The following is a 109,804-nucleotide window of genomic DNA, read 5'->3' as shown; positions in this document are numbered from 1 at the left end:
GCTGGGCCGGGCGAAGAGCATGTTGAGCAGGTTGCCGGTGTAGGACAGCCGGTTCTGCGGATGGACAAACGGCTCGCCCACCATGTGTTTGAACGAGGCCGCCGCGATGGTCGGCATCTTGGCGATGATCCGGTGGGCGCTGAGCATGCGGCTTTCCGGATCGTTGATATCGATGGTGTCGTGATAGAACGCCGACAGCGACCCCACCACGCCGGTGAGCATGGCCATTGGATGGGCGTCGTGGTGGAAGCCGTTGAAGAAAATCCGCAGGCTTTCGTTGACCAGGGTGTGCCGGGTGATGGTGTCATCGAACTGCTCGAGCTGTCGTTTGTCGGGCAGCTCGCCGTTCAACAACAGATACGAGACCTCAACAAACGAGCTCTGCTCGGCGAGTTGTTCGATGGGGTAGCCGCGATAGAGCAGCACGCCCTGGTCGCCATCGATGAAGGTGATGTCACTCTGGCAACAACCGGTGGAGGAGTAGCCCGGGTCGTAGGTGAAATAGCCCAGATCGCTGTGGAGCGAGCGGATATCGACCAAATCCGGCCCATGCGTGCCGCTGCGCACCGGTGCTTCGCTTTGCTTGCCGGTGGCGTTGTCGGTGATGGTAACGGTCTTGTCGGACATGCTAACTCCTCCGCGTGGCGCCTGGCGCCGCTATGTCATTGATACTCCCGCGTGCCGGCCGGCGGAGCGCTTAGCCCCGGCCGCCCTTGGCCATCGAGCCGTAACGCTTGCGGAACTGGTCCACTCGGCCGCCGCTCGAGAGCACCCGCTGCTTGCCGGTGTAGAACGGATGACTGGCGCTGGAGATCTCGACCTTGACCAGCGGGTATTCGTTGCCGTCCTCCCACTGAATGGTGTCATCGGTCTGCACCGTCGAGCGGGTCAGAAAGGAGAAATCCGAAGAAATGTCCTGAAACACAACTTCGCGGTACTCGGGGTGGATATCTTTTTTCATGGCGCTTCTCGGGACGCTGGTTTTCAGAGCGCGGTATCTTAGGCCCTCGACGGGACGGGTACAAGAGACCATGCTGCGGTGCATCGACATCCACCGGCCGGCCGGGACGGCCGACGGGCGCTGTGACAGCGGCGGCGCCAGCAGGTAGCCTACCGCCGCTGGACGTTGTGTCTGTCACCGGGATCGTCAGGAAAACGCTATGCTCTACATCGGCCTCAACCATCTGCACACCACCGTCGTTACGCTGAGTCTTCTGCTCTTTGTGCTGCGTTTTGGACTGGTGACGGCCGGATCGGATCTGGCATCGCGCAAGTGGCTGCGCATCACCCCGCATGCCATCAATACCCTGCTGCTGGTCACCGCCTTTGGGGTCGCCTGGGCGGGCTGGAACTACCCGGCGGTCCTCCACGGCTGGATCAACGCCAAGGTGCTGGGGCTGATCGCCTACATCGCCCTGGGTGTGCTGGCGTTCAAGACCGAGCGGTCGCTGGGTGCCCGGGTGGGGTATTTCATCGGCGCGTTGGTGATCTATGGCTATCTGGTCGCCGTGGCCCTGGCGAAATCGGCCTGGCCGTTCTGAACGGCCCGCGCCGGGTTACTCGTCATCCCGGCGGGTATCGATGACCGGCCCGTCCGGGGTGACGGTCAGCCGGCATTCGATGGGTCGGCAACAGACCTGACAGTCTTCGATGTAGGCCTGATCGCCGGCGCTGCCGTCGGCCAGCGTCGTGAATGACTCACCGCAGTACGGGCAGTGGATGGTGACTTCTTCGATCATGCGCCGGCCCCGTCGGTGTCGAGGAAAAGCCCCAGCAGGTCGTTAAGATAGCGCTGCCCCCGGGGTGTGGCCCGCAGGATGGCCGGGTCGTCGCTTATCCAGCCCCGCGTCCGGGCGATGCCCAGCCCCGGTTCAAAATCCTCACGCCGCAGTCCCGTGCGCGCCAGGGCCTGGTCCATCGGTGTCCCCTCGGTCAGGCGCAGGGCATTCATCAGATACTCAAGGGGCCGCTCGGGGGCCTCGACCCAGCGGCATTCCGCCAGGCCCTGCGGGGTCCCCGCCACCGCCTGGTACTGGCGTGGAAAGCGCAGCCGGCTGTAGCGCCTGATCCCCCCGTGGCGGTCGGTCAGCTTGCCGTGGGCACCGGCGCCGATCGCCAGGTAGTCACCGAACGCCCAGTAGTTGAGGTTGTGACCGCATTCCTCGCCGGGCACCGCCCAGGCAGAGACCTCGTAGCGATGCAGGCCGTGTTCGCGGATGCGTTCGGCACAGGCCGCCTCGATATCGGCCAGCGCGTCCTCATCAGGCAGTGCCGGGGGCCGGTTGTGGAACGGGGTGCCGGGTTCGAGGGTGAGCTGGTAATGGGAGAGGTGGCGGATGCCCAGATCGAGGATGCGCTCGACATCCTCGAGGGCCTGCGCCGGGGTCTGGGCGGGCAGGCCGTGCATGAGATCGACATTGATGCGCTCGAAGCCGGCGGCATGGGCGCTGTGGATGGCGGCCACCGCCTCGGCGCCGCCATGGATGCGGCCAAGGCGCCGAAGATGCGCATCGTTGAGGCTTTGCACCCCCATGGAGATGCGGTTGACCCCCGCCGCCCGATAATCGGCAAAGCGTTGGGCCTCCACCGTCCCGGGGTTGGCCTCGAGGGTGATCTCGGCATCCGCGGCCATGCAGAGCCGCTGGCCCAGGCCATCCAGTAGATCCTGGATGGCCTCGGCACTGAAAAGGCTGGGCGTCCCCCCGCCAATGAAAACCGTCTCGATGAGACGTCCCGACGCTGCGTCGGCCTCGGTGTCGGCGTCCCGCAGCAGCGCGTTGAGGTATTCACGCTCGGGCAGCGTCCCTTTGAGGGCGTGGGAGTTGAAATCGCAGTAGGGGCATTTCTGCACGCACCACGGCAGATGGACATAGAGCCCCAGCGGTGGCGGGATCAGTTGGCTGTCCACTCCGCCTCCAGACGCCGACGAAGGGCCTGCAGCGCCTGACCCCGGTGGCTTTGGCGGTTTTTCTCGGCGGCCGGCAACTCGGCGGCGGTACAGCCCGATGCCGGCAGATAGAAATGCGGGTCATAACCGAACCCGCCGTCGCCCTGCGCCGTCTCGATCAACTGCCCGCGCCAGCGGCCCTCGGCAATCAGCGGTGCCGGATCGTCGGCGTGGCGCATCAACGCGATCACGCATCGGTAATGGGCAACCCGCCCGTCCGGGCCAAGGTTGAGGAGCGCGTCTACTAGTCGCGCATTATTGGCCCGGTCATCGGCCTCGTCGCCGGCCCAGCGCGCCGAGCGCACCCCGGGGGCCCCGTCCAGGGCCGGTATCTCCAGGCCCGAGTCGTCGGCAAGGGCCGGCAAGCGGGTATGCAGCGCGGCATTGCGGGCCTTGATGATGGCGTTTTCGATAAAGGTGGTGCCGGTCTCGGCGGCGGTCGGCACATCGTAAAACGACTGGGGGCGCAGCTCGGTGACCAATCCGCTTAGCAGTTGCTGGAGTTCGGCCAGCTTGCCGGCGTTGCCACTGGCCACCACGAGCCGTTCGATCATTCCTCAGGCCTCCAGTGCCTTGCGCTGCTCGGCGATCAGCCGGTCAATGCCATCGCTTGCCAGATCGAGCATGCTCTCGAGCTCGGGCCGGCGAAAGGCATGCCCCTCGGCGGTGCCCTGGATTTCGATGAAATGCCCGGCGTCGTTCATGACCACGTTCATGTCGGTCTCGGCGTCCGAGTCTTCGGCGTAGTCGAGATCGAGCACGGCGGTGCCGTTGTGGATGCCCACCGAGATGGCCGCCACCTGCCCGTGCAACGGGTTGCGCCGGACCTGGCCGGCTTTCATGAGGGTCTGGATCGCGTCGGCCAGCGCCACATACCCGCCGGTGATCGAGGCGGTCCGCGTCCCGCCGTCGGCCTGCAGGACATCGCAGTCAACCACGATGCGGCGCTCGCCCAGGGCTTCCAGATCCACCACCGCCCGCAGCGAGCGGCCGATCAGCCGCTGGATCTCGACCGTCCGGCCCTGCTGGCGGCCCCGGGCGGCTTCCCGGTCGGTCCGGCTGCCGGTCGCCCGGGGCAGCATGCCGTATTCGGCCGTGACCCAGCCACGATTGCTGTTGCGAAGCCACGGCGGGACGCGCGCTTCGACCGAGGCGGTGCATAGCACCCGGGTGTTGCCAAACTCCACCAGCACCGAGCCCTCGGCGTGCTGGGTAAAGCCCCGGGTGAGGCGGATCGGGCGAAGTTCATCGGCGTTGCGGCCACTGGGGCGCATGGGCGTCTCCTGGTGTTGATCGGACAGTGCGAAAATCAGCCGGTCAGGGTAGCATTCCCGGGATGGAAACGGACATCTCAGGCACGCTTTACATCGTCTCGGCGGCCTCCGGGGCGGGGAAGACCTCGTTGCTGCGGGCGTTGATGGACCGGGATCCGAGGTTGGTGATCTCGGTCTCGCACACCACCCGCGCGCCGCGGCCCGGCGAGGTGGATGGCCGGGACTATCATTTTGTCGATGATGCCGCGTTCAGCGGCCTGGTCGAGGCCGGGGCATTCCTCGAGCATGCCCGGGTGTTCGATCGGCGCTATGGCACCACCCACGCAGCGGTCGAGGCCGATCTGGCGGCGGGGCGGGATGTGCTTGTGGAAATCGACTGGCAGGGGGCGCGGCAGATCCGTGAGCGGCTCGAGGAGACCGTCTCGGTGTTCATCCTGCCGCCGTCCCGCGCGGCGCTCGAGGCGCGGCTGCGCGGCCGGGGTCAGGATAGTGAGGCGGTCATTGCCGATCGGATGCGCGCAGCGGTCAGCGAGATGCGCCACTGTAACGAATACGACTATCTGGTCTGGAATGACGATTTCGACACCGCCCTGGCCGATCTCGAGGCGATTGTACGGGCAAGACGACTGCGCCGGGCGCGGCAATTCCACGACCACGGCGATACGCTCGGGTCGCTGACCGATGGGGCCATCGCCGGCCCCCCTGTCTGATCGCTCGGCATTGCGCTAGACTCGGCATCAAGGAAAGTTTGTAAGTTCTGGAGGTTGCCGCGATGGCACGAGTGACGGTCGAGGACTGCCTCGATACGATTGATAACCGTTTTGAGCTGGTGCTGGCCGCGACCCGGCGGGCACGGCAGGTCGCCCACGGCCATGAGCCCTTCGTGGCGTGGGAAAACGACAAGCCCACGGTGGTTGCGCTGCGCGAGATTGCCGACGGGTTTGTCACCTCGGAGATTCTCAACGCCGAGGCCGAAGCCGCCGAGGCGCTGGGTGCCCTGGAAGAGACCGAGCCGGCGGCAGAAGCCGACGCCGACATGCCGGCCGATGAGGTAGCAGGCGAGGCGGAAGCCGCCGCCGACGAGCCGTCGACCGAAGCCTCCGGGGCAGACGAGGAGGCTGCCGAGCCGGGTGAAGAAGAAACCGGGGAAAAGCCGGCCGACTGAACCGGCATCCATGGCAAGCAGCGACGCGGCGGTCAAACGGCAGACAGCGGGTTCCGATGCCGCAACCCGCGCCGCTGACCTTTGCACGCTGCTCGAAGACTATCTCGAACCCCGCCAGGTCCAGCAGGTTTATAAGGCCTACCAATTCGGCGCGGCGGCCCATGAGGGGCAGCGGCGCCTCTCCGGCGAACCCTATATCACCCATCCGCTGGCAGTGGCCAGGACGCTGGCCGAAATGGGCCTGGACGCCGAGAGCCTCTGCGCGGCGATCCTCCATGACGTCATCGAGGATACGCCCACCGCCAAGGCAGAGATTGCCGAGGCCTTCGGCGCCGAGGTGGCGCAGCTCGTCGACGGCGTCTCCAAGCTCACCCAGATCAACTTTCGCAGCAAGGCCGAAGCCCAGGCCGAGAATTTCCGCAAGATGGTCATGGCCATGTCCCATGACATCCGGGTCATCCTGATCAAGCTCGCGGACCGGCTGCACAACATGCGCACGATCTTTGTCATGCCGCCGAGCAAGCGGTCACGCATCGCGCGCGAGACCCTCGAGATCTATGCCCCCATTGCCCAGCGTCTGGGGATCAACAGTGTGCGGATCGAGCTCGAGGACCTGGGGTTTGCCGCGCTCTATCCCATGCGCTACCGGGTCCTCAAAGAGCGGGTCCGACAGCAGCAGGGGTCGCGCCGCGAAATCCTCGATACCGTGCGCCATGCGCTCGAGGAAAGCCTGACCGAAGCCGGGATCAAGGGGCGCGTGATCGGCCGCCAGAAGCATCTGTGGAGCATCTACCAGAAGATGCGCAGCAAACAGGCGGGTTTTGACGACATCTTTGATGTCTACGGGTTTCGGGTGGTGGTGGCGGATGTGGATACCTGCTACCGCGTCCTGGGCCACTGTCACGGGCTCTACAAGCCCTTGCCGGGCCGCATCAAGGACTACATCGCCATCCCCAAGATCAACGGCTATCAAAGCCTGCACACCACACTGGTCGGGCCGCGCCGCATCCAGGTCGAGGTCCAGATCCGCACCGCCGAGATGGATCGGGTGGCCGAGGCGGGGATCGCCGCCCACTGGCTCTACAAGGACGCCGATACCGCCCACAGCGTCGCCCAGACCCGGGCCCGGGAATGGGTCCATGGCCTGGTGGAGATGCAGGAGAGCGCCGGCAACCCGATCGAATTCATCGAAAACGTCAAAATCGATCTGCTGCCGGATGAAATCTACGTCTTCACCCCCGGCGGCGACATCATGGAATTGCCCAAGGGCGCCACGGTGGTGGACTTTGCCTACATGGTCCACTCGGAAATCGGTGATGCCTGCATTGCCGCGAACATCGATCATCGGCTCGCTCCGCTGCGGACCCCGCTGGAGACCGGGCAGACGGTCGAGATCATCACCGCGCCCATCGCCCGCCCCAACCCGGCATGGCTGGATTTTGTGGTCACCGCCAAGGCCCGGGCGGCGATCCGCCAGCGGCTCAAGCGCCTGCAGGGCGCCGAGGCGGCCGACCTCGGCCGGCGCCTGGTCGAGCAGGCGCTCAATGCCATGGGCCTGACCCTGGGGCAGATCGGCCCGGCCCAGATCGAGGAGGCGCTGGAGGCGCTGGCCGCGGACGATCTGGATGCGGTGCTCGAAGAGGTGGGCCTGGGCCGTCGCATGCCCTGGCTGGTGGCGCGTCATCTCTCGGGTGTGGATGATGGCGCCGCCGAAACCGACCGCTCCGAGGCCGGCGGCGCGTTGATGATCCGTGGCAACGAGGGGGCGGTGATGACCTTCGCCCGCTGCTGTCGACCCATCCCGGGCGACCCCATCGTCGGCTTTGCCAGCGCCGGCCGCGGCGTTGTCATCCACCACCAGGATTGCAACAACATCCGCGAATACCGCAACCACCCCGAAAAATGGGTGGATGTGCAGTGGGACCCTTCAACCGAAGGCGGCTATCCCGTGGCGGTCGACCTGGAGGTGATGAACCGACAGGGGGTCCTGGCGAGTGTCGCTGCGGTCATCTCGGATCTCGACTCCAACATCGATGCCGTGCAGATCGAGGAAAAGGAAGGGATGATCGCCACCATCAGACTGGTCATGGATGTCACCGATCGCGTCCATCTGGCGCGTATCATGCGCCGACTGCGCGGGCTGGCCGCTGTGCTGCGGATCGCCCGCCGGCGTGGATAATCGCATTCTTTTCAACCGCAAGGAGCTGTCATGAGCCGCCGTATCATCCAGACCGATCAGGCCCCGGCGGCCATTGGTCCCTATTCCCAGGCCGTCCAGGTGGGCGATCTGGTGTTCATCTCCGGCCAGATCCCCCTGGATCCGCTGACCATGGAGTTGGTCGAGGCGGATATCGATGTGCAGACCCGGCGGGTGTTCGACAATCTGGCCCAGCTCTGCCTGGCAAGCGGCGGTTCGCTGGCCGATATCTGCAAACTGAGCATCTTTTTGACCGACCTCGGCCACTTCGCCACGGTCAACAGCATCATGGCGGAATACTTCGACGCGCCCTATCCCGCCCGCGCAGCCATTGGCGTGGCCGCACTGCCCAAGGACGCCATGGTCGAAGTGGAGGCCATTCTGAGCCTGGCCGACTAGCCTGTGACCGATCACGCCGCCGCCGGCACCCCGCTGACCCGCCTGCCCGGAGTCGGCCCGAAGGTGGCGGACAAGCTCTCGCGCCTGGGGCTGGTGCGCATCGAGGATCTGCCCTTCCATCTGCCGCTGCGCTACGAGGACCGAACCCGGGTCCGACGCCTGGGTGAACTGGCGAGCGGGGTGGATGCGCTGGTCAGCGGCGAGATCACCGCCAGCGAGGTCACCGGTGGTCGGCGCCGGCGGCTGATCTGCCGTATCAGCGATGGCACCGGCAGCCTCGAGCTGGTGTTTTTCCACTTCTATGCCAACCAGCAACGCCAGCTTGTCCGCGGGGTGCACCTGCGCGTCTTTGGTGAGGCCAAGCCCGGGCCGGTGATGTTGCAGATGATCCACCCGGACTGGGAGATCGTCGAGCCCGATGCCCCGCTGCCGGCGGGCGAGTTCAAACCGGTCTATCCGGCCTGTGAGGGGGTGGCGCAATCGATGCTCCGCCGGGCCATCGGCGCGGCCCTTGACCGGCCGGAGACCCTGACCGAGTGGCTGCCCGGGACATTACTGCAAAAGCTCGGCCTGCCCTCGCTGGACCATGCCCTGGCTGCGGTGCATGCCCCGGGGCCGGAGGCCGATACCCAGGCGTTGATGGATGGCAGTCACCCGGCGGTCCGGCGCCTGGCCTTCGAAGAGTTGCTCGCCCACCGTCTCAGCCTGCTGCGACTACGCCAGGCCCATCAGGCCAGCGCACCAGCGCCGGTTCTCGGCGATGCCCATGGTCCCATCGAGCGCCTGCTCGATGCCCTGGGGTTTGCCCTGACCGGCGCACAGCAGCGGGTACAGCACGAGGTGGCCCGGGACATGGCCCGGGGCGAGCCCATGCTGCGGCTCATCCAGGGCGATGTGGGCTCGGGCAAGACCGTGATTGCGGCCATGGCGGCCTTGATGGCGGTCAGTGATGGTTGGCAGGCGGCCATCATGGCCCCCACCGAGCTGCTTGCCGAGCAGCACGAACGAAGCTTCCGGGCCTGGCTCGAGCCATTGGGCGTGCGGGTTGGCTGGCTCAGTGGGCGGAGCAGCGCCGCCGAGCGCCGCGACTGTCTGGCCGGGCTCGAGCGCGGGGATATCCAGGTGGTGGTGGGCACCCACGCCCTGTTTCAGGCGTCGGTGGCGTTCCACGGCCTTGGTCTGGTGGTGATCGACGAACAGCACCGCTTTGGCGTGCATCAACGTCTCGCCCTTCGGGACAAGGGCCGGGCGGGGCTGCAGCCCCATCAACTGGTCATGACGGCCACTCCCATCCCGCGGACGCTGGCCATGACCGCCTATGCCGATCTGGATGTCTCGGTGATAGACGAGCTGCCGCCGGGCCGGACGCCGGTAAGGACGGTGGCGCTGCCCGAGACGCGGCGTGACGAGGTCATCGAGCGCATTCGCGAGGCCTGCCGTGCCGGGCGACAGGCCTACTGGGTCTGTACCCTGGTGGAGGCCTCCGAGCTGCTCGAGGCCCAGGCGGCCGAGGCCACTGCCGAGCGGCTCGCCGAGCAGCTTGCGGGGCTGCGCGTCGCGCTGGTCCACGGGCGTTTGTCCGCGGCGCAGAAGGAATCGGTGATGCGGCAGTTCGAGGCCGGCGAGGTGGATCTTCTGGTGGCGACCACGGTGATCGAGGTGGGCGTCAATGTGCCCAATGCCTCTTTGATGATCATCGAGAATGCCGAGCGGCTGGGCCTGGCACAGCTGCATCAGCTCCGCGGCCGTGTCGGCCGCGGCGAGACGCAAAGCAGCTGCGTGCTGCTGTATCATCCGCCCCTCGGCGAGGTCGCACGTGCGCGGCTGGGGATCCTGCGCGAGAGCAACGATGGCTTTCGCATCGCGCGCCGTGACCTCGAGATCCGCGGCCCGGGCGAGTTGCTTGGCACCCGGCAGACCGGGGCGCTCAACTATCGCATTGCCGATCTGTTGCGGGACGGGGATCTGCTCGACCCGGTCCAGGCCGCCGCACCGGAGTTGTTGCGCACCCGGCCCCAGGCCTGCAGCGAACTGATACGGCGCTGGGTGGGTGAAGGTGAACGCTACGCGCAGGTTTAGGGATAGACAGGGCATGGGTTTTGATCGGCCAACCGCCATGGGCGCCGGCTGGCGGCCCGGATCAGTGCCGCGGGTCGACGGGCCGCCGGAAAGCCTCCGGCCCTGGCTCGACGAGCCCGGCTCGCTGACCCGGCGGCTGCGGGCGCTGGCCGGCGATGCCTTCGGCGTCGAGCTCCAGCATCAGCACTGGCAGCGGCCATGGCCGACCGAGGCGGTCCGGCTGGGCGCCTCGACGCGGCATGCTGCCTGGGTGCGCGAGGTCCAGTTGTGCCGGGGTCAGACACCGCTTGTTGCGGCACGCAGCGTCATTCCGGCAAGCAGTCTGCGCGGCCCGCTGCGTCGGCTGCGTCGCCTGGGCCGTCAGCCACTGGGGCAACTTCTGTTCGGGCGCTATCCGGTGACCCGCGGCGTGATCGATATCGCCCCGGTGCAGCCGGACTCGTCGCTGGCCCGACGACTGGCGCGCGGTCGGGCAACACCTGCCTGGGCCCGACGCTCGGTCTTTCGGGTGGCCGGGCGGCCGCTTCTGGTCACCGAGGTCTTTCTGCCTGCCCTGATCCATGCACTGGCCACCGGAGAGCGGCCATGAACCGATGGCGCGAGAAGCTGCGATGCTATGCCCAGTTGGCGCGGCTGGATCGGCCCATCGGCAATTTTCTGTTGCTCTGGCCGACGCTGTGGGCCTTGTGGCTCGCCGCCGAGGGGCTGCCCCGGCCGGGCGTGCTGGTGGTCTTTGTGCTGGGGGTGGTGGTCATGCGCGCCGCCGGCTGCGTGATCAACGACTACGCCGATCGGGATTTCGACCGTCACGTCAAGCGCACCCGTCACCGGCCCCTGACCACCGGCCGGGTCAGCGAGCGCGAGGCGCTGAGTCTTTTTGTGCTGTTGTGTCTGTTGGCCTTTGGACTGGTGCTTTTGATGAACCGGCTGACCATCCTGCTGTCGCTGGGCGGGGTGGTGCTGGCGGCCACCTATCCGTTCATGAAGCGGCATACCCATCTGCCGCAGATCCATCTGGGGGCAGCGTTCGGTTGGGCCGCCCCCATGGCTTTCGCCGCCCAGACCGGCTCGGTCCCGGCCCTGGCGTGGCTGGTGTTTGTCGCGGCGGTGGTCTGGGCGACCATCTACGACACCGAATACGCAATGGTCGATCGCGACGATGATCTGAAAATCGGCATCCGCTCCACGGCCATTCTGTTTGGTCGACAGGATCGTCTGATCATCGGCTTGCTGCAGGCGGTGATGACGTTCTTGCTGGTAATGATGGGCTGGCAGGCGCAGCTAGGCGCGGTCTATTTTGCCGGTGTCGCGCTGGCAACGCCGCTTTTTGTCTACCAACAGTGGTTGATCCGCCACCGCGACCGGCAGGGCTGTTTTCGTGCGTTTCTCAACAACAACATCTACGGCGGGATTGTCTTTGCCGGGCTGGCGCTTGACTACACCGGGGTGATCTAGCCGGACGCCCGGTCAGACCGCCCGGGCGAGGACCAGAACCCGGATATGTTCGGCGCCGCCCTCGCGCAGGCAATGCGCCAGGGCCCGCAGGCTGGCGCCGGTGGTCATGACATCGTCGACCAGCGTCACCGCCCGCGGGGGCGGCCGCCGCAGCCGAAAGGCCCTGTCCAGATTGGCGCGTCGCTGGCGGGCATCCAGGCCCCGCTGATCAGCGGTATTGCGCGACTGCTCCACCAGATCCTCCAGACAGGGTCCGCCCAGCCAGCGGCCGATCAGCACGGACTGGTTGAAGCCGCGTTGACGATAGCGATCGCGATGCAGGGGCATGGGGACCAGCGGCCCGGGCAGCCTGAGCCCGCGTCGCGTCAGCGCCGCCACCGCCAGGTCGGTCAGCAACCGCCCCATGGCGATGTCGCCACGATCCTTGAACGCCCGCAGGCAGTCATCGATCCCGTCCCGGTATTGCCACAATGCATGGGTGCGCTGAAAAGGCGGTGGATCGCCGATGCAGCCGGCGCATGTCGCAGCGCCCGAGCTCAAGGGTGCGCCACAGCACCGGCAGGCGGCGGTGATCCAGGGCAGGTCCTCGCGGCAACCGGGGCAGAGACCGCCGTCGGCGACCGGGCCGTTGCAGAAATGGCAGCGGCCATGGAGCAGTCGGTCGAATCGCAGGCGCCAGTACGGGGGCTGACGCCATCCATTGACAGGATGTCCTGGCATGACCGGTAGGGTGCGCCGGGGCTCGGGCGGCATTCTGTGACACCGCGCACCGCTGGGGCCCGGGGGGTGTCTGTGGCAGCATGGAGGGATGAGCGCGTCTTCACATAGCAACCCCCTTGCCCTCGACCGGCGTGTGCTCCATCGCCGTGTTGAGGCGGCGGTCCCGCACTTTGACGCCGCCGCGATCCTGCATCGCGAAGTCGGGGCGCGGCTGCTCGACCGCCTCGCCTACATGCGGCTTGATCCGGCGACGATCCTCGATCTCGGCTGCGGCAGCGGGTTTCATGTGCGCGGGCTGCGCAAGCGCTATCCGCGGGCGCGGTTGGTCCTCGCCGACCTGGCCCCCGGTCTGGTGGCCCGGGCCCGCCGCTCGGCGGGGCGCTGGCGACGCCCGCCGGGGGTGGCCTGCCACGTCGATCAACTGCCGTTTGGCAACGATCAGTTCGATTTGATCTTCTCGAGCCTGGTCCTCCATCGCAGCAGCGATCTGGCCGCGACCGCCCGGGAGTTGCAGCGCCTGCTCCGCCCGGGCGGGGTGTTGCTGTTTGCCACCTACGGGCCGGATACGCTGCATGAACTGCGCACCGCCTGGGCGCAGGTGGACGCGGCCATCCATGTCCACGGATTCGTCGACATGCACGACATCGGCGATGCGCTGGTCAATGCCCGTCTGGCCGATCCGGTGATGGACATGGAGCATTTCACGCTTACCTACCCGGATGTGAGCGGGCTGGTGGATGATTTGACCGCACTCGGGTTGCGCAATGCGGCACCGGGGCGGCGCCCGGGGCTGACGACGCCACGGCAGTGGCGGGCGATGCAGTCGGCCTACGAGGCCTTCCGCGACGCGGATGGCCGGCTGCCGGCCACCTGGGAGATCGCCTACGGCCATGCCTGGGGCACCGACGCGCAGCCCCAGCTGCGTCAGTCTTCGGGGGTGGTGGAAATCCCGCTGGATACCCTGTCGGTGCCCAAACGATCCCGATAGGCCTGCCGGTGGCATGCCAGGCTTTTCTCGGGCGGGCGATTCACCTAAACTTGACACCAATCAAGTCTTCGGGTGGGCGGTCGCATTGACATGAGCACCACGCAATCCAATTCTGCCGAGGGTGCACGTCGCTTTGTGCTCGCCCCCAATATCGCGCCCAACTGGGGCCAGACGGTGCGAGTCTTCATCGGGCTGAGCGTGGTCTGTCTGGGCGTGGCGCTGGTGCTGACCTCGATGGGGTTCTGGCCGGTGCTGCCCTTTGCCGGGCTCGAGCTGACCGCCCTGGGGGCGGCGCTTTATGTATCGGCGCGGCGATCGCTGGACCGCGAGATCGTCCACGTCGAGGGGGCGGAGATCCGCGTCGAGAAGGGGCGCGGCCGGGTCGAGAAGACCTGGTACCTGGACCGGGCCTGGACCGAGGTCGCGCTGCGGCAGCTGCCGCGTCGCTGGGAACATACCCAGCTGGTGCTGCGCTCGCGCGGCCGGGAGGTTATACTTGGCGAGTTTCTGGAGACAGATGAGCGGCGTAGCCTGGCGCGCGAGCTGAGCCACTGCATCGGGCCCATGGCACGCTGCGGTACCGGCGCCTACAGCGCGCTGACCGGGGCGGATGACCCGGCCAAAGCCATCGGTCCCACGCACAGTCTGGGAGAGAGGACGGGATGAGGATGACAACCGCAAACGGGCTGATCGGGTCGATGGCGCTGGCGCTATTCAGCACCGCAGCGTCGGCGGATCTCGGGTTGATCAACATGACCCGCGGCGTGACCGAGTCGAGCCGGCAGATCTATGACCTGCACATGACCATCTTCTCGATCACGGTGGCCATCGGGGTGCTGGTCTTCGGGGCGATGTTCTATTCCATCTTCCGGCATCGCAAGGCACGCGGCGTCAAACCGGCGAAGTTCCACCACAGCACCGCGGTCGAGATTGTCTGGACCGTGATCCCGCTGGGCATTCTGGTGGCGATGGCGGTGCCGGCCACCCAGACCCTGATTGATCTGGACGACACCAGCGAGTCTGAGATGACCGTCAAGGTCACCGGCTATCAGTGGTTCTGGGGCTACGAGTACATGGACGAGGATGTCCAGTTTTTAAGCCGTCTGGATGTCGACAGCGACCGGGCCCGGCGGCTGCGCTCGGGCGTCGAGCCGGCCTCGGTGGATAACTACCTGCAGAATGTCGACAAGCGGTTGGTCCTGCCGGTGGATACCAAGATCCGGTTCCAGATCACCGCCGCGGATGTGATCCACTCGTGGTGGATGCCGGACCTGGGATGGAAGAAAGACGCCATCCCCGGGTTTGTGAACGAGACCTGGACCCGCATTGACGAGCCAGGGGTCTATCGCGGCCGGTGTGCCGAGCTCTGCGGCCGTGATCATGGCTTCATGCCGATCGTGGTCGAGGCGGTCGAAAAGGACGAGTTCCAGGCCTGGCTGGCGGAGCAGCGGGGCGAGACCGGAGCGACGGCCGAAGCGGCTGAGACGGACGAAGACGAACAAGTCGGTGACGCCCTGGCGTCGCGATAAGCGAAGTATCCTCAAGGGGAGACGTTAGACATGACGGCAACAACCCAAGATCACGCGCATCACGAGGCGGAACCGACCGGTCTCAAGCGCTGGCTGGTGACCACCAACCACAAGGACATCGGCTCGATGTACCTGCTGTTCTCGCTGGCCATGTTCCTGGTCGGTGGGGCCATGGCCCTGGTGATCCGGGCCGAGCTCTTCCAGCCCGGCCTGCAGGTGGTGGATCCGTATTTCTTCAACCAGATGACCACCATGCATGCGCTGGTGATGATCTTTGGTGCGGTCATGCCCGCGTTCACCGGTCTCGCCAACTGGATGATCCCGTTGATGGTCGGGGCGCCGGACATGGCGCTGCCGCGCATGAACAACTGGAGCTTCTGGCTGCTGCCGTTTGGCTTTGCCGTTCTGCTGTCGACGCTTTTCATGCCCGGCGGTGGACCGGCCGGCGGCTGGACCATGTATCCGCCGCTGATGCTGCAGACCGGCACGGCGTTCCCCTTCGTGATCTTTGCCATTCATGTGCTGGGCATTAGCTCGATCATGGGCTCGATCAACGTGATCGCCACCATCCTGAACATGCGGGCACCGGGGATGACCCTGATGAAGATGCCGCTTTTCGTCTGGACGTGGCTGATCACTGCCTATCTGATGATCGCTGTGATGCCGGTGCTCGCCGGTGCCATCACCATGCTGCTCACTGATCAGTACTTCGGCACCACGTTCTTCAGTGCCGCCGGTGGCGGTGATCCGGTGCTCTACCAGCATATCTTCTGGTTCTTCGGCCACCCTGAGGTGTACATCCTCATCCTGCCGGCGTTTGGCATCATTTCGACCATCATCCCGGCATTCACGCGCAAGCCGCTGTTCGGCTACAGCTCGATGGTCTACGCCACCGCGTCGATCGCCTTTCTGTCGTTCATCGTCTGGGCGCACCACATGTTTACTGTGGGGATGCCGCTCGCCGGACAGCTGTTTTTCATGTACGCCACCATGCTCATTGCGGTGCCCACCGGGGTGAAGGTGTTCAACTGGGTGGCCACCATGTGGCGGGGGGCGATGACCTTCGAAACGCCCATGTTGTTCGCCCTGGCGTTTGTCTTTCTGTTCACCATCGGTGGCTTCTCCGGGCTGATGCTCGCCATCGCGCCGGCGGACTTCCAGTACCACGACACCTACTTCGTGGTCGCGCACTTCCACTACGTGCTGGTGACCGGGGCGGTGTTCGCGATCCTGGCGGCGGCCTACTACTGGCTGCCCAAGTGGACGGGCCACATGTACAGCGAGCGCCTGGGTCAGTGGCATTTCTGGCTGTCGGTGATCTTTGTGAACGTGCTCTTCTTCCCGCAGCACTTCCTGGGACTGGCCGGCATGCCGCGACGTATCCCGGACTATTCGGTGCAGTTCGCCGACTGGAACATGATCTCCAGTATCGGTGGCTTTGGCTTTGGCTTCGCCCAGCTGATCTTTGTCTGGCTGCTCTACAAGTGCATTCGTGGCGGTCAGAAGGCCGAGGCGCGGGCCTGGGAAGGGGCCGAAGGCCTGGAGTGGGAAGTGCCCTCGCCGGCACCCCATCACACCTTCGACACACCACCGGTGGTCCGCTAACTGATGATCAATAAAGAGGTCGACCGGCGCACGCGGCGGAATATCCGCTGGACGGTGCTGCTGCTCGCGCTGGTCGTTCTTGGCATATACCTGGTGGTTTTCCTCGACCGTCTATAGGTCGGGGCAGGAGAGAGAGAGGAAAGCGCATGGCGCAGGCAGAAGGCGGTTACTACGTACCGCACGGCAGTAACTGGCCCATCATTGGCAGCGTCGGCATGACCACCCTGGTCGTGGGCATCGCCATGTATCTCGAAGGGATGGGCATCGGGACCTGGGTGCTTGGCGCCGGGGCGCTGATCACCGCCTGGATGGTCATCGGCTGGTTTGGCGATGTCATCCGCGAGAGCGTCAAGGGGCTTTACTCCGACCAGGTGGACCGGTCGCTGCGCTGGGGGATGATCTGGTTCATCTTCTCCGAGATCATGTTCTTCGCCGCCTTCTTCGGCGCGCTTTTCTACGCCCGGACGCTGTCAGTGCCGTGGCTCTCGGGCGAAGACCCGGCGACCAGTCGGCTGCTGTGGGATTCGATGGCGCTGAACTGGCCAACCGCCGGCCCCGGCAATGCCGCCATGGACTTCCAGCCCATGGGGCCCTGGCCGCTGCCGACCATCAACACCCTGATCCTGCTCACCTCGGGACTGACCCTGACCGTCGCCCACCACGCACTCAAGGAGGGCAACCGCGCCAAGCTCATCACCTTTATGTGGATGACCGTGGCGCTGGGGGTGATCTTTACCGGTTTTCAGGGCTACGAGTACTACGAAGCCTACGCCCATCTGAACCTTCGACTGGAAACGGGCATCTACGGCTCGACCTTCTTCATGCTGACCGGGTTCCACGGCATGCACGTGGTCATCGGCACGATTTTGCTGCTGGTGATTACCCTGCGTTGCATGAAGGGTCACTTCCGGCCTGATTCGCACTTTGGCTTCGAGGGGGCCGCCTGGTACTGGCACTTCGTCGACGTGGTCTGGCTGGGCCTTTATATCTTTGTCTATATCCTTTAGAGCCGCGCTACGACAGCGGGCTCTGGTTGGGGGCGATCACCCCGGTGAAGTAACCCAGCAGAATCAGGATGAACAGTGCGATGGACAGCCCGATACGCAGCTTGAGCGCGTTGAGGGTGCGGTGGGACTCGCCGCGGTCGCGGATCAGATAGAACAGCCCCGAGCCCAGACTGGCAACGATGGCAAAAAGCGCCGCGACGATGGCGATGCGAATAGTGAGGTCCATGGGGCCCTCCTTGTGAGTATCGGCCAAGTATAAAGCATCAAGGAGGCGCTGACCCCCGTGTCGGGAATCTCCAAAGGCCTGCGGATGGGCGGTTGGGTGTTCGCACCGCGCGTGCTTCCGACCCTCGCCTATGTCGTGCTGCTGGTGCTCTTGATCAGCCTGGGGCTCTGGCAGCTGGACCGTGCCGAGCAGAAACACCAGGCGCTTGCCGAGCGGGCGGCGGCTTTCCGTGCGCCGGTGGTCGATCTCAACGACACGCCCACCCGGCTGGCCAGCCACGAGTATCGCCGCGCCCGGGGCAGCGGCCGGTTCGATGCCAGCCGGCAGTTTCTGCTGGATAACCGCATCCAGGATGGCCAGGTCGGGTACCGGTTGCTCACCCCGTTACGGCTCGCCGGCCAGGATCGGGCGGTGCTGGTGGACCGGGGGTTTGTGCCGATTGTCGGTAACCGGCAGACGCTCCCCGAGCTGCCGCCGGTGCCGCCCGACGCCGAGGTGGCCGGCCGCATCCGGCGCGGCCCGTCGGTGGGTATCCGGCTGGGCGAGCCCGCCGATAATGCCGGCGAGTGGCCGAGGCGGGTACAATATCTTGATTTTGATTACATGGCCGAGGAACTTGGCTATCCCATTGCGGACTATCTTTTGATTGAGGGGTCATTGAGTAACGACCCGGTAGTGCGCCGCAGTGGCCGGGATGCCTGGCGCTTCGGGCCCGAGCGCCATGAGGGCTACGCTGTCCAATGGTTCTCGCTGGCCGCGGCCCTGACGGTGATCTGGCTGGTGGTCAATACAAAACGCAAACACAAGAGGGCGACCGGCGAATGAACTGGTTAAAAGGCCGCTGGCAATTAATCGCGCTTCTTGCGCTTTTCATACTGCCCACGGCAGCGGCAATGATCATGGTGTTCAGCGACTGGCGGCCGGGGACGTTTACCAACAATGGTGACCTGGTCCAGCCCGCGGTTCAGCTGGACCCGTCGACCTGGCAGAACCTGGATGGCGAAACCCCGGCGCTGGCCGGGGACTGGCTGCTGGTCATGCCGCAGCAAAGCGATTGTGGCGAAGACTGCCGAGGGCGACTGGATGTGCTCAACCGCATTCGGGTGGCGCTGGACAAGGACATCGACCGGGTGCGGATCATCGTGCTCCAGCCCGGTACCCGGGCCGAGCCGGTGACCGAGGTGCAGTCCGGCTTTCTGCGCATGAGCGCGCCGGCCGAGACACTCGAGCGCCTGGCCCGGCACGAGGGTGCCGCCATGGCCGCCCATATCGTCGACTACCGCGGCTATCACGTCATGCGCTACGCCGAGCCGCTGGATGCCTCGGGGCTGCTGGATGATCTGGACAAACTGCTGCGCCTCGCCAAGGAAGAGGCCGAGCGACGCGCCGCTGAGGAGGCCGTAAGCCGATGAAAACCCATCCGTGGTTCTACCGCATGAGTCTGGTCACCACCGTGCTCACCTTCGCGCTGGTGGTCCTGGGCGCGTGGGTGCGACTGACCGATGCCGGGCTGGGCTGCCCGGACTGGCCGGGCTGCTATGGCCAATGGGATGTACCCAACACCCCGGCTGCCATCGAGCGCGCCAACGAGGCGTTCCCGGACACCCCCGTGCATGTGGGCAAGGGCTGGCGCGAGATGGTCCATCGCTACCTGGCGGGGATCGTGGGGCCGCTCATCTACGGGCTGGCGTTCTTTGCCTGGCGGCAGCGCAAGCGGCCGGGTCAGCCCTGGAAGGTACCGTTGCTCCTGGCCGGTCTTGTGACCTTCCAGGCCATCCTCGGTGCCTGGACCGTGACCTGGCAGCTCAAGCCGGCGGTGGTGACCGCGCATCTGCTCGGCGGGTTGACCACGCTGTCACTGCTTTGGTGGTTGACCCTGCGCTGTAACTACCTGGGCGGGGGCGGACGGCTTTTTGGCCAACGGGGGCTGGGTGCCATGCTGGCCGCCGGGATTGTCGTGGCCATCGCCCAGATCACCCTGGGCGGGTGGACGAGCACCAACTATGCGGCCCTGGCCTGCAACGAGTTTCCGGCCTGCAGCCTGGGTGAATACTGGCCGGATCGGGCCGATTTCGGTGAAGGCTTCGTCCTCTGGCGGGGGCTGGGGGTCAACTATGAATTTGGTGTACTGGACCATCCCGCCCGCATGGCCATCCATCTGGTGCACCGGGCCGGGGCGATTGTCGCGGCACTGGTGCTGGGGGCGCTGGCCTGGTGGCTGTGGCGGGCCGGTGGCATCGGCCGGGGACTGGGGATCGCCCTTGGCGGGGCGCTCACGCTGCAGATCCTGATCGGCATTGGCAATGTGATCTACAGCTTGCCTCTCGCCCTTGCGGTCGCGCACAATGCGGGTGCAGCGTTGCTGGCACTCGTGCTGGTGACCATCATCCACGTCAGGCGACCCCTCGCAGCATCATGAGCCGTACCCTGGAAGCCACATCACCGCGGACCGGAGACCAGGCGCCGCCGCTGCAGCACCTGATCCAGCACTGGCGGGATTATTACGAGCTGACCAAACCCGGGGTCGTGGCGCTGATGGTATTCACGGCCGTGGTCGGCAACCTGCTGGCCAGCCCGGGGACCATCCCCTGGAATGCGCTGATCGTGGGCAACATTGGCATCGCACTGGCTGCGGGTTCGGCCGCCGCCATCAACCACCTGGTCGACCGCCGGGTCGATGCGCGGATGAAGCGCACCGAGGGCCGCCCGTTGCCCACCGGTCATCTGCGTACCGGCCATGCGATCTTCTTCGCCGGCGCCCTCGGGGTCAGTGGGCTCAGTCTTTTGTACTTTGCGGTCAACCCGCTCACCGCCTGGCTGACCTTCGGCTCGCTGATCGGTTATGCCTTTATCTACACGCTCTTTCTCAAGCGCGCGACGCCACAGAACATCGTCATTGGCGGCGCCGCCGGCGCGGCCCCCCCGGTGCTCGGCTGGGTCGCGGTCACCGGCACCATCGACCCCCACGCGCTTTTGCTGTTTCTGATCATCTTCACCTGGACGCCGCCCCATTTCTGGGCGCTGGCCATCCATCGTCGCGAAGAGTACGCGAGCGTCGATATCCCCATGTTGCCGGTCACCCATGGAGACCGGTTCACGCGCTGGCAGATCCTGTTCTATACCGTGCTGCTGGTGGGCGTGACCATGCTGCCGTTTGTCACCGGCATGAGCGGGCCGCTCTACCTCGTCGGTGCCACGGTACTGGGGGCACGGTATCTGTGGTTTGGCGTCGAGATGCTCCGCCGCAACGAGGATCGCTCGCTGCCGATGCGCTCCTTCGGCTACAGCATCGTCTATTTGATGGCGCTTTTCGCGTTTCTACTACTGGATGCCTATCTGCCGATCGCCCTGGCGCCGCTGCTTGGTTAGCCGGGCATCGGCGGCGAGGGCATCACCGTCACAGAACCATGACATCCATCGGGGCGCTATTGAGTAGCTGAACGGTGACGCTCTCGCGCAGGAACGACTCCAGTCCCTGGGCTTCACTGGGCGAGACGGCGATCAGATCCGCGCCCTCGTGTCGGGCCGCTTCCACGATGGCGGCGGCAGTGGGCTGGGTCGTCGCCTCGACGCGGGGGGTCACCACGCCTATCCGCGCGCGTTCAATGAAACGCTCGAGCGCGGCCTCGGCGCGGGCCGCCATGCCGGCCAACCACTCCTCCCGGGCCGGGTCACTCATCCGGTTGGCCGCCACCGGGCTTTGCTCGAGGCTGCCGGCGACGGTGAGCACGATCTTTGCCAATGGACCGGTCACCGGATGGTCGGCGATCCGCCTGGCCACCGCCATGGACGCATCAGAGAGATCCGTTGCAAACAGCATGCGTCGATAGGCCTCGACCGGCGGTTGACGGACCACCAGTACGGGCACCCGGCGCTGGGCGACAAGACGCTCGGGTGTGCCGCCCAGAAAAAGATCCCGGACGGGCCGGCGTCGGTGGCTGCCGAGGATCAGCAATGATGCCGACGATGGCACGCAGGCGGTGATCGCCTCGGCGATCCCGTCGCCGGTGGCGACCTCGGCCGAGCAGTCGATGCCATCGAAGCGCTCGACGGTGTCGGCCAGCCGCTGCAGGCTGATCCACGCCTGATCGGATTGCGCCTTGACCAGATTGGCGGGCTGGTCGTTGTCGATGCCATAGACGAACCGCAGACGCGCACCGGCCTGACGGGCCAGCAGTACGCCCATGCGATGGGCCCGCTCGGCCCGGCTACTGAGATCGGTGGCGATGACGATGGTATCCATGTGCGTATGCCTTGGCGCAGGGTGAGGCCAGTCGTTGAAACACAGTAGACTGTGACCATGGAGATTGTATTCCACTCTGCCTTCGCCGAGGTTGCAACGCTGCTCATGCTTGCCGCGGCGGTCGGCTTTGTCGGCATCCTGGCCCGCCAGCCATTGATTGTCAGTTTCATTGCTGTGGGGATACTGGCCGGTCCGTCGGTCCTTGACGTGGTCCACGCCGAGGCGCAGATCGAGCTGCTATCGGAGCTCGGCATCGCCGTTTTGCTGTTTCTGGTGGGGATCAAGCTCGATATCAAGCTGGTCCGTTCGCTCGGGGCCGTGGCCCTTGTCACCGGCCTGGGGCAGGTGGTGTTTACCGCCGCGATCGGGTTCGTGCTGGGGCTTGCCATGGGGCTCGATCCGGTCACGGCCATCTATGTGGCCGTGGCACTGACCTTCTCGAGCACCATCATTATCGTCAAGCTGCTGTCGGATAAGCGCGAGATCGATGCGCTCCATGGTCAGATCGCGCTGGGTTTTCTCATCGTCCAGGACCTGGTGGTGGTGCTGGCGATGATCGTGCTCTCGACCGTCGGAATCGGTGCCCGGGCGGATGGTGGCGGCGCCGGGGATGTCGCTGTGGTGATCGCCGCCGGCATTGCCCTGGTGGGCTTGGTCGGCCTTTTTGTGCGGTATGTGGCCAATCCCTTGAGTGCGCGGCTGGCCCACGCGCCGGAACTGCTTGTGATCTTTGCCATCGCCCAGGCGACGGTTTTTGCCACGGTGGCCGATCTGATCGGCCTGGGCAAAGAGCTGGGCGGTTTGCTGGCCGGTGTCTCGCTGGCTTCCACCCCCTATCGAGAGACGATTTCGGCGCGGCTTGCCCCGTTGCGGGATTTTCTGCTGCTGTTTTTCTTCATCTCCCTTGGCTCGACCCTGGACCTGGCGCTGTTGGGGCAGAGTCTGGTCGAGGCCGGGGTGTTTTCGGCGTTCGTGCTCATTGGCAATCCATTGATCGTCCTGGCGATCATGGGTGCGATGGGCTATCGCCGGCGCACCGGCTTTCTGGCCGGTCTGACGGTGGCGCAGATATCAGAGTTTTCGTTGATCTTCATCGGCATGGGCCTGGCACTGGGCCATGTGGGCGAAGCCGCCCTTGGCCTGGTGACGCTGGTGGGGCTGATCACCATTGCGGTGTCGGTCTACATGATCACCTACTCGCACTGGCTCTACGACCGATTCAAGCCCTGGCTCGGGGTTTTCGAGCGGGCGGACACCCCCCGCGAGCCGCGGGCGTCGTCGCAGACCGGGGTGCGCGGGGTGGACGTGCTGATTTTTGGGATGGGGCGCTTTGGGACCGCCATGGCTTTGCGGCTGCAGAACCGCGGCCTGGGTGTGCTGGGTGTCGACTTCAACCCCAGCGCGGTCCGGCGGGCCAGGGATCTTGGGCTGAATGCGCAGTATGGTGACGCCACCGACCCGGAGTTTATCGCCGCTTTGCCACTGGACGGCGCCCAATGGGTGGTCAGCACCGTGCCAAGGCATCCGACCGGCCTGAGCCACGAAGACAGCCGGCATACGCTGATGCAACTGATTCAGGGCCACCCGTTCAGCGGCCGCATCGCGGTGGCATCCCATAGCGCCCGCGAGACCGAGGAGCTTCGACGTCGCGGCGCAGATACGGTCATGGAGCCTTTCCAGGATGCGGCCGACCGCGCGGTGGAGCTGATCTGCGGTGCCCGCCAGGTCCGTCGCACGCCGATTCCGCGCATGACCTCGGAACCGGGGGCCGAGGGGGGTGACTAGGCCGGCCGCAGCCGGCCCGGCGGTTGGGTGCTAGCCGCTGGCCGCGGTGTCGAGGCCCACGTTGTTCTTCTCCAGGACCCGGTCGGCCCGGTAGCTCGAGCGCACCAACGGCCCGGAGACTACCTCGAGAAAGCCCTTGGCCAGGCCGATGTCACGGTAGCGGTCGAACTGCGCCGGCGTGACGTAGCGATCCACGGGCAGGTGGTTGATGGTAGGGCGCAGATACTGGCCAAAGGTGACAATATCGACACCGATGGCGCGCAGGTCATCCATGGTCTGGATGATTTCCTCGTCGGTCTCGCCGAGCCCGAGCATGAGCGAGGTCTTGGTCAACACCTCGGGCCGCCGCGTCTTGGCATGGGCGAGCACATCCAGGGTCTTCTGGTAGCCCGCGCGGGGGTCTCGGACCGGATGGGTGAGTCGCTCGACGGTCTCGACGTTCTGGGCAAAGACCTCGAGGCCGGTGTCCACGACCGTATTGATCGCCTCGTGGCGTCCGTCAAAGTCGGGGGTTAGCGCCTCGACGGCGGTGTTCGGGTTGCGGCGCTGGATTTCGCGGATGCAGGCCGCGTAGTGGCTCGCCCCACCATCCGGCAGGTCATCCCGGTCCACCGAGGTCAGCACCACGTACTTCAGTCCCATCAGCTCGACGGTCTCCGCCGCACCGGCAGGCTCGTTGTCGTCCAGCCAGCCGCGGGGGTTGCCGGTGTCCACCGCGCAAAAACGGCAGGCCCGGGTGCAGACATCGCCCATGAGCATGATGGTGGCGGTGCCGGCGCTCCAGCACTCGCCCATGTTGGGGCACATGGATTCTTCGCAGACAGTGGCCAGCTTGTGCTCGCGCACCGTCTGGCGGACCTTCTGATAGGTCTCGCCGGTGGGGATCTTTACCCGCAGCCAGTCGGGCTTGTCGCCACGGTTGACCGGTGCGCTGTCCCGCTGGGTCTTGATGCCGTTTTTAATGGCCCGAACGCCGTTGGGTTTGCTGACCTTCTGGCCGCTGACGACGACCGGTATGCCCTTGAGTTCGCTCATGGTCATGCTCCTTGGGCGGGACGCTCAGTCCTTGCCGTAGGGGTTGTTCATCACCGAAAACCAGTTTTGATGGGCTTGATCGGCCTGGCGTTGATAATCCTGGGCCTGCTCACGCGACACCTCTTCGCGCAGCTCGGCATCGCTGACCGGCCGCGGGTCGAAGTCGGATGCCGCGGCGTCGGACTGGCGGGTCGCGCCCTGGCGGTCGGATTGTTTTTTCTCGTCACTCATGAGGCGGTGGCGTTACTCGTTCCGTATACTTGGACGCCAAGTATACGCACTGGTTCGGGGCTTGCTCCATGGCTTTGCCGTCACAAGTCGATTTCCACCGCGATCTGGATGTCCGCGGCCTCAACTGTCCGCTGCCGATCCTGCGGACCAAGCAGGCGCTGCGGGATATGGCAGCGGGCGAGCGGTTGCGGGTGCGCGCCACCGACCCCCATTCGGTGATCGATTTTCGTGGGTTCTGCGATACCACCGAGCACCGGTTGCTGGCCCACGACGAAGCGGACGGGGTGTTTACCTTCTGGCTCGAGAAGGGTTGACCCGCCGCTGCGGGTGGGCAGGGACGGCGCCGGCGGCCGCTAGACTCGGCTCGGGGCCAGCCCCAGCCGCGCCAGCAGCGACTCGACCACCACCGAGAGACGCCGCTTGAGCGAGGGTGCGGGCTGGTAGTCCAGCTTGACCAGCTCCATGCGCTCGCGCCGCTCGAGCAGCAGATCATCGCTGGTGCCCAGGTCATCCACCAGACCCAGCTCCAGAGCCTTTTCGCCCATCCAGTGCTCGCCGGTCGCCACCCGGTCGAGATCCACCCGGGGCCGGTGCCGGGCGATATGCTCTTTGAAAAGGTCGTGGACTTCCTGGAGCGATTCGCGGAACTTGGCCCGACCCTCGTCGGTGTTGTGGCCAAAGACGGTGAGGTCGCGCTTGTTCTCGCCGGCGGTATGCAGCTCGAAGTCGATATCGTGTCGCTTGAGCAGGCGGTTGAAGTTGGGCAGCTGACCGACCACACCGATCGAGCCGATGACCGCAAACGGGGCGGCGACGATGCGATCGGCGACACAGGCCATTAAATAGCCCCCGCTGGCGGCCACCCGGTCCACCGATACGGTCAGGCGGATCCCTTTTTCGCGAAGCCGCGCCAGTTGACTGGCCGCCAGGCCATAGCCGGGCACCATGCCGCCGGGGCTCTCCAGCCGCAGCAGCACCTCGTCATCGCTCCTGGCGCTTGCCAGTACCGCGCTGATCTCCTCGCGCAGGGTCTCGGTGGCGCTGGCGCGCAGGTCGCCCTCGAAATCCAGCACAAAGAGCCTCGGCAGTCGCCCCTCACCGCTTTTGGACTTTTTCTGCCGGCGCGCCTTGAGGCGCTTGACCAGTCCGGGCCGTTCCTTGCCGGTGCCCTGTTCGATCCGCCGGGTCATGGCTTCGTAGCGGCGGTTGAGCGGTTCCACCTCAAGCTGTTCCCGCTGCCGGCCCCGGCGCTTGCCGGCGGCGCCGATCAGGCTGATCACCACCCCGATGGCCACCACCAGGGTCACGACCCGGGCCAGAAACAGGGCATAATCCTGGATGAACTCCATGTTGGGCTCCTTGTTGGATGGAACAACGCCAAATCGATCATTCTACGCCACCGACGCCGCCGGGTAAGCCTTGGGTGGCCAGGCCATCGAGGTGGTGGCGGTGAGTGAGCAGCCGCTGACATGGCAGGGCGTTGCGGTGTTGTCGCTGCGACAGATCGACCGGCTCAATGCCGCACCCAAGGGGACGGCCTTTCGGGCGTTCAAACGGGTTCGCGACACCCTTGTCGAAGGGCAGGATTTTTTTGTCATCGATCCGGCGGCGGCCGCCGACGACGCGCGGGTTGCCGCGCTGATCGAATCGCTCGACCGGCACGACGGCCGTTATGCCAGCAGCCGGGTGGTGGTGTTGCTCAGCGAAAGGGCCTATGCGCACATGAGCGCGGTTGCTAATCTTTCAGCCCAATGAACACGCTTTTCGAGTGGCTGCGGCCCTGGGAGCCTTCTGCCCCGGTTTTTCTCGCCTGCATCCTGGCCGTGGTGCTCTATGCCGCGGGTTTGCTGCGTGGCGCCCGTCCCGGGTTCTGGCCGGCGCTATCGTATTTTGCCGGCGTGACGCTGATCTATCTGGTCACCCAGACCCACTACGACTACTACTCGCAGTATCTTTTCTCGGCGCATCGCCTGCAGCATCTCATCCTGCATCACCTTGGCCCCTTTCTGATCGCCCTGGCCATGCCCACGGCGGTCCTCGCCGCGGGGCTGCCGGCGGCGGTGCGGCGTTGGCCCCAGGGGCCGGCGGCCCCGGTGTTCACCCTCCTCCGCGGGGGCTATCGCATTCTCCAGCAACCGTTCATCGCCGGTTTTCTGTTTGTCGGGCTGATCTATTTCTGGCTGACCCCGGAAATCCATTTCGACGCCATGCTCAGTATCGATCTCTACTGGCTGATGAACTGGACCATGGTGCTCGATGGACTGTTGTTCTGGTGGCTGATTTTCGAGCGCGGTGATCGTGGTGTGACGCCCCGGCTGTCGCCGGGCAAGCGAATCCTGGTGCTTGCGCTGGTCATGCCGCCGCAGATTGCCCTTGGGGCGTTCATCACCTTCAGTGATCAGAACCTTTTCGAGATTTATGATGTCTGCGGGCGGGCCTTTCCCATCGATCCGCTGCTGGATCAGCAAATCGGTGGGCTGATTACCTGGATTCCGGCCTCGATGATGAGTGTGGCGGCGGCAATCATCGTCCTGGCCTTTCGACTGGAGAAGCCTGATGGTCAAAAAGCTTCGCAATAGGGCGGCGCGCATCGCACTGCTGGGGGCGGCGCTGGCTGTGCTGGTCGGCTGCGGCGGGCGGGATTACCAGACCAAGGGCATCGAAAACCTGCTGCCGCCGCTTCGCTTCGAGTTGACCGCCGAATCCGGCGAGCCCATTACCGAGGCAGCGTTCCGCGGCGCCCCGGCGGTGGTGTTCTTTGGCTTTACCCACTGCCCGGATGTCTGCCCCACCGCCATGGCCCGGATCGCAGCGGCCATGGAGGCGGCCGGGGCGCCGGCCTCGGATCTGCGGGTGCTGTTTGTCTCGGTGGATCCAGGACGCGATGATCCGGCCACGCTTAAGCGCTATACGGATTTTTTCAGTGACCGGGTGACCGGTGCCACGGCCGATGTCGAGGCACTGCGCGAGATGACCAAGCGCTACCGGGCGACCTTTGGCTACGGCGAGCCCAACGAGTTTGGTGACTACAGCGTCTCCCACTCCAGCGCCATGTATCTATTTGACGCCAAAGGCGAGGCCCGGGCGCTGTTCAGCCCGGACGACAGTGTAGCGGCCATGGCCGCCGACCTGCGGCGGGTGGCCAGCGAGGGATAGGCCCGTGCGCCGGTCGGCGCACGGGTGAGGGGCTGTCAGTCGTCGAAAAGGTCCTTGTCGGTCACCGCCCCGTGGGATGCCGAGCTCACCAGCTTGGCGAACTTGCCCAGAATGCCGCGGCGATAGTTGGGCGGCCGGGGCTGCCAACGCCGGCGTCGCTCGGCCAGGGTCTTGTCGTCAATGCGGATCTCGAGCAGGTTCTGGTCGGCGTCGATCACCACCGTGTCGCCTTCTTCGACCAGGGCGATATTGCCACCGACGGCGGCCTCGGGGGCCACGTGACCGACCACCATGCCATAGGTCCCGCCCGAGAAGCGGCCATCGGTGATCAGCCCCACGGCATCCCCCAGGCCCCGGCCGATGATCGCCGAGGTGGGGGCGAGCATCTCGCGCATGCCCGGTCCCCCCTTGGGCCCTTCGTAGCGGATGATCAGCACATCACCGGCCTGGATCCGGTCGGCGAGGATCGCCTCCATGGCCAGCTCTTCGGAGTCAAAGACCCGAGCCGGCCCCTCGATGCGGCGATGCTTGATGCCGCTGACCTTGGCCACGGCACCTTCCTCGGCCAGGTTGCCACGCAGAATGGCCAGATGCCCTTCGGCGTAGACCGGGTTGTCGAAGTTGCGGATGATTTCCTGCTCGGCCGGCGGATCCGATGGCACATCGGCCAGCAGCGCTTCGATGGTCTGGCCGGTGATGGTCATGCAGTCGCCGTGCAGCAGCCCTCTCGCCAGCAGCATCTTCATCACCTGCGGAGTGCCGCCGACCTCGTGGAACTCGCTTGTGACGTAACGCCCCGAGGGCTTGAGGTCGCAGAGCACCGGCACCTTGCGGCGAATGGCCTCGATATCGTCGATGGAAAAATCCACCTCGCAGGCGTTGGCGATGGCCATGAGGTGCAGCACCGCGTTGGTCGACCCGCCCACCGCCATGAGCAGGGTGGCGGCATTCTCGAACGCCTTGCGGGTCATGATATCTCGCGGCAGGCGCTGATGATGGATGGCGTCCACCAGCACCTCGGCCGCCCGGGCGGCAACGGTGTGGGCCTCTTCATCCACCGCCGAGACCGTGCTCGAACCCATCAGGCTCATGCCCATGGCCTCGAAGGCGCTGGACATGGTGTTGGCGGTGTACATGCCACCGCACGAACCTGCCCCCGGGCAGGCGTTCATCTCGACGCCCTTTAAGTCCTCGTCGGACAGCCGCCCGGCGGCGGCCTCGCCCACCGCCTCGAAGGCGCTCACGATGGTCAGGTCCTTGCCCTTGAAGTTGCCCGGCTTGATGGTGCCACCGTAGACAAAGATCGACGGGATGTTGAGCCGGGCAATACCGATCATCGCCCCGGGCATGTTCTTGTCGCAGCCGCCGGTGGCGAGCACGCCATCCAGGCTCTGGCCGTTACAGACGGTCTCAATGGAATCGGCGATGACCTCGCGCGAGACCAGCGAGTATTTCATCCCCTCGGTGCCCATCGAGATGCCATCCGAGATGGTGATGGTGCCGAACATCACCGGCATGGCGCCGGCGCTTTTCAATGCCTCGCTGGCCCGCTCGGCCTGGGCGCCGATGCCCAGGTTGCAGGGCGTGATGGTGCTGTGGGCGTTGCCGACACCGACGATGGGTTTATCGAAGTCCTCATCCCCGAACCCGGCGGCGCGCATCATCGCGCGGTTGGGGGTGCGGGCGAGCCCCTGGGTGACGACGCGGCTGCGGCGGTTATCGGCCATGTTGAATCCTCGGTTCGGTGATTTTGCCGTTGTTTCACCGGGCAAAATACGAAACTGCCGGGGCGCTGGCAATCTTCGCGGCCCCGATGCCGTGGCATAATCGCTATTGGCAAGGGAATGAGAACGGGTCAGCGCCTTGACGACGCCGGGTCAACGATACCAGCAGGATCTGACAGAAAGCGGGTTTGAGCCGGATGAGGCGCAGCGCCAGGCGGTCGTGGCACTGGAGGCGTTGTACGAACAGCTGCTCGAGACCCCTGAACCCGCCGGGGGGCTGCGGGGCTGGTGGCAACGCCGGCGTCAGGACCCGACGGGGATCCCGGGGCTCTACCTCTGGGGGGGGGTCGGCCGCGGCAAGACCTATCTGATGGATATGTTCTACGAGTGCCTGCCGGCGGCGGTGGGCAAGCGCCGGGCGCATTTTCATCGCTTCATGCAGTCGGCCCACGAGCGGCTGCGGGTATTGCGCGCCCAGCAGGATCCCCTGCGCCGGCTCGCCGCCGAGTGGGCGGCGGACACCCGGGTGCTGTGCTTCGATGAGTTCTTTGTCAGTGATATTGCCGATGCCATGGTCCTCTCGGGGCTGCTGCACGGGCTGGTCGAGGAAGGCGTCACCCTGGTCGCCACCTCCAACGTCCCCCCCGAATCGCTCTACCGTGACGGCCTGCAGCGCGACCGGTTTCTGCCGGCCATCGATCTGCTCGAATCGCACACCCGGGTGCTCAACGTCGATGGTGGGGTGGACTACCGCCTGCGGCTGCTCTCGCGGGCGCCGGTTTATCATGTGCCGGCGGACGAGCACGCTCACCGCCGGCTAGCTGAGACCTTCGAGGCCATCTGCCCGGAGCGGGAGCACAGCGAGCCGATGCTGACCATCAACCAGCGGCGCATCACCGCCCGGGCCGTGGGTGACGGGGTGTTGTGGTGCGATTTTGACGCGCTCTGCAAAGGGCCGCGCAGCCCCGATGACTACGTCGAGATTGCCCGGCAGTTCCACACGGTGCTGCTATGGCGGGTGCCCATCCTGGATCGGGATCTCGAGGACGCGGCGCGTCGCTTTATCGCGCTGGTGGACGAGTTCTACGACCGGGGGGTCAAGTTAGTCATCGCCGCCGATGCCGAGATCGACTGGCTCTATCGGGGCGCGCGTTTGCGATTCGAGTTTCGTCGCACCGTCTCGAGGTTGCGCGAGATGCAGTCCCATGAGTACCTGGGGCTCGCCCACCGGCCCTGAGGAGTTGTCCCCAGAAGCTGTGGATAAGTCTGTGGAGGAAATGGCCGATCGGCGTTGCAAGCGGCATGGCATGGGGGTTTGTGTTAGATCGGTGAAATCTTCACCAATTCAAAAATATCAATATAAACAATAGCTTGAGATTTATCTTGGCTGATCAGGCATTTAGCGTAGACAGTGAAGAAACGCTGCGCACTCCCGTGTGTATAACCGAATCTGTCAACCCCTGTCAGCGCATCAGACCGGCGACATGGGCGGCCACGCCCCGGCCCAGTGCCCCCAGGTCATAACCGCCCTCGAGTACTGAGCAGATATGGCCACCGCAGCAGTAGTTGGCCACCGCCACCAGTTCATCGGTGATCCAGGCAAAATCATCGCGGGTCAGCGTCAATCCGGCGAGTGGATCCTCGGCGGCGGCATCAAACCCAGCCGAGACGATGAGCAATTCCGGGTCGAATTCGATCAGCGCCGAGATGGCCTCGCCATGGAACTGCTGCCGATAGGCCGCCGAGCCCGTGCCCTCGGCCAGGGGCAGGTTGAGGATATTGCCGGGGCGGTTGTCGCGGCGGGTGCCGGTGCCCGGAAACAGCGGGTGTTGATGCAGCGAGAGGTAGAAAAGCCCCTCGCGACCGCTAAAAAGCGTCTGCGTGCCATTGCCGTGGTGGACATCGAAATCCACCACGGCGACCCGCTGGACGCCGTGCACCGCCTGGGCGTGGAAAGCGGCGATGGCGGCATTGTTGAAAAGGCAAAATCCCATGGACTCATCGGGCTCGGCGTGGTGGCCCGGCGGGCGGGTGGCGCAGAAGACCCGCCGGGCCCGGCCCGCCTGGATGGCGTCCACGGCCTGGGTGGCGGCGCCCACGCCGCGCATTGCGGCCGCCGCGGAGCCGGGGGATACCACGGTGTCGGCGTTGAAATGCCGGCGCCCGCGGGTCGGGATGGCGGCAAAAACCGAATCGATATAGGCCGCGTCATGGGCCCGGGCGATGGCCTGCCGGGTGCCGTATTCCGCCGGCTGGCGGATCAGATCGGCAAAAGCGGGGTCGGCCAGCGCCTGATTGATGGCCTCGAGGCGCTCGATGCGCTCGGGGTGATCGCTGCCGGTGTCGTGGTGCTCGCAGTCGCTGTGGGTGATCAGCCAGGTCGACACCGGCTACTTCCCGGGATAGAAGGTCTGTTTGAAGGCCATCTCGAACGGCCCGCCGCCCTCGTGCGGGTTGACCGTCACCTCGAAGATCAGCGAATCCCCTTCGTCCACCGGAAAGGTGCCCACATAGGAGACCCATTGGTCGTCCTTGACCTGTCGAGCCGGGATTTCGGTGAGTTCATCGTCGACATCCCGTGCCAGGACATCCACCCGGCCGGTGACCGGTTCGCCGTTGCGCAGGATGGTGATCATGAGCATCCCACGGGTGCGGCTTCTTAAGATGTCGTAGCTCTCGGCGACCTGGTCATTGAGCAGGCCGGTGGGCAGGGCGCTGTAGTGGATTTCGTAATCACCAAAGCGCTCGGCCTGCTGGCCCAGGGCGATCATGGGCAGCAGCATGGCGGCCGCGACCACCGTCCGGGTCAATGCGCGGGCCCGGGAATAAAACGAAAAACATCTCATGGCATGCCTCCATCAGGCGCGACAGATACGATACAGCGCCACCTCGCCAAAGAGGTTGGGCATCACCCGGGCGAGTACCGGCCGCTTTAGGTCATGGGATAACACGCGCCGCTCCAGAATGTGAATACCCAGCTCGTCGCAGAGCACTTCAAAGTCGCGGATGGTGCAGAAATGGATATTGGGTGTCTCGTACCAGGCGTAGGACAGGGCGTCGCTCATGGGCATCCGGCCGCGGACCGCCAGATGGTAGCGCAGTCGGTAATAGGCAAAGTTGGGAAAGGTCACGATGCCGGTGCGACCTACCCGCAGCATCTCCTGGAGCAGCGCATCGGGCCTTTGCACCGCCTGGATGGTCTGGGTGAGGATGACCTGATCGAAGGCGTCATTCTCGAAATCGGAAAGCCCCTGATCGAGATCGCTTTCGATGACGTTAATGCCATTGGCGATGCTCTGGGTAATGCCCTCGGGGTCGATCTCGAGGCCGTATCCGGTGGCCTGGCGGCTGTCGAACAGATGCCGCAACAGCATGCCGTCGCCACAGCCCAGATCGAGGACGCGCTGTCCCGGTGCCACCCAGTCGGCGACGATCTGCAGATCTTCGCGCAACGGGCTCATGCCCCCACCTCGGCGGCGACCCGCTGCATATAGGTGGTAAAGACCGAGCGGTAGCGCGGCACCGGCATCAAAAAGGCGTCGTGGCCGTGGTCGGCGCGGATCTCGGCGTAGCTCACCGGTTTGTTGGTATCCAGAAGGGCCCGGACGATTTCGCGGCTCGCCGAGGGCGGGAATCGCCAGTCGCTGGTAAATGAGGTCACCATAAAGCGGGCCTTTGCACCGGCCAGGGCCGTGGCCAGATCGCCGCCGGTCGCCGCCGCCGGGTCAAAATAATCGAGTGCCTTGGTCATGAGCAGGTAGGTGTTGGCGTCAAACCGGTCGACGAACGACTGGCCCTGATGGCGCAGGTAGCTTTCGACCTCGAACTCCACATCGTAGTGAAAGCCGTAATCATTGGGCTCGCCACGTCGCTCGCGGCCGAACTTCGCCCCCATGGCCGCCTCGGAGAGATAGGTGATGTGGCCGAGCATGCGCGCGAGCATCAGCCCGGTGGCGGGCTGGTCACCGGCGGCGGCGTAGCGGCCTTCGTGGAAGGCCGGATCCGAGCGGATGGCCTGGCGGGCCACCTCGTTGAAGGCGATGTTCTGTGCCGAGAGTCGCGGCGCGGCGGCGATCACGATGGCATGGGCGAGCCGCTCGGGCAGATCGATGGCCCACTGCAGCGCCTGCATGCCCCCCAGGCTGCCGCCGGCGACCGCCGCCCAGGTCTCGATGCCCAGGTGATCCGCCAGCCGTGCCTGGGTCTTGACCCAGTCACGCACGGTCACCATCGGGAAGTCGGCCCCGTAGGCTTCGCCGGTGGTGGGGTTAATGCTGGTCGGGCCGGTCGAGCCGTGGCAGCCACCGATATTGTTGCTGCAGACGACAAAAAAGCGGTTGGTATCAAGCGGCTTGCCCGGACCGATGCAGGCCTCCCACCAACCGGGCTTGCGCTCGCCCTCGCGGTAGCCGGCGGCGTGGTGATCGCCCGATAAGGCATGGCAGACCAGCACGGCGTTGCTGCGATCGGCATTGAGCGTGCCGTAGGTCTCATAGGCCAGGGTATAGCCGGACAGGGTGTGGCCCGACTCCAGCGACAGGGCCTCATCGAAGTGCACCGACGCCGGCTCCACATAGCCAACCGAATCACTGGGCAAGGACTGGGGCGTGCTCACATCATCAACCCGGGGGCAATGCGATCGAGGGGTGGGAGGATGAGCATCTTGGCCACCTGGATCAGGATGATGGCCACCAGCGGAGAGAGATCGACCCCGCCGAGCGGCGGGATCACCGAGCGCAACGGGCGAATGACCGGCTCGGTGAGGCTGAGCAGCACGGTGGTGGCGGGGTTGTAGTCATGGGGGTTGATCCACGAGAGCACCGCCCGGACCACAATGGCCACCAGATAGACATTCAAAAGCAGGCTGATGAGCTCGGCGGGCGTGCGCAGCAGCAGATAATCCACCCGCGGCGTGACCCCGGCGATCATCATCAAAAGCGCCAGGGCGATCATCTGCAGGATGATCATCAACACCAGCGCCGAGAGATCGATGCCCCCCCAGCCGGGAATCAACCGCCGAAAGGGGTGCAGCAATGGCTGGGTGATGCGCACCAGAAACTGCGAGAGCGGGTTGTAGAAATCGGCCCGCGCCCACTGCAGCAGAAACCGCAGCATGACCGCCATGATGTAGAGGCTGAAGAGTGTATCCACTAAAAAGGCCAGTGGATTGGCAAGATACCCCGGCCCCATGGCTATTGCGCTCCCAGTTCGTCGCCCAGTTCGTGGGCGCGCCCCGCGGCCGCCCGCAGGGCCCGCTCGTAGAGCCCGGCCAGGTCACCGCCCTCGAGCTCGGCGAGTGCCGCTGCGGTGGTGCCGCCGGGCGATGTCACACGCCGGCGCAACAAGGCGGGTTCTTCGCTCGCCTCGAGCGCCATTCGCGCCGCGCCCAGGGCGGTCTCGAGGGTGAGCAGTCGGGCCGTGTCGCTGTCGAGGCCCAGCCGCTCGGCGGCTGCCTGCATCGCCTCCATGGTCAGGAAGAAATACGCCGGCCCGCTGCCGGAGAGCGCCGTGACCGCGTCCATCTGTGTCTCGTCAGGCAGCCATACCACCATGCCGGCGGCCCGCAGGGTGGTCTCGGCCAGATCCCGCTGCTCGGGGCCAACTGAAGGGTTGGCAAAGAGCGCGGTGGCACCGGTCTGGATGAGCGCCGGGGTGTTGGGCATGGCCCGGACCACGGGCACATCGCCGCCCAGCCACTCGGCGATATTCGGGCTGCGTACCCCGGCGGCGATGGAGATCACCAGGCTTTGCTGATCGCGGATCTGCCCGCCCAGCTGGCGGGCGACGCCCGCCAGCTCGCCCGGCTTGACCGCCAGGATGACCGCATCCGCGCCCCGCACGGCGGTGGCATTGTCCTCAAAGCCCTGGATGCCATAGTCACTGATCAGCGCCTCACGCCGCTCGGCATCGGGCTCGGCGGCCCGCAGCGCCGCCGGCGGATGACCGTCGGCCACCAGCCCGCCGATCAGGCTGCGTGCCATGTTGCCGCCTCCGATAAAGGCGATGGTTTTCTCGCTCACGTTGTCTTCTCCGGTCGAGGTCCGAATACCGCGGTCCCCAGGCGCACCAGGGTACTGCCTTCGGCGACCGCGGCCTCAAGATCATTGGACATACCCATCGACAGGGTATCCAGTGCCAGGCCCTCGGCGATCAGCGCCTGCTGAATTGCCCGCAGCTGCGCGAAAGCCGCCCGTTGCGCGGCAAAATCCATGACCGCTTCGGGCAGCGTCATCAGCCCGCGCAGGGCAAGGCCCGGCAGTTCGGCCACCGAGCGGGCCAGCTCGGCGGCATCCGCCGGCTCCACCCCTGCCTTGCTCGCCTCGCCACTGACGTTGACCTGTATACAGCAATTCAGTGGTGGCATGGCCGGCGGGCGCTGTTGCGAGAGCCGCCGCGCGATCTTGAGCCGGTCGATGGTATGCACCCAGTCGAAGCCCTCGGCCACCGGCCGGGTCTTGTTGGATTGCAGCGCCCCGATGAAATGCCACTCGATGGGTGCATCGGCAAGCGCCTCACGCTTGTCGGCGGCCTCCTGGAGGTAGTTCTCGCCGAACGCCTGTTGGCCTTGTGCCTGGGCCGCGCGGATCGCCGCCACCGCCTGACGCTTGCTCACCGCCAGCAGCTGCACGCTGCCCGGCGACCGGCCATAGTCACGCTCGGCCGTTGCGATGCGCTCACGCACTGCGGCGAGGCGATCGGCAATATCCATGCTGGCGGTGGCTTCCATGTCGGGAATCATACGGCGGCCGGCAGAGTCTCGTCGAATCCTTGCCCCGGCGCGGCCCGGCCGCCTCGCGGCCGCGGCCCGGGGGATCCGAAACGGCGCCGCTACGGCGACGGCAGCTCGACAAGCTGCAAACCGCCGATACACGCCGCCAGCCCGGCCTGCCGGCCATGCAGGCTGCCCCAGGGGACGATGGCGACCACCGTGACTGCCTGGCGCTGATCGGCCGAGAGGTCGCTGAGATAACGGCCCAGCAGGTCCACGGGACTGCCTTCGTAGACGCCCGGTCGCTCATCGGTGAGGGCGATGCGTGATGGCACCGCCAGTGACTCGAGGGTGCCCACCCCGGCAATGGCACAGTCGACCAGCGCCGGGATGTAGAACCGGGAAGGCACCAGCCGGGCCGGCACACCGTGCTGGCCGCCGAGCACCACCAGTCGGGTGGGTTCGGGACAGCGCTCGGCAAGGGCCATGGCCGGGCCAATCCCCAGATCCTGGCCCAGGATGATCAGCCCCTGCCCGTCGGGCGCGAAAAGCGGCGCGCCTTGCAGCGCCGAGACGCTGACGGGATGGCCGGGGCCGGGATTGCCGGGCAAGAGCGCGCTGGGGACAACGCCGGCGATCCAGCCTTCGCCGCTGTCGCCATCGCGAAAGGGCAGACACAGCCGCCGGCCATCGATGTCCATCCACAGCCACTGCCCGGGCCCGGGCAGCGGGTCGTGCCATTGCAGCCGGATCAGACGCCAGTCGTCGGATACGGCGCTCGCATCCAGCAGGCGGGCCGGCGTCATGGGCGGTCGATGGAGTGGACCAGGCGGCCCTCGACCAGGGTATGACAGACGCGGGCGCTGAACTCCCACCCCAGAAAGGGCGAGTTCTTGCCGCGGCTTCGCAGGGTGTCGGGGCGGCAGAACCAGGGATCGGCCGGGTCGACCACGGCGATATCCGCGGCCGCCCCTTCGGCCAGGCGGCCGCCTTCGAGGCCCAGCAGACGGGCCGGTTCGATGGTCGCGGCGGCAAGCGCCTTGCGCAGCGGCAGGACCTCGTCCTCGACCAGGCGCAGCAGCAGCGGCAGCAGGGTATCGATGCCGCTGGCGCCGGGGGCCGTGCTGGCAAACGGCCCCTCTTTGGCATCGGCATCATGCGGCTGGTGATCGGAGCAGATGATCCGGAGCACGCCGTCGGCAAAGGCCTGGCGCAGGGCTTCGCGGTCGATGATATCGCGCAGCGGCGGGTTCAGATGGAACCGCGGGTCATAGTCCATCGCATCCTGATCGGTGAGAAAGAGCTGATGGATGGCGACATCGGCCGAGAGCTTGCGGTTGTCGCCCAGGGCATGGGTCAGGGCCCGGACCCCCTCGGCGCTCGAGAGCCGGCCAAAATGGACCCGGGCGCCGGTGGCGCCTGCCACCGCCAGCTGCCGGCCCAGCGCCGCCGTCTCGGCGGCGGCGGGAATGCCGGGCAGACCCAGCCGGGTAGCCGTTGCCCCTTCGTTCAGGCAGCCGCCGGCAAGCGTCGGCTCGACCGGGGTCAGCAACCCGGGCAGCGCAAAGGTCGCGGCATAGTCCAGTGCCCGCCGCAGCACCAGCGCATCGGTGACCGGCTGCCCGCCGTCCGAGACCGCTGGGCAGCCAGCCGCCGCCAACCCGGCCATGCCCGGCAAGGCCTCGCCTGCCAGTCCCCGAGTCAGGGCCCCCAGAGGGACCACCCGGGCACCGGCGGCCGACTCGGCGCGGTGGTGGATCAGCTCGACCACCGAGGGGGTGTCGATGACCGGGTCGGTGTCCGGCGGCATGACCAGCGTGGTGATACCGCCGGCGGCCGCGGCACGGGCCTCGCTGGCGATATCCGCCTTGCGGGTGGCACCGGGCTCGCGAAGCCGTGCACACACATCCACAAGTCCCGGAATGACCCACTGGCCTTCGGCGTCAATCACCCGGTCGGGGGTAAAGTCATCGATGTCGCCACCAAGCCGGATGATGCGGCCATCACCAATCGCCACATCCCCGATGGTATCCAGGTCGTCCGCCGGATCGATCAGACGGCCATTGCGGATGAGGATGCGGCTCATGTCGTCTCCCGTGGCGTATCCGGCTGGATGCCCAGCACCAGGGTCATCACCGCCATGCGCACGGCGATGCCGTTGGTGACCTGATCGAGGATCACCGAGCGCGGCCCGTCCGCCAGCGCCGAGTCGATCTCGACGCCGCGGTTGATGGGGCCGGGGTGCATGACGATGGCCTCGGGGTGGGCGTTGCCGAGCCGGCTTTCGGTCAGCCCGTAGTGCCGAAAGTACTCGGCTTCGCCGGGCAGCAACGCGCCCTGCATACGCTCTCGCTGCAGGCGCAGCGCAATGACCACGTCCACATCGCGCAGGCCGGCGCCCAGATCGTTGTAGACCTGCACACCCAGGCTGTCGATATCCGACGGCAGCAGGGTGTTGGGCGCGACCACCCGCAACTCGCCCGCGCCCAGGCCGTTGAAGGCATGGATCTGCGAGCGGGCCACCCGCGAGTGGCGGATATCACCGACGATGGCGATGCGCAGGTTCTCGAACCCGCCCTTGTGCTGGCGGATGGTAAACGCATCCAGCATCGCCTGGGTGGGGTGGGCATGCCAGCCATCGCCGGCATTCAGTACCGCCACGCCAGGGTCGACATGCCGGGCGAAGTATTCGGCCGCACCGCTTTCGCTGTGACGGACCACGAACATGTCCGCCTGCATGGCCTGGAGGTTGCGCATCATATCCAGCAGGCTCTCGCCCTTGGTGGTGGTGGTATCCACGCTGACGTTGAGCACATCCGCCGACAATCGCTTGGCGGCCAGCTCGAAGGTGGTGCGGGTGCGGGTGCTGCTTTCGAAAAACAGGTTGATCACGGTCCGACCGCGCAGCAATGGGACTTTTTTGACCGATTTGCCAATCACCCCCGAGAACGACTCGGCGGTATCGAGGATGCGGGCAAGCAGCTGCGGATCGAGTCCCTCGGTGGTGAGGAAGTGGCGCAGCTGACCGTTTTCATCGAGCTGGACGCTCATGCGCGGGCCTCCTCGATGACCAGATGGAGCGGATCCGGCCCCCGGAGCTTGACCCGCTGGCGCGGTGCAAGCTCGATGCGATCGGCGCTGATATCGGCGGCGATGGGCAGGTCCCGGCCCGGGCGCTCGAGCAGCACCGCCAGTCGGATGGCGGCCGGACGGCCATAGTCGAACAACTCGTTCATCGCCGCGCGAATGGTGCGACCGGTATAGAGGATATCGTCCACCAGGATGATCACCCGCTCGTCGATATCAAGGGGCAGACGGGTGGGTCGGACTTCGCTCTGCAGGCCGGCGCGGTCCAGGTCATCGCGGTAGAAGGCGATATCCAGGGCGCCGGGCTCGCCATCGAGCCCCAGCCGCTTTTGCAATGCCCCGGCAAGCCAGAACCCGCCCTGATGGATGCCCACCAGCGAACAACGGGCGCGCCCCTCGGATTCGATGAGGGCATCGACACGCTGGGTCAGGGTCTCCAGCAGGGGGTCGATTTCGGGCAAATGATCGGTCACGTCAACTGCTCGCCAAACCAGGTCTCGAGGATGATACGCGCTGCTTCGGCATCCAGCACGTCCGCGGTTGCCCCGCGCTCGCGCAGTGACTCGGCGGCGGCGTGGCTGGAGAGGTGTTCGTCGATGCGATAGACCCCAAGCCCGCTGCGACGGGCGAGTTCACCGGCAAACCGCTCGGCCAGCCGGGTGCTCGCCGATGCGCTGCCATCGGCATGGCGGGGCATGCCAACCACCAGCCCCACCGGGCGCCATTCGTCGACCAGGGCATCGACCCGTGCCCAGTCGGGGATACCCGCGCGGCAGGGGATCACCATCAGCGCGCGGGCCCGGCCGGTCACGGTCTGGCCGACGGCGACACCGAGGCGTTTTTCGCCGGCGTCAAAGCCCAGATAGGTGCCGTCGGCGCTCATTGCCGCCCGAGCAGTCGATGTTCGATGACCGTGAAAAGCTCACCGGCCAGGTTGGTGTCCTTTTGGGCGTCGATTTCGCGCACACAGGTGGGGCTGGTGACATTGATTTCGGTGAGATAGCCGCCGATGACATCCAGCCCGGCAAAGAGGATGCCCTGCTCGGCGAGCAGCGGCTGGACCTGCTCGACGATCCAGTGTTCGCGGTCGGTGAGCGGACGGGCAAGACCGCGCCCGCCGGCGGCCAGGTTGCCACGGCTCTCGCCGGCGGCGGGCAGACGGGCCAGGGCGAAGGGCGCCGGCCGGCCGTCGATGACCAGAATCCGGCGGTCCCCCTCGGTGATCTCGGGTAGATAGCGCTGGGCCATGACATAACGGGTGCCACGCTCGGAGAGCTGCTCGATGATGACACTGGTGTTGGGGTCACCGGCGTGGACCACAAAAATGGCCTCACCGCCCATGCCGTGCAGGGGCTTGAGCACGGCGCGTTCCTGGGCGTTGATAAAGGCCTTGAGCGGTTTGGCCTTCATCTCGACCACGGTGGGGGTGCAGCACTGCGGAAACTGCGCGATCGAGAGCTTTTCCTGGACGTTGCGCAGCCCCGATGGTCGATTGACGACCAGCAGCCCGGCCCGTTCGGCCACCTCGAGGATCTGGGTGGCGTAGACATAGGCGCTGTCGACAGGCGGGTCCTTGCGCATCAGGATCGCGTCCAGGTTCTCGAGCGGTTCTTCATCGCGCTCGCCCAGGGTGTACCAGTCGTGGTTGTCGTCGCGGACCTCGAGCAATGCCCCGTCGCCGTAGGCCACGCCATCGCGCAGCGACAGATCGGCGAGGGTCAGATAGCGGATTTCCCAGCCCCGACGCTGCGCCTCGAGCAGCATCGCAAGCGTGGTGTCCTTGTAGGGCGTGATTCCCTCGATCGGGTCCATGACAACCCCGAGGCGATAGGGCATGGATGACTCCTTTAGTGGTTTTGTGACGGTGAGAGTGTAGCGGAGCCGACCCCGACCAGGGTTAATGGACTCGCTGCAGCGCCTCCAAGCGGGCATCGATTGTCAGCCGATCCATCGCTCGCGCCTCTGTCGCATTGAACGCTCAAGATAGGGGAGAAAATCCTCGGCATCCATGACCATGCGACTTAACTCGTCGCCATGGACATGCGGATTGCGCGCGACTAACCGCTTGCCACCGGTGAGTGCTTGGCGCCGTAGAGGTAATCGCCGATACGATCCAGTTCATTGGCGGCTGTTGTCTTTTCCATGACCTGAGTATAGGCGATCACCGGGCGGTGGGTGCAGCCTGCGGCGGCCCGCCCCGCCCCTGCCCGTGCACGGCGATGAGCCCCGCCACTGGCCCGGGCAGCAGCCAGAGCACCACCCACGGGCCTTGGCCGGGCCACAGGTGGCTGGTCAGCCAGATGGCGGGAAGGGTCAGGCCAAAGCCCACGGCGTTCATCAACGCCAGCGACGCCCCCACCCGGTCGGCCGGAGCGTTGGCCGAGGCGAGCGCCGAGAACTGCGGCGAGTCGGCGATCACCGTCAGGCCCCAGAGAAAGAGCAGGGCGATGAGCATGGCGGGTGGCGCGTGAAAGGCGGCAAGCAGCGGATAGACCAGGCAGAGGGCGCCCGAGATGGCGAGCGCCCGGGCTGCGACCCAGGCACTGCCGCGCCGCCGGCTGAGGCGCCCGCCAATGACGCAGCCGACAAGGCCGATACCGATGATCAGCCAGGAGAGCATGGGCACCAGCGCGGGTCCGGCATCCAACCGGGCCAACTCGCGGGCCACCAGCAGCGGGACTAGCATCCAGACCGCGTAGAGCTCCCACATGTGCCCGAAATAACCACCGGCGGCCGCCCGGAACCCCGGCAATCGCAGCGCCTCCAGCCCGCCGCGCAGGGCAACCGGCCCGGCGGTGGGCGGCAGGTGCGAGCCATCGCCCAGCCGCAGGACAAGCGCCCCGCCCAGCAAGGTAAGCGCCGAGGCGCCCAGTAGCGCCCACTCCCAGGGCAGCCCCAGGGTCAGGCCGCGCAGCAGATGCGGCGTGGCCGTGCCCAGGGTGAGCATGCCCACCAGCCAGGCAAGGGCCGCACCCGCATGGGATGGGGTCCAGGCGATGACCATTTTCATCCCCAGCGGATAGATGCCCGCCAGACACAGCCCGGTGAGAAATCGCAGCGCCGCATCCAGGCCCGGGTGGGGCGCGGCCAGCACAAAGCCGGCGTTCATCAGCGCGCCGATCAGGCTTGCCAGCGCAAAGATGCGACTGGCGCGAAAACGATCCGCCAGTCCGGTGACGGCAAGTGTCAGCGTGCCCAGGATAAAACCCGCCTGCACGCTTAGCGTCAGCCGGCCCAGGTCGCCTTCGGTCAGGCCCAGCTCGGCGGCGAGCGAAAACCAGACCCCATTGATACTGAACCACAGCGAGGTGCCAAAAAGCTGCGCGATGACGATCACGGCAAGCGGATGGTGCCTGAGTAAAGCCATCCCGTCGGGTCCTACCCCAGATCCCCGATCACCGTCTGAATGACGGCAAGGGCCGCAACCGGAGCGGTGTCGCTGCGCAGGATGCGCGGGCCCAGACGGATGCGCTGCCAGCCCCGTTCGGCCACCCGCTGAATCTCGTCGGGTGCAAGGCCACCCTCGGGGCCGATCAGGGTGGCCAGCTCGGGGGCGGGCGCCAGGTCATGGGCGGCCCGGTCGCCCTCGGTGTCAAAGATCACCCCCGGCAGGCCATCGACCTGGGTGAGCGCTGCATCCAGCGCGCAGGGCGTTTCGACCGGCGGGATGCGGTTGCGCCCGCATTGCTCGCAGGCAGCCACGGCCACGGCCTGCCAGTGCCGTTGCTTTTTCGCCCAGCGCTCGGCGTCGAGCCGGACCACACAGCGGGCGCTGATGACCGGGATGATGCGCGCCACCCCCAGTTCGGTGGCCTTTTGCACCGCATAGTCCATGCGCTCGCCCTTGCTGATGGCCTGCAGGATGGTCACGGCCACCGGGGGTTCGGCCTCATGGGGTGAAAAGGCCTCGATCCGGACCCGGGCGTGGCGTTTTTCGAGGGTCTCGAGCCGGGCGGTGTACGCCCCGCCGGTGCCATCAAAAAGCACAAGCCCGTCGCTGCAACGCAGTCGACGGGCCTGGATATGCCGAACCACCGAGTCGGGCAGGTCCATGACCGACCCGACCGGTGGGATGCCGGTGACGTGCAACCGGGTCGCCGGCTCAGTAGCGATAGTGCTCGGGCTTGAACGGGCCATCCACCGAGACGCCGATGTAGTCCGCCTGTTCTTCGCGCAGGGTGGTTAGATGGGCGCCGATCTTCTCGAGATGCAGGCGGGCGACTTCTTCGTCCAGATGCTTGGGCAGGACGTAGACCTGGTTGCCGTAGCTGCCATCGTTGTTGAAAAGCGCCATTTGCGCGAGCACCTGGTTGGTGAAGCTCGCCGACATGACAAAGCTGGGATGGCCCGTGGCGCAGCCGAGGTTCATCAGCCGGCCCTGGGCGAGCAGGATGATCTTCTTGCCGTCCGGGAAGCTGATGTGATCGACCTGCGGTTTGATGTTCTCCCACTCGTACTGGCGCAGGCTGGCGACATCGATTTCGTTGTCGAAGTGGCCGATGTTGCAGACGATCGCCTCGTGCTTCATCGCCGCCATATGGTCGTGGTTAATGACGTTGTAGTTGCCGGTGGCGCTGCAGAAGATATCCGCCTTGTCCGCGGCCTCTTCCATGGTGACCACCCGATAGCCTTCCATGGCCGCCTGCAGCGCACAGATCGGGTCGATTTCGGTGACCCAGACGCTGGCACCCAGGGCTTTGAGACTCTGTGCACAACCCTTGCCCACATCGCCGTAGCCGACCACCACGGCGATCTTGCCGGCGACCATCACGTCGGTGGCCCGCTTCAGCCCGTCGACCAGTGATTCGCGGCAACCATAGAGGTTGTCGAACTTGGTCTTGGTGACCGAATCGTTGACGTTCATCGCCGGGAAGGGCAGCTCGCCGGTCTGCTGCATTTCGTAAAGCCGCTTGGCCCCGGTGGTGGTCTCTTCGGTCACGCCCTTGATGGCCGCCTGGGTGCGGGCATAAAAGCCCGGGTTGTCCTTGAGCCGCCGCTGGATGGCTGCGAACAGGGCGCGTTCTTCGTCGCTGCCCGGGTTGTCGAGGATCGACGGATCCTGCTCGGCCTTCGCGCCCAGGGTCACCGCCAGGGTGGCGTCACCGCCATCGTCGAGGATCATGTTGGGCTCGCCGTTGGGCCACTCGAGGATGCGGTGGGTGAACTCCCAGTACTCTTCGAGCGACTCGCCCTTGAAGGCAAACACCGGGGTGCCGGCATCGGCGATGGCCGCGGCGGCGTGATCCTGGGTCGAGTAGATGTTGCAGCTCGCCCACCGACACTCGGCGCCCAGCGCCTCGAGGGTCTGGATGAGCACCGCAGTCTGGATGGTCATGTGGATGGACCCGGCGATCCGCGCGCCCTTGAGCGGCTGCTCGCCGGCGTACTTCTCGCGCAGAGCCATCAGACCCGGCATCTCGGTCTCGGCGATTTCGATCTCGCGCCGGCCCCAGGGAGCGAGGCTGGCATCGGCGATGACCGAACCGGTCAGTTTGGTGTCAACGACAGCGTTCATGGTTCAACTCCATGTGTTCCGTCGAGCGCCGTTGTCGATAAAGTCCGGGTGCCGAGCCTCCCCTGCCGGCGGGCCAGCAAGGTGCAGCGCTCCTCGACACCCGAACGGGTGTATACCGTGTTGTTACAGGCCGGCGGCGCTACGCAGCGCCTCGGCCCGGTCGGTCCGCTCCCAGCTGAACCCTTCCTCTTCGCGCCCGAAGTGCCCGAAGCTGGCGGTGGGCCGATAGATGGGGCGGACCAGATCCAGCATCTGCAGGATCCCGTAGGGGCGTAGATCAAAGTGCTCGCGGACCAGTTCCACCAGCCGCGCCTCGGAGATGCGCCCGGTGCCAAAGGTGTCGACGAAAATCGACATGGGCTCGGCAACGCCGATGGCATAGGCCACCTGGATTTCGCATTTCTCGGCAAGGCCCGCGGCGACGATGTTCTTCGCGACATAGCGACAGGCATAGGCCGCCGAGCGATCCACCTTGGACGGGTCCTTGCCCGAGAAAGCGCCGCCGCCGTGCCGCGACATCCCACCGTAGGTATCGACGATGATCTTGCGGCCGGTCAGCCCGCAGTCGCCCACCGGACCGCCAATGACGAAATTGCCGGTGGGGTTGATGAAAAACCGGGTGCGATCGCTGATCCAGTGCTCGGGGATCACCGGGCGGATCACCTCTTCCATCACCGCTTCTTTGATATCCGCCTGCGAGACCGTCTCGTCGTGCTGGCTCGAGAGCACGATGGTGTCGACGGCCACCGGTTCGCCATCCTCGTAGACAAAGCTCACCTGGGATTTGGCATCCGGCCGCAGCCAGGGCAGGACCCCACGGTTGCGGATCTCGCTGTGGCGCTTGACCAACCGGTGGGCATAGGTGATGGGGGCGGGCATCAGGACATCGGTCTCGCGGCAGGCATAGCCAAACATCATGCCCTGATCGCCGGCGCCCTGTTCTTCCGGCGCCTGCCGGTCGACCCCCTGGTTGATGTCGGGGCTCTGCTTGCCGATGGCATTCAGTACGGCACAGGTAGCGCCGTCGAAGCCCACCTCGGCACTGTCATAGCCGATATCGAGAATGGTCTGGCGGGCCAGGTCTTCTAGATCGATCCACGCCGAGGTGGTGATCTCGCCGGCGACGATCACCATGCCGGTCTTGACCATGGCCTCGCAGGCCACCCGGGCGGCCGGATCCTTAGCGATGATCGCGTCGAGGACCGCGTCCGAGATCTGGTCGGCGACCTTGTCCGGGTGGCCCTCCGAGACCGACTCTGATGTAAACAGATGCTGACTACCCATGGATGAGACAACCGCTCCCTGCGGTGGTTGGTCGGAAAATGGTGTGGATCATACCGTCGGTTGCCTGCACACGGGAAGTTCTGGACAATCACGGGTTTTTGCACAACACCCCAAGGCCCCGCCGGAGAACCCCGCCAATGACCAGTCGCCGCCAGCTCGCCAATGCCATCCGGGCCCTATCCATGGACGCCGTCCAGCAGGCCAACTCGGGCCACCCGGGGGCACCGATGGGGATGGCCGACATTGCCGAGGTGTTGTGGAACGATTACCTCAGCCACAACCCCGCCAATCCCCACTGGCCCAACCGCGACCGCTTTGTGCTGTCCAATGGCCACGGGTCGATGCTCATCTACTCGTTGCTCCATCTCACCGGCTATGACCTGCCGATGCAGTCGCTCAAGGACTTCCGCCAGCTCCATGCCGGTACCCCGGGCCACCCCGAAGTCGGGGATACCCCCGGTGTCGAGACCACCACCGGCCCGTTGGGCCAGGGGCTTGCCAACGCCGTGGGGATGGCGCTCGCCGAGCGCATCCTGGCCGGGCAGTTCAACCGGCCCGGACACAATCTGGTGGATCACTACACCTATTGCTTTCTCGGTGACGGCTGTCTGATGGAGGGGGTCTCGCACGAGGCCTGCTCGCTGGCCGGCACGCTGGGGCTCGGCAAGCTGATCGGCGTCTATGATGACAATGGCATCTCCATCGATGGCAAGGTCAGCGGCTGGTTTACCGATGACACCCCGGCGCGGTTCCGGGCCTATGGCTGGCATGTGGTCGCGGATGTCGACGGCCACGATGCCGAGGCGGTGAAAGCCGCCATCGAAGCGGCCCGGGCGGTCACCGACCGGCCGTCGCTGATCTGCACCAAGACCACCATTGGCTTTGGCGCGCCCAACGTCTGCGGCACCCATGGTGTCCACGGCGCCCCGCTGGGCGATGAAGAAATCCAGGCGACCCGCGAGTTCCTGGACTGGCCCCACGGGCCATTCGACATCCCCGATGCCATTTACCAGGGCTGGGACGCCCGGGCCCGGGGGGCGGCGGCCGAAGCGCAGTGGCGCGAGACCCTGGCGGCCTATCGCCAGGCCCATCCCGAGCTTGCCGCCGATTTCGAGCGACGGATGGCCGGCGAGCTGCCGGCCCGGTTTGCCGATCATGCTGCAGCGTTGATCGAATCGGCCCAGGCCGACGGTAAGGACGATGCCAGCCGCAAGCACTCGCAGGCGGTACTCAACGGCATCGGCCCGCACCTGCCCGAGCTGGTGGGTGGCTCGGCGGATCTGACCGGCTCGAACAACACCTGGTGGGCGGATTGTACCCAGGTGACCGCCGATGATGCCGATGGCAATTATCTTTTCTACGGCGTCCGCGAGTTCGGCATGACCGCCATCATGAACGGCATGGCGTTGCACGGCGGGCTCATTCCCTATGCCGGGACATTTCTGGTGTTCTCGGACTACGCCCGCAACGCCGTGCGCATGGCCGCGCTGATGGGGGTGCGCAGCATCCTGGTCTACACCCATGACTCCATCGGCCTGGGCGAGGACGGCCCGACCCATCAGCCCATCGAACATCTCCCCAGCCTGCGGCTGATCCCCAATCTGGATGTCTGGCGGCCCTGTGACCTTACCGAAACGGCGGTGGCCTGGCAGGCCGGGCTGGAGCGAACCACCGGGCCGAGTGCATTGGCGCTGTCGCGGCAAAAGCTTCCCCATCAGTCGCGACAGCCCGATCAGGTGGAGGCGATTCGGCGGGGCGGGTATGTACTGCACGACCCCGACACCACGGCGCAAGGCGTTATCATGGCCAGCGGCTCGGAGGTGGGCATGGCCATGAGCGCTGCCGAGGCACTTGCAGCCGAAGGCCACCCGGTGCGGGTCGTCTCGATGCCCTGCATCGAGCGGTTCCGGGCCCAGCCTCAGGATTACCGCGACGCGGTGTTGCCGCCGGCGCTGACGGTGCGGGTGGCGGTGGAGGCCGCCGCCCCCGATAGCTGGCGGGTGTTTGTCGCCGACGAGCGCGGGCTGGTGGGGCTCAACGGTTTTGGGGCCTCGGCGCCGGCGGCCGAGGTGTACGAACACATGGGCCTGACCACCGAGGCGGTGGTTGCGGCATTCAAGGCGCAGCTCGCCGGCTGAACGGCGGCTGCCACAGGCAAGCGATCAGCGAAGATCCGATCAACAAGCAGGAGTCCAAGCATGGCGATCAAGGTTGGAATCAATGGCTACGGCCGCATCGGCCGCAATGTGTTGCGCGCGCTCTACGAAGCCGGCCGCAGCGACGAAATCCGGGTGGTGGCCATTAACGATCTCGGCGACGCCGAGACCAACGCCCATCTCACCCGTGTGGATACCGCCCATGGCCGGTTCCCCGGCACGGTCGAGGTCCACGACGGTAACTTGGTGGTCAACGGCGACGAGATCAAGGTCCTCGCCGAGCGGGATCCCGCCAAGCTCCCCTGGGGTGAGCTGGGGGTGGATGTGGTGCTTGAGTGCACCGGGCTTTTCGCCAGCCGCGACAAGGCCTCGGCCCATCTCGCCGGCGGCGCCAAGAAAGTGCTGATCTCGGCCCCGGCGGGCAAGGACGTGGACGCCTCGGTGGTCTACGGCGTCAACCATGATGTGCTCAAGGCCGAGCACACCATCGTCTCCAACGCCTCGTGCACCACCAACTGCCTGGCCCCGGTGGTCAAGCCCCTGCATGACGCCATTGGCGTCGAACAGGGCCTGATGACCACCATCCATGCCTACACCAACGACCAGGTGCTCACCGACGTCTACCACTCGGATCTGCGCCGGGCGCGCAGTGCCACCATGTCGCAGATTCCCACCAAAACGGGGGCGGCGGCGATGGTCGGGCTGATCCTGCCCGAGCTCGATGGCCGGCTCGATGGCTATGCCATGCGCGTGCCCACCATCAATGTCTCGATCGTCGATCTGTCGTTCATCGCCGCGCGGGATACCAGCGTCGAAGAGGTCAACCAGATCCTCAAGACCGCCGCCGAGGGCGAGTTAAAGGGCGTGCTGGCCTATAGCGACGGGCCCTATGTGTCGGTGGACTTCAACCACGACGCACATTCCTCGAGCTTTGACGCGACCCTGACCAAGGTGGGCGGGCGCCTGGTCAAGGCCTGCGCCTGGTATGACAACGAGTGGGGCTTTTCGAACCGCATGCTCGACACCACCGTGGCGATGATGCAGGCCAAGTAATGCCCGTTCGTACGCTGGATGATGTGGCCGTTGCCGGCCAACGGGTACTGGTCCGCGAGGATCTCAACGTCCCGCTCAAGGACGGCCGGGTGGCCGATGACTCGCGGCTGAAGGCCGCCCTGCCCACGTTGCAGCATCTGCTCGATGCCAACGCCCGGGTCATGGTCATGAGCCACCTGGGCCGGCCCCGGGCCGGTCAATTCGACCCCGAGGCCTCGCTGGCGCCGGTGGCCGAACGCCTGGGTGAGTTGCTGGGCCGCGCGGTCCCCGTCGCCCGCGACTGGCTGGATGGCGAGGTAGCACCCGATGCCGGCGAGCTGGTGGTCTGCGAGAACGTCCGCTTCAACGCCGGTGAGACCGACAACGACGAGGCCCTGTCGCGCCGGATGGCCGCGCTCTGTGACCTTTTTGTCATGGATGCCTTTGGCACTGCCCATCGCGCCCAGGCCTCGACCCATGGCGTTGCCCGGTTTGCCCCGGATGCCGTCGCCGGCCCGTTGCTTGCCGGCGAACTGGCGGCGCTGGGCAAGGCGCTGGATCACCCGGCCCGCCCACTGGTGGCGATCATCGGCGGCTCGAAGGTCTCGACCAAGCTCACCGTCCTCGATCAGCTCACCGACCGGGTCGACCAGCTCATCGTCGGCGGGGGCATCGCCAATACCTTTATCGCTGCGGCCGGTCATCGCGTTGGCCGTTCGCTAATGGAAACGGATCTGCTGGACACCGCCCGGGATTTGATGGAAAAGGCCCGGGCCGCCGGTGGCGAGATCCCCATTCCCGAGGATGTGGTGGTGGCCACCGAAGTGAGCGACACCGCCGAGGCGGTGGTGCGCGGCGTGGATGAGGTCGGCGAGGACGAGATGATCCTGGATGTGGGGCCAAAGACCGCCGCCGCCTACGCCGAGCGGCTGCGCCAGGCGGGCACCGTGGTCTGGAACGGCCCGGTGGGGGTGTTCGAGATCGACGCCTTTGGCAACGGCACCCGTGCCCTGGCCGAGGCCATCGCCGAGAGCCCGGCATTTTCCATCGCCGGCGGGGGTGACACCCTGGCGGCGGTGGCCAAATACGGCGTCGAGCCGCGGATTTCCTATATCTCCACCGGCGGTGGGGCGTTCCTCGAGTTTCTCGAGGGCAAGACCCTGCCGGCGGTGGCCATCCTGGATCGCTAAAGGAGCCGGCATGTCACGGCAGACCAAGATTGTGGCCACCCTGGGGCCGGCCACCAGCACTGCGGCCGATTTGCGCGCCATCGTCGATGCCGGTGTGGATGTCGTTCGGATGAACCTCTCGCACGGCGACCATGATGAACACCGCGACCGTGCAGCGACCCTGCGCAGCGCCGCCGAACAGGCCGGTCGGGTGGTGGGCATGCTCTGCGATCTGCAGGGGCCGAAGATCCGCATCGAGCGCTTCGCCGATGGCCCGGTGGAGCTTGAGGCGGGGGCCGCGTTTTTCCTCGACCCGGCGCTGGCGGGGGACGCCGGCAGTATCGAAGGGGTGGGCGTGGCCTACCAGGGGCTGCCGGATGACGTCGCCGCCGGCGATACCCTGTTGCTCGCCGACGGGCTGGTGCAACTCAAGGTCGAGCGCATCGACGGCAGCCGGATTTATACCACCGTCGAGGTGGGCGGCAGCCTCTCCGACCGCAAGGGGATCAACCGCCTGGGCGGTGGCTTGTCGGTGCGGGCGCTGACCGACAAGGACCGTGAAGACATCAAACTCGCGGCCGAACTCGAGGCCGACTACGTCGCGGTGTCCTTCCCCCGGGATGGTGCCGACATCGACGAGGCCCGCGAGCTCTTGCGCACCGCCGGGGGGCATGGCGGCATCGTTGCCAAGATCGAACGCCACGAGGCGGTGGAAGCCCTGGGCGAGATCATGGATGCCGCCGATGCGGTGATGATCGCCCGTGGTGATCTGGCCGTGGAAATCGGTGATGCCGAACTGCCCGGCGTGCAAAAGCGCATCATGCGCATGGCCCGCGAACGCGACTGCGTGGTGATTACCGCCACGCAGATGATGCAGTCGATGGTGGACAACCCCATGCCCACCCGCGCCGAGGTGCTGGATGTGGCCAACGCCGTGCTGGATGGCACCGACGCGGTAATGCTCTCGGAAGAGACGGCCATGGGTCAGTATCCGGCAGAGACCGTGGCGGCCATGGCCCGGGTCTGCGTCGGCGCCGAGACCTACGCCGATGAATCCCGACCGCATCCGGGGCTCAAGCCCGATGTGCACTTCGACCGGGTGGATGAGGCCATCGCCAAAACGGCCATCACGGCGGCCAACAGCCTGGGGGTCCGGGCCATCGCCGCGATGACCGAATCCGGCGCCACGGCGATGTGGATGTCGCGCATCGGCACCGAAATCCCCATCTATGCCCTCTCCGAGCAGCCCCGGACCCGCCGTCGGGTGACTTTGTATCGGGGCGTGCATCCGATCGGTTTTGATCCGCTGCAGCGCGAGCACGAGGCGGTCAACCGCGAGGCCGTCGAAGAGCTCAAGGCCCGTGGAGCGGTGGGGGGCAGTGATCGGGTGTTGATCACCAAGGGCGATCTCGCCGGTGTGCGCGGCGGGACCAACGCCATGAAGGTGGTCCAGGTCGACGAGCTGCTCGGCGATCGCTGAATGGCGGGGCGCTAAGTCGCCCGAGTGGCCTAGTGACAAAGCCGAGCCTCGGCCTCGCGGTAACGCTCGGCGGTCTGCTGAATGATGGCCTCCGGCAATGCCGGCGCCGGGGCGGTTTTGTCCCAGTCCAGCGTCTCGAGGTAATCCCGGACGAATTGCTTGTCAAAGCTCGGCGGCGAGGTGCCCGGGCGATAGGCATCCGCCGGCCAGAAGCGGCTCGAGTCGGGGGTCAGTGCCTCGTCGATCCACACCAGCCGGCCGGCTGCATCCAGGCCGAACTCGAACTTGGTATCAGCGATGATGATGCCGCGGTCGCGGGCGTAGGCGGCGGCTTCTTTGTACAGCGACAAGGTGGTCTTTCGCAGTTCGTCCGCCAGGTCCCGGCCCAGGTCATCCACCACCGCCTCAAAGGCCACGTTTTCGTCGTGGTCGCCGGCCGCCGCCTTGGTGGAGGGCGTGAAAATCGGCTCGGGTAGCGGGTCGGCCTGGCGCAGGCCGTCGGGCAGGCTGATGCCGCACAGTTGACCCGTGGCCTGATAATCCTTCCAACCCGAACCGATGAGATAACCCCGGGCGATGGCCTCGAAGGACAACGGCGCGAGCCGTCGGACCACCGAGGCGCGTCCGGCCACCTGTTCGCGCTCGTCGGGGTCGCTCAGCACCGCCTCCAACGGCAGATCCAGGCACTGATTGGGTTGCCGCGCGCCAAGCCGTTTGAACCAGAAATCCGATAGCCGCGTGAGCACCGCGCCCTTGCCGGGGATCGGGTCGGACAAGACCACATCAAAGGCCGAAAGCCGGTCGGTGGTGACCACCAGCAGTGTTTCGTCATCCACGGCGTAGACATCGCGGACTTTGCCCCGTTGCAGCAGCGGCAGGCTGGTCAAATCGCTTTGGTATAAACGCTCGCGCGGCACGGGGGGTTCCTGTCTGATTGATGCACTGTGCATGATAGCAGCCAATGGGCCTGCGACGAGCGGTTCTCGCCATAGCGCATGGGCTGACATACAATGTGTCATACAGCCATGACATGGGACATTGCAATGAGCGAGGTACGCGATATCCGGATCAATGCTCGTATCGACGCGGCGCAGGCAGCCCAAATCGATACCATTTGCGAGCGGGAGGGTATCAATCGGACTGATCTGCTGCGTCGGGCCATCGATTACTACTACCAGAGTCTGGTGCTGGAAAAGCGCGCAGCGCGGGATGTCTTGACGAGCAGTGGCCTCATCGGTTGCGCCGAAGGCCCCAATGATTTGGCCAGTCAGGACAAACGCTATCTGACCGAGCAACTGCGGCGTCGGCATGATGGTGATCGCTGACAGCGGATTTTGGGTGGCGCTTTTCAACAGCAAAGATCGGTGGCATGAAAGGGCCAGACAGTGGCTTGCTGGGTATGGTGGCCAACTGATTTGCACTTGGCCGGTCCTCACCGAAGCGAGTCATTTGATTGGTAGCTATCTGGGGCCAGAGATCTCTCGTCGCTTTGTGGGCGCGGTTCAGCAGGGCGCTTGCGAGATCTTCCCGCTTGCGCACTCGGAGTTACCGCGCATGACGGCTTTAATGAGACAGTATCAAGATTTGCCGATGGACCTTGCCGACGCGTCCCTCGTGGTCGTTGCTGAATGCCTTGGTCACGGGCGCATCGTATCCACCGATGAGCGCGACTTTCAGGCTTACCGATGGAAGCGGCACTACCCCTTCAACAACCTGCTTGCCCCGCTCACCCGGCCTTTTTGATCTGCTCGAAGGCGGCCAGCGCGGCCTGGCGGCTTTCTTTGAGATCCACCATCGGGTGGGGGTAGTCCACCCCCAGCGTAACGCCGGCGGACTCGAGCACCGGGGCCGGCGCCTCCCACGGGGCGTGGCGGTGCTTTACCGGCAGATCGGCCAGCGCCGGAATCCAGTGGGCGATGTAGTCCCCCTCGGCGTCAAAGCGCTCGCTTTGCCGGACCGGGTTGAATACCCGAAAGTACGGCGCGGCGTCGGCACCGCTGCCCGCTACCCACTGCCAGCCCAGGCTGTTGCTGGCAAGATCCGCATCCACCAGGGTGTCCCAGAACCAGGCCTCACCCGCCTGCCAGGGCAGGCGAAGGTTTTTAACCAGAAATGAGCCCACCACCATGCGCACCCGGTTGTGCATCCAGCCGGTGGCGTAGAGCTCGCGCATGCCTGCATCGACCAGTGGAATGCCCGTCTCGCCGCGCTGCCAGGTTTTGAGCATGGCATCCCCCGGGTCGGCCTGCCACGGAAAATCCGCAAACCGGGCATTGAGTGGATGATCCGGAAACCCCGGATGGTGGAAGAGCACATGGTGGGCAAACTCGCGCCAGCCGATCTCCGAGAGAAAGGTCTCGGCGCTCTCGGTCCGCGCCGCCGGATCGCTGTCACCGCCCCGGGCCAGTTGCGCCTGCACCGCCTGCCACACCTGTCGCGGCCCGATCTCGCCAAAGTGCAGATGCGGTGACAGCCGCGAGGTGCCCGGCCGCGCTGGATAATCCCGTCCGGGTTCGTAGGCGGCCAGGGTCGCCGGCAGGAACGCCTCAAGCCGTGCCCAGGCGCCGGCCTCGCCCGGCTGCCAGCGGCTGCGCAGGCCACCGGCCCAGTCAATCGTGGGCAAAAGCCCCAGTGACTCGAGCGCGGCGGCGCCGGCGGTTGCCGCTGGATCGCGGCCCATGGCTCCGGCCATCGCATCGGCGTTGTCACAGCGCGCCAGGGTCTGCGGGGCCGGCAGCGGCGGCTCGGGCTCGGCGGCGCGGCGGCAGGCCCGCCAGAACGGCGTAAACGCCTTGTAATCCCCGCCGGTACCGGTGCGGATGGTCCAGGGCTCGTGGAGCAGCGCGGCGTTGTGGCTTTCGACGCTGAGGCCATCGTCCCGCAACGTTTGCTTGATATGCCGATCCCGCTCGATGGTGGCCGGCTCGTAGAGCCGGTTCCAGTGCACCGCCTCGGCGCCGGTCTCGGCGACGAGCGCTCGAAGCGTCGCCAGGCTGTCGCCGCTGCGGATGATCAGCGGGACCCCGTAGCGGGCATAGGCGCTTGCCAGCGCCGCCAGGCTGTGGTGCAGCCACCAGTTGCTGGCCGCACCGGGGGCCCAGTCGCCAGCCTCGTGGGGCGCATGGATGTAGACCGGGATGATGGCCTTTGCCTGCGCGGCGGCGAGTAGCGCCGGGTTGTCGGCAAGACGCAGATCACGCCGGATCCAGTAAATGGCCGGTGCCATGGCGGGCTCCTTGTGCGCTCGGGAGTCGTTGGCGGTGTTTGCAGGTCTACCAGTAGGATTGTACGCATGGATGGATCGAGGGCACAGACACGATGAGTGATGCGACAACCGCAGCCGCCGCCGGGCGGGTGGCGATGATTACCGGGGCCAGCGCGGGGATCGGCCGGGCGCTCGCGGTCAAGTTGGCGCAGGATGGCTGGCGGGTGGCCGTCTGCGCGCGGCGCGAGCCGGCGTTGCAGGCGATCGCCGATGACAACCCGGATGTGGCCGAGCGGATCCATCCCTTCCCGCTGGATGTCACCGATCCGGCCGAGAGCGAGGCGGTGTTCATGGCGGTCGAGGACGATCTGGGCGAGGTGGATACGCTGATCCTCAACGCCGGTGACTACGACCCCATGACCCTGGATGAATTCGATCCGGCGCTTTTCCGGCGGCTGGCCGAGGTCAACTACCTGGGGGCGGTGAATGGCATCGGGGCGGCGCTGGGGCCCATGCGGCAACGCGGCCGTGGGCAGATCCTGGTCACCGCCAGTCTCTCCGCCTACCGGGGCCTGCCCCAGGCCGCGCCGTACGGCGCCAGCAAGGCGGCGGTGCTGAACATGGCCGAGTCGTTGCGCCCGGCGCTGGTCGGCACAGGGGTGAGCCTGCGGGTGATCAACCCGGGGTTCGTGAAAACCCGCCTGACCGAGAAAAACCGCTTTCACATGCCACAGCTCATCACCCCCGAGGCGGCGGCGGATTACATCCACCGCGAAATCGATGACGCCGGCTTTGAGATCTTCTTTCCCAAGCGCTTTGCCTGGACGCTCAAGCTGCTGCGGCTGCTGCCCTATCGCTGGTACTTCGCCCTGACCCGGCGGATGGTGCAGTCGTGAGCGCGCTGGCGCGCTACGCCGATTTCTTCGCCAGCCTTACCCCGGCGGATCTGGATCGGCTGGATACGGTTTTCGTGGAAAACGCCCGCTTCGAAGATCCGTTCAACGCGGTCACCGGCCTGGCGGGGATCCGCGCGGTGTTCGAGCATATGTTCGCCAACTGTGCCGAGGCCCGGTTCGAGGTGCTGGAATGTGTGGACGATGCCTCGGCCTCGGTGGGGTATATCCAGTGGCGGTTTCATTTTCGCCTCAAGCGCGACCGCCACCCCCGGCAGCCGGTGGTCGGCGTCTCGCGGGTGGTGCTCGCCAGCGATGGCCGGGTCCGCGAGCATGTCGACTACTGGGATGCCGCCGGTGGGCTTTACGCGCAGTTTCCGGTGGTGGGCGGTTTGATGCGGTGGCTGCGGCGCCGGCTTGAGGTGCCCGGCTCAGCCTAGCGGCTCGGGCTTGCCCTCGACGGCGTGGACGCGGGCGCGGGTGGCGGTCTGCATGCGCCGGTCCACGGGGAAGTGCCACATCAAGGCGGTGGCGAGCAGCTTGAACGCCACCGGCACCGCCCCGTAGAACATGGCAAGCGCCAGTGTGCCATCGCGGTTGTCGATCGCGGTGGCATCAAAGCCAAACCCCTCGAGCAGCGGAAAGGCGATGCCCACCGCCAGCGCCAGGGCCAGTTTGGTGGCCATGTTCCAGATGCCGAAGTATAACCCGGTGCGACGGCCGCCGCCGGCGGCGGTGTCCAGATCGACCAGATCGGCCTGGATGGCCGCCGGCAGGGCCATATCCACGGCCACCCCCACCCCCGAGAGCACGCAGATCAGCAAAAACGCCCAGGTATCGCCGGGGCCGAGGAAGGGCACCCAGATGAAAACCGCCGAGGTCCAGAGCATGGAAATGGCCCACGTGCGGTGTTTGCCGATCCGCCGTGAAAGCCACAGCCAGCCGGGCAATGCGGCGATGCCGATGACAAAGTAGACAAGCAGCAATGGCCCGGCCCAGGCCTCGGCCAGCAGGACATGGGCGACGAATAGCGTAAACAGTGACGCGGGCAGACCGTTGGCAAGCCCATTCATCACATAGGCAAGCAGAAGCCGCAAAAAGGGCTTGTTATGGCGCAGCAACGCCCACCCGGCCCGCCAGCCCACCGGGTGAGCGGCCAGCCGGTACTCTGGCACCCGCCAGAGCGTCACGCCCACGGTCAGCGGCAGGGCAATCACCAGCAGCCAGGCGAGTCCGGCCAGGGTCTCGGCGTCGGCGCGTCCGGCCCCCATGATCGTCGGCCAGGCGATGGCCAGCAGCGTGCCGGCCAGCATGAACCCCTCGCGGGCGGCGGTCAGGCTGGCCCGGCCATCGTAGTCCTCGGTGAGCTCGGCCCCCCAGGCGGTGTAGGGCAGGCTCATCAGCGTCCAGCCCAGATAGGCCGCCAGGCCCCAGCCCAGCAGATAGACAAGATCCACCTCCGCCGGCGGGCGAAAGAGCGCCCAGGCACTGACCAGCAGGATGGGCAGCCCGGCGGCTATCAGTGGCCGTCGCCGGCCCCAGCGGGTCTTAAGCCGGTCGCCCAGGCTGCCGATCAGCGGATCGGTGACCACATCCCAGAGCCGGGCGACGAGCAGTGCGGTGCCGACCGCCGCCAGCCCCAGGGTCTCGCCATAGAATCCCGGCAGAAAGACATACATGGGCACCCCCATGACCGCCAGCGGCAGCGCCGGCAGGCCGTAGAGGAGGGTCCGGCCGCGGCCGAGGGTCACGGGCGGGTCAACACCAGGCGTTTGACATCGATGGTGCCGGTGCGAAAGCCCGCGTAGCAGTAGGCGAGGTAATAGCGCCACATGTTGATGAACCGCTCGTCAAACCCCAACGCCCGGATCTCGGGCAGGGCCCGGACAAAGCGGCTGTCCCACTGAAGCAGCGTGGCGGCGTAGTGCTGGCCCAGCCCGGTGCTGTCGGCGACCGCCAGATCCGCCGCGCGGCACTCCTGTTCGAGCCGGGTGGGCGAGGGCAGCATGCCGCCCGGGAAGATATAGCGCTGGATGAAATCCGGCCGCCGGCGATAGTCCTCGTAGCGCGGCTCGTCGATGGTAATGCCATGCAGCCCGACCCGTCCGCCGGGCCGGATGCGGTCGTGGAGCATGCGGAAGTAGGCGGGCCAGTAGTCTTCGCCCACCGCCTCGAGCATCTCGATCGAGACCGCGTGGTCGAACTGCCCTGCGGTGTCGCGGTAGTCCTGCAGCCGCAGTTCCACCAGATCCGAGAACCCGGCCTCGGCGATGCGGCTGCGCGCCCAGGCGAGCTGCTCGGTCGAGAGCGTCAGCCCGGTCACCCGGATGCCCCGGCGGGCCGCTTCCATGGCAAAGCCGCCCCAGCCGCAGCCGATCTCGAGGATGTGCTCGCCCGGCCGGGCACCGATGGCATCCAGCAGCTGCTGGTACTTGTGCCGTTGGGCCTCGGCAAGCGGCTGATCCGGGTGCTCGAAAATGGCCGCCGAGTAGGTCATGGTCTCGTCGAGCCAGTGGCGGTAGAACTCGTTGCCAAGATCATAATGGGCGGCGATGTTGCGCCGGCTGCCCCGCCGGGTGTTGCTGCGGCCGCGGTGGCGCAGCGCCAGGCGCAGTCGATGCAGCCAGTGGGGCTCCATGTTGCGGCTGAAGGCATCCTCGTTGCGCAGCATGAGCTCGAGCAGATGGGCGGTATCCGCGCTGGACCAGTCGCCGGCCATGTAGCTCTCGGCAAAGCCCACCGACCCCCGCGTGGCGATGCGCGCGACCATACGGGTTGGCCGGTGCAGCCGGATGCTGCCGGTGGGACCGGGTTCGGCGCCCTGGATGAGAAACGGCTCGCCATCGGGCATCTGGCCTTCCATGCGGCCGCGTCGCAGTCGGCTGAACCAGCCAAGCAGAATGCGTGCGGCCACGGGGAGTGGCGAGGGCAGCTGGATGACCGCCTGTTGGGAACCTGTCATTGACTGATCTCCGATTCCGGCGGTGCCGGCTTGCGGTAAAACCGACCGCCCCGAAGCCATATCTTGAGCGCCTGCCAGTGGATGGCGGCGATCACCTTTAAGGTCATCAAGGGTACAGTGACCGCCACGCGGAGCAAGCCCCGATCGCCGCCGCGCGCTCGCCTGCCGCTCTGGACCGCGATCAGCGCCGGCTGTTCCGGATCGCTTGCGTTATGCCAGTTGACCGTCGCGTGGTAGCGCTCGGCCGGGGCCTGCAACCGGAACCGGTAGTGCCCCTCGCGGGGCAGAAACGGCGAGACATGAAACACCTTGCCGGCCCGATCCTCGAGCCGCTCTGGCAGGGGCCGGCCCTCGTCGTGGATGAGATAGCCGTGCCACTCGTCAAATGTGTTGCGCACCTCGGCAAGCACCGCCCGCAGGCTGCCATCGGCATGCCGACAGAACCACAGGCTCAGCGGGTTGAAGACATAGCCCAGCACCCGCGGGTAGCAGAGCAGCTCGACCCGGCCGCCTTCGAGATCGATGCCGGCCGCGGTGAGCTGCCGGTCGATCCACGGCCGCAGCGACGAGCCGTCCTTGGGCCCGTGGTCGCGGTCGTAGAAGCCGATCAGGTTGAAGCGGTTGCGCGAGAAAAACCGGTGCCGCCGGGCGGCCTCATCGAGCCGGTCCACATCCAGACACAGGCTGAAGACCCGGTAAGCAAACCGGTAATGCGGTTTGACCCGTCGCTCGTGGATCAGCCGGCCGGGGTAGATGGCAAGGGCGGCCGGTCTCTTGTCATGGCCCGCCGATGGCATGGTCAGGCGGTTGCCCCTGCACCCAGCGGCGCCGGGGCGAGTTGCGGCGAGGAGCTGTCCTGCACCGGCGCTTCGCCCATCCACGGCGGTGGCGCGCCGAGGCGCTCGGCCACGCGCACGGCGCTGGCAAAGGCATCCTCGTGGAAGCCGTAGCCGTGATAGCTGCCGCAATACCAGATCCGGTCGACGCCCTGGATGTCGTTGAGCTGCCCCTGGGCGGCGATGGCCGCCTGATCGAAGATCGGGTGGGCGTAGCGCTGATGCCGGATGACCCGGGCCGGGTCGGGTGCCTGCAGCGGGTTGAGGGTGACCAGGATATCCGTTGCCGTTGGCAGCGCCTGCAGCCGGTTCATCCAGTAGGTCACCGAGACCGGCTGCTGGCCATCGCGGCTGCGGGCAGTGAGATGGTTCCAGGACGACCAGACCGCCCGGCGCCGCGGCATCAAAGCCGCATCGGTATGCAGCCAGGCATCGTTGTCGGAATAGCCAAAGGCCCCGAGCAGCCGGGCCTCGTCGTCGCTTGGCTGATCGAGCATGCCAAGGGCCTGGTCGGCGTGGCTGGCGATGACCACCGCATCGTATTCGCCCAGATCACCGGCCGCGCCGCCCAGGCGCACGCCATCGGCGGTGCGCCGGACCGAGTGCACCGGGGTGCCGGTGTGGATCTGGTGGATGGCCGGTCGCATGCGGCGGATGTACTCGCGGCTGCCGCCGGTGACCGTGCGCCACTGCGGCCGGTCACGCAGCTGGATGAGCCCGTGGTTGTAGAAAAACTGCAAAAACGACCGCGCCGGGAAGCGCAGCATGACATCCTGCGGGCACGACCAGATCGCGGCACTCATGGGCAGCAGGTAGAACCGCCGGAACGCCTCGCCCAGTTTGAGCTCATCCAGCAGCTCGCCCAGGGTCTGGTCGTGGCCGCGGCCGCTGTCCAGCCGGGCATTGCCCTCGCGGTTGAAGCGCAGGATATCGCGGACCATGCCCCAGAACCGGGGCCGCAGCAGGTTGCGGCGCTGGGCAAACAATGTCCCCAGTCCGCTGCCGGCATATTCCAAGTCGATGTCGGTGGCGGCAAAGGCAAAGGACATATCCGAGGCGTGGGTGGGCTGGTCGATATGCCGGAAAAGCGCCGAGAGCTGCGGGTAGTTGGGCTCGTTGTAGACGATAAACCCGGTATCGACGGGGATCTCGCCCTCGGGCATGTCGCAGCTCACGGTGTTGCTGTGCCCGCCCAGGCGGTCGTTGGCCTCGAAAAGCGTCACCTCGTGTCGCCGCGCTAGCAGCCACGCTGCGCCAATGCCGGCGACACCCGCGCCCACGACCGCAATCCGCCGAGACTCCATGCCTACTCCTGCTTTTGGATGAAACGTCCATTGTACAGCCTTGCCGGCTTGGTGTGCCGCGCCCCGAGCGGGTATTTTGAGCGCTGACCGGATAAGGAGCCGCCACGTTGACCAGCACCCAGCGCACCTTCACCCCCATTGCCATTGCCATTCTCACCGTCTCGGATACGCGGGGCAGCGCGGATGACCGCTCGGGTGACACCCTCGAGCAGCGCGCCCGGGCCGACGGCCACCGGGTGGTGGCCCGCGAAATCGTGGTGGACGATCGCTACCAGATCCGGCGGGTGGTCTCGGCGTGGATCGCCGATGCGGCGGTTCAGGCGGTGATCACCACCGGCGGGACCGGCTTTACCGACCGGGATGTGACCCCGGATGCCGTGAGGGTGTTGCTGGATCGCGAGATCCCGGGGTTCGGCGAGCTCTTCCGGCAGATCTCGCGCGAGAAGATCGGCACCTCGATGCTGCAGTCCCGGGTGCTGGCTGGTGTCGCCAACCACACCCTGGTGGCGGCCCTGCCGGGCTCGCCCGGGGCCTGTCGCGACGGCTGGGATGGCATCCTCCACGACCAGCTGGATGTCCGGCATCGGCCCTGCAACCTGGCCGAGCTGGCCATCGGCGCATAGTCGGTGGCCGCCGGTCAGCGTCGCCCCCGGGGCGAGACCCGTCGGCGGATCCTGCGCCTGGCAGCGCAGTGGCTGCAGCAGCGCGGTTATCACGGCTTTAGCTTTGGGCAGATCGCCGCGGCGCTCGAGATCCGTAGCAGCGCGGTGCATTACCACTTTGCCACCAAAGAGGCCCTGGTCACCGCGGTGTTCGCTGCCTATCGCGAGCATTTCATCTGGTGGCGCGAGCAGCTGGGCCAGACCAGCCCCAGCCCCACGGCCCGGTTGCGGCGGTTTCTGGATCTGACCGGCCGCAACCTCGAGCGCGAACGGGTCGATCCGCTGGGGGTGGCCGGGGTGGAGTACGCCAGCCTGCCATCGGCGGCCTGTGCCGAGGCCGAGGGCCTGCGCGAGGACTTGCTGGCCTTCCTCGCGGATGCCCTTGCCGAAGGCCGGGAGATTGGCGAATTCGGTTTTCAAGCAGACCCCGCGGACGAGGCGCGGGTGATACTGGCCGCCGCCCAGGGGGCGCTTCAGCTGGCGCGGCTCAACGGCCCGGCCGATTTCATCGCCGTGCGACGCTCGCTGCTCGAGGGGCTGCGCCGGGGGCGCGAGTGATCCGCCCTTCTGCTAGCATTCCGCCTATGCAGGATCTTGTCATTGCCCCATCCATTCTGGCGGCCGACTTTGCCCGGTTGGGCGAAGAGGTGGCCGATGTCCTCCACGCCGGTGCCGACTGGGTGCATTTTGATGTCATGGACAATCACTATGTGCCCAACCTGAGTTTTGGCCCGGTGGTCTGTCAGGCTCTGCGCGGCCATGGCATCACCGCGCCCATCGATGTCCACCTCATGGTCCGGCCGGTGGATCGGCTCATCCCCGATTTTGCCGCCGCCGGTGCCACGCTCATCAGCTTTCACCCCGAGGCGAGTGACCATATCGACCGCAGTCTCCAGCTCATCCGCGACCAGGGCTGTCAGACGGGGCTTGTATTCAACCCGGCAACACCGCTCGATTGCCTGCGCTATGTCATCGACAAGGTAGATCTGGTGCTTTTGATGTCGGTCAACCCCGGGTTTGGCGGGCAAAAGTTCATCCCCGCCACCCTCGAGAAGCTGCGCGAGGCCCGGGCGCTGATCGATGCGCACCATCGGCCGGTGCGGCTCGAGGTCGACGGCGGGGTGGGCCCGGATAACATCGCCGATGTGGTGGCCGCCGGAGCCGATACGGTGGTCGCCGGCTCGGCGATTTTCGGCCAGCCCGACTATGCCGCGGTCATCACCGAGATGCGCCGCCGTGCCGGGGCCGGGCGATGACGCTTTTCTACCCCCAGGCGGTTTTGTTCGATCTGGACGGCACCCTGGTGGATAGCGCCCCGGATCTGACCACGGCGGTCAATCGCAGCCTGGCCGATCTGGGCCGCCCGCCGATCACCGAAGCCCAGGCCCGGGCATGGATTGGCAATGGGGCCCGGCGGCTGGTGGCCCGGGCGCTCGCCGGGCAGCGAGAGATTGACGCCGAACCCGCCCAGACCGAGGCGGCCATGGCGGCGTTTTTCCACCACTACCGCGACTGTCTGGTGCAAGCCAGCCGGGTCTACGACGGGGTGGTCGAGGGGTTGGCCCAGCTCGCGGCACTGGAGTGTCCCATGGCGGTCGTGACCAACAAGCCCGGCGCCTTCACCTTACCGTTGCTCGAGGCGCTGGGGCTCGAGCGGTTTTTTGCCGTGCGGGTCAGTGGCGACACCCTGGCGGTTAAAAAGCCCGATCCGGCACCCCTATTACATGCCGCCGCGCAGCTGGGGGTCGCCGCCGGACAGAGCCTTTATGTCGGCGACTCGGCGGCGGACCGGGATGCCGCCTGGGCGGCGGGCATGCCCATGGTGCGTGTGCCTTATGGCTATCCAGGCGATGAGGCGGTATTTGCCGATCATCCCGCGGCGATGACCCTTCGCGTGGACGCCTTGGCGGCGCGGCTTGCAGCACTTGGGGCGATGCACGATGCAGTCTGACACCCTCAAGGCCCATGCCCGGGCCGGTTATGGCCGGGTGCCGCTGGTCAAGGCCTTGCTGGCGGATCTCGACACCCCGCTTTCGACCTATCTCAAGCTGGCGGCGGCGGCCGGCAGCTATCTTTTTGAATCGGTCCAGGGCGGCGAGCAATGGGGGCGGTATTCCATTATCGGGCTGCCCTGCCGGCGTCAGTACCGGATCTACGGCCACCAGGTCGAGACCTGGGCGGACGGTGAGCGGATCGCCAGCCAGTCGGTAGAAGATCCGCTGGCGTGGGTCGAGCATCGTCACCGCGCCGTGACCGCTGCCCCGCCGGAGGATCTGCCCGGTCTGCCCCGTTTTCTCGGCGGGTTGGTGGGGTATTTTGGCTACGACACCATCCGCTATATCGAGCCCCGGCTTGCCGAATGCCCCAACCCGGACCCCCTGGGGGTGCCGGATATCCTGCTCATGGAATCCGACGAGGTACTGGTGTTCGACAACCTCGCCGGCCGGCTTTATCTCATCGTTAACATCGACCCGGACGAGGCGGATGCCCTGGCCCACGGCGAGGCCCGACTCGAGGCGCTGGCCGGGCAGCTGCGCGAGGAGGCCCTTGCCTATGCCCGGCCGGCCCCGCCCCGGGCGGTGGCCGAAGAGGATTTCGACTCGTCGATCGAGCGCGACGATTATCTGGCCATGGTCGGGCGCATCCGGCAGTACATCGTCGATGGCGATTGCATGCAGGTGGTCCCCTCGCGGCGGATGAGTGCCGATTATGGCGGCCGGCCGCTGGATCTCTACCGCGCGCTTCGCTGCACCAACCCCTCGCCGTATCTTTTCTATCTGGATTTTGGCGACTTTCAGGTGGTGGGCTCGTCGCCGGAGATCCTCGCGCGGCTCGAGGATGGTGAGGCCACGGTCCGGCCCATCGCCGGCACCCGCCGGCGCGGCCGCCACCGCGACGAGGACCAGGCCCTCGAGGCCGAGCTGCTGGCCGACCCCAAGGAGCGCGCCGAGCATTTGATGCTCATCGATCTGGGCCGCAATGACATCGGCCGGGTCAGCGAGGTGGGGTCGGTGCGACTGACTGATCAGATGACCATCGAACGCTACAGCCATGTCATGCATATTGTTTCGAACGTCACCGGCACGCTGCGTGAAGGCCTGGGGCCGATGGATCTGCTGCGCGCCACCCACCCGGCGGGGACGCTGAGCGGCGCGCCCAAGATCCGCGCGATGGAGATCATCGACGAGGTCGAGCCGGTCAAGCGGGGCGTCTACGGCGGTGCCGTGGGGTATCTGTCGTGGTCGGGCAACATGGATACCGCCATTGCCATTCGCACCGCGGTCATCAAGGATGGCCGGGTCCATGTGCAGGCCGGGGGCGGCGTGGTCCACGACTCGGATCCGGCGGCGGAATGGGAAGAGACAGTCAACAAGGGCCGGGCGCTTTTCCGCGCCGTGGCCATGGCCGAGGCGGGGCTGGACGGGCCCTGAGCCCGGGGGGGGCGACATGCTTTTGATGATCGACAACTACGACTCGTTTACCTACAACCTGGTGCAATACCTGGGTGAGCTGGGCGCCGAGGTGGTGGTCAAACGCAACGACGCGATCACTGTCGACGAGATCAAGCGCCTGGCGCCCGAGCGCATCGTGCTGTCCCCCGGCCCCTGCACCCCCAACGAGGCGGGGGTGTCGCTGGCGGTGGCCCGCGAGCTCGCGGGGCAGATCCCCATGCTGGGGGTCTGTCTGGGCCATCAGGCCATCGGTCAGGCCTTCGGCGGTGATGTCATCCACGCCCGCTCGGTGATGCATGGCAAGACCTCGGCGGTCCACCACCGCGGCCAGGGGGTCTTTGCCGGACTGCCCCAGCCCATGGAGGCCACCCGCTATCACTCGCTGGTGCTCGATGCCTCGACGCTGCCGGCGTGCTTTGAGCTGACCGCCTGGACGGCCTTCGAGGATGGCTCGCTTGAGGAGATCATGGGGATCCGGCACCGCGAGCTGGATATCGAAGGGGTGCAGTTCCACCCCGAGTCCATACTCACCGGCGCCGGGCACGAGCTTTTGAACAATTTTCTCACGCGGCCAGCCGCCGCAGCCTGAGGGGGATCGCGCATGGAGATGCAGGCGGCAATCCGCGAGGTCATGGATGGCACCGATCTAAGCGCCGAGCAGATGAGCGTGGTGATGCGCTATATCATGACCGGCGAGGCGACACCGGCCCAGATTGGCGGTTTTCTGGTCGGGCTGGCCGTCAAGGGCGAGACCGTCGAGGAGATCGCCGCCGCCGCCGGTGTGATGCGCGAGCTCGCTACCCGGGTGGCGGTGGACCCCACCCATCTGGTGGATACTTGCGGCACCGGAGGTGATTCGCGGGGGACGTTCAATATCTCCACCGCCTCGGCCTTTGTGGTGGCCGCCGCCGGCGGACGGGTGGCCAAGCATGGCAATCGCTCGGTCTCGAGCCGTTCAGGCAGCGCCGATCTGCTGCAGACCGCCGGCGCCAACCTGGCGCTCGATCCGGCGGCGGTCGCCGAGTGCATCGACACCGTGGGGGTGGGGTTTTTGTTCGCCCCCCAGCATCATCAGGCCATGCGCCATGCCATCGGCCCGCGCAAGGAAATGAGCGTACGCACGGTGTTCAACCTGCTCGGGCCGCTGACCAACCCGGCCGGCGCGCCCAATCAGCTTTTGGGGGTTTTCAGCGACCGCTGGGTCCGGCCCATGGCCGAGGTGCTCCAGACCCTGGGCAGCGAACGGGTGATGGTGGTGCACTCTGAAGATGGGCTCGATGAGATCAGCATCGGGGCCGCCACCCGGGTGGCGGAGCTCAAGGGCGGTGAGGTGCGCGAGTATCTGATCCGCCCCGAGGATTTCGGCATGACGCCGGCCTCGCTGGATCAGCTGAAAGTGGACTCGGCCGAGGAGAGCCTCGAGATCATCGAAGCGGTCTTTGATGGTCGAACCGGCCCGGCGACAGATCTGGTGGCAATCAACGCCGGCGCCGCCATCCATGTCGCCGGCCTCGCCCCGGATCTGGCCGATGGGGTGCGCCGGGCGCAGACGCTGCTCGCCGAAGGGGCGGTGCGCGAGCGGTTTGATGATTTTCTCACCGTCAGCCAGCGCCTGGGCGGCGAGCCATGAGCGCCCTCGACTCGGCGCCGGATATCCTAAAACGCATCGTCGAGCGCAAGGCCGAGCGTCTCGAGGCCGCGCGCCGGGCCCGGCCCGAGGCGGCGCTTCGCGAGGCCCTGGCCGAAGCCGACGCACCCCGTGGGTTTGTGGCGGCGATCGATGCCCGGCTTGCCGCCGGCCGGCCGGCGGTGATTGCCGAGGCCAAGAAAGCCTCGCCCAGCAAGGGGGTGTTGCGCGATCCCTACAACCCGGCCGCGGTCGCTCGCAGCTACGAGGCCGGCGGGGCGAGCTGCCTGTCAGTACTTACCGAGGCGGATTTCTTTGCCGGCGCCGATGCGCATCTGCAAGCGGCCCGGGCGGCCTGCACACTGCCGGTGATCCGCAAGGATTTTGTCATCGACCCCTATCAGGTCATCGAATCCCGAGCCCTGGGGGCAGATTGCGTGTTGCTGATCGTCGCCATCCTGGACGATGCCCGACTCAAGGCGCTTCATGATCTGGCCACCGAGCTCGGCATGGATGTCCTGGTCGAGGTCCATGACCATGACGAGCTGGCGCGCGCCCTTGCGATTTCGCCGCCGCTGCTTGGCATCAATAACCGCGATCTGCGCAGCTTTGAGACGGATATCGCCACCACCACGCGCCTGGCCGCAGAGGTGCCGAATGGCACCCGACTGGTCTGCGAAAGCGGCATCCACACCCGCGCCGATGTCGCCCAGATCCAGGCCGACGGGGTCAACGCGTTTTTGGTGGGCGAGGCGTTCATGCGCGCCGAGGCGCCCGGCGAGAAGCTCGCCGAGCTTTTCTAGGCCACCGCGGTGCGCCGGGTGTCACGGTCGCGGGGCGATCGCCTAACGGGCATCGCGGACGACGATGCGCCGGCCCTCGGCCGAGATGAGCCGGTCATCCTCCAGGTCCTTGAGTACCCGGCCGACCATCTCGCGCGAGCAGCCCACCAGACGTCCCAGTTCGATGCGGGTGATTTTTAGCTGCATGCCATCCGGATGGGTCATGGCATCGGGCTGGCGCGCCAGGTCATCGAGCGTGGCGATCACCCGGCTTCGGACATCCTCGAACGCCAGGTCGCGGAAGCGCCGGTTGGTATGGCGCAGCCGGCGGGTCATCTGCTCGATCACCGGGTGGAGGACCTGCGGGGCACGCTGCTGGAGCTGGCCAAAGCGCTCGTAGCTGATGGCCGCCACCCGGCAGTGGCTGCGCGCCCGCACCCAGGCGCTGCGCCGGCCGGTATCCCCGAAAAGCCCCATCTCGCCAAAGAAATCCCCGGGGTTGAGATAGGCGAGGATCAGTTCCCGGCCCTCCTCGTCGTCCTCGAGCACGCTGACCGAGCCTTCCAGCAGCAGATACAGCCATTGGCTGGGGGCATCGCGCTGGAGTAGCAGGGCGCCGGGCTGATAGCGGTCGCGTTTGCAGTGCCGCAGCAGTTCGACGATGGCGGGGCGTTCGAAGAATCGGATGGTCTCGGGTGACATGAAACCTCCCTGTCTTGTTGCCTGAAACGGATTTCGAGCCAAGCGGGCCGGAAGTTATACTCAGTCCACGGTTCGCTCAAATGACCCATCTGGAGGGGTGCAGACATGGGGGATACGCCATGAAGGCCCGTGCACGCTGGCTCGACGGCATGGCCTTTGCCTCGGAGACCGGCAGCGGCCACCGACTAACGGTGGATGGACCGCCGGATCTGGGCGGGCAAGAGCGCGGGCCCCGCCCCATGGAGTTGATGCTGCAAAGCCTGGGCTGCTGCTCGGCGGTAGATGTGGTCTACATCCTCGAGCGGGGCCGGCACCCGGTCTCGGACTGCGAGGTCGAGGTCGAAGCCGAGCGGGCCGAGACACCGCCCAAGGTCTTTACCGCGATCCATCTGCATTTCCGGGTCAGCGGCGAGGGGCTCAAGGACGCCGCCGTGGCCCGAGCCGTGCAGCTATCGGCCGAGAAATACTGCTCGGCTTCCATCATGCTGGCCAAGGCCTGTCCGGTGACCCACAGCTACGAGGTGGTGGCGCAGGGTTGATGCGGTTGTCTCGGGGGGCGGCGCTGTGTAAACTGCGCGGTCTTAATTCGGGAGCGTCGGCTTCGGAGATTGGACACCCATGAAGACATTCAGCGCCAAAGCGGCGGAAGTGCAGCGTGACTGGTATGTGGTGGATGCCGCAGGCAAGACCCTGGGGCGGCTCGCCTCGGAGATCGCCTTTCGCCTGCGGGGCAAGCACAAGCCAGAGTTCACCCCCCACGTGGATACCGGTGACTACATCGTCGTGGTCAACGCCGAGCAGGTGAACATCACCGGCCGCAAGGCGCAGCAAAAGACCTATCATCGCTTCACCGGCTATGTCGGCAATATGAAGTCGACAACCTTCGAGAAGCTCATCGACGAGCATCCCGAGCGGGCTATTCAGTTTGCCGTCAAAGGCATGCTGCCCAAAAACCGCCTGGGCCGCGAGATGATCAAAAAGCTTAAGGTCTACAGCGGTAGCGAACACCAGCATCACGCCCAGCAGCCCCAGGCGCTGGAAATCTGAGTCGGAGCAAGCAAGCGATGGCAGTGGAACAGTATTACGGCACCGGTCGACGCAAGACCTCCGCGGCCCGGGTCAACATGCGCCCCGGCAGCGGCAACATCACCGTCAACGGCAAGCCGCTTGATGAGTACTTCGGCCGCGAGACCGCCCGCATGGTGGTCCGCCAGCCCCTGGAGCTCACCGAGACCAGCAACAAACTCGACATCAAGGTCAGTGTTGAGGGCGGCGGCTCCAGCGGTCAGGCCGGTGCGATCCGTCACGGGATCACCCGGGCGCTGATCAACTACGATGAAGAGCTCAAGGGCAGCCTGCGCAAGGCCGGGTACGTCACCCGGGATGCCCGGATGGTCGAGCGCAAGAAAATCGGGTTGCACAAGGCCCGTCGCGCGACCCAGTTCTCGAAGCGCTAAAAGGTTTATTGGGGGATCGTCTAGCGGTAGGACTGCGGACTCTGACTCCGTCAACCCAGGTTCGAATCCTGGTCCCCCAGCCATACCCCGAACCCCGCCCCGAGCGGGGTTTTTTATGGATAATGGAAAAGGTCTCGGGAGGGCGTTATGCAAGTTGAACTCTATGGCTTATTGCGTGAGGCCGCCGGCAGCGATCGGGTGGAGACCCCGCTCACCCAACCAGCTCCCATCGAGCAGGTGCTACAGGCGCTGGTCGAGACCTACCCCGGTCTGGCGCCCCACCTGCCCCGCGTCGCCTGCGCGGTGGGCGATACCATGCGATCGCGCCAGGCGACCATCGCCCCGGATGAGACCCTTGTCCTACTGCCGCCGGTGAGCGGCGGTTAATCGGAGCCGGACGATACCCAATTGAAATTGAATCGGCGTATGCTGTCGGGTTGTTCATGGCATACCCGGGAGCATGGCGTTGGGCGAACCGCTAGAGGCTTGGATTGCAGAGCGCGGCGAAGCCGCCATCTGGGCCGACTTTCCGCGCGAGGCGCTGGAGGCGGGCGAGCGGCTGCTGCGCGCCCAGGCGGTGATCGACTGCAGCCCGGGTGGCCAGGGGTTTTTTGCCCGCGTCCAGGCCGACCGCCGGCATGTCCATTCGGTGGACTGCCGCATCCATCCCCTGCCGTCGGCCCGGCCGGTCACCCCCTTTTGTAGCTGTGAGGCCGGCGGCCATTGCGCCCATGCCGTGGCGGCGCTGCTCTACTACCTGGGCCGAAAGACCCCGGCGGGGCTGCGCAAGGCCAACCCGGCCATCACCCAATGGCTCGCTGAGCTCGAGGCCCTGCACGCCGACAACACCACCGAGGGCCGCCCCAGTCCCCGCCACCCCGAGGTGCTGATCTATCTGCTGGATCGCGATGAAGCCGGTGCGGTCAGTGTCACCCTGCGCCGCGCGCGGCGCCGTCGCCAGGGCGGCTATGGTCGGCTTCTGCCCTTTCAGGGGCTGCGGCGCGCCCCCGAGGGGCTGCTCACCCCAGCCGATCGCCGGCTGCTGCGGCTTTTGCCCGAACCCGGTCAGCCCATCGCCGGGGCCGATCTGGATTTCCTTTTAAAAGCCATGGCCGAGACCGGTCAGGCCCACTGGCAGTCCCCGGACAATCCGGCCCTGCAGCCGGCCGAAGCGCGGCCGGGGCGGTTCCGCTGGCGGGTGCGTGACGATGGCACCCAGCGCCTTGTGCCGGTGGCCGATGACGGTGCCGTGGCGCTGCCGGGTCAACCTCCGCTGTGGCTCGAGCCATCGAGCGGGGCCTTCGGCGTGCTCGAGACCGGGCTTGCGCCGGCGCTCATCGAGGGGCTTGAAAAGGGCCCGGCGGTAGCGCCGGCCGAGGTGCCCGCGATGGCCGATGAAATGGCCCGCCGGGATCTGCCGCTACCCACCCCACAAGCGCCCCGGCGCCGCCGCATGACCGGTGTCGCGCCGGTGCCCACGCTGCGACTGACCCGCCTGGACGAGCCGGGCCGGGGCAGTCGCCTCGAGCGGGGCGAGGCGGTGGCGGTATTCGGCTTTGACTATGACGGTCATCCGGTGCATGCCGATGACACCGGCGAGTGCATCACCGCCTTCGAGGCCGGCGAGCTTCGCGAATACCCCCGCGATCCGGCCGCCGAGCAGCGGGCCCGCGCGAGACTGACCGAGGCCGGGCTCAAGCCCACCGGCAGCATGAACGAAAGCCGCCTGGCGCCGGATCAGGCCGGCGACTGGCGCAAGTTCGTCGCCGGCACCGTGCCCGCCCTGCAGGCCGACGGCTGGCGGGTGATCACCGAGCCCTGCTTTCCGTGGCGGCTGGTGGCGGCAGATCGCTGGCAGGCCGAGGCCCGTCGCGAGCCACAGCAGCCGGGCTGGTTCGGGTTGGATCTTGCCATCGAGGTCGATGGCGAGCGCCATGCCTTCATCCCGCTGCTTTTGGGGCTTATCCGCGAAAACCCCGAGGCCATGGCGCCCGGGTATCTAGATGCCATCGACCCGGACAGCCATCTGCTGGTGGATCTGGGCGATGGGCGGCTGGTGCCGGTGCCTGCCAAGCGCCTGGTGCCATTGTTAAAAGGCCTCACTGAGCTTTATGACCCGGCCGCGCAGCTGCGGGACGGACGGCTGATGCTGCCGGTGGGCCGGGCCAATGTGCTCGATCGACTGGCCCGGGCCGAAGGCGATGGGCTCGACTGGGTGGGCGATGCGGATCTGCGGCGGCTGGGCGGCGAGCTCGAGGCCATGGCGGAGTGCGACGACATTGCTACCCCCCGCGGGCTCCATGGTGAGCTGCGGCCCTATCAGCGCGAGGGCGTGGCCTGGCTGCAGCGCTTAGCAAGGTTGGAGTTGGGCGGGGTGCTTGCCGATGACATGGGGCTTGGCAAGACGCTTCAGATCATCAGCCACCTGCTGCTGGAGAAAGAATCCGGCCGGGCGGCGCTGCCCAGCCTGGTGGTGGTGCCCACCAGTCTGCTTTTTAACTGGGCGCGCGAGATCGGCCGGTTTGCCCCCGGGCTTTCGGTCCTGCGCCTGCACGGGCCCCAACGCCACAGCGCCTATGGCCGGCTGGGCCGATATGATGTGGTGCTCACTACCTACAGCCTGCTGGTCCGGGATATCGAAGCCCTCCAGGCCCAGCCCTGGCATTTGCTGGTGCTGGACGAGGCCCAGGCGGTGAAAAACCCCCGCGCCCAGGCGGCCCGGGCGGTGCGCGCCATCCAGGCCCATCAACGCCTGAGCCTCACCGGCACACCGCTTGAAAACCACCTAGGCGAGCTCTGGGCGCAGTTTGATTTTGCCGTGCCTGGGCTTCTGGGCAATGCCTCGGCGTTCAAGCGCGTCTACCGCCGCCCCATCGAGCAGGACGAGGACGCCGGCCGGCTCGAGGCCCTGCGCGAGCGGGTGCGTCCCTTTTTGCTGCGCCGGACTAAACAGGCCATCGCCCGGGATCTGCCCGCCAAAACCGAAATCCCCCTCTATGCCGAGTTGACCGGCGGCCAGCGCACCCTCTACGAGCAGCTTCGCGCCGGCCAGCACGCCCGGGTGCGTGAGGCCCTGGCCCAGGCCGGGCATGGCAGCGGCTCGTCCCGGGTGTTGATCCTCGATGCCCTGCTCAAGCTGCGCGAGGTCTGCTGTGACCCGCAGCTTGTGGCCAACGCCCCGGCCACCGCCCGCGAGTCGGCCAAGATGGATTTGTTGATGGAGCTGGTGGATGATCTTTTGCAGGGCGGCCGGCGGATGCTGATCTTCTCGCAGTTCACCCGCATGCTCTCGATCATCGAGGCCGCGCTGGCGGCCCGGGGGCTCGACTGGGCCCGGCTGACTGGTGAGACCCGGGATCGGGAAGGGCAGGTGCAGCGGTTCCAGAGCGGCGAGGTGCCGATCTTTCTGGTCAGCCTCAAGGCCGGGGGCACGGGGCTCAACCTCACCGCCGCGGATACGGTGATCCACTATGATCCGTGGTGGAACCCGGCGGTGACCCGCCAGGCGACGGACCGTGCCCACCGCATCGGCCAGGATCAGCCGGTGTTTGTCTATCATCTGCTCACCCGGGATACGGTGGAGGACCGGATCATGGGGCTGCAGCGTGACAAGGCCGCCCTGGGCGAGCGGTTGCTGGGCGAAGCCGGTGGCGCCACCGACGAGGCACTGGACCCGGCGGCGGTCGAGGCCCTTTTCCGGCCCCTGGCGGAGGCGGCTGACAGCGACTCAGCGCCCGCGGATCAGTCGTAGGGCCCGGCCGTCGATAATGGCAAGCCCGGCAAAGAGAATGGCCATGCCGGCAAAGGCCGTAGGCCCCAGGCGTTCACCCAGCAACACCGCCCCCAGGGTGATGGCCGAGACGGGCACCAGAAAGGTCACCAACGACATGTTGGTGGCCCCGGCCGAGGCCAGGATGCGGAAATAAAGCAGATAGGCAAAGGCGGTGCAGATGATCGATAGCCCCAGCAGCGCCCCCCAACCGGTCAGCCCCGGGTCGAGGGTCCAGGGCTGGTCGACCAGTAACGCCACCGGGGTCAACCAGACGGTGGCGGCGGTGAGCATATAGGCGGCATTGACCAGCGCCGGCGTGTCGCCAAACCGCCGGCCATAGTGCACGGCAAAGCCATAGCAAATCGTCGCCCCCAGCACCGAGAGCTGGCCCAGGCTGTAGGGGTCGAGTTCCTGCAGCAGGTCGGGCCCCATCAGGACGGCCACCCCGCAGAAGCCGAGCACAACGCCCACGGCCTTCGCCGGCGTCAACCGCTCGTCACTGCCGATCATCAGTCCCACCAACACCGCCCAGATGGGCGTCATGGCGTTGATGATCGAGGCCAATCCACTGGGGATTTGCGTCTGCCCCCAGACGATGAACGAAAAGGGCAGGGCGTTGCTGATGCCCCCCAGCAGCAGATAACGCCGGGCGATGGCGGCGGAGAAAGGCAGCCGCTCGCCCCGGGCCCGGGCAACGGCGAGCAGGATAATCGCGCCCAGGCCCACCCGGCCAAGCACTACCGTAAAAGGCGGCAGTGTCTGCAACGCCACCTCAAAGAAGAAAAACGATCCGCCCCAGACCGTGGAGAGAATCACCAACAACAACCAGTCCCGGGCACTCATGGCGGCGCAGCCTATGCCGGCATCGGCCCTACGTCCAGTGAATTGGGTTGAAGGCCGTCCAGCGCCTTTCTTTCAGGCAAAAAAAAGCGGCCCGGAGGCCGCTTTACTGTCAGGAAAGATGTCCTTATTAGAACGAGACAAACACACTCAGCGAGTTCTGATCTCCAGCATCGTTGTCCTGACCCTGGCGGGTTGCCTCCGCATAAACGGTGACGTTGTCCATGATCGAGTAGCCAACGCCAAAGTTCAGCTGGGTCACCGAGTCATCACCAGCGGCCGTCACAACATTCTGCAGCGCGGCTTCGTCGTCGCCTTCCACGCTCTGTGCCACACCGTAGAAGTACCAGCTATCGACGCTGTAGGTGGACGTCAATGACATGAGCGTCACCTCAGCCGCGGTATCTTCTTCGTAAGTGGCGTGGATGTTCGCGCCGCCAAGAGATGTGGCAACACCGAGTCCGTAGAGCGTGTCATCGCCGGTATCCAGGCCGCCGCGATTATCGACCGCCGCGGAGAGCGATACGTTACCGAGGTCGTAAACCACGCCCGCATTGACGGAGGTACCGTCTCCCTGCTCGTCAGCATCGTCGTAGGCGTTGGCACCCAGCTGCACGCTCAGACCATTCATCTCGGGTAGCGTGTAGCGGATCGCGTTGTCGTCGTCGTTGCCGAATCCGGTCACACCGCTCCAGATGTCAATGTCCTTGAGTCCATCAACTACGCCATAAGTGCCAATGTCTGTGCCCAGCTGCACGTTGCCGAAGTCACCGCCAAGGCCGATGTACATCTGATCCGTGTTGATGTCCTGCAGAACGTCACCATCAGTGGTACCGAACTTGTCGAGTTCGATGTAAAGCTCACTCGTCAGCCCCGAATCACTTACCGCCTCGCCGGAGAAGCGCAGGTCCGAGGAGTTGTCGGCGAGGCGGGTGTTGCTGCTACCGTCAGCGTTCGTCCCGTCAACGTACGAGTAGCCGATGTTGGCCGCGACGCCGAATGAGGTGTTGTCATTTACCTGGAACGTAGCAGCGGAAGCTGCGCCGGTGCCCAGCAGGGCCGCGACGGCCAGGGCAGAAGTTGTCTTCTTCATCATTTCAAATTCCCCCATATGGGTTAGGTTTGAACATTCATGCCGGGGAGCTACCCCGACTGTTCGATTAATGTACGCCTTTTCGAGTCGCTGTGGTGCAAATGCAACACAGAGGTCCACGTTGTTGCGCACAGGAAGAAACATAGCCTAGTTTTTTGCCCCATGCAAACGCCCTGTCGCAAAAAAATCTCCTGAATTTTTCAGGCAGTTGCGTGATGACGTTCTAGTCAGGCCTGATAAAGTTGCAAAAACGCAACGCCCGATGGGCGACTGGATATTCCGTATGAGTGACTCAGACATCCCCCTGGAGACCCGCCTGAACACCGAAACCGGCCGCATTCGCTGGGCCGAACTGGCCCGGCATTTTGCCCGGGGGGTGGTGGTGAAGGTCGAGCCGTCGTTGGATCTGGTGGCCGTGGCGGCGGCCTTTGTCCGCGATGACGAGGCCCGGGTGATGGAATGGATGACCGCCCGTCAGGTCTGGCGCGCCAGCGAATCGGATGCCCGTGACTGGCATGCCCGTGACCCGGTGCTCTGGGCCGTGGTGGCCGCCCCGTGGGTGCTGGTCCAAGAGGCGCCGGCGGACGACTGACCCTTTGCCCCGTCCGCCACCGGGCGGGCGCTACTCGGCCATCAATGCCGCGAAGGTGGATCGAGCCTTCTCGAGCTTGGGCTCGATGACCACCTGGCAGTAGGGCATCGGGGCGTTGGTCCGGTAGAAGTCCTGATGATTGGCCTCGGCGGAATAGAACCGCTCAAGCGGCTGGATCTCGGTGACGATAGGATCATCAAACGCACCCTCATGGGTCAGCCGGTCGATCACCGTCTGCGCGATGTCGCGCTGCGTCTCGTCGGCCCACAGGATGATCGACCGGTACTGCGGGCCCACGTCGGCCCCCTGCCGATCCTTGGTAGTGGGGTCATGGATGGCAAAAAACACCTCGAGCAGCGGCTCGAAGCCGATCACCGACGGGTCGTATTGGATCTGCACCACCTCGGCATGCCCCGTGCGCCCGGTACAGACCTGCCGATAATCCGGATCGGGCACATGGCCGCCGGCATAGCCCGAGGTCACCTGCTGCACGCCCTTTAGCTTTTGGAACACCGCCTCGATACACCAAAAGCAGCCGCCGCCCAGGGTCGCTGTCGCCATGGCTTGCTCCTTATTAGTTGGTTGCATGACCGGTCAGCCGTCCGTGGCCGGGTTGGCAAAGGCCTGCCCGTGGCCTTCCATATGGGCCTGGTGATCCTGGGTGAGGGCCCACTCCACCGTCGGGAAGGCCAGCTCGTCCCAGGGCAGGTCCGAGTAATGGAAAAGCCCGACGGCCTGCGACTCCGGGCCGGCGGCGACGTTCGCGTCGGTGAGCACGGCCCGGTAGATCAACTGCACCTGATGGATACGCGCCAGGCTGTAGACCGCCAGCAGCCCGGTCAGCGTGAGCCGCGCCCGGGCCTCTTCCCAGGCCTCGCGCATGGCGCCGGCCTCGGCGGTCTCGCCAAGCTCCATGTAGCCGGCCGGCAGGGTCCAGTAGCCGATGCTCGGCGGGATGGCCCGGCGGCAGAGCAGAATGCGCTCATCCTCGGCCCGGGCCACCACGCCGACCACGATGCGGGGGTTTTCATAGGCGATAAAGCCACAGTCCGGGCAGGTGAGTCGCTCGCGGTCGTCGCCCTGGGGCACTTCGTAGATGCGAGGGCCGATCTCGGCACCGTCGGGGTCGGTCATGCGGAGGATCCAGAAAAAAGTGTCGCCTGACAGCATAACAAAGCCCCGGCAGGGCGGATATGCGATACGGTTGGAACCTGTCGCCACCCCATCGGTCAGCCAGTAAAACCCGGGAGCCTTCCATGGCCGACATTGCCTTCGAAGCACTGAGCCGCTGGTACGGGACATCGCCCCGCCGCACGGTCCTCACCGACGTCTCCGGCCACATCCGGGCCGGCGAGTTTGTGGTGGTGGTTGGCCGCAGCGGCTCGGGCAAATCCACCCTGCTCAACCTGCTCGGGGGCCTGGATCTGCCCAGCCGCGGGACGGTGCGGATTGATGGCACCGATATCGCCACCCTCAGCGACCGGGCCCTCACCGCGCTGCGTCGGCGGCGGATGGGGTTTGTGTTCCAGTCCTACAACCTCATCGCCACGCTGTCGGTGGCGGATAACCTGCGCCTGCCGCTGACCTTGAACGGGCTTGCCGACGACGGCCGGGTTGAGGGCTGGCTCGAGCGGGTGGGGCTGCCGGGCCGGGGCGCAGACTGGCCGGATCGGCTCTCCGGCGGCGAGCAACAGCGCGTGGCCATCGCTCGGGCGCTGATCCATGGCCCGGAGTTCATCCTGGCCGACGAGCCCACCGGCAACCTGGATCTGGAAAACGCCGAGCGCATCGTGGGGCTTTTGGATGCACTCTGCCGGGCCGAGGGCCGGACCCTGGTGATGGTCACCCACGCCCGCGAGGTGGCCGGTCTCGCCGATCAGCTTTTAACCATCCGAGACGGGCAACTGGTGGCCGCCGACGCCGAGACCACCGACGATGACAGCACCCCGGCGGAGGCGCTTTCGTGAACCGACTGCTCGGCCGGATCGGCCGCAGCGACCTGCGTCGCCACCCGCTGCAGACCGGCCTCGCCGTACTGGGCGTGGCCATCGCCGTGGCCGTAGTGGTGGCGGTGGACCTTGCCAACCACTCCGCCCGCGAGGCGATGCGGGTCTCGCTGGAATCGGTCACCGGCAAGGCCACGCATCAGCTGGTGGGTGGGCCAAAGGGCCTGGATGAGCGTGTCTACACCCGGCTTCGTACCGAGCAGGGCCTGCGCCAGGCCGCACCGGTCATCCAGGGCGGGGTGACCCTTGTCAACGAGTCGCGCCGGCCCATGACATTGCTGGGGCTGGATGCCTTTGCCGAGGGTCCGTTCCAGCGGCCGCTCGGCAGTGGCGAGGGCCTGGGGGACGCCTTTAACGATCTGCTGCTGCGGGATGATGCCGTGGCCATCGGCAGTGGCGAGGCCGAACGGCTGGGGGTCGCCGCCGGTGATCACCTGGACTTGGTGGTGGCCGGCGAGTCGCGGCGGGTCACCGTGGTGGCGGTGGTGGACGACCCAGAAGACCAGGGCCGGGGGCTGATCCTTGCGGATATTGCCGCCGCCCAAAGCCTGCTGGGCCGCCTCGGCCGGCTGGATCGCATCGATTTGATCCTGACGGATGATGAGGCCGGGGCGCTTGCCACCACCCTGCCATCCGGCGTGCGGTTGGTGCCCGCGGCGGCGAGCAGCAACTCGGTGTTGCAGATGAGCCGGGCCTTTCACATCAACTTGACCGCCCTGTCGCTGCTGGCGGTGGTGGTGGGGGCCTTTCTGGTGTTCAACACGCTAAGCTTTCTCTCGGTCCGCCGGCGTCCGACGATCGGGGTGTTGCGGGCGATGGGAGTGCAACGTCGCGAGATCCTGCTGCAGGTCCTGGGTGATGCGCTTTTAATCGCCGCGGCGGGCACGATCATGGGCCTGGGCCTTGGCTTTGCGCTCGCCCACGGCCTGGTGGGGCTGGTGCTACAGACCGTCAACGATGTTTACTTCGAGCGCGCCGCCGGTGATTTGGTGCTCTCGGCCTGGAGCCTGGCGGCCGGGTTGCTGGTCGGTCTGGGCGGCTCGTTGCTGGCCGCCCTGGCACCGGCCCGGGAAGCTGCCGCCACCCCGCCGCGCTCGGCGCTTTCGCGATCGGATCTCGAGCGCCGCGCGCGCTGGCTGGCCACCCGAGCTTCGGTTGGTGGCGGTGGATTGCTGATCTTAGGCGCCGCAGTAATCGCATTGAGCGATGCCCTGGTCCCCGCCTTTGCCGGGTTGTTTGCCTTGATCCTGGGGGCGGCGTTTCTGGCACCGGGGGTGATCCTGCTGACCGGCGGCCTGCTGCGACCCCGGGTCACCGGTCGTCCCTACGCCGGGTTGATCGTCGAAGGCGCGGTGGCTTCGTTGAGCCGCACTGGTGTGGCGGTGGCTGCGCTTTCGGTGGCGGTGGCGGCGGTGATCGGCGTGGCGATTATGATCGCGAGCTTTCGCGGCAGTGTGGTCGACTGGCTCGCCGGCTCGCTGGCGGCGGATTTCTACCTCACCGCGCCGGCCTCACTGACCGACGGCCAGGCGGATGAGGCCGCCGCACTCGAGGCGGTGGATTTTGTCAGCCGCTCTCGCTGGTACGAGCTGCCCACCGCCGACGGGCCGGTGGAGCTCTGGGCCCTGGGGCTGCCCGATGGCCGTCGGCCCGAGGTGGCAATCCGCCAGGGCGATCCGGCCGCCGCCCGGGCGGCGTTCGAAGATGACGCGGCGGTGCTGGTTAGCGAGCCCTTTGCCGCGCGCCGGCAACTGGCGGTGGACGACCGGCTGATCCTGCCGCTGCCTAGCGGTGATGTCAGCCTGCGGGTGGCGGGAGTCTACCGCGACTATTCCGCACCCACCGGCGTGGTGCTCATGCGCCGCTCGCTCTATCAGCGCTTTTTCGACGACGAGGGGATCGATGGCATTAGCGTCCATGCCACCACCGATGCTGACCGAACGACGCTGGGCCGACGCCTGGAAGGCCTGCTCGCGGGTGTCCCGGGCGGTCGGGTGACGGATAACGCGGCGGTTTTCGAGCAGTCGCTGATGATCTTTGACCGCACCTTTGCCATTACCGAGGTTTTGCGCTGGCTGGCGGGGCTGGTGGCGTTTGTGGGCGTGATCAGTGCGTTGATGGCCTTGCACCTCGATCGGATGCGCGAGTTTGCCGTTTTGCGTGCCACCGGCGTGACCCGTCGCGGGCTTGCCGGTTTGGTGGGCGGGCAGAGCGGGCTTTTGGGCCTGATCGCCGGGCTCTGGGCCATCCCGCTGGGGGTGGCGCTTGCCGGGTTGCTGGTTTTTGTCATCAACCGCCGGGCCTATGGCTGGACCATGGGGTTTGACCTTCAGGCCGCGCCGCTGGTCGAAGGGGTCATGCTGGCGGTGGTGGCGGCGCTGATCGCCGCGGTCTATCCGGCCTGGCGGGCGGCGCGGATGCCGATTGTCGAGGGACTCAAGGGGGAGTGATGCGGCGAGCCGATCCAACATTGCTGGTGTTACTGGCACTTGTCATCACCGGCGGGGCCATCGCCTGGCTGCGGACCGGCGGCCTGAGCGCGCCCCCCACCCCCGCCGGGCAGAGCCTGGCCGAGACCATGGGGCCGACCGCCGATGCCGATGCCTTTGCCCGGGTGACCGGGCCCGCGCCCCTGGACTTTCCGCAGGATCATGGCGCCCACCCCGACTATCGCACCGAGTGGTGGTATTTCACCGGCAATCTCACCGGCGAGGATGGCCGGGACTACGGTTTTCAGTTAACGCTGTTCCGCTCGGCGCTGGCGCCGCGGGCCGAGGATCGCGCCTCCGACTGGGCGAGCCGTCAGGCCTGGATGGGGCATTTTGCGATCACCGATATCGACGGTGGCGAGCACCGGGCAAGCGAGCGCTATCAGCGCGGGGCGGTGGGCCTTGCCGGCGCCGAGACCGAGCCGGTGCGCGTGTGGATGGATGATTGGGTGATCGAAAGCCACGGCCCGGCGGCGCTTTTCCCGGCCACCTTAAAGGCCCGGGCGCCTGAAAAGGGCATTGCCATCGAGCTGCGGGTCGACGCCCTAAAGCCCCATGTGTTGCAGGGCGATCGCGGCTATAGCCAAAAGGGCGCCGACCCGGCCAACGCCTCGCGCTATTACTCCTACACCCGCCTGGCCGCCGACGGGGTAATCGAGTTCGACGGCCGCCGGGTGCCGGCCCGGGGCAGTGCCTGGCTGGATCGGGAGTGGTCCACCAGCGCACTCGATGCCAACCAGCAGGGCTGGGACTGGTTTGCCCTGCAGCTTGCCGATGGCCGGGATGTCATGGTCTATCGACTGCGCCGGCGCGATGGGCGCACCGACCCGCATTCCGCCGGCGTTCTGGTGGATGCGGATGGCCGCAAAAAACGCCTCACCGCCGATGATTTCGAGCTCACCCCCACCCGCTACTGGGAAAGCCCCAGCACCGGCTCGCGCTATCCGGTGGCCTGGACACTGAGCTTGCCGGCGGCCTCGCTGGCGCTCGAGATCACCGCCCGGGTGGATGCCCAGGAGATGCCCACCACGGTGCGCTACTGGGAAGGGGCCGTGGCGGTGGCCGGCGACGCCGAGGGCGTGGGGTATCTCGAGATGACCGGCTACTAGCCCCGACCGCCGGCCAATCAGTCGGTGGTATCGGCCGGATCGCTGCCGCTCTGCCAGGCGCTGTCGACATCCACTGCACCGTCTTCGAGGGCGGCGATCATGGCATCGACATCGCCGTTGCGGCCGGCGGACTGCAGGGCATCGCGAAAGACCAGCAGGATGCTCACCCCGCTTGTCTCGATATCAAAAACCCGCCAGCGATCATCGCGGTGGTAGAGCTGGATGCGCAGCGTCATGTCATCCACATGGGGGCCGCGGACGTTGGCGGCAATCACCGCCCGGCGGTCGTCCTGGGTGACGGTGCGAAGGGCGACTTCACCTTCGCTTGCAAAATCCACCGCCTCGCGGGTGTAGCGCTGCAGGGCGCCGGCGTAGAGGTTGCCGATGCGCCGGGCAAGCGCCGATTCGAGCCGCTCGATCTCCCCGGGCTGGGCCTGCCGGGCGGCCGGTCCCATGACAAAACGCGCCATGACCTGGGTATCCACAAAGGGCAGGATGCGCTCATCAAAAATGGCCCGGGCCGAGTCCCGGTCGGCCTGGATGCGCTCATGCTGCTCAGCGATGGTCTGTAAGGCGTCGGTGACCACCTTCTCGACCACCGCCTCGGGCGCCAGGCCCCGGGGTGTGCCATCGCCGGTGCTGGCCGCCGCCACGCCACTCGCCGCCCCACCGGTTGCCAGTATGGCCGCGGCGAGCATCAAAAGGGTTGCGCGTATTTGCCCCATGGGCCACCTCGTTGTCATCTACCGGCAAGGATACCGCGAATCGCTCGTCAAAGCGCCACCGCCGGCCGGCGAAGCTGCAGCCACAGTGCGCCCACCGAGGCCAGCGCCAGCACCGCGGCGGCGCTCATCACCGCCACCATGGTGATCAACGGCCCGGCATCGATAAAGCCCACCACCGAGGCACACAACGCCCCGAGGCCGAACTGAAACACCCCAAAAAGGGCCGATGCCGCCCCGGCATGCGCCGGGTGACGGTCCAGCAGCCCCGCCACGGTGTTGGCGGCGATCACCCCCACGGTGCTCAGCGCGATAAAAAGCACCGGCGTAATCAGCCACTGGCCAGAAATGCCGGCAAGCGTCATCACCAGCATCACCAGCGTAGCGGCGGTCATGGTCACCACCCCGGCGGTGAGCATGGGCCGGTGGCCAAAGCGCATCACCAGCTGGCCGTTGGTGAGGTTGCCGATCAAAAGCCCCACGACGTTCAAGGCAAAGAACAACCCGAAATGCGCCTGGTCGACGCCAAAGACGCGGGTGTAGACAAACGGCGAGCCCGAGACATAGGCAAAAAGCGCCCCAAAGGCCATGCCACCGGCGCCCAGATAGGCCAGGGCCAGGGGGTCCTGGAGGATGGGGACGTAGCCGGCAAACAACCGCCGCAGCGGTGCGGTGGGCCGGCGATCCAGGGGGTGGGTCTCGGGCAGGCTGGTCACCATCATGGCAATGCAGGTGATGGCAAACGCCACCAGCGCCCAGAACGTCGCCCGCCAGCCCAGCGTCGCACTGAGCCACCCGCCCAGGACCGGGGCGATCAGCGGCGCCATGGTCATCACCAGGATCACAAAAGACATCACCCGGGCCGCCCGGCGGCCGGTGTAGATGTCACGGACCACCGCCCGGGCGATGACCGGGCCGGCGGCCGCGCCAAAGCCCTGGGCGAGCCGCGCGCCGAGCAGTGCCTCGATGCCGGGGGCGAGGGCGCAGACCAGGCTGGCGGCGAGATAGAGCAGGGTGCCGGCCAGAAGCGGCCCACGCCGGCCATAGCGATCGGCGAGCGGGCCGTAGAGCAACTGTCCGGTGGCCAGGCCGATAAAAAACAGACTCAAGCTTTGCTGGGTGAGCGCCGCGGTGGTGGCAAGGTCCTGCTCGATCAGTGGCAGCCCGGGCAGATAGAGATCGATGGATAAGGGCGCGAAGGCGGTGATCACCCCCAGCATGATGATCATCGCAAGCCCCTCGGGCCGGGCCGGTTGAATGGGATCGAGCACTGAAACCTCCGTGAAGCTGCGACAGTCTACCCCAGCATCGCCACGGTTGACCCGATGCCGGTGGTGTGGAGTGATGGAGGGTATAAAGTCTTGAGGAGTTCCTGACGTGGCGAGTGTCCGCCCCCTGCCCGAACCGGCCCTGGAGATGGGCATCCCGGCGCTGGCCGATGCGCTGTCCGACCGGGCGCCGGTGGCGGTGATCACCGGCGCCGGGGTGTCCACCGGCTCGGGCATCCCCGATTATCGTGACCACAACGGGGTGTGGAAGCGCGGTTCGCCCATGCAGCTAAAGGAGTTCACCGAAAGCCCCAGCGGCCGCCAGCGCTACTGGGCGCGCAGCCTGGTGGGCTGGCGCACGGTGGAGACGGCCCGGCCCAATGCCGCGCATCGCAGCATCGCCGCACTGGAGTCGGCGGGGCTGGTGGGTGCGTTGATCACCCAGAATGTCGATGGCCTGCACCAGGCGGCGGGCAGCCGCGAGGTGCTCGACCTGCATGGCCGGCTGGATCAGGTCGAGTGCCTGGACTGCGGCCGGGTCATCCCGCGCCGGCATCATCAACACCAGCTCGAGTCCGCCAACCCGGGCTGGGTGGATGCCGCCACTACCGCCTACCACACCCCGGATGGCGATGCCGAGCTGACCGGGGTGGATTATCGCGACTTTGTGGTGCCGGGCTGTGAGGCTTGTGGCGGTATGTTAAAGCCCGCGGTGGTGTTCTTTGGCGAGACCGTCCCCGCCACCCGGGTGGAGCAGGCTTTCGCCGCGGTCGAGCGCTGCGGGGCGTTGTGGATTGTGGGCTCGTCGCTGATGGTCTGGTCGGGTTATCGGTTTGTGCGCGCCGCGGCGGCCGCCGGCACACCGGTCTATGTACTGGGGCTGGGGGTGACCCGGGGGGATGCCGAGGCGCAGGGGCGAGTCACCCAGGACTGTGCCGCCGGCCTGGCGGCGATCCAATCGGCGTTAGGCCAGCGGGTGTAACAGCCCCTGCCGGGTCCACTCCGCCAGGGTGGACCAGACGGTATGCGCCAGGGTGTCGCGGTCGCTATCGGCATCGGGCAGCTCACGGAGTTCGTCGACAATGGCCTCAAGCCCCTGGCCATCGCAGGCCAGCAGCCAGATCAGACTGGCCGTGTCGTTGGGTTGCAGCCAGCGTTGCCGCTGGCGGTCATAAAGCCGCAGGCCATGGTCATCGATATGCTCATCCACCCGGCCGGGCGTGAGCCGGGGCAGGGGTGGGGCGAGTGTTTTGATATCGCTTGCCAGTGGTTGAAACCCGCCGGCCGGGGCCGGCCTGTCCTGATGGGGCCGTTGCGGGTCATTGAGTCCAAGGCGATCCACCAGGTCATAGACCATGGCGCGTTTGATGCGCGCCTCCTGTTCGCCGCCATCCGCCGGGCCGGCGAACACCCCGAGTGATGGGTTGAGGTTGCACTCAAGCAGCCACGGGCGCCGGTCACGATCCACCAGACAGTCCAGGCCCAGAAACTCATAGCAGCAGGTGGGATCCGCGCCGGCGGCTCGGGTGGCGCGATCCATGGTCGGGCGCGCGGCCCACACCGCCCGGGCGATGAGGCGGTCGATGCGCCTGAAAAGCCCGTCGGCATCCTGCCCCTCGGCGGCAAGCCGGGCGCGATAGCCCTCGAGGTCAATAAAGACCACCGGGTCGTCCACCCGCGCATTGGTGGCGTTGATATCCGGGTTGGTCTGGTGGATGTAGGGGTCGGTGAGGTCATCGAGGGTGTAGGCGTGGGAGGCGAGCTTGGCGAAGCCCTGGGCATAGCGCTCGACCCGCAGCGGCGCCACCGAGCGGATCAGCACATAAAGGCGCAGGACATACTTGCGGTGGTCGATGAGATGCGGGTCGGCGAGATAGCGCTGGACGATCCAGCCGCCCGCGGGCGAGCCAGGTGGCTGGATGCCGCGGGGGTCATCGAGCAGCCGGATGCCCTGGCCCCGGGCGCTGTTGGCGGGTTTTAAAAGCCACAGCGCCCCGGGCTCGGCGGCCGCCGCGGCCTCGAGTGCCGCCCGGTCGCGGGGCAGGCAATAGGTCGGCGGGATCATGTCCATGGCCTGGGCCGGTTCGCTCTCGTTGCCGTAGAGCGCGGCCAGCTGGTCGCGGGTGCGGTGGATATGATCGGCAAGCGATGATTTGACGGTGAGCGCGCCGTTGCCGGGGATGTGATTGACAAGCCGGCCGTCCCGGGCCCGCTGGAACGCCGTCACCGGGGGCATGCCCACGTGCCAGAGCGTATCCCAGTCATCACCCTCGGGCCCGGTCCCGGCCGGGCGCCATTGGGTTTTATCGAGCGCCTCGACAAAAAAGCGATCCTCTTCGCCGGGATGGGCTTGGGTGAGGGCGTAGCGACGGCGCGGGTCGGTCATGACAGGGCAGTGGCCAACGTTCGAGGGTGAATCGGCATGATAACTCGCGCCCGGCGAACTTCGCCCGTGCGGGCCGGTCCATTGAAGGTCCTTGCCTGCAAAAGGCATTTACGCAAGGCTGGCCGCCATGAATAAACCGCTTCCCAGCAAAATCTGCCCGGTCTGCGAGCGCCCCTTTAACTGGCGGCGCAAATGGGCGAAGGACTGGGAGAACGTCCGCTATTGCAGCGAGCGTTGCCGCCGCAGCCGCAAGCGCTCATGACCCGGCAGCTTGTCTGGTTCAAGCGCGATCTGCGCGCCTACGACCATGCCCCGCTGGCCAATGCCGCAGCGACCGGGCCGGTGCTACCGGTCTATGTCATCGAGCCCGGCTACTGGCAACAGCCCGATACTGCGGCCCGGCACTGGGCGTTCATCCGGGCATCCCTCATCGAGCTGGATGCCGCGCTGCATGGCCGTGGGCTGCGGCTTTTGGTGATCAAAGGCGAGCTGCCCGAGGTGTTCGCCCGTTTGCATGCGGCTCTGCCCTTCGAGGCCATCCACGCCCACGAAGAGACCGGCAACCACTGGACCTATCAACGCGACCGGGCGGTGGCGGCCTGGTGCCGGTCAAGCGGTGTGGGTTTGAATGAGACGCCGCAGTTCGGTGTGGTGCGCGGGCTTAAAGACCGCGATGAATGGGCCGGGCACTGGGAGCGGCGGATGAAGGCACCGCCGGTGCAAGCGCCCACCGCGATAACCCCGGGGGCGACCGAGGCGGCGCTTGCTGACACCGGTCTCAAGCCGCTTGCGATAGCGGCGTTGCCGGCCGAGCGGGGTTATGACAACACCCCTTGCCCGGGGCGCCAGGCCGGTGGGCGGGCGGCCGGCGAGGACTTGCTAGCAAGCTTTCTGACCGAGCGGGGCGAGACCTATCGCCAGGGCATGGCCAGCCCGCGCTCGGCCGAGCATGTCTGCTCTCGGCTTTCCGCGCATATCGCCTATGGCACGTTATCGCTTCGCGAGATTGTCCAGACGCATCGCCGCCGCTGGGCCGAAGCCAAGGCCGCCGCCCCCCGATCCAACTGGGCGCAGTCTTTGAAATCGTTTGAGTCGCGGCTGCACTGGCACTGCCATTTCATCCAAAAGCTCGAAGACGAGCCCAGTATCGAGTGGCGCAACCTGCATCGCGGCTATGACGGGCTGCGCGATGAATCGGCGGTGGATGGCGAGCGACTGGCTGCCTGGGCCGAAGGCCGCACCGGAGTGCCGTTTATCGATGCCTGCATGCGGCAGGTCGCCCATGACGGGTGGATCAACTTTCGGATGCGGGCGATGCTGGTGGCGGTGGCGAGCTATCACCTGTGGCTGCACTGGCGCGAGCCGTCGCTGCATCTGGCGCGGCTATTCACCGACTACGAGCCCGGTATCCATTACTGTCAGTTTCAGATGCAGTCGGGGACCACCGGCATTAACACGTTGCGCATCTACAACCCGGTCAAACAGTCGCGGGATCAGGACCCACAGGGCGATTACATCCGGCGCTGGATCCCGGCGCTTGCTCAGGTGCCGGCGGACTGGATCCACGAGCCCTGGAAGATGCCGGCCACCCTGCAGAGGCGCTATGGCCTGCGGCTGGGCGAGGACTACCCGCTGCCGGTAGTGGATCACGAACAGGCCGCCCGCGAGGCCCGCGCCCGCATCAAGGCCCATCGCGCGAGCCGCGATCTCAACCGCGAATCCGCCCGCATCCGCCGCCAACATGCAAGCCGCAGCCCCAGCCCGGAACGGCCACGCAAACGCCGCCGCGCGCCTGCACCCGGGCAGGGAGAGCTGGATTTATAGTGTCCCGTCCGTCGTGATAAGGTTGATGTAATCACAATGTGGTTACAAGCTTGTGCGCATGAAAGTCAGGTTGATTCCAATCGGTAACTCCAAAGGGATACGAATCCCGTCCACGGTCATACGCGACTGTGGGCTCGAAGGCGAGCTTGATCTGGAGGTCCGCGACGGCGGTGTCTACATCACCCCGAGTCACCATCCGCGGGCGGGGTGGGAGGCCGCAATCACCGCCTCGCCGCACCCGGCGACCGCCGATGAGGGTCTGCTCATCCCGGATGATGCGGATAACGCATTCGACGACACCGAATGGACCTGGTGATGGCGTCGGGTATTGAACGATTCCAGGTGTATCGGGTGACGCTCAACCCGACCCGTGGCGCCGAGATGCGCAAGACCCGCCCGGCCGCCATCATCTCACCGGATGAACTCAACCGGTCTTTGTCGACGGTGATCATCGCGCCAATGACGACCACAGTACGTCAGTGGCCGTGTCGGGTTGTGATCAGTTTCAACGGCAAGGAAGGCGAGGTGGCACTGGATCAGCTCCGTGCCATCGATCAAACCCGTTGTCGGGAGCACCTGGGGCGTCTCGACGAGCAGGCGGCTTGTCAAATTACCGAGCGGCTGCAAGCCATGTTTGCCCGATAGCCTTAAAAAAAACCGCCCACCGGTTAGCGACGCCGGCGGGCGGTTTGCCATATGGGGGTGTCGTCTAGGCGCTTTTGATCAGAACGCGTACACGAGTCCGAGCGTCATCTGGGTGTCGGCATCAGTGGGATCCTGGCCGTCAAAATCGGCGTATTCGGCGTAGACGTCGAAGCCATCGGCGATGGCAGCGCTCACGCCCAGGGCATACTGCGACTGATCATCGCCAACATCCGGTGAAACCGACTGATAGGCACCATAAAGGTTGCCCATGCCGTAGTCGTACGAGACGGCCACGCCAGTGTAATCGGTGTCCTGATCGTTGGTGTCAGTCTCCATCTCGTGGGAAAGGGAAACCTCGGCAAGACCCAGCTCGAACACTGTGGCGATACCGGTCAGCCCGTCGTCGCTATCGGCTGTGTTACCAAGCTCATCATAACCGACGTGGATGGCACCGACGCCAAAGTCATAGGCAGCACTGGCGACGAAGCCCTGTTCCGACTCGGTGCTGTTTTCGGCCTCATCCAGAATGCCAATCTGCAGGTTAAAAGAAAAACCGGCTGTCTCAGGGCTGTAGTAGGTCAGCATGTTGTTCTCATCAAACCCGTAGCCGCCGTAGTCCAGCCCCGACTCCTCGGTAATATCCACCGCGTCGGTGATTAAGTCTTCGTAGACACTGTCGGTGGCCCCAACCTCGAGCTGGCCAAAGTCGCCTTCAATGCCGGCGACGGCGCCGTCGAACTCTGTGCCGGTTCCATCGTCGGTCTGGTTCTCGAACTTGAAGGCGGCTTCGGTGTAGGCATCGAAATTCTCGAACGAGCGCACCGCCGACCACGCCAACTCGATCTCGCCTTCGAGGTCGTTTTCGTTGGTCTCCTCGGGGTCCCCACCGTCCGTAGTGTCAACCGCCGTGTCCACGGCATCTTTAACGAAGTAGTTCGAGACAAACTCACCCTCGAGCTCAAAGGCGGTGCCCTCAGGAATCTGGATGGTGGCAGCGTTCACACCCGCCGACACCATGCCTGCGGCCACAAAAAGGGCCAGCTTGGATACGTTTTTCATCACATCAATCCTCATTTGCAAATGGCGTTGTTTCGCCGCGACAACGGCGCGATGGCCGTGCGACGCGACTGCGCGCCAATTTGCAGATCGGATGTGACAGCAGCGGGACGTTCCGGTGACAGAGCCCGGACGTTTCAATGAACATTCAACTGCAGATTGATGACAGGCGTGGCGTCGGCGCCACAGCCCGACCGGCGGCCGGGCGGTCACGCAACGCCCTGTGCCCCCGCCGGTCGGCGGAGGCGTCAGGGGGTGTCTGTTAGCCGGTCGGCCAGTTCGGTGGGCGTTGCCGCTTTGGGCAGGCAGGTGTGCCCCCGGCAGACCCAGGCGCCGGTTTCGCCGGCGGGGGTGCTGGCAAGCGGGGCATTCACCGGCGGGGTGAAGACCAGCCGATTGGGCTGGTAGGCGGCGTTAGCCACCTCCATCCAGTGTTCGAGGGCGTTGTCGTCGGCGCGCACGACCACCACCTCGGGCGGTTCGATCAGCTCATCCAGTGCATCCAGCAGCGCGCACTGCGCCGCGGCGGTCTGCTCGAGCTGCTCGGCGCCGGCGCGCACGGCCCGTTCCGCGGCTTTGCTATAGCGCGGCTCGCCCACCAGACAGGCAAGCCGATTGAGCGCCAGCGCGGCGATGCCGTTGCCCGAGGGCAGGGCGTCGTCGGTGAAGGTCCGGGGCCGCTGGATGAGCGACTCGTGATCGGCGGCGGTAAAGAAAAACCCGCCCACCCGGGGATCCTCGAACTGCTCGAGCAACACATCACCCAACCGCGTGGCCCATGCCATTCGCTGGCTGTCCCAGCGGGCCTGCTGCAGCTCGATGAGCGCATCCAGCATAAAGGCGTGGTCGTCCAGATACCCCGGCAGGTCGGCCTGACCGGCCCGCCAGCTAGCCAGAAGGCGACCGTCGCGCCAGAGATGTTGGTGCACAAACTGCTCGGCCGCCTCGGCCGCGTCGATGAATTCGGGCAGCCCCAGCAGCCGTCCGGCCCGCGCCAGTCCCCGGATCATAAGCGCGTTCCAGGCGGTCAGTGCCTTGTCATCGCGTCCCGGTCGCTCGCGCTCGTCCCGCGCTTTGCGCAGCTTGGCCTGCGCGGACTGCCAACGCTGCACCAGCCCGTCCCGGGGAGTCTGCAATCGCTTGGCAAGCTCTGAGAACGCCATATGCACCTGCGGGTGCCACCGGCCCTCGAAGTTGGGCTTTTCATCAAGCCCCAGCCGCAGAATCACCAGCTCGGCCTCGTCGGCGTCCAGCACGTCGCGCACCTCATCGGGCGTCCAGAGGTAGAACACCCCTTCGCCCTCGCTGGTATCGGCATCCAGCGAGGTGGCAAAGCCGCCCTCAGGAAGGCGCATCTCGCGCAGTGCCCACTCGCCGGTCTCGCGGGCGATGCGGCGGAAGAACCGATCCCCGGTGGCGCGGTGGGCATCGGTGGCCACGCTCATTAAAAGCGCATTGTCCGAGAGCATCTTCTCGAAATGCGGGATCATCCACTCGCCATCCACCGAGTAGCGGGCAAAGCCGCCCCCGACCTGATCGTAGAGCCCGCCCAGCGCCATTCGGCGCAGGGTGTGACAGGCCATGTGCAGTGCCCCGCGATCGGCATCTACTGATCGCTCGCTGCGGGCGTAATGCCGCAACAGCCGGTTGAGGGCGACCGGCTGCGGAAACTTGGGCGCGCTGCCAAACCCGCCAAAGGCCGGGTCGAACCGCTCGCCGAGCTGCAATCGGGCATCCTCCAGCGCCTCGCGGCCGGGCAGCTCAGCCTCGCCGGATACGGCGGCCAACCGCTCGAGTACCTGCTGCATATCGGCGTTTTGCTCGTGGATCTCCTCGGGCCGGTCCCGGTAGACCTCGACGACCCGCTCCATCACCGCATCAAAGCCCGGCATGCCCTGGCGGCCCTGTCGCGGAAAATAGGTGCCGGCAAAAAACGGCAGCTGATCGGGGGTGAGGAAAACGGTCAGCGGCCAGCCACCGCCCCGGCCGGTGAGCAGCTGATGGGCGGTCTGATAGATGCGGTCGAGATCGGGGCGCTCTTCGCGGTCGACTTTGATATTGATGAAATCGCGGTTCATCTGTGCCGCGATCTGCGCATCCTCGAAGCTCTCGTGGGCCATGACATGGCACCAGTGACAGGCCGAGTAGCCGATCGACAGCAGAATCAGCTTGCCCTCGTCCCGGGCGGCGGCCAATGCGGTCTCGTCCCAGGGCTGCCAGTGGACCGGATTGTCCGCGTGCTGACGCAGATACGGGCTGGTGGCGTCGGCCAGGCGATTGATCTGTGTGGGCGTCGATGACATGCCGGCTCCGGGCGCAGTTCGAAAACAATCCATAATGCTATCATCCGCTCAACGGGGCGCAGTACGGTGCTGTGATGCGGGAGGGCATCGATGCAGGTGGACAGGACAACGGGGCTGTTGACCGGGGTTTCCTATGTTGATTCACCCAATCGGGGCCCGCGGCCCTGCGGCTGTCAGCCCGAGCTGATCGTCATCCACAGCATCAGCCTGCCGGCCGGGTCGTTTGGCGGTGACTACATCGACCGGCTTTTCACCAACCAGCTCGATACCCGCCGGGATGAGCGATTCGTCGAGCTCTACGGCCTTCGGGTCTCTGCCCATTTGTTGATCCGCCGTGATGGGCACATGACGCAGTTCGTGCCCTTTGGCCAACGCGCCTGGCATGCCGGCGAGTCGGCCTTCGAGGGGCGACGCGGGTGTAATGACTTCTCGATTGGCATCGAGCTGGAAGGCACCGATGACACCCCCTATGCCGATGTTCAGTACGATCGACTCGAGCCGGTCATCGACGCACTGCGCGAGGCCTATCCCGACATCGGGCGCAATCGAGTGGTGGGGCATTGCCATATCGCCCCGGGGCGCAAAAGCGATCCGGGCCCGTGCTTTGACTGGGGCCGACTCGAAGACAACCTCGGGCTGACCCGCCCGGTGACACAACAACGGGTGGTCGCGCTATGAAACTCATTGCCCTGCTGCTGGCGCTTGTCGCCCACTCGCATCTGCCCCCGGGGGGCTGGCGCAGCGCCCGGGGGTTCTTCCGTTACGCGGCCTGGCTGCAGGGCCGGCTTCTGCCCCGTGGGCTGTGGAATCACGGCGGCGGAGTGGCGCTGCTGCTACTGCCGCCGCTTTTGCCATTGCTGGTGTTGCAGTGGGGTCTCGGCGAGGCGCTTTTCGGGCTGATGGGGCTGGCGTTGGGGGTCGCCGCGCTTTGCTTTGCCTTCGGCGGCGGCCGCACCCTCGAGGCCGAGGTGGCCGCTTTTACCGCAGCCTGGCACCGGGGGGACGAGACCGAGGCGGGGCTGGCGCTCGACGCGCTGGCCGGCCGCTCGCTCGAGGCCATGCCGCTCGAGGCGATGCCCGAGGTGGCCGCCCGTCAGGTGGTGTTGCGCGGCCGGACACGGCTGATCGCGCCGATCTTCTGGTTTGTTCTGCTGGGGCCGGTGGGCGCGGTGGGCTACCGGTTGGTGGTGATGGCCCGGGCCTTTGCCGACTGTCAGGACAACACCGGCCCCGGGTTTTGTCAGGCCGCCGGCCGGGTCTTGAGGGTGCTCGACTGGGTGCCGGACCGGTTACTGGCGCTGGGGCTGGCGCTGGCGGGTCATTTCAGCGCCGCCTGGCAGGCCTGGGAGCAGGCGCTCGGCGGGGATGCGGAGTGGCGACTGGCCGAGACCGGTCTGGCGGCGATGAACGTCCCGCCGGCGGACACGCCCCGGGATCTCACTGCCGAGGCGGTCAGTGACATGCACGCGTTGCTGCGCCGATCGCTTTTGATCGGCCTAGCGGTGCTGGCGGTGGGAGTCCTGCTGACGGCGGGCTAACCGCCAGGGCGATGGCGCTCGTGCGGCCGGGGGCGGCCGGCGGGCCGACCAGCGGTGTTCAGCGTTAGACCACGAGCACCGGGCAATGGGCGGCACCGGCCACCCGATGGGCGACGCTGCCAAGCAGCACACTGGCCTCATCGGTGGTGCCCTGGGCGCCAACGACGATCAGATCACACTCGCGCTGTTTGGCGAACTGCACGATGGTGCTTGCCGGCCGGCCGCCTTTGACAAAGGCCCGCAACCGCTCCTTGGGCACGTCATGATCGAGCACGTACTGCTTGGCCGACATGGCAATGTCGGTGGCGTATTCCTTCAAGGCATCCTCGGGCAGGTTGACCTTGCCGGGCCGGACCATCGAGATCGAGGCCTCGCGCAGGCTGTGGTGTTTGAAAACGCAGAGCACAAAGATCTCGGCATCGGTGAGTCGCTGCAGCCCCACCGCCTTTTCCAGCGCCTGTACCGCGCCGCTCGATCCATCCACCGGGACCAGGATTCGGTTGAATACCGCCATGCAAAGCCTCTAGTTGAACATCAGATCGCGCAGTCCAAGCGCAATCTGCGGGAACATGATCAAAAGTGCGGCGGCGAGCACCAGCATCAGCACAAAGGGCGGTGTGCCGCGGATGACTTCCATATAGGGGCGCTTGAAAATGGCGATGGCGGTAAAGATATCGCAGCCAAACGGCGGCGTTGCCGAGCCAATCGCCACCTGCAACGTAATCAGTATACCCACAAGCACCGGATCAAGTCCGGTGGCCTCGACCGCGGGCATGAAGATCGGGGTGAGCACCAGGATGACCACAATGGGGTCGACGAACATGCAGGCGATGAAAAACGCCACGCAAATGGCGATGAGCACACCCACCGGCCCGGCCTGATCGATGCCCACCGCACTCAGCACCGCATCCGGGATCTGGGCAAACGAGATGATCCACGAAAAGCCATTGCCCGCTCCCACCAGGATGAACACCACCGCGGTGATCAGCCCGGTGGATTTGGCAATGGACCAGATCTCGGTGGCCTTGAGCGAGCGGAAGACGATGAACTCAAGGATGACGGCATAGAGCACGCACACCGCTGCCGCCTCGGTGGGGCTGAAAACGCCGCCGTAGATGCCACCGACGATGATTACTGGAAAGCCCAGCGGCCAGAGCGCCTGACGCACCGCCGAGAGCCGCTCGCGCCAGCTGGCCTTCGCTTCGGTGGGGACGTTGTTAAGGCGGGCATAGACCATGCAGTAGGCGGCGAACATGCCAAGGATCATCAGCCCCGGGCCGATACCGGCGATGAAAAGCTCGCCAATGGAGGTCTCGGAGATCACTCCGTAGACGATCATGCCGATGCTCGGCGGGATCAGAAAGGCGATGTCGCTCGCGTTGATAATGAGTGCCAGGGTGAAGGAGTCCTTGTACCCGGCTTTCAGCATGCGAGGCCGCAGCGGCGAGCCGATGGCCACCACCGTGGCCTGGGTCGAGCCCGAGACCGCGCCAAACAGCGTGCACGAGGCGGCGGTGCTCACTGCAAGGCCGCCTTTGATGTGGCCGATAAAGCTCATGACCATGTTGATGAGCCGCTCGGCGGAGGTGCCCCGGGTCATGATATCGGCGGCGAGGATGAACATGGGCACGGCGATCAGCGAGGCCGGCCGGATGCCGGCGAGGATCTGCTGGATGAGGGTTTCCATCTGGCCGAAGCCATCGAACATCATGGTAAAGCCGATCACCGCACCGGCGATCAGCGGCACCATCATCGGGAAGCCCAGCAGCAGGAGGATGACCATGGCGGTGAACATGATCGGTGCCATGGCTAGACCTCGGTCTCGGTGTCGCTGTAGCCATCAACCATGGCGGTGGACAGATAGACGTCCTTCTCGCGCAGGTTCTTGATGGCGGTCAAAAAGTACTGGATGCCGGTGATGCCAAAACCCAGCGGCACCCAGAGGTAGATCGTCCAGATGGGAAAGCCAAGCGCCGGCAGCACCCGACCCTTGCTCTGCAGATCGATGATGTAGAGCACCGAGAAGTACAGCAGAAAGAACATCGCCGCCGAGGTGATCAGCGCGATGGTGATCATCAGGATCTTGCGGGTGATCACCGGAAAGATGTCATAGATCGCCGACATGCGGATATGCCGGCCATGGCGGGCGGCGTAGCCGATCCCCGCAAAGGTGATCATGATGATGAGGATGCGGTTGATCTCGCCCGAGAAGAAAATGCTCTGCCCCAGCACGAACCGGCCGATGACATTGGCGATGGTGTTGGTGGCCATCAGCAGCACACCCAGCCCCAGGATGACCGCCTCCAGCCGCGCCAGAAAGGTATCCAGCAGCCCCAGTGGCCCGGGCAGATCCGAACGGTAGCGCTTCTCGGCGGCTTCGTCTTCCTCGGTGCTCATCGCAATGGCCCTCTCCGATGGAAACAAAAAGGGGGCGCCCGACGGTTCGGGACGCCCCCCGGTTCCGGACCCGGTGTCCGGAGGGCCTTAATTGCCCTGGACGGCCTCGAGGTCGGCCTTGAACTGCTCAAGCAGCATGGCCCCGTCCTCGCCGGTCATCTCCAGATAGGCTTCCTCGACCTGCGGCGCACGCTCCTTGAAAGCCTGGATCTGCTCGTCGGTCAGCCGGGTGACGGTGACCTCGTCGGAGGCCTCCTGGATCTTCGCCAGCGACTCATCGGCAAGACCCTGGATGTGCTCCATGGTCACGCCATAGGCGTAGTCGGCGGCTTCGCGCAGCATCTGCTGCTCGTCGCTGCTCAGGCTATCGAAGAACTCTTTGTTGGCCATCGAAGCGGTCACGAACCAACCGTGACCGGTGAAGATCAGGTTGGGCGAGACTTCGTAGAGACCGCCGGACTCGATCCAGAAGATCGGGTTCTCCTGCCCGTCGATGACACCGGTCTGCAGACCGCCATAGACCTCGCCCCAGGGCAGCGGCGTCGGCGTCGCACCAAAGGCGTTGTAGGTCTCGGAGAGCAGCGGGTTGGTCATCACGCGGATTTTCTTGTTGTCGAACTCCGCGGGGCTGGTTACCGGCTCATCGGCAGTGACGACCATCTCGCCTTCGGGATACATCTTGAGTAGCTCAAGCCCGTGCTCGGCATAGAGCTCGGGGAACATCTCGTGGATGGCCTCGCTCTCGTCGAAGAACTCATAGACGGTCTGCTCGTCGGTGGGCAGCAGGTAGGGCACAAAGAAGATCTGCGCGGCCGGCAGCCAGGCCCCACTGAAGCCCGGGGACTGGTTGACGAACTCGAGGATGCCGGACTGCGCCTGCTCCATGATGTCGTCAGACTCGCCGAGCTCGCCAAAGCGATAGACTTCGAGGGTGTGCTCGGAGTTGTCTTCGATGTAGTCCTTGAACGCGAGGGCGTAGACATCCTGGACATCGCCTTCGAACTCTTCGTGGGCATAGCGCCAGGTATCAGCGAAGGCGGCGGTGGAAAGGCCCAGGGCCAGCGCGCCGGCGGCGGCGCGGGTAAAGATGGCGGACGACTTCATCAATAAGTCTCCTTGTTGCTGTTTCGGGTGACGGCAGGATGCCGACCACTTGCCGATTGGCAGCCATCACAGAATTGTGACAGTCGGTTTGACGGTAGCCCGGCTTATTGACGAGGGTCAAGTTGGGGGCGAGCCATGGTTAGCAGATCGGTTGTGGCGGTCTGTGGCGCCGGTCGGTGATGGTGGTCGGTGGCCGGTGAATGATCCGGAGAGATGGCGGCTACTGCCGTGGCAGATGGCGGGTCGAATAGAGACGGCTTTGCATACGGGCCTGAGTGGTGATCCGGATGGGCAGACGATCATTGGCGAGCATGAGCCGTTCGCGGGCGTCGTAGTTGCCGGTCAAAGCGTCCGCCGCCTGCGCCGCCTCAATGATCAGCGGCCCGGCGAGCGGCACCAGAAGATCCAGTCCGTAGGTCACCTCCAGTGTCAGACGGGTCGCCTGCTGCAGTGACACGCCACTACGTCGCCCCGGTCTGCGCGGGTGTTTGTCGAGGTCCTGGTAGGGCAGGTACCGCCGCCCCTGGTGGTCTGTTTGCGCATGGTCGGCAAAGGCCGCGCGGGTCGGGGTGAGGATCTTGAAGCGCGCATGCATCCGGGCGGCCGGCAGCGAGCGAGTGAGAAAAGCGGTCTCGAATGCCTGTGCGCCGGTCCCCGCGAGGTTCATGGGGGTGATCGCCCGCGCGAAAGCCCGACGCATCGGCGCAAGCTCGCCCTGGTTAAGGGCACCGGCCCGCACGGCCATGTAGCTGGCGTGGTCGAGCATCGATCGTGCTTGGATGATGAACGCCCATTGCGTGATGAGCAGGCCGAGGAGCAGGACAACGGGCAGCGCAATGACGGTCTCGAGCATGATCGAGCCGGTTTGTTGGCCGGCTTGATGGCTGATCGAGCGGCCGATTCGCGCAGGACACGACATGCTGATCGCACTGGTTTTGTGGTTTAGGCCGAGGGTATTTGTCGTCTTGGGCGCTGTGGTCGCTGGATCTGCAGGACAAAGGAGTTGCTTGGTCTGCATGGTGTTGAGCTTGCTCGGTCTGCAGAGTGCCGGGTCGCTGGGTCTGCAAGGAGATCGGTTCGCTGGGCGAGCTGGACCGGGCCGCGCTGTTAAACCCTTTTTCCCAAACCGCTGCACACCGTTGATACACACGGTTTACGCATCACGTCTTACAAGGCGCATAAAGCGTTCCGGATCACGGTTAATGATGTGCATAAAGCGTGTGCCGAGACCGTGTGCGGCCTCGGCAACAAAGGGGGGTAATCGCAAGACCTGCCGGTAATTAGGCCCCGCCCGCGTCCCTGCAAATTGCCGGTGCATACTTGGAGGGAAAGTCCCCGCCCCATTTGGAGACGCTGCAGCTCCAAGAAATATTCCCGTTGGATGTGAAGGGAGCGAATACCAGCTTGTTTCCGGATTCGATATCAGAAGCTAGATTCGGGTCTAATTCGATGCTGATCGTGCCGGCGTCCACACCTTCGCTGGTTCCGGGCTCAATGGTGATTTCGCTGATCACATCGCTAGAAAAGGCAGTTGACTCAGCAATCCCCGCCTCCGCATTCGACGTTGGTAACTCGCCGTTCGCGTAGTAATAATCTGCGACGCTCGTCTTGATGGCGCCGGCGGCGGTGACCGCTTCGGTGACCTTGGCGCGGACGGTGTAGTCCGAATAGGCCGGGATGGCGACGCTGGCGAGGATGCCGACGATGGCGACGACGATCATCAGTTCGATGAGGGTAAAGCCGGCTTGGCCGACTGATGCCGGTCGCGCTTGTGCTGAGTGACCAAACTGCTTTGCGTGCTGAACCTGATGCGTCATAAGAGGCCTCCTTGTCTCAAGTGCCGCTCCGTAGATGGTGCGGGTAGCGCCGGGCCTGCCGTGGGTGCCAGGCTGGCTGTGGGTGCCGGGCCTGACTTGGGCGCCGGGCTTGCCGCGGATGCAGCCGGCACGCGGTCCTGCGTCTGCTGGCCACTTCCTTGTGGCGCCGGCTGGCGTATCCCGCCCGGACATTTCCGCCAGAGTGTGACGGTCCTGCCATCGCGGCCCGGGCGAGGCGGCCTAAAAGCGCCGCCCGAGCATCCCGCCCAGGCAGGCGCGGCGCGTTCCCGCGGGGGCTATTCTCTGGGCAGCCGCGACAAGCATGATGCGTAATGCGTCACATCTATGGGCAAATCGTGGCTCGCCGGCGCCGAACCTCGCCTCGGCCGGCAGGGAGTCACTGACTAACGGTGTTTGTAGCCGGCCTGGTTTTCATGCCGCTGTCGGGACCGGGGCTGTCGGGACCGGGGCGTCGAGACCGCGGCTCGTGGGGCCGCGGTTGCAGCGACCGCAGTTATCGGGACCGGGGCGTCGAGACCGCGGCTCGTGGGGCCGCGGTTGCAGCGACCACAGTTGTCGTGACCGCGGTTGTCCATATCACAGATGTCGGGACCGCACCTTTCGACACAGCGGCTGTCGCGACCCGAGCTGCCGACGCCGCGGCCCTCCCGCTACCACCGATTCAATACTGCACTGCCACATATTTTTGAACCCGGCGGCGGTTTCGTGGAGAATACGCCCAATTTTTTGGAGGAGGCGGAGCGTCCATGAACCTTCACGAGTTTCAGGCGAAGCACATCTTCAGCCAGTACGGTATTCCCATTCCCAAGGGTTTCGTGGCCCGTTCCGCGGCCGAGGCCAAGGAAGCGGCAGAAAAGCTCGGCGGCCCGGTCTGGGTGGTCAAGGCGCAGGTGCATGCGGGCGGTCGGGGCAAGGCCGGCGGTGTGAAGATCGCCAAGAGCCTGGACGAGGTCACGCAGTACACCGAGGCGATGCTCGGCACCCGGCTGGTGACTCATCAGACCGACGAGCATGGCATGCCGATCAATTCGGTGATGATCGAAGAAGGCCTCGACATCGCCCGCGAGATCTACTTGGGCGCGCTGGTCGATCGTGCCAGCAAGCGGGTGGTTTTCATGGGGTCTGCTGCCGGCGGCATGGATATCGAAGAGGTTGCTGCCACCGAGCCCGAGAAGATCATCACCGTGCGGGTCAACCCGGTGGCCGGGCTGCAGCCCTATCAGTGCCGGCAGATGGGCTTCGCGCTTGGCCTGACCCCGGCGCAGATCAAGCAGCTCACCCAGATCATGCGCGGGCTCTATCGTTGCTTTGAGGATCGCGACCTCAGCCTGATCGAGATCAATCCGCTCATCGTCACCGGTGACGATGAGCTGCTGGCGCTGGATGCCAAGATCAACGTCGATGACAACGCCATCGAGATCAACCGCCAGGCCGAGATCGCCGATATGCGCGATGTCAGCCAGGAGGACGAGACCGAGGTGGCGGCCGCCGAGCATGGCCTTAACTACATCACCCTCGACGGCAATATCGGTTGCATGGTCAACGGTGCCGGCCTTGCCATGGCCACCATGGACGTGATCAAGCTCCACGGCGGCGAGCCGGCCAACTTTCTGGACGTCGGTGGCGGGACCAACAAAGAGCGGGTCACCGAGGCGTTCAAGATCATCTCGGCGAGCCCCGATGTGCAGGGCATTTTGGTGAACATCTTCGGCGGTATCGTGCGCTGCGACATGATCGCCGAGGGCGTGATTGCCGCGGTCAAGGAGGTGGGCGTCAATGTCCCGGTGGTGGTGCGGCTCGAGGGCACCAATGTCGAGCAAGGCAAGCAGCTGCTCGCCGACAGCGGCCTTGACATCATCCCCGCCGACGATCTCACCGACGGCGCACAAAAGGTGGTGGGCGCGGTCAGCGCCTGATCCTGTAACCCGGAACAACGACGAGGGATTCGCATGAGTATTCTGGTGGACAAAAACACCAAGGTGATCGTCCAGGGCTTCACCGGGAAGCAGGGCACCTTTCACGCCGAGCAGTGCATTGCCTATGGCACCAACATCGTCGGCGGCACCACGCCGGGCCGCGGCGGCGAGACGCATCTCGACCGGCCGGTGTTTAACACCGTCCGCGACGCGGTGGATGACACCGCCGCCAACGCCTCGATGATCTATGTGCCGGCGGCCTTTGCCGCCGACGCCATCCTCGAGGCCGCCGAGGCGGGCATCAAGGTCATCGCCTGTATCACCGAGGGCATCCCGGTGCTCGACATGCTCAAGGTCAAAGCGGCGCTCGATTTCTACGACGCCACCCTGATCGGGCCCAACTGCCCGGGCATCATCACTCCGGATGAGTGCAAGATCGGCATCATGCCCGGTCACATCCACAAAGCCGGGTCCATTGGCATCGTCTCGCGCTCGGGGACGCTTACCTACGAGGCGGTCAAGCAGACCACCGATATCGGTATGGGGCAGAGCACCTGTGTGGGCATCGGCGGTGACCCGATCCAGGGGATGAACTTTATCGATGTAATCGAGCAGTTCGAGGCCGACCGCCAGACCAAGGGCATTGTCATGGTCGGCGAGATCGGCGGAACCGCCGAAGAAGAGGCCGCGGAGTTCATTCAGTCCAACGTGCGCAAGCCGGTGGTCGCCTACATCGCGGGTGTCACGGCGCCGCCCGGCAAACGCATGGGCCATGCCGGTGCGATTATCAGCGGTGGCAAGGGCACGGCGGCGGATAAGTTTGGCGCGCTCGAGAAAGCCGGTGTGGCGACGGTGCGGTCGCCGGCGGAGATCGGCCAGCGCGTCAGTGACTGCTTCACGGGCTGACTCCCCCATGTCTCGGGTCGCATTGCGGCCCCTTCAATGCGGAGGCATCCTGCCCGGATGAGCCAACGCCTGCGCTTTGCCATGGCCCAGCTCAACCTCCTGGTGGGGGATGTGCCGGGCAACACCGATGCCGTGATCGCGGCGGCCACCGAGGCGAGAGATCGCCTGGGGGCGACGGCCGTGTGCTGTCCCGAGCTCACGCTTACCGGCTATCCGCCGGATGATCTGCTGCTGCGGCCCGATTTCATCGCCGCCGTCGAGGCCGCTGTCGAGCGCATCGCCCGGCAGACCCGCGGCATCACGGTGTTCGTCGGCGCCCCGCTGCTCATCGAAGGCCGGCTCTACAACGCCGCGCTCGTGATCCGGGACGGCCAGGTCGTGGCCCGTTACGCCAAGCACGAGCTGCCCACCTACGGGGTGTTCGATGATCTGCGCTACTTTGCCCCGGGTGACGCCCCCTGTGTGGTGTCGGTGGATGGCTGCCGTGTCGGGGTGACCATCTGCGAGGACGCCTGGCACGCCGCGCCGGTGGCCAGGGCCGTCGATGCCGGCGCCGATGTCATCGTCAACCTCAATGCCTCGCCCTTCGATCAGTATAAAGGCACCGCCCGCGAGTCGGTCCTGCGCGAGCGCATCACCGAGTCGCAGCGGCCCATCCTCTACTGCAATATGGCCGGTGGCCAGGACGAGGTGGTCTACGACGGGGGCTCGTGCGCCTTTGACGCCCGCGGCGATGTCATGGTGCGCGCCCCGCGGTTCGAGACCGGGCTCTACCCGGTGGATATCGATTGCATCCATGATCGCTGGACGCCGCTTGAAGGCGCCGTCGAGCCGGCGCTCTCCGCCGAGGCGGCGGTCTACGAGGCGCTGGTCTGGGGGGTGCGCGATTACATCGAAAAAAATCGCTTCCCCGGTGTGGTCATCGGGCTTTCCGGTGGCATCGACTCGGCGCTGACCGTCTGCATTGCCGTGGATGCCCTGGGCGCCGATCGGGTGCATTGCCTGATGATGCCCACCCGCTATACCAGCGAGATGAGCCACACCGATGCCGGGGCCATCGTCGAGGCGCTGGGCGTGCGCTATGACACCGTGGCCATCGAGGGGGTGTTCAATGAGTTCCGCGACGCCCTCGGCCCGGTTTTCGGCGATCGGCCGGCGGATGTCACCGAGGAAAACCTCCAGTCGCGGATCCGCGGGACCACTCTGATGGCGGTCTCCAACAAACTGGGCGGGCTGGTGCTTGCCACCGGCAATAAAAGCGAGATGGCCGTCGGCTATGCCACCCTCTATGGCGACATGGTGGGCGGGTTCTCGCCGCTCAAGGACATCTTCAAGACCGAAGTCTACCGGCTGGCCCGCTATCGCAACGCCATCGCCCCGGTGATCCCCGAGAATGTCCTCACCCGTCCGCCCAGCGCCGAGCTGGCCCCGGATCAAAAGGACACCGACAGCCTGCCCGAATATGAAGCCCTCGACGCCATCCTTGCCGCCTATGTCGAGGAGGATGCCGGGGTGGATGAGATCGTCGCCGCCGGCCATGACCGGGCCACGGTCGAGCAGGTGGTCAGGCTTTTGCATCGCAACGAATACAAACGCCGGCAGGCGGCGCCCGGGGTCAAGGTGACCACCAAGGCCTTTGGCCGCGACCGGCGCTATCCGATTACCTCGGGGTTCGGTCGCTCATAGCCCACCACCGTGTGGCGACGGCTGCTACACTGCCGCACTCCAAGTACACGGGAGTGCTTCAATGAAAAAGATCGAGGCCATCATCAAGCCCTTCAAACTAGATGACGTGCGCGAGGCCATCGCCGAGGTGGGCATCACCGGCATGACCGTCACCGAGGTCAAGGGCTTTGGCCGGCAGAAGGGCCACACCGAGCTTTATCGCGGCGCCGAGTATGTGGTGGATTTTCTGCCCAAGATGCGCGTCGAGGTCGTGGTGGGTGACGAGCTGGCCGAGCGGGTGGTCGAGGCCATCGTCGCTGCCGCCAATACGGGCAAGATCGGTGATGGCAAGGTCTTTGTCAGCCCGGTGGAAGAGGCGGTGCGCATCCGCACCGGCGACTCGGGTGAAGAGGCGCTCTAGCCGGCGACGCGGCGATCCGGGCCGACGGCGATCCGGGCCTACATATCCATGATATCGCCGGCGCCGGTGGGCGCATTGCCCCCGCCTTGGGGCGCTGGCGGGACCACGTCGGTTTCGTTTTCATAAAGACTGGGTGCTACGGGTGTCGCTGCCGGGTCAGTCTCGCCGACCCCGCGGGCGCGGGCCGCGACCACTCCTTCGGCCAGATCCTCGAGGCCGATCTCGCGATAGGCCCGCTCGAGCAGCGCCAGCGCCGGTGCGACCGAGGGCGTGCCGGGGAACTCATCGATGACCGTAATCGCTCGGCGGGCCGCCGCCACCCAGGCGCGGCGGTCGGCGTAGAACTCGGCAACGCTTAGCTGATACCGGGCGCCATCGGCAAAAAGCCCGTCCAGCCGCGTGCGCGCATCTTCGGCGTAGTCGCTCTCGGGGAACTGCTCGACCACGGTGGTATAGGCATCAAACGCCTGGCGGCGGGGCACCGGGTCGCGCAGCGTGCCATCTACCCCCACCCAGCGCTTGAGCATGTCTTCGTTTTTCTCTTCAAGGGCCAGGCCCTGCATGTACCAGGTGTAGGGCACGGCGCGATGGCGTGGGTTGATGCGGCGAAAACGCTCGGCGGCGGCCACGGTCGAGGCCACATCGCCCGAGCGATAGTAGACGTAGATGATATCCAGCTGGGCCTGGGTGGCATGAATGCCAAACGGATACTGGGCCTGGAGCGATTCAAGCTCCTGGGTGGCGGTCTGCCAGTCGCCTCGGTCCATGGCACGCTTGGCGTTCTCGTAGATGGCCGCCGCCTCGGCGTTGCGCAGTTCATTGGGTTCGTCGTTATTGCTCGCGCAACCCGCAAGCAGGCCGATTGACAGTAGAATCAACAAAAAGCGTTTCATGGCACCTGACTGTGGTCGATTGATCGGACTCACAGTCTAGAGAAAAGCACCGGCAGCGCCCAGCGCTTTCAGGCAACGGACACCCCGCAGTGATGCAACGCATTCAGCGACAAGCCATCATCCCCGAGAGCGCCGCCGGCGAGCGGCTTGATGTCGCGCTGGCCGCGCTTTTCCCGGAGTTCTCGCGAGCGCGGCTGCAGCGCTGGCTGAAAGCCGGTGACTTGACCGTCGATGGTGCCTCGCCCCGGGCCCGGACCGCGGTGGCCGGCGGCGAGGCGGTGGTCATCGATGCCCGGCAGGCCGACGAAGGGGCGGTGTTGCCCGAGCCCATTCCGCTTGATGTCCTCCACGAGGATTCGGCCCTTGTTGTGATCAACAAACCCGCCGGCCTGGTGGTTCATCCCGGGGCGGGCAACCCGGCCGGGACGCTGCAGAATGCGTTGTTGCACCACCACCCGGCGCTGGCAGGGGTGCCGCGCAGTGGCATCGTGCACCGGCTCGATCGCGACACCAGTGGGCTGATGGTGGTGGCCAAGACCCTCGAGGCGCACACCGCGCTGGTCGACCAGCTGCAGGCCCGGACCATGGGCCGCGAGTATCTGGCCCTAGTGGTGGGGACGTTTACGGGCGGTGGCAAGGTGGAGGCACCCATCGGTCGACATCCCAGGGATCGGCTGAAAATGGCCGTTCGCGGATCCGATGGCAAGCCGGCGGTGACCCACTATCGGGTTGAGACGCGTTTTGTCGCGCACACCCTGCTGCGATGCCGGCTCGAGACCGGCCGTACCCATCAGATCCGTGTCCACATGGCGCATATCCGCCATCCCATCGTCGGCGACCCGGTCTACGGCGGGCGGCTGCGGCTGCCCGGGGGCGCGGAGGCGGTGACCGTCGAGCCGCTGGCTGCGGGCGCCGAGGCCGGGGAGGGCGAGTCGCCGGCCGCGGGCCCGATGACCGACGCTCCCGCGGCATCGGCGGTGAGCGTGGCGGATGTGCTGCGCGGCTTTCGCCGTCAGGCGCTGCATGCCGAGACCTTGACCCTCGAACACCCGGTAACCGGCGAGCGATGCACGTGGACGACGCCGGTGCCCGCGGATTTTGCGCGGCTGCGGGATGCCCTCGGCCGGCACCAGGCGCACCATCGATGAGCGAAGCGGTGGTCATTTTGCGGCCGGACTGGGATGTCGCCGGCGTCAACGCTGGTTTTACCCTGCGCACCGGCGGCGTCAGCACGCCGCCCTACGACAGCCTCAACCTGGCGCTGCACGTCGGCGATGATCCCGCACGGGTGCGGGACAATCGGCACCGGTTTATCGAGGCCGCTGGGTTGGCGATGGCACCGCGGTGGCTTTCACAAGTCCATGGCACACGCGTGATCCACACCGATGCGGTGGATCCGGACATCACGCCGGCCGACGGGGTCTGGTCGGATCGCCCCGGCCAGCCCTGCGCGGTGCTGGTCGCGGACTGCCTGCCGGTTCTGCTCGCCGAGCGGGATGGCGCTTGTGTGGCGGCCGTTCATGCCGGCTGGCGGGGGCTGGCGGCCGGCGTGATCGATCAGGTGATCCAGGCCCTGCCAGTGCCATCAACCCGGCTTGCCGCCTGCATCGGTCCCTGCATCGGGGTTGGCGCGTTCGGGGTCGGCCGCGAGGTGATCGATGCCTTCCACGCCGCCGGCCGCCCGGCGGTGTACGAGCAACGCGGTCAGGACCGGCGCGTCGACCTGCGGGCTACGGCCCGAAAGCTGCTTCGCGATCGCGGGATCGGCGAGGTGGCCGATATCGGGAGCTGTACTCATTCCGATCATGCCGGTTGCTTTTCTTATCGCCGCGATGGTGTCACCGGTCGCCTGGCCGGATTCATTGCCCGGCGCTGATCCCGGCCCGTGGCGATGAAAGGTAATGTCGGCGAATGTCAGAAAAATTAAGAATTTATCAGTATTTGTCCGTTGATCCCGGCGGTCAAAAACTTATTCTAACTGTAGTCGTTTCTGGCCTAGGAGATGCAAGCGGTCATGCTCACAAGAGTCGCTGTTGGGCTGATCGTGTGTGTTATGGCATCAACGGTATCCGAAGTCGTCTGGGCGCAATCCCAGACCGGGTCACAGTCCGATGTCGATGCCGGCTCGATCCTTCGGCAGGAGGAGGCGCTGCAGCGCGAAGAGCCGGCCCCGCTTCGCGAGCCGGAGGTTGAAGCGCCGCTGCCTGAGCTCACGGGCATCGGCGAGGTCACCGTCACCGTCGAGTCGGTCGAGTTCACGGGCGCCACCGATCTGGTCGAGGCCGCGGCGCTTGAGGAGGCCGTGGGTGAGGCGATCGGGCAGACCCTGGATTTCGAGGGGCTGCAGGCGCTTGCCGAGCGGGTGACCCGGCGGCTCAAGGACGAGGGCTGGGTGCTTGCGAGAGCCTATCTGCCCGAGCAGGATGTGACCGACGGGTTGGTCACCATTGAGATTCTGCCGGGCCGGCTGGATACGCAGGGCCGGGCGTTTCGTATCGAGGCGATCGGAGCGCGGCCGCTGCGCATCGACCCGGAGCGCCTTGGCGCGATCCTCACTGCACTCATCCCGGCGGGCGAGCCCATTCGTCAGGCGGATCTCGACCGCGCCATCTTGTTGATCAATGACCTGCCGGGCATCGACGCTCTGGCCCGCCTGGAGGCGGGTGAGGCTGAGGGCAGCTCCCATATCCTGCTCAGCGTCCGCGAAGGGCCGCTCTTTGCTAGCTCAGCCAACACAAGCAATTTCGGCAGTCGCAGCACAGGCCAGGAGCGTTTTGGATGGACGGGCAATCTCAATGACCCACTGGGTGTCGGCGACCAACTCACCTTCTCCGCGACGGCGGCGGAAGGGCTTGCGCTCGGGCAGTTTAATTACCGCTATCCGCTTGGCCCGAGTGGCCTGGCGGCGGATCTGTCGGTCTCGCAGATGGAATATGAGGTGATCAACAGCGACGGGCCGAGCGAGCTCGACGGCAGCTCCGTCACCCAGGGCGTCGGCTTGAGTTATCCGTGGATTCGCTCGCAGAGCACTAACCTCAGCGTAGGTATGGACTACAGCCGGGATGCGCTGGAAGACCAGATCGACGGCGCGACCTACAGCGACAAGACGGTGACTTATTTCGGTCCGAGCCTGCGTGGCGATCACACCGATCAGGTATTCGGCCCGGCGGGTCGGACCAACTTCTCTCTCTCGCCGCTGTGGGGGGAGGTGGATCTGCCTGCCCTCGCCGGTGGTCAGGCTCAGGCCGACGAGCTGGGTGTTGAGGGAGACTTCAGCAAGGTCGAATACAGTCTCTCCCGGCTGCAGTCGCTGGGCGAGCGTCCGATGACGCTTTTCACCGAGCTGCGTGGGCAGTGGGCGGGGGATAACCTCGACTCCTCCCAGAGCTTTCAGCCGGGTGGCTCGAGTGGTGTGCGCGCCTACCCGGGCGGTGAGGCCTCGGCGGACGAAGGGCATCTGCTGCGCGCGGAGCTGCGTTATCAGCTGCCGGCGGACTTTATCGACCTGGGCTCGCTGCGGGTCTCGGCGTTCTACGACACTGCCTGGGTGCGGCTCAACGACCGCTTGCCCGAAGGCTATGCGATTGACACGGCCACCGGTGAGAACAGCTACCGGATAGACGGGGCGGGGCTGGGGCTGACGCTCACCCGCGGGGACTGGCTGACGGTGAGTCTGACCTGGGCCACGGCGATCGGTGACAACCCCGGGCGGGATGTCAACGGCAACAACGCCGATGGGCGCTCCGATGATTCTCGTGCCTGGATCCAGGCGGTGGTGCAGCTATGAGTGAGACACCGGTAACCGCGCTCCACCGCGCCGCACGGGTGGCAATGGTTTCTGGCTCGGTGGCCGCTCTGGGGCTTGCCGGGCAGTGGGCGAAGGCGGCCCCGGCGGCAGGCGAATTGCCGCAGGGCGAACGGATCACCGCGGGTGACGCCACCATCGGCCGCGACGGCCGGGTGATGACCATCACCCAGCGCAGCGATCGTCTGATTACGGAATGGCAGGGTTTTTCCATTGGCCGCGAGGCCCATGTGGAATTCATCCAGCCTGGCCGTGAGAGCGCGGCGCTGAACCGGGTCACCAGCGGCCGGCCGAGTGAGATTTTCGGCTCGCTGAGCGCCAACGGCCAGGTGCTGCTCGTCAACCAGGCGGGAATCCATTTTGCCAGCGGCAGCCGGGTGGACGCCGGAAGCCTGGTGGCCTCGACACTGGCAATCGCCGACGAGGACTTCCTCGCCGATCGCCTGCGCTTCGCCGGCGGCTCCCAGGCGGGCATTGTCGCGGAGGGCGAGATTAACGTCGCCGAGGGCGGTCACCTGGCACTGGTGGCACCGACCATCGAACAGCGCGGGCACATCGAAGCCCCCAGCGGCGGGGTCGCGCTGGCGGCCGCCGAAGCGGTGGAGCTCACGCTCGGGGACACCGGGCTGGTCAGCATGAAAGTCGAGCGCGGCGCACTGGATGCGGCCATTGACAACGGCGGTGTGATCGAGGTGGGCGACGGCGCGGTGGTGATGACCGCCGAGGGCATGGATGAGCTCACCCGCGGGGTGGTGAACAACACGGGCACCATCGAGGCGTCGGGGCTCTCCGCTGAGGGCGGACGGATCGTGCTCGAAGCCGACGGGGCGGTGAACAACACTGGCCGCCTTGCCGCGGGTAGCGAGCAGGGGGCTGGCGGTGAGATCCGCATCGACGCCGGTACCGTGAGCGAAATCAACGGCACGCTGGATGTCTCAAGCACCGCTGCCGGCGGCGGGCTGGTCACGGTAGAGGCCGATCATATCCGCCTCGGTGGAGCCACGATGGTGGATGCCACCGGCGCCACCGGTGGTGGTGATGTGCTCATTGGCGGTGACTGGCAGGGGGGTGATCACGCGGAGTACCGGGTGTTCAACGACCCGGAGGCGCTGCGCGAGGCGGTGAGTGTGGACATGG

The 109,804-nt window shown here is 66.0% G+C and carries 116 protein-coding genes, 1 tRNA gene and 1 riboswitch (1 of these 118 cut by a window edge); of the genes, 64 read left to right on the top strand and 53 right to left on the bottom strand.

The window, feature by feature from the left end; genetic code table 11:
- Together V6X73_RS08505 and V6X73_RS08500 are read right to left on the bottom strand one after the other, a co-directional pair.
- A protein-coding gene (locus V6X73_RS08505) for a citrate synthase (RefSeq protein ID WP_367959472.1) crosses the window boundary here: on the bottom strand, nt 1–627 show its 5' end (the start). Its footprint begins 672 nt before the window's first position; the window shows 627 of its 1,299 coding nt (coding positions 1–627); the start codon lies at nt 625–627; its stop codon lies beyond the left edge, outside the window.
- Nucleotides 628–697: 70 nt separating this feature from the next.
- Complete coding sequence (locus V6X73_RS08500; protein ID WP_367959471.1) at nt 698–961, bottom strand: type B 50S ribosomal protein L31; 264 nt, start codon at nt 959–961, stop codon at nt 698–700.
- Between the two features lie 199 nt (nt 962–1,160).
- On the opposite strand from V6X73_RS08500, the gene V6X73_RS08495 reads away from it, so the two are divergent.
- Nucleotides 1,161–1,541, top strand: a complete 381-nt coding sequence (locus V6X73_RS08495) for a SirB2 family protein (RefSeq protein ID WP_367959470.1) — start codon at nt 1,161–1,163, stop codon at nt 1,539–1,541.
- A 15-nt stretch (nt 1,542–1,556) separates the two neighbouring features.
- Here the strand turns inward: V6X73_RS08495 and V6X73_RS08490 are convergent, their stop codons facing one another.
- From V6X73_RS08490 to rph, 4 genes are read right to left on the bottom strand one after another with little or no spacing between them, the layout of a single operon-like run.
- Nucleotides 1,557–1,739, bottom strand: a complete 183-nt coding sequence (locus V6X73_RS08490) for a CPXCG motif-containing cysteine-rich protein (RefSeq protein ID WP_367959469.1) — start codon at nt 1,737–1,739, stop codon at nt 1,557–1,559.
- On the bottom strand, nt 1,736–2,908 hold the full coding sequence (gene hemW, locus V6X73_RS08485) for a radical SAM family heme chaperone HemW (RefSeq protein ID WP_367959468.1): 1,173 nt from the start codon (nt 2,906–2,908) through the stop codon (nt 1,736–1,738). The genes V6X73_RS08490 and hemW overlap by 4 nt, the downstream gene beginning before the upstream one ends.
- Nucleotides 2,893–3,501, bottom strand: coding sequence for an RdgB/HAM1 family non-canonical purine NTP pyrophosphatase (gene rdgB / locus V6X73_RS08480; protein WP_367959467.1), 609 nt, complete (start codon nt 3,499–3,501; stop codon nt 2,893–2,895). Before rdgB ends, hemW begins: the two co-directional genes overlap by 16 nt.
- 3 nt (nt 3,502–3,504) lie before the next feature.
- Nucleotides 3,505–4,221, bottom strand: coding sequence for a ribonuclease PH (gene rph / locus V6X73_RS08475; protein WP_367959465.1), 717 nt, complete (start codon nt 4,219–4,221; stop codon nt 3,505–3,507).
- A gap of 62 nt (nt 4,222–4,283) precedes the next feature.
- On the opposite strand from rph, the gene gmk reads away from it, so the two are divergent.
- From gmk to ubiA, 7 genes are all read left to right on the top strand, one after another.
- Nucleotides 4,284–4,931 (top strand): guanylate kinase, encoded by a 648-nt coding sequence (gene gmk, locus V6X73_RS08470; protein ID WP_367959464.1) that lies wholly within the window; start codon nt 4,284–4,286, stop codon nt 4,929–4,931.
- Between the two features lie 62 nt (nt 4,932–4,993).
- Complete coding sequence (gene rpoZ / locus V6X73_RS09575) at nt 4,994–5,386, top strand: DNA-directed RNA polymerase subunit omega (protein ID WP_367959463.1); 393 nt, start codon at nt 4,994–4,996, stop codon at nt 5,384–5,386.
- Nucleotides 5,387–5,396: 10 nt separating this feature from the next.
- A complete protein-coding gene (gene spoT / locus V6X73_RS08460) occupies nt 5,397–7,565 on the top strand; it encodes a bifunctional GTP diphosphokinase/guanosine-3',5'-bis pyrophosphate 3'-pyrophosphohydrolase (RefSeq protein ID WP_367959462.1) in 2,169 nt (722 codons plus the stop codon).
- A gap of 30 nt (nt 7,566–7,595) precedes the next feature.
- The gene (locus V6X73_RS08455; protein WP_367959461.1) at nt 7,596–7,982 is read left to right on the top strand and encodes a RidA family protein; all 387 of its coding nucleotides are present in this window, start codon (nt 7,596–7,598) and stop codon (nt 7,980–7,982) included.
- 3 nt (nt 7,983–7,985) lie between these two features.
- Nucleotides 7,986–10,061, top strand: a complete 2,076-nt coding sequence (gene recG / locus V6X73_RS08450; RefSeq protein ID WP_367959460.1) for an ATP-dependent DNA helicase RecG — start codon at nt 7,986–7,988, stop codon at nt 10,059–10,061.
- Nucleotides 10,062–10,074: 13 nt separating this feature from the next.
- Nucleotides 10,075–10,650, top strand: coding sequence for a chorismate--pyruvate lyase family protein (locus tag V6X73_RS08445; protein WP_367959459.1), 576 nt, complete (start codon nt 10,075–10,077; stop codon nt 10,648–10,650).
- Nucleotides 10,647–11,516 carry a 4-hydroxybenzoate octaprenyltransferase gene (gene ubiA / locus V6X73_RS08440; RefSeq protein WP_367959458.1) on the top strand — a complete coding sequence of 290 codons (870 nt, stop codon included), beginning with the start codon at nt 10,647–10,649 and terminating at the stop codon, nt 11,514–11,516. The genes V6X73_RS08445 and ubiA overlap by 4 nt, the downstream gene beginning before the upstream one ends.
- Nucleotides 11,517–11,528: 12 nt before the next feature.
- Here the strand turns inward: ubiA and V6X73_RS08435 are convergent, their stop codons facing one another.
- The gene (locus V6X73_RS08435) at nt 11,529–12,236 is read right to left on the bottom strand and encodes a double zinc ribbon domain-containing protein (protein ID WP_367959456.1); all 708 of its coding nucleotides are present in this window, start codon (nt 12,234–12,236) and stop codon (nt 11,529–11,531) included.
- Nucleotides 12,237–12,324: 88 nt separating this feature from the next.
- Between V6X73_RS08435 and V6X73_RS08430 the strand changes: the two genes are divergently transcribed.
- The 5 genes from V6X73_RS08430 to V6X73_RS08410 all read left to right on the top strand — a co-directional run bounded on the left by V6X73_RS08430 (nt 12,325) and on the right by V6X73_RS08410 (nt 17,365).
- Entirely contained in the window at nt 12,325–13,224 is a 900-nt protein-coding gene (locus V6X73_RS08430) for a methyltransferase domain-containing protein (protein WP_367959455.1), read from the top strand.
- Nucleotides 13,225–13,314: 90 nt separating this feature from the next.
- Nucleotides 13,315–13,890 (top strand): DUF2244 domain-containing protein, encoded by a 576-nt coding sequence (locus V6X73_RS08425; RefSeq protein ID WP_367959454.1) that lies wholly within the window; start codon nt 13,315–13,317, stop codon nt 13,888–13,890.
- Between the two features lie 2 nt (nt 13,891–13,892).
- Nucleotides 13,893–14,753, top strand: a complete 861-nt coding sequence (gene coxB, locus V6X73_RS08420) for a cytochrome c oxidase subunit II (protein ID WP_367959453.1) — start codon at nt 13,893–13,895, stop codon at nt 14,751–14,753.
- Nucleotides 14,754–14,783: 30 nt separating this feature from the next.
- Nucleotides 14,784–16,358: a cytochrome c oxidase subunit I gene (gene ctaD / locus V6X73_RS08415; protein ID WP_367959451.1), complete on the top strand. Its 1,575-nt coding sequence runs from the start codon at nt 14,784–14,786 to the stop codon at nt 16,356–16,358.
- 146 nt (nt 16,359–16,504) lie between these two features.
- Nucleotides 16,505–17,365 carry a cytochrome c oxidase subunit 3 gene (locus V6X73_RS08410; RefSeq protein ID WP_367959450.1) on the top strand — a complete coding sequence of 287 codons (861 nt, stop codon included), beginning with the start codon at nt 16,505–16,507 and terminating at the stop codon, nt 17,363–17,365.
- Between the two features lie 7 nt (nt 17,366–17,372).
- Here the strand turns inward: V6X73_RS08410 and V6X73_RS08405 are convergent, their stop codons facing one another.
- Entirely contained in the window at nt 17,373–17,591 is a 219-nt protein-coding gene (locus V6X73_RS08405; RefSeq protein ID WP_367959449.1) for a twin transmembrane helix small protein, read from the bottom strand.
- Between the two features lie 57 nt (nt 17,592–17,648).
- On the opposite strand from V6X73_RS08405, the gene V6X73_RS08400 reads away from it, so the two are divergent.
- Genes V6X73_RS08400 through cyoE form a run of 4 tightly spaced genes read left to right on the top strand, consistent with a single transcriptional unit; the run spans nt 17,649 to nt 20,960 of the window.
- The gene (locus V6X73_RS08400) at nt 17,649–18,416 is read left to right on the top strand and encodes an SURF1 family protein (protein ID WP_367959448.1); all 768 of its coding nucleotides are present in this window, start codon (nt 17,649–17,651) and stop codon (nt 18,414–18,416) included.
- Nucleotides 18,413–19,003 (top strand): hypothetical protein, encoded by a 591-nt coding sequence (locus tag V6X73_RS08395; protein ID WP_367959447.1) that lies wholly within the window; start codon nt 18,413–18,415, stop codon nt 19,001–19,003. The genes V6X73_RS08400 and V6X73_RS08395 overlap by 4 nt, the downstream gene beginning before the upstream one ends.
- A complete protein-coding gene (locus V6X73_RS08390; RefSeq protein WP_367959446.1) occupies nt 19,000–20,010 on the top strand; it encodes a COX15/CtaA family protein in 1,011 nt (336 codons plus the stop codon). Before V6X73_RS08395 ends, V6X73_RS08390 begins: the two co-directional genes overlap by 4 nt.
- On the top strand, nt 20,007–20,960 hold the full coding sequence (cyoE, locus tag V6X73_RS08385; RefSeq protein ID WP_367959444.1) for a heme o synthase: 954 nt from the start codon (nt 20,007–20,009) through the stop codon (nt 20,958–20,960). Before V6X73_RS08390 ends, cyoE begins: the two co-directional genes overlap by 4 nt.
- Nucleotides 20,961–20,988: 28 nt before the next feature.
- Here the strand turns inward: cyoE and V6X73_RS08380 are convergent, their stop codons facing one another.
- The gene (locus V6X73_RS08380; RefSeq protein ID WP_367959443.1) at nt 20,989–21,834 is read right to left on the bottom strand and encodes a universal stress protein; all 846 of its coding nucleotides are present in this window, start codon (nt 21,832–21,834) and stop codon (nt 20,989–20,991) included.
- 57 nt (nt 21,835–21,891) lie between these two features.
- On the opposite strand from V6X73_RS08380, the gene V6X73_RS08375 reads away from it, so the two are divergent.
- Complete coding sequence (locus V6X73_RS08375) at nt 21,892–23,619, top strand: cation:proton antiporter (RefSeq protein ID WP_367959442.1); 1,728 nt, start codon at nt 21,892–21,894, stop codon at nt 23,617–23,619.
- Between the two features lie 30 nt (nt 23,620–23,649).
- Here the strand turns inward: V6X73_RS08375 and lipA are convergent, their stop codons facing one another.
- Entirely contained in the window at nt 23,650–24,654 is a 1,005-nt protein-coding gene (gene lipA / locus V6X73_RS08370; RefSeq protein ID WP_367959441.1) for a lipoyl synthase, read from the bottom strand.
- A gap of 24 nt (nt 24,655–24,678) precedes the next feature.
- Nucleotides 24,679–24,885, bottom strand: a complete 207-nt coding sequence (locus V6X73_RS08365) for a hypothetical protein (protein ID WP_367959440.1) — start codon at nt 24,883–24,885, stop codon at nt 24,679–24,681.
- Nucleotides 24,886–24,953: 68 nt separating this feature from the next.
- On the opposite strand from V6X73_RS08365, the gene V6X73_RS08360 reads away from it, so the two are divergent.
- Nucleotides 24,954–25,199, top strand: coding sequence for a sulfurtransferase TusA family protein (locus V6X73_RS08360; protein WP_367959439.1), 246 nt, complete (start codon nt 24,954–24,956; stop codon nt 25,197–25,199).
- Between the two features lie 39 nt (nt 25,200–25,238).
- Here V6X73_RS08360 and sohB read toward each other — a convergent pair whose 3' ends face one another.
- Nucleotides 25,239–26,234, bottom strand: coding sequence for a protease SohB (gene sohB, locus V6X73_RS08355; protein WP_367959438.1), 996 nt, complete (start codon nt 26,232–26,234; stop codon nt 25,239–25,241).
- Nucleotides 26,235–26,304: 70 nt separating this feature from the next.
- Here sohB and V6X73_RS08350 point away from each other — a divergent pair, with 70 nt between their 5' ends.
- The 3 genes from V6X73_RS08350 to V6X73_RS08340 are packed head-to-tail and all read left to right on the top strand — an operon-like array spanning nt 26,305 to nt 28,041.
- Complete coding sequence (locus tag V6X73_RS08350) at nt 26,305–26,640, top strand: hypothetical protein (protein WP_367959437.1); 336 nt, start codon at nt 26,305–26,307, stop codon at nt 26,638–26,640.
- Nucleotides 26,637–27,464, top strand: a complete 828-nt coding sequence (locus tag V6X73_RS08345) for a cytochrome c oxidase assembly protein (RefSeq protein ID WP_367959436.1) — start codon at nt 26,637–26,639, stop codon at nt 27,462–27,464. Before V6X73_RS08350 ends, V6X73_RS08345 begins: the two co-directional genes overlap by 4 nt.
- The gene (locus V6X73_RS08340) at nt 27,442–28,041 is read left to right on the top strand and encodes an SCO family protein (protein ID WP_367959435.1); all 600 of its coding nucleotides are present in this window, start codon (nt 27,442–27,444) and stop codon (nt 28,039–28,041) included. Before V6X73_RS08345 ends, V6X73_RS08340 begins: the two co-directional genes overlap by 23 nt.
- Before the next feature lie 35 nt (nt 28,042–28,076).
- On the opposite strand, the gene ilvD is transcribed toward V6X73_RS08340, so the two are convergent.
- On the bottom strand, nt 28,077–29,768 hold the full coding sequence (gene ilvD, locus V6X73_RS08335; protein WP_367959434.1) for a dihydroxy-acid dehydratase: 1,692 nt from the start codon (nt 29,766–29,768) through the stop codon (nt 28,077–28,079).
- Between the two features lie 136 nt (nt 29,769–29,904).
- Here ilvD and zapE point away from each other — a divergent pair, with 136 nt between their 5' ends.
- On the top strand, nt 29,905–31,002 hold the full coding sequence (gene zapE / locus V6X73_RS08330) for a cell division protein ZapE (protein ID WP_367959433.1): 1,098 nt from the start codon (nt 29,905–29,907) through the stop codon (nt 31,000–31,002).
- A gap of 226 nt (nt 31,003–31,228) precedes the next feature.
- Here zapE and V6X73_RS08325 read toward each other — a convergent pair whose 3' ends face one another.
- The 17 genes from V6X73_RS08325 to metK all read right to left on the bottom strand — a co-directional run bounded on the left by V6X73_RS08325 (nt 31,229) and on the right by metK (nt 46,360).
- Entirely contained in the window at nt 31,229–32,152 is a 924-nt protein-coding gene (locus tag V6X73_RS08325; protein ID WP_367959432.1) for a histone deacetylase family protein, read from the bottom strand.
- 3 nt (nt 32,153–32,155) lie between these two features.
- A complete protein-coding gene (locus V6X73_RS08320) occupies nt 32,156–32,611 on the bottom strand; it encodes a DUF4426 domain-containing protein (protein WP_367959431.1) in 456 nt (151 codons plus the stop codon).
- Nucleotides 32,612–32,623: 12 nt separating this feature from the next.
- Nucleotides 32,624–33,226: a methionine biosynthesis protein MetW gene (gene metW / locus V6X73_RS08315; RefSeq protein ID WP_367959429.1), complete on the bottom strand. Its 603-nt coding sequence runs from the start codon at nt 33,224–33,226 to the stop codon at nt 32,624–32,626.
- Nucleotides 33,223–34,380 (bottom strand): homoserine O-succinyltransferase MetX, encoded by a 1,158-nt coding sequence (metX, locus tag V6X73_RS08310; RefSeq protein WP_367959428.1) that lies wholly within the window; start codon nt 34,378–34,380, stop codon nt 33,223–33,225. The genes metW and metX overlap by 4 nt, the downstream gene beginning before the upstream one ends.
- Nucleotides 34,377–34,955: a YggT family protein gene (locus tag V6X73_RS08305; RefSeq protein ID WP_367959427.1), complete on the bottom strand. Its 579-nt coding sequence runs from the start codon at nt 34,953–34,955 to the stop codon at nt 34,377–34,379. Before V6X73_RS08305 ends, metX begins: the two co-directional genes overlap by 4 nt.
- A gap of 2 nt (nt 34,956–34,957) precedes the next feature.
- A complete protein-coding gene (gene proC / locus V6X73_RS08300; protein ID WP_367959426.1) occupies nt 34,958–35,785 on the bottom strand; it encodes a pyrroline-5-carboxylate reductase in 828 nt (275 codons plus the stop codon).
- Complete coding sequence (locus V6X73_RS08295) at nt 35,782–36,492, bottom strand: YggS family pyridoxal phosphate-dependent enzyme (RefSeq protein WP_367959425.1); 711 nt, start codon at nt 36,490–36,492, stop codon at nt 35,782–35,784. Before V6X73_RS08295 ends, proC begins: the two co-directional genes overlap by 4 nt.
- A 101-nt stretch (nt 36,493–36,593) precedes the next feature.
- Nucleotides 36,594–37,280, bottom strand: a complete 687-nt coding sequence (locus V6X73_RS08290) for a hypothetical protein (protein WP_367959424.1) — start codon at nt 37,278–37,280, stop codon at nt 36,594–36,596.
- The gene (locus tag V6X73_RS08285) at nt 37,277–38,560 is read right to left on the bottom strand and encodes a dihydroorotase (protein ID WP_367959423.1); all 1,284 of its coding nucleotides are present in this window, start codon (nt 38,558–38,560) and stop codon (nt 37,277–37,279) included. The genes V6X73_RS08290 and V6X73_RS08285 overlap by 4 nt, the downstream gene beginning before the upstream one ends.
- Nucleotides 38,557–39,525, bottom strand: a complete 969-nt coding sequence (locus V6X73_RS08280; protein WP_367959422.1) for an aspartate carbamoyltransferase catalytic subunit — start codon at nt 39,523–39,525, stop codon at nt 38,557–38,559. The genes V6X73_RS08285 and V6X73_RS08280 overlap by 4 nt, the downstream gene beginning before the upstream one ends.
- Nucleotides 39,522–40,034 carry a bifunctional pyr operon transcriptional regulator/uracil phosphoribosyltransferase PyrR gene (gene pyrR / locus V6X73_RS08275; protein WP_367959421.1) on the bottom strand — a complete coding sequence of 171 codons (513 nt, stop codon included), beginning with the start codon at nt 40,032–40,034 and terminating at the stop codon, nt 39,522–39,524. The genes V6X73_RS08280 and pyrR overlap by 4 nt, the downstream gene beginning before the upstream one ends.
- A complete protein-coding gene (ruvX, locus tag V6X73_RS08270; protein WP_367959420.1) occupies nt 40,031–40,444 on the bottom strand; it encodes a Holliday junction resolvase RuvX in 414 nt (137 codons plus the stop codon). Before ruvX ends, pyrR begins: the two co-directional genes overlap by 4 nt.
- Nucleotides 40,441–41,397: a glutathione synthase gene (gene gshB, locus V6X73_RS08265; RefSeq protein ID WP_367959419.1), complete on the bottom strand. Its 957-nt coding sequence runs from the start codon at nt 41,395–41,397 to the stop codon at nt 40,441–40,443. The genes ruvX and gshB overlap by 4 nt, the downstream gene beginning before the upstream one ends.
- A gap of 325 nt (nt 41,398–41,722) precedes the next feature.
- Nucleotides 41,723–42,928 carry an MFS transporter gene (locus V6X73_RS08260; RefSeq protein WP_367959418.1) on the bottom strand — a complete coding sequence of 402 codons (1,206 nt, stop codon included), beginning with the start codon at nt 42,926–42,928 and terminating at the stop codon, nt 41,723–41,725.
- A gap of 11 nt (nt 42,929–42,939) precedes the next feature.
- Nucleotides 42,940–43,698 carry a 16S rRNA (uracil(1498)-N(3))-methyltransferase gene (locus V6X73_RS08255; protein WP_367959416.1) on the bottom strand — a complete coding sequence of 253 codons (759 nt, stop codon included), beginning with the start codon at nt 43,696–43,698 and terminating at the stop codon, nt 42,940–42,942.
- Nucleotides 43,664–45,076, bottom strand: coding sequence for an adenosylhomocysteinase (ahcY, locus tag V6X73_RS08250; protein WP_367959415.1), 1,413 nt, complete (start codon nt 45,074–45,076; stop codon nt 43,664–43,666). The genes V6X73_RS08255 and ahcY overlap by 35 nt, the downstream gene beginning before the upstream one ends.
- Nucleotides 45,077–45,092: 16 nt before the next feature.
- A riboswitch (S-adenosyl-L-homocysteine riboswitch) is annotated at nt 45,093–45,177 on the bottom strand.
- 22 nt (nt 45,178–45,199) lie between these two features.
- Nucleotides 45,200–46,360 carry a methionine adenosyltransferase gene (gene metK, locus V6X73_RS08245; RefSeq protein ID WP_367959414.1) on the bottom strand — a complete coding sequence of 387 codons (1,161 nt, stop codon included), beginning with the start codon at nt 46,358–46,360 and terminating at the stop codon, nt 45,200–45,202.
- A 137-nt stretch (nt 46,361–46,497) separates the two neighbouring features.
- Here metK and tkt point away from each other — a divergent pair, with 137 nt between their 5' ends.
- From tkt to pyk, 4 genes are read left to right on the top strand one after another with little or no spacing between them, the layout of a single operon-like run.
- Nucleotides 46,498–48,498: a transketolase gene (gene tkt / locus V6X73_RS08240; RefSeq protein ID WP_367959413.1), complete on the top strand. Its 2,001-nt coding sequence runs from the start codon at nt 46,498–46,500 to the stop codon at nt 48,496–48,498.
- Between the two features lie 60 nt (nt 48,499–48,558).
- On the top strand, nt 48,559–49,569 hold the full coding sequence (gap, locus tag V6X73_RS08235; RefSeq protein WP_367959412.1) for a type I glyceraldehyde-3-phosphate dehydrogenase: 1,011 nt from the start codon (nt 48,559–48,561) through the stop codon (nt 49,567–49,569).
- On the top strand, nt 49,569–50,738 hold the full coding sequence (locus tag V6X73_RS08230) for a phosphoglycerate kinase (RefSeq protein ID WP_367959410.1): 1,170 nt from the start codon (nt 49,569–49,571) through the stop codon (nt 50,736–50,738). Before gap ends, V6X73_RS08230 begins: the two co-directional genes overlap by 1 nt.
- Before the next feature lie 10 nt (nt 50,739–50,748).
- The gene (gene pyk / locus V6X73_RS08225; RefSeq protein ID WP_367959409.1) at nt 50,749–52,197 is read left to right on the top strand and encodes a pyruvate kinase; all 1,449 of its coding nucleotides are present in this window, start codon (nt 50,749–50,751) and stop codon (nt 52,195–52,197) included.
- 29 nt (nt 52,198–52,226) lie between these two features.
- Here pyk and V6X73_RS08220 read toward each other — a convergent pair whose 3' ends face one another.
- Nucleotides 52,227–53,114: a phosphoribosylaminoimidazolesuccinocarboxamide synthase gene (locus tag V6X73_RS08220; RefSeq protein ID WP_367981352.1), complete on the bottom strand. Its 888-nt coding sequence runs from the start codon at nt 53,112–53,114 to the stop codon at nt 52,227–52,229.
- A 126-nt stretch (nt 53,115–53,240) separates the two neighbouring features.
- Here V6X73_RS08220 and V6X73_RS08215 point away from each other — a divergent pair, with 126 nt between their 5' ends.
- Both V6X73_RS08215 and V6X73_RS08210 read left to right on the top strand, forming a co-directional pair.
- Nucleotides 53,241–53,522 carry a ribbon-helix-helix domain-containing protein gene (locus V6X73_RS08215; RefSeq protein ID WP_367959407.1) on the top strand — a complete coding sequence of 94 codons (282 nt, stop codon included), beginning with the start codon at nt 53,241–53,243 and terminating at the stop codon, nt 53,520–53,522.
- A complete protein-coding gene (locus V6X73_RS08210) occupies nt 53,506–53,940 on the top strand; it encodes a type II toxin-antitoxin system VapC family toxin (RefSeq protein WP_367959406.1) in 435 nt (144 codons plus the stop codon). Before V6X73_RS08215 ends, V6X73_RS08210 begins: the two co-directional genes overlap by 17 nt.
- On the opposite strand, the gene V6X73_RS08205 is transcribed toward V6X73_RS08210, so the two are convergent.
- Nucleotides 53,924–55,423: a cryptochrome/photolyase family protein gene (locus V6X73_RS08205; RefSeq protein ID WP_367959405.1), complete on the bottom strand. Its 1,500-nt coding sequence runs from the start codon at nt 55,421–55,423 to the stop codon at nt 53,924–53,926. The two genes, V6X73_RS08210 and V6X73_RS08205, sit on opposite strands and share 17 nt — an antisense overlap.
- A 92-nt stretch (nt 55,424–55,515) precedes the next feature.
- Between V6X73_RS08205 and V6X73_RS08200 the strand changes: the two genes are divergently transcribed.
- Both V6X73_RS08200 and V6X73_RS08195 read left to right on the top strand, forming a co-directional pair.
- Nucleotides 55,516–56,298 carry an SDR family NAD(P)-dependent oxidoreductase gene (locus tag V6X73_RS08200; protein ID WP_367959404.1) on the top strand — a complete coding sequence of 261 codons (783 nt, stop codon included), beginning with the start codon at nt 55,516–55,518 and terminating at the stop codon, nt 56,296–56,298.
- Nucleotides 56,295–56,735 (top strand): nuclear transport factor 2 family protein, encoded by a 441-nt coding sequence (locus V6X73_RS08195; protein ID WP_367959403.1) that lies wholly within the window; start codon nt 56,295–56,297, stop codon nt 56,733–56,735. Before V6X73_RS08200 ends, V6X73_RS08195 begins: the two co-directional genes overlap by 4 nt.
- Here the strand turns inward: V6X73_RS08195 and V6X73_RS08190 are convergent.
- Genes V6X73_RS08190 through V6X73_RS08175 form a run of 4 tightly spaced genes read right to left on the bottom strand, consistent with a single transcriptional unit; the run spans nt 56,727 to nt 61,397 of the window.
- Nucleotides 56,727–58,046: an MFS transporter gene (locus V6X73_RS08190; RefSeq protein ID WP_367959401.1), complete on the bottom strand. Its 1,320-nt coding sequence runs from the start codon at nt 58,044–58,046 to the stop codon at nt 56,727–56,729. The genes V6X73_RS08195 and V6X73_RS08190 overlap by 9 nt on opposite strands.
- Nucleotides 58,043–59,257, bottom strand: coding sequence for a class I SAM-dependent methyltransferase (locus V6X73_RS08185; protein ID WP_367959400.1), 1,215 nt, complete (start codon nt 59,255–59,257; stop codon nt 58,043–58,045). Before V6X73_RS08185 ends, V6X73_RS08190 begins: the two co-directional genes overlap by 4 nt.
- On the bottom strand, nt 59,254–60,054 hold the full coding sequence (locus V6X73_RS08180) for a DUF1365 domain-containing protein (RefSeq protein ID WP_367959399.1): 801 nt from the start codon (nt 60,052–60,054) through the stop codon (nt 59,254–59,256). Before V6X73_RS08180 ends, V6X73_RS08185 begins: the two co-directional genes overlap by 4 nt.
- A gap of 2 nt (nt 60,055–60,056) precedes the next feature.
- The gene (locus V6X73_RS08175; RefSeq protein ID WP_367959398.1) at nt 60,057–61,397 is read right to left on the bottom strand and encodes an NAD(P)/FAD-dependent oxidoreductase; all 1,341 of its coding nucleotides are present in this window, start codon (nt 61,395–61,397) and stop codon (nt 60,057–60,059) included.
- A gap of 107 nt (nt 61,398–61,504) precedes the next feature.
- Between V6X73_RS08175 and moaB the strand changes: the two genes are divergently transcribed.
- The 8 genes from moaB to trpC are packed head-to-tail and all read left to right on the top strand — an operon-like array spanning nt 61,505 to nt 67,941.
- Complete coding sequence (gene moaB, locus V6X73_RS08170; protein WP_367959397.1) at nt 61,505–62,020, top strand: molybdenum cofactor biosynthesis protein B; 516 nt, start codon at nt 61,505–61,507, stop codon at nt 62,018–62,020.
- 3 nt (nt 62,021–62,023) lie between these two features.
- Nucleotides 62,024–62,617, top strand: coding sequence for a TetR/AcrR family transcriptional regulator (locus tag V6X73_RS08165; protein WP_367959396.1), 594 nt, complete (start codon nt 62,024–62,026; stop codon nt 62,615–62,617).
- Between the two features lie 26 nt (nt 62,618–62,643).
- Nucleotides 62,644–63,315, top strand: a complete 672-nt coding sequence (rpe, locus tag V6X73_RS08160) for a ribulose-phosphate 3-epimerase (RefSeq protein ID WP_367959395.1) — start codon at nt 62,644–62,646, stop codon at nt 63,313–63,315.
- Nucleotides 63,312–64,010 carry a phosphoglycolate phosphatase gene (locus tag V6X73_RS08155; protein ID WP_367959394.1) on the top strand — a complete coding sequence of 233 codons (699 nt, stop codon included), beginning with the start codon at nt 63,312–63,314 and terminating at the stop codon, nt 64,008–64,010. The genes rpe and V6X73_RS08155 overlap by 4 nt, the downstream gene beginning before the upstream one ends.
- Entirely contained in the window at nt 64,000–65,490 is a 1,491-nt protein-coding gene (gene trpE, locus V6X73_RS08150; RefSeq protein ID WP_367959393.1) for an anthranilate synthase component I, read from the top strand. Before V6X73_RS08155 ends, trpE begins: the two co-directional genes overlap by 11 nt.
- Nucleotides 65,491–65,506: 16 nt before the next feature.
- Nucleotides 65,507–66,100 carry an anthranilate synthase component II gene (locus tag V6X73_RS08145; RefSeq protein ID WP_367959391.1) on the top strand — a complete coding sequence of 198 codons (594 nt, stop codon included), beginning with the start codon at nt 65,507–65,509 and terminating at the stop codon, nt 66,098–66,100.
- Between the two features lie 12 nt (nt 66,101–66,112).
- Nucleotides 66,113–67,141 carry an anthranilate phosphoribosyltransferase gene (gene trpD, locus V6X73_RS08140; RefSeq protein WP_367959390.1) on the top strand — a complete coding sequence of 343 codons (1,029 nt, stop codon included), beginning with the start codon at nt 66,113–66,115 and terminating at the stop codon, nt 67,139–67,141.
- A complete protein-coding gene (gene trpC, locus V6X73_RS08135) occupies nt 67,138–67,941 on the top strand; it encodes an indole-3-glycerol phosphate synthase TrpC (protein WP_367959389.1) in 804 nt (267 codons plus the stop codon). Before trpD ends, trpC begins: the two co-directional genes overlap by 4 nt.
- Before the next feature lie 42 nt (nt 67,942–67,983).
- Here trpC and crp read toward each other — a convergent pair whose 3' ends face one another.
- Nucleotides 67,984–68,622 (bottom strand): cAMP-activated global transcriptional regulator CRP, encoded by a 639-nt coding sequence (gene crp, locus V6X73_RS08130; protein WP_367959387.1) that lies wholly within the window; start codon nt 68,620–68,622, stop codon nt 67,984–67,986.
- Nucleotides 68,623–68,741: 119 nt separating this feature from the next.
- On the opposite strand from crp, the gene V6X73_RS08125 reads away from it, so the two are divergent.
- The 6 genes from V6X73_RS08125 (at nt 68,742) to V6X73_RS08100 (ending at nt 73,830) form a co-directional block, all read left to right on the top strand.
- The gene (locus tag V6X73_RS08125; protein WP_367959386.1) at nt 68,742–69,161 is read left to right on the top strand and encodes an OsmC family protein; all 420 of its coding nucleotides are present in this window, start codon (nt 68,742–68,744) and stop codon (nt 69,159–69,161) included.
- A 79-nt stretch (nt 69,162–69,240) separates the two neighbouring features.
- Complete coding sequence (rplM, locus tag V6X73_RS08120; protein ID WP_367959385.1) at nt 69,241–69,669, top strand: 50S ribosomal protein L13; 429 nt, start codon at nt 69,241–69,243, stop codon at nt 69,667–69,669.
- A gap of 17 nt (nt 69,670–69,686) precedes the next feature.
- Entirely contained in the window at nt 69,687–70,079 is a 393-nt protein-coding gene (gene rpsI / locus V6X73_RS08115; protein ID WP_367959384.1) for a 30S ribosomal protein S9, read from the top strand.
- A 9-nt stretch (nt 70,080–70,088) separates the two neighbouring features.
- Nucleotides 70,089–70,162: transfer RNA gene (locus V6X73_RS08110), tRNA-Gln, on the top strand.
- 64 nt (nt 70,163–70,226) lie between these two features.
- The gene (locus tag V6X73_RS08105; RefSeq protein WP_367959383.1) at nt 70,227–70,466 is read left to right on the top strand and encodes a MoaD/ThiS family protein; all 240 of its coding nucleotides are present in this window, start codon (nt 70,227–70,229) and stop codon (nt 70,464–70,466) included.
- 79 nt (nt 70,467–70,545) lie between these two features.
- On the top strand, nt 70,546–73,830 hold the full coding sequence (locus V6X73_RS08100) for an SNF2-related protein (protein ID WP_367959382.1): 3,285 nt from the start codon (nt 70,546–70,548) through the stop codon (nt 73,828–73,830).
- Here V6X73_RS08100 and V6X73_RS08095 read toward each other — a convergent pair.
- Together V6X73_RS08095 and V6X73_RS08090 are read right to left on the bottom strand one after the other, a co-directional pair.
- Complete coding sequence (locus V6X73_RS08095) at nt 73,807–74,694, bottom strand: DMT family transporter (RefSeq protein ID WP_367959381.1); 888 nt, start codon at nt 74,692–74,694, stop codon at nt 73,807–73,809. The two genes, V6X73_RS08100 and V6X73_RS08095, sit on opposite strands and share 24 nt — an antisense overlap.
- 127 nt (nt 74,695–74,821) lie before the next feature.
- Nucleotides 74,822–75,787 carry a porin gene (locus V6X73_RS08090; RefSeq protein WP_367972846.1) on the bottom strand — a complete coding sequence of 322 codons (966 nt, stop codon included), beginning with the start codon at nt 75,785–75,787 and terminating at the stop codon, nt 74,822–74,824.
- A 280-nt stretch (nt 75,788–76,067) separates the two neighbouring features.
- Here V6X73_RS08090 and V6X73_RS08085 point away from each other — a divergent pair, with 280 nt between their 5' ends.
- Nucleotides 76,068–76,376: a DUF2288 domain-containing protein gene (locus tag V6X73_RS08085; protein WP_367959379.1), complete on the top strand. Its 309-nt coding sequence runs from the start codon at nt 76,068–76,070 to the stop codon at nt 76,374–76,376.
- A gap of 30 nt (nt 76,377–76,406) precedes the next feature.
- Here the strand turns inward: V6X73_RS08085 and msrA are convergent, their stop codons facing one another.
- Both msrA and V6X73_RS08075 read right to left on the bottom strand, forming a co-directional pair.
- Nucleotides 76,407–76,937 (bottom strand): peptide-methionine (S)-S-oxide reductase MsrA, encoded by a 531-nt coding sequence (msrA, locus tag V6X73_RS08080; protein WP_367959378.1) that lies wholly within the window; start codon nt 76,935–76,937, stop codon nt 76,407–76,409.
- A gap of 33 nt (nt 76,938–76,970) precedes the next feature.
- Nucleotides 76,971–77,510, bottom strand: coding sequence for an NUDIX hydrolase (locus V6X73_RS08075; protein ID WP_367959377.1), 540 nt, complete (start codon nt 77,508–77,510; stop codon nt 76,971–76,973).
- A 122-nt stretch (nt 77,511–77,632) separates the two neighbouring features.
- On the opposite strand from V6X73_RS08075, the gene V6X73_RS08070 reads away from it, so the two are divergent.
- From V6X73_RS08070 to V6X73_RS08060, 3 genes are read left to right on the top strand one after another with little or no spacing between them, the layout of a single operon-like run.
- Nucleotides 77,633–78,343 carry an ABC transporter ATP-binding protein gene (locus V6X73_RS08070; protein ID WP_367959376.1) on the top strand — a complete coding sequence of 237 codons (711 nt, stop codon included), beginning with the start codon at nt 77,633–77,635 and terminating at the stop codon, nt 78,341–78,343.
- A complete protein-coding gene (locus V6X73_RS08065) occupies nt 78,340–80,832 on the top strand; it encodes an ABC transporter permease (protein WP_367959375.1) in 2,493 nt (830 codons plus the stop codon). Before V6X73_RS08070 ends, V6X73_RS08065 begins: the two co-directional genes overlap by 4 nt.
- Nucleotides 80,832–81,980, top strand: a complete 1,149-nt coding sequence (locus V6X73_RS08060; protein WP_367959374.1) for a lipocalin-like domain-containing protein — start codon at nt 80,832–80,834, stop codon at nt 81,978–81,980. The genes V6X73_RS08065 and V6X73_RS08060 overlap by 1 nt, the downstream gene beginning before the upstream one ends.
- A gap of 17 nt (nt 81,981–81,997) precedes the next feature.
- Here the strand turns inward: V6X73_RS08060 and V6X73_RS08055 are convergent, their stop codons facing one another.
- Together V6X73_RS08055 and V6X73_RS08050 are read right to left on the bottom strand one after the other, a co-directional pair.
- Entirely contained in the window at nt 81,998–82,705 is a 708-nt protein-coding gene (locus V6X73_RS08055) for an MlaC/ttg2D family ABC transporter substrate-binding protein (protein WP_367959372.1), read from the bottom strand.
- A 47-nt stretch (nt 82,706–82,752) separates the two neighbouring features.
- Nucleotides 82,753–83,973 (bottom strand): Bcr/CflA family multidrug efflux MFS transporter, encoded by a 1,221-nt coding sequence (locus V6X73_RS08050; protein ID WP_367959371.1) that lies wholly within the window; start codon nt 83,971–83,973, stop codon nt 82,753–82,755.
- A gap of 106 nt (nt 83,974–84,079) precedes the next feature.
- On the opposite strand from V6X73_RS08050, the gene V6X73_RS08045 reads away from it, so the two are divergent.
- A complete protein-coding gene (locus tag V6X73_RS08045; protein WP_367959370.1) occupies nt 84,080–84,952 on the top strand; it encodes an NAD-dependent protein deacetylase in 873 nt (290 codons plus the stop codon).
- Here V6X73_RS08045 and V6X73_RS08040 read toward each other — a convergent pair.
- Entirely contained in the window at nt 84,935–86,356 is a 1,422-nt protein-coding gene (locus V6X73_RS08040) for a hypothetical protein (protein ID WP_367959369.1), read from the bottom strand. The two genes, V6X73_RS08045 and V6X73_RS08040, sit on opposite strands and share 18 nt — an antisense overlap.
- A gap of 127 nt (nt 86,357–86,483) precedes the next feature.
- Here V6X73_RS08040 and V6X73_RS08035 point away from each other — a divergent pair, with 127 nt between their 5' ends.
- Genes V6X73_RS08035 through V6X73_RS08020 form a run of 4 tightly spaced genes read left to right on the top strand, consistent with a single transcriptional unit; the run spans nt 86,484 to nt 88,825 of the window.
- A complete protein-coding gene (locus tag V6X73_RS08035) occupies nt 86,484–86,618 on the top strand; it encodes a DUF2256 domain-containing protein (RefSeq protein ID WP_367959368.1) in 135 nt (44 codons plus the stop codon).
- Nucleotides 86,615–88,180, top strand: a complete 1,566-nt coding sequence (locus tag V6X73_RS08030) for an FAD-binding domain-containing protein (protein ID WP_367959367.1) — start codon at nt 86,615–86,617, stop codon at nt 88,178–88,180. The genes V6X73_RS08035 and V6X73_RS08030 overlap by 4 nt, the downstream gene beginning before the upstream one ends.
- A 58-nt stretch (nt 88,181–88,238) precedes the next feature.
- Complete coding sequence (locus V6X73_RS08025; RefSeq protein WP_367959366.1) at nt 88,239–88,496, top strand: AbrB/MazE/SpoVT family DNA-binding domain-containing protein; 258 nt, start codon at nt 88,239–88,241, stop codon at nt 88,494–88,496.
- Complete coding sequence (locus V6X73_RS08020; protein ID WP_367959365.1) at nt 88,496–88,825, top strand: type II toxin-antitoxin system PemK/MazF family toxin; 330 nt, start codon at nt 88,496–88,498, stop codon at nt 88,823–88,825. Before V6X73_RS08025 ends, V6X73_RS08020 begins: the two co-directional genes overlap by 1 nt.
- A 78-nt stretch (nt 88,826–88,903) precedes the next feature.
- Here the strand turns inward: V6X73_RS08020 and V6X73_RS08015 are convergent, their stop codons facing one another.
- Nucleotides 88,904–89,884, bottom strand: coding sequence for a porin (locus V6X73_RS08015; protein ID WP_367959364.1), 981 nt, complete (start codon nt 89,882–89,884; stop codon nt 88,904–88,906).
- 245 nt (nt 89,885–90,129) lie between these two features.
- Nucleotides 90,130–92,184: a thioredoxin domain-containing protein gene (locus V6X73_RS08010; RefSeq protein WP_367959363.1), complete on the bottom strand. Its 2,055-nt coding sequence runs from the start codon at nt 92,182–92,184 to the stop codon at nt 90,130–90,132.
- Between the two features lie 90 nt (nt 92,185–92,274).
- Between V6X73_RS08010 and ampD the strand changes: the two genes are divergently transcribed.
- Nucleotides 92,275–92,862 (top strand): 1,6-anhydro-N-acetylmuramyl-L-alanine amidase AmpD, encoded by a 588-nt coding sequence (ampD, locus tag V6X73_RS08005; RefSeq protein ID WP_367959362.1) that lies wholly within the window; start codon nt 92,275–92,277, stop codon nt 92,860–92,862.
- The gene (ampE, locus tag V6X73_RS08000) at nt 92,859–93,722 is read left to right on the top strand and encodes a regulatory signaling modulator protein AmpE (RefSeq protein ID WP_367959361.1); all 864 of its coding nucleotides are present in this window, start codon (nt 92,859–92,861) and stop codon (nt 93,720–93,722) included. Before ampD ends, ampE begins: the two co-directional genes overlap by 4 nt.
- 64 nt (nt 93,723–93,786) lie before the next feature.
- Here the strand turns inward: ampE and V6X73_RS07995 are convergent, their stop codons facing one another.
- The 6 genes from V6X73_RS07995 to V6X73_RS07970 all read right to left on the bottom strand — a co-directional run bounded on the left by V6X73_RS07995 (nt 93,787) and on the right by V6X73_RS07970 (nt 99,040).
- Nucleotides 93,787–94,236 carry a universal stress protein gene (locus V6X73_RS07995; protein ID WP_367959360.1) on the bottom strand — a complete coding sequence of 150 codons (450 nt, stop codon included), beginning with the start codon at nt 94,234–94,236 and terminating at the stop codon, nt 93,787–93,789.
- Between the two features lie 9 nt (nt 94,237–94,245).
- Nucleotides 94,246–95,529: a TRAP transporter large permease gene (locus V6X73_RS07990; RefSeq protein ID WP_367959358.1), complete on the bottom strand. Its 1,284-nt coding sequence runs from the start codon at nt 95,527–95,529 to the stop codon at nt 94,246–94,248.
- Nucleotides 95,530–95,531: 2 nt separating this feature from the next.
- Entirely contained in the window at nt 95,532–96,119 is a 588-nt protein-coding gene (locus V6X73_RS07985) for a TRAP transporter small permease (protein WP_367959357.1), read from the bottom strand.
- A gap of 87 nt (nt 96,120–96,206) precedes the next feature.
- A complete protein-coding gene (locus tag V6X73_RS07980; RefSeq protein WP_367959356.1) occupies nt 96,207–97,223 on the bottom strand; it encodes a TRAP transporter substrate-binding protein in 1,017 nt (338 codons plus the stop codon).
- A gap of 220 nt (nt 97,224–97,443) precedes the next feature.
- Nucleotides 97,444–98,142 (bottom strand): TadE/TadG family type IV pilus assembly protein, encoded by a 699-nt coding sequence (locus V6X73_RS07975; protein WP_367959355.1) that lies wholly within the window; start codon nt 98,140–98,142, stop codon nt 97,444–97,446.
- A gap of 361 nt (nt 98,143–98,503) precedes the next feature.
- Nucleotides 98,504–99,040: a pilin gene (locus V6X73_RS07970; RefSeq protein ID WP_367959354.1), complete on the bottom strand. Its 537-nt coding sequence runs from the start codon at nt 99,038–99,040 to the stop codon at nt 98,504–98,506.
- Nucleotides 99,041–99,807: 767 nt separating this feature from the next.
- Between V6X73_RS07970 and sucC the strand changes: the two genes are divergently transcribed.
- The 4 genes from sucC to V6X73_RS07950 all read left to right on the top strand — a co-directional run bounded on the left by sucC (nt 99,808) and on the right by V6X73_RS07950 (nt 103,969).
- Nucleotides 99,808–100,977 (top strand): ADP-forming succinate--CoA ligase subunit beta, encoded by a 1,170-nt coding sequence (sucC, locus tag V6X73_RS07965; protein ID WP_367959353.1) that lies wholly within the window; start codon nt 99,808–99,810, stop codon nt 100,975–100,977.
- Nucleotides 100,978–101,010: 33 nt separating this feature from the next.
- Nucleotides 101,011–101,883 carry a succinate--CoA ligase subunit alpha gene (sucD, locus tag V6X73_RS07960; protein ID WP_367959352.1) on the top strand — a complete coding sequence of 291 codons (873 nt, stop codon included), beginning with the start codon at nt 101,011–101,013 and terminating at the stop codon, nt 101,881–101,883.
- A gap of 57 nt (nt 101,884–101,940) precedes the next feature.
- Complete coding sequence (locus tag V6X73_RS07955; protein WP_367959350.1) at nt 101,941–103,569, top strand: NAD+ synthase; 1,629 nt, start codon at nt 101,941–101,943, stop codon at nt 103,567–103,569.
- 61 nt (nt 103,570–103,630) lie between these two features.
- Nucleotides 103,631–103,969 carry a P-II family nitrogen regulator gene (locus tag V6X73_RS07950; protein ID WP_367959348.1) on the top strand — a complete coding sequence of 113 codons (339 nt, stop codon included), beginning with the start codon at nt 103,631–103,633 and terminating at the stop codon, nt 103,967–103,969.
- 38 nt (nt 103,970–104,007) lie between these two features.
- On the opposite strand, the gene V6X73_RS07945 is transcribed toward V6X73_RS07950, so the two are convergent.
- Nucleotides 104,008–104,862 carry an outer membrane protein assembly factor BamD gene (locus V6X73_RS07945; protein ID WP_367959347.1) on the bottom strand — a complete coding sequence of 285 codons (855 nt, stop codon included), beginning with the start codon at nt 104,860–104,862 and terminating at the stop codon, nt 104,008–104,010.
- A 92-nt stretch (nt 104,863–104,954) separates the two neighbouring features.
- Here V6X73_RS07945 and rluD point away from each other — a divergent pair, with 92 nt between their 5' ends.
- The 4 genes from rluD to V6X73_RS07925 form a co-directional block, all read left to right on the top strand.
- Nucleotides 104,955–106,010 (top strand): 23S rRNA pseudouridine(1911/1915/1917) synthase RluD, encoded by a 1,056-nt coding sequence (rluD, locus tag V6X73_RS07940; RefSeq protein ID WP_367959346.1) that lies wholly within the window; start codon nt 104,955–104,957, stop codon nt 106,008–106,010.
- The gene (pgeF, locus tag V6X73_RS07935) at nt 106,007–106,738 is read left to right on the top strand and encodes a peptidoglycan editing factor PgeF (protein ID WP_367959344.1); all 732 of its coding nucleotides are present in this window, start codon (nt 106,007–106,009) and stop codon (nt 106,736–106,738) included. The genes rluD and pgeF overlap by 4 nt, the downstream gene beginning before the upstream one ends.
- 177 nt (nt 106,739–106,915) lie before the next feature.
- Nucleotides 106,916–108,649, top strand: coding sequence for a ShlB/FhaC/HecB family hemolysin secretion/activation protein (locus V6X73_RS07930; protein ID WP_367959343.1), 1,734 nt, complete (start codon nt 106,916–106,918; stop codon nt 108,647–108,649).
- Nucleotides 108,646–109,804 (top strand): two-partner secretion domain-containing protein (locus V6X73_RS07925; protein WP_367959342.1); only part of this gene is annotated, 1,159 nt, incomplete at its 3' end. The genes V6X73_RS07930 and V6X73_RS07925, both read left to right, overlap by 4 nt.

The sequence above is a fragment of the Spiribacter pallidus genome (assembly GCF_040838495.1).
Classification (GTDB): domain Bacteria; phylum Pseudomonadota; class Gammaproteobacteria; order Nitrococcales; family Nitrococcaceae; genus Spiribacter; species Spiribacter pallidus.
The sequence above is the reverse complement of the archived record's forward strand: the minus strand, read 5'-3'. Positions and strand labels throughout refer to the sequence as shown.

Coding starts and splice junctions, on each gene's coding strand:
- trpC (WP_367959389.1), top strand. CDS start 67,138: ATGAGCGCCCTCGACTCGGCGCCGGATATCCTAAAACGCATCGTCGAG.
- gshB (WP_367959419.1), bottom strand. CDS start 41,397: ATGCCCTATCGCCTCGGGGTTGTCATGGACCCGATCGAGGGAATCACG.
- coxB (WP_367959453.1), top strand. CDS start 13,893: ATGACAACCGCAAACGGGCTGATCGGGTCGATGGCGCTGGCGCTATTC.
- trpD (WP_367959390.1), top strand. CDS start 66,113: ATGGAGATGCAGGCGGCAATCCGCGAGGTCATGGATGGCACCGATCTA.
- rluD (WP_367959346.1), top strand. CDS start 104,955: ATGCAACGCATTCAGCGACAAGCCATCATCCCCGAGAGCGCCGCCGGC.
- cyoE (WP_367959444.1), top strand. CDS start 20,007: ATGAGCCGTACCCTGGAAGCCACATCACCGCGGACCGGAGACCAGGCG.
- V6X73_RS08200 (WP_367959404.1), top strand. CDS start 55,516: ATGAGTGATGCGACAACCGCAGCCGCCGCCGGGCGGGTGGCGATGATT.
- V6X73_RS08490 (WP_367959469.1), bottom strand. CDS start 1,739: ATGATCGAAGAAGTCACCATCCACTGCCCGTACTGCGGTGAGTCATTC.
- V6X73_RS08285 (WP_367959423.1), bottom strand. CDS start 38,560: ATGAGCCGCATCCTCATCCGCAATGGCCGTCTGATCGATCCGGCGGAC.
- V6X73_RS08410 (WP_367959450.1), top strand. CDS start 16,505: ATGGCGCAGGCAGAAGGCGGTTACTACGTACCGCACGGCAGTAACTGG.
- metK (WP_367959414.1), bottom strand. CDS start 46,360: ATGGGTAGTCAGCATCTGTTTACATCAGAGTCGGTCTCGGAGGGCCAC.
- V6X73_RS08185 (WP_367959400.1), bottom strand. CDS start 59,257: ATGACAGGTTCCCAACAGGCGGTCATCCAGCTGCCCTCGCCACTCCCC.
- rpe (WP_367959395.1), top strand. CDS start 62,644: ATGCAGGATCTTGTCATTGCCCCATCCATTCTGGCGGCCGACTTTGCC.
- V6X73_RS08215 (WP_367959407.1), top strand. CDS start 53,241: ATGAGCGAGGTACGCGATATCCGGATCAATGCTCGTATCGACGCGGCG.
- V6X73_RS08030 (WP_367959367.1), top strand. CDS start 86,615: ATGACCCGGCAGCTTGTCTGGTTCAAGCGCGATCTGCGCGCCTACGAC.
- V6X73_RS08105 (WP_367959383.1), top strand. CDS start 70,227: ATGCAAGTTGAACTCTATGGCTTATTGCGTGAGGCCGCCGGCAGCGAT.
- V6X73_RS07980 (WP_367959356.1), bottom strand. CDS start 97,223: ATGAAGTCGTCCGCCATCTTTACCCGCGCCGCCGCCGGCGCGCTGGCC.
- V6X73_RS08290 (WP_367959424.1), bottom strand. CDS start 37,280: ATGACGCCGGCCCGCCTGCTGGATGCGAGCGCCGTATCCGACGACTGG.
- V6X73_RS08010 (WP_367959363.1), bottom strand. CDS start 92,184: ATGTCATCGACGCCCACACAGATCAATCGCCTGGCCGACGCCACCAGC.
- V6X73_RS07950 (WP_367959348.1), top strand. CDS start 103,631: ATGAAAAAGATCGAGGCCATCATCAAGCCCTTCAAACTAGATGACGTG.
- V6X73_RS08295 (WP_367959425.1), bottom strand. CDS start 36,492: ATGGAAGCCACCGCCAGCATGGATATTGCCGATCGCCTCGCCGCAGTG.
- V6X73_RS08340 (WP_367959435.1), top strand. CDS start 27,442: ATGGTCAAAAAGCTTCGCAATAGGGCGGCGCGCATCGCACTGCTGGGG.
- pgeF (WP_367959344.1), top strand. CDS start 106,007: ATGAGCGAAGCGGTGGTCATTTTGCGGCCGGACTGGGATGTCGCCGGC.
- V6X73_RS08345 (WP_367959436.1), top strand. CDS start 26,637: ATGAACACGCTTTTCGAGTGGCTGCGGCCCTGGGAGCCTTCTGCCCCG.
- V6X73_RS07990 (WP_367959358.1), bottom strand. CDS start 95,529: ATGGCACCGATCATGTTCACCGCCATGGTCATCCTCCTGCTGCTGGGC.
- V6X73_RS08305 (WP_367959427.1), bottom strand. CDS start 34,955: ATGGGGCCGGGGTATCTTGCCAATCCACTGGCCTTTTTAGTGGATACA.
- V6X73_RS08260 (WP_367959418.1), bottom strand. CDS start 42,928: ATGGCTTTACTCAGGCACCATCCGCTTGCCGTGATCGTCATCGCGCAG.
- V6X73_RS08495 (WP_367959470.1), top strand. CDS start 1,161: ATGCTCTACATCGGCCTCAACCATCTGCACACCACCGTCGTTACGCTG.
- V6X73_RS08425 (WP_367959454.1), top strand. CDS start 13,315: ATGAGCACCACGCAATCCAATTCTGCCGAGGGTGCACGTCGCTTTGTG.
- ubiA (WP_367959458.1), top strand. CDS start 10,647: ATGAACCGATGGCGCGAGAAGCTGCGATGCTATGCCCAGTTGGCGCGG.
- V6X73_RS08180 (WP_367959399.1), bottom strand. CDS start 60,054: ATGCCATCGGCGGGCCATGACAAGAGACCGGCCGCCCTTGCCATCTAC.
- pyk (WP_367959409.1), top strand. CDS start 50,749: ATGTCACGGCAGACCAAGATTGTGGCCACCCTGGGGCCGGCCACCAGC.
- V6X73_RS07930 (WP_367959343.1), top strand. CDS start 106,916: ATGGCATCAACGGTATCCGAAGTCGTCTGGGCGCAATCCCAGACCGGG.
- V6X73_RS08175 (WP_367959398.1), bottom strand. CDS start 61,397: ATGGAGTCTCGGCGGATTGCGGTCGTGGGCGCGGGTGTCGCCGGCATT.
- tkt (WP_367959413.1), top strand. CDS start 46,498: ATGACCAGTCGCCGCCAGCTCGCCAATGCCATCCGGGCCCTATCCATG.
- V6X73_RS08280 (WP_367959422.1), bottom strand. CDS start 39,525: ATGAGCGTCCAGCTCGATGAAAACGGTCAGCTGCGCCACTTCCTCACC.
- V6X73_RS08070 (WP_367959376.1), top strand. CDS start 77,633: ATGGCCGACATTGCCTTCGAAGCACTGAGCCGCTGGTACGGGACATCG.
- V6X73_RS08020 (WP_367959365.1), top strand. CDS start 88,496: ATGGCGTCGGGTATTGAACGATTCCAGGTGTATCGGGTGACGCTCAAC.
- V6X73_RS08405 (WP_367959449.1), bottom strand. CDS start 17,591: ATGGACCTCACTATTCGCATCGCCATCGTCGCGGCGCTTTTTGCCATC.
- rpoZ (WP_367959463.1), top strand. CDS start 4,994: ATGGCACGAGTGACGGTCGAGGACTGCCTCGATACGATTGATAACCGT.
- V6X73_RS08090 (WP_367972846.1), bottom strand. CDS start 75,787: ATGATGAAGAAGACAACTTCTGCCCTGGCCGTCGCGGCCCTGCTGGGC.
- spoT (WP_367959462.1), top strand. CDS start 5,397: ATGGCAAGCAGCGACGCGGCGGTCAAACGGCAGACAGCGGGTTCCGAT.
- V6X73_RS08380 (WP_367959443.1), bottom strand. CDS start 21,834: ATGGATACCATCGTCATCGCCACCGATCTCAGTAGCCGGGCCGAGCGG.
- rpsI (WP_367959384.1), top strand. CDS start 69,687: ATGGCAGTGGAACAGTATTACGGCACCGGTCGACGCAAGACCTCCGCG.
- sohB (WP_367959438.1), bottom strand. CDS start 26,234: ATGGAGTTCATCCAGGATTATGCCCTGTTTCTGGCCCGGGTCGTGACC.
- V6X73_RS07955 (WP_367959350.1), top strand. CDS start 101,941: ATGAGCCAACGCCTGCGCTTTGCCATGGCCCAGCTCAACCTCCTGGTG.
- sucC (WP_367959353.1), top strand. CDS start 99,808: ATGAACCTTCACGAGTTTCAGGCGAAGCACATCTTCAGCCAGTACGGT.
- V6X73_RS08095 (WP_367959381.1), bottom strand. CDS start 74,694: ATGAGTGCCCGGGACTGGTTGTTGTTGGTGATTCTCTCCACGGTCTGG.
- ahcY (WP_367959415.1), bottom strand. CDS start 45,076: ATGAACGCTGTCGTTGACACCAAACTGACCGGTTCGGTCATCGCCGAT.
- V6X73_RS08040 (WP_367959369.1), bottom strand. CDS start 86,356: ATGACCGACCCGCGCCGTCGCTACGCCCTCACCCAAGCCCATCCCGGC.
- rph (WP_367959465.1), bottom strand. CDS start 4,221: ATGCGCCCCAGTGGCCGCAACGCCGATGAACTTCGCCCGATCCGCCTC.
- sucD (WP_367959352.1), top strand. CDS start 101,011: ATGAGTATTCTGGTGGACAAAAACACCAAGGTGATCGTCCAGGGCTTC.
- crp (WP_367959387.1), bottom strand. CDS start 68,622: ATGTCACCCGAGACCATCCGATTCTTCGAACGCCCCGCCATCGTCGAA.
- trpE (WP_367959393.1), top strand. CDS start 64,000: ATGCAGTCTGACACCCTCAAGGCCCATGCCCGGGCCGGTTATGGCCGG.
- V6X73_RS08455 (WP_367959461.1), top strand. CDS start 7,596: ATGAGCCGCCGTATCATCCAGACCGATCAGGCCCCGGCGGCCATTGGT.
- ctaD (WP_367959451.1), top strand. CDS start 14,784: ATGACGGCAACAACCCAAGATCACGCGCATCACGAGGCGGAACCGACC.
- V6X73_RS08375 (WP_367959442.1), top strand. CDS start 21,892: ATGGAGATTGTATTCCACTCTGCCTTCGCCGAGGTTGCAACGCTGCTC.
- V6X73_RS07945 (WP_367959347.1), bottom strand. CDS start 104,862: ATGAAACGCTTTTTGTTGATTCTACTGTCAATCGGCCTGCTTGCGGGT.
- ruvX (WP_367959420.1), bottom strand. CDS start 40,444: ATGAGCGCCGACGGCACCTATCTGGGCTTTGACGCCGGCGAAAAACGC.
- metW (WP_367959429.1), bottom strand. CDS start 33,226: ATGAGCCCGTTGCGCGAAGATCTGCAGATCGTCGCCGACTGGGTGGCA.
- lipA (WP_367959441.1), bottom strand. CDS start 24,654: ATGAGCGAACTCAAGGGCATACCGGTCGTCGTCAGCGGCCAGAAGGTC.
- V6X73_RS07975 (WP_367959355.1), bottom strand. CDS start 98,142: ATGTCGTGTCCTGCGCGAATCGGCCGCTCGATCAGCCATCAAGCCGGC.
- gap (WP_367959412.1), top strand. CDS start 48,559: ATGGCGATCAAGGTTGGAATCAATGGCTACGGCCGCATCGGCCGCAAT.
- V6X73_RS08035 (WP_367959368.1), top strand. CDS start 86,484: ATGAATAAACCGCTTCCCAGCAAAATCTGCCCGGTCTGCGAGCGCCCC.
- V6X73_RS08365 (WP_367959440.1), bottom strand. CDS start 24,885: ATGAGTGACGAGAAAAAACAATCCGACCGCCAGGGCGCGACCCGCCAG.
- rplM (WP_367959385.1), top strand. CDS start 69,241: ATGAAGACATTCAGCGCCAAAGCGGCGGAAGTGCAGCGTGACTGGTAT.
- V6X73_RS08060 (WP_367959374.1), top strand. CDS start 80,832: ATGCGGCGAGCCGATCCAACATTGCTGGTGTTACTGGCACTTGTCATC.
- gmk (WP_367959464.1), top strand. CDS start 4,284: ATGGAAACGGACATCTCAGGCACGCTTTACATCGTCTCGGCGGCCTCC.
- V6X73_RS08145 (WP_367959391.1), top strand. CDS start 65,507: ATGCTTTTGATGATCGACAACTACGACTCGTTTACCTACAACCTGGTG.
- V6X73_RS08125 (WP_367959386.1), top strand. CDS start 68,742: ATGAAGGCCCGTGCACGCTGGCTCGACGGCATGGCCTTTGCCTCGGAG.
- V6X73_RS08085 (WP_367959379.1), top strand. CDS start 76,068: ATGAGTGACTCAGACATCCCCCTGGAGACCCGCCTGAACACCGAAACC.
- V6X73_RS08230 (WP_367959410.1), top strand. CDS start 49,569: ATGCCCGTTCGTACGCTGGATGATGTGGCCGTTGCCGGCCAACGGGTA.
- V6X73_RS08255 (WP_367959416.1), bottom strand. CDS start 43,698: ATGGCCCGTTCAAGCCCGAGCACTATCGCTACTGAGCCGGCGACCCGG.
- V6X73_RS08210 (WP_367959406.1), top strand. CDS start 53,506: ATGATGGTGATCGCTGACAGCGGATTTTGGGTGGCGCTTTTCAACAGC.
- V6X73_RS08025 (WP_367959366.1), top strand. CDS start 88,239: ATGAAAGTCAGGTTGATTCCAATCGGTAACTCCAAAGGGATACGAATC.
- V6X73_RS08360 (WP_367959439.1), top strand. CDS start 24,954: ATGGCTTTGCCGTCACAAGTCGATTTCCACCGCGATCTGGATGTCCGC.
- V6X73_RS08435 (WP_367959456.1), bottom strand. CDS start 12,236: ATGCCAGGACATCCTGTCAATGGATGGCGTCAGCCCCCGTACTGGCGC.
- V6X73_RS08500 (WP_367959471.1), bottom strand. CDS start 961: ATGAAAAAAGATATCCACCCCGAGTACCGCGAAGTTGTGTTTCAGGAC.
- V6X73_RS08155 (WP_367959394.1), top strand. CDS start 63,312: ATGACGCTTTTCTACCCCCAGGCGGTTTTGTTCGATCTGGACGGCACC.
- V6X73_RS08015 (WP_367959364.1), bottom strand. CDS start 89,884: ATGAAAAACGTATCCAAGCTGGCCCTTTTTGTGGCCGCAGGCATGGTG.
- V6X73_RS08320 (WP_367959431.1), bottom strand. CDS start 32,611: ATGAGATGTTTTTCGTTTTATTCCCGGGCCCGCGCATTGACCCGGACG.
- rdgB (WP_367959467.1), bottom strand. CDS start 3,501: ATGATCGAACGGCTCGTGGTGGCCAGTGGCAACGCCGGCAAGCTGGCC.
- V6X73_RS08205 (WP_367959405.1), bottom strand. CDS start 55,423: ATGGCACCGGCCATTTACTGGATCCGGCGTGATCTGCGTCTTGCCGAC.
- ilvD (WP_367959434.1), bottom strand. CDS start 29,768: ATGGCCGATAACCGCCGCAGCCGCGTCGTCACCCAGGGGCTCGCCCGC.
- msrA (WP_367959378.1), bottom strand. CDS start 76,937: ATGGCGACAGCGACCCTGGGCGGCGGCTGCTTTTGGTGTATCGAGGCG.
- V6X73_RS08075 (WP_367959377.1), bottom strand. CDS start 77,510: ATGACCGACCCCGACGGTGCCGAGATCGGCCCTCGCATCTACGAAGTG.
- V6X73_RS07970 (WP_367959354.1), bottom strand. CDS start 99,040: ATGACGCATCAGGTTCAGCACGCAAAGCAGTTTGGTCACTCAGCACAA.
- ampE (WP_367959361.1), top strand. CDS start 92,859: ATGAAACTCATTGCCCTGCTGCTGGCGCTTGTCGCCCACTCGCATCTG.
- V6X73_RS07995 (WP_367959360.1), bottom strand. CDS start 94,236: ATGGCGGTATTCAACCGAATCCTGGTCCCGGTGGATGGATCGAGCGGC.
- V6X73_RS08055 (WP_367959372.1), bottom strand. CDS start 82,705: ATGGGGCAAATACGCGCAACCCTTTTGATGCTCGCCGCGGCCATACTG.
- V6X73_RS08445 (WP_367959459.1), top strand. CDS start 10,075: ATGGGTTTTGATCGGCCAACCGCCATGGGCGCCGGCTGGCGGCCCGGA.
- ampD (WP_367959362.1), top strand. CDS start 92,275: ATGCAGGTGGACAGGACAACGGGGCTGTTGACCGGGGTTTCCTATGTT.
- V6X73_RS08390 (WP_367959446.1), top strand. CDS start 19,000: ATGAAAACCCATCCGTGGTTCTACCGCATGAGTCTGGTCACCACCGTG.
- V6X73_RS08395 (WP_367959447.1), top strand. CDS start 18,413: ATGAACTGGTTAAAAGGCCGCTGGCAATTAATCGCGCTTCTTGCGCTT.
- V6X73_RS08430 (WP_367959455.1), top strand. CDS start 12,325: ATGAGCGCGTCTTCACATAGCAACCCCCTTGCCCTCGACCGGCGTGTG.
- V6X73_RS07985 (WP_367959357.1), bottom strand. CDS start 96,119: ATGAGCACCGAGGAAGACGAAGCCGCCGAGAAGCGCTACCGTTCGGAT.